We start from the raw sequence: 114209 nt of genomic DNA on the forward strand, positions 1-114209 counted from the left end.
TGCGGCGGATCAGGCCGAGGACGCGGGAGGCTGTGCGGTCGTAGAACTCCGAGAAGGCCCGCTGGTCGCCGGAGGCGGTCGCCGTCAGCAGGGCGTCGAGGTCGACGGTGGCGTCGTCCACGTCGTCTCCGCTCGTCGGATGGGCCGGCGCCGCGGTACGAGACCGCCGGGCCGGGCATGAAAGTGCCGGGCCGCAGAAACGCCTCTCGGCGCGAGGCCGCTCGGAGCGGCAAGTTTTGGAGCCCGGGGTTACTGCGGCCCGGCTCCATCAATAGTACAGGAGCGGTCGGCGGGGTCCACGGCGTGGCGTTCGCGAGGGGAGAACGCCGAGTCGCCATCCGGGGTTGACCTCCTCGTCGGACGGGCGGAGGGGCGCATCAGTCGAGCGAGTCCGAGCGCCACAGCCGGGCGCACGCGGTGAGCTCCTCCGCGAACCGGGTGAACCGCAGCGCACGAGTGGTGAGCTCGCTCGCGCGGTCGGAGTCGAGCGTGTCGCGGTCGTCGGCCACCGACGCCGCCCCGGCCGCAGCCACCCGGCAGAACGCGGCGGCCCGGTCGAGCGCGACGGCGAAGTCGCCCTCGAACAGCCCGCGCAGGATCGTGTCGGCGAGCGCGGTGATCTCCGCCGGCCCGGTCGGGTTCGGCGCCCCGGCGACCACGGTGTCGATGGAGGACAGCACCTCCGAGCCGCGCTGATACAGGTACGCGGTCCCCTCGGCGTCCTGCCGGATGAGCAGCCGGAGCAGGTAGATCCGCCACAGCGCGCCGGGGAGGCTCTTGGCGTTGGACCGCGACCACAGCTCGGCGATGGCGTCGATGCCGTGCTGATCGGTGTACGCGACGAGCCGGTCGACGATCTCCGAGTCGGGGTTCTCACGCACGCGCGCGAGCAGCGCCCGCGCGGTCTCGTGCGCGACCCGGCTGATCTGCGCCGGATCCTCCCCGCCCAGGAAGGCCTCGAACATCCCGCCGGGAAACAGCGTCGGCTTGTGGAAACGGTCAGGCATTCCCCCATTCTCCCCCGATCCGGCGCGGAGCGGAGCGACGACGATCCACGATAGATTGGAGACGAGGGCCTCTAGCTCAGTCGGTAGAGCATCGGACTTTTAATCCGCGGGTCGTGGGTTCGAGCCCCACGGGGCCCACCTCGCGAACGCACCGCCGGTAGCGTGAGCACATGGACCCCTACGTTCGACCGCCGATCGCAAGGCCTGCCTACGCGGACGAGAACGGCGAGCTCGTCGACTATGGAAACCGGTGGGCCGGCCGTGAGGTGCCAGAGGACGCTTATTCGCGCACGAGCCACCTCGAGCGGTTCCAGCCGCTCCACCCGACCGCGGATGCGCTCATCAGCTGGCTGCTCGAACGATACGACGCGTCCTCCTTCGAGTACCCCTCCTCGGCTCAGGATGACAGGACCGTACGAATCACTCCCGCGGACCCGTCGGCCGCACCACTGACGTTCGTCTTCACCGACTTTCCCGGCGTGATCATCCAGGCCGGGACTCTCTTCGAAGCGATCTTCCCTCGATGCGGGTGCGACGCATGCGACGAGGACATCGACGAGGTGGTGGACGACCTCGAATGGACCGTCCGTGCTCTCGTGGGCGGTTCGTTCTCCGAGCAGGTCGATGCGCCATCGCCGCAGTGGGTCTCGACGTCGCTCGCCTGGGACGACCGGTCCATGTCCGGAGGCACCATCCGAGACGACCTGACCGACGAGGCTCTCGCGGCCGCGAGACGGCGCCTGCCCTCCCCCTCGGGAGTCTGGAGCGCCTGGCCGCTTCGCACCCCCGCCTGAGCTGGGAGGACTACGTCTTCTGGCAGGGTCAGGACCGGCGGACGCTCAAGCGCATCAACACTCCGATCGACGACATCCTGCGTGGCGACCCCATCGAGGGCATCGGCCGCCTCACCTCAATCCCCCTTCACGTTCACGATCTGCCGGAGGACGTGCCGAACCTCCACCAGGTCGGCCGCATCCTCCATCACCCGGTCGATGTCCTTGTACGCCGCCGGGATCTCGTCGAGGAAGGCGGAGGTGCGGCGCCACTCGATGCCCTGCATGTCGCGCTCCAGCTCCTCCATCGTGAAGCGCTTGCGGGCGGTCGTTCATCGCTTTCCGCGGCTTGCAGAGCTTGCGAAGCATCACGACAATGCGCCCGCCGACCTGATCGGCCAACGGAGGCTGGCATACACCGACCCGCCACAACTCGAACGGTTTCTGACAGCTCAGAACGCAACCGCCGAACAAGCAGAACGGATGCGGCTGGCAGCAAGCGAGTCAGCGAGGACCAACGACAAGACCCGGACGACCCAGCAGGCATGGGACGTCATAACCGCAGCCACGGGGTCCAGCCCTCACGCCACCCCCGTCACCCGCCCCCGCTCGATCAGGTAACCGACCCCCACCGCTCCCGCCACGCACAGCATCAGCGGCACCAGCAGCGCCGGCCCCTGGTTCGTGAACTCCAGGATCAGTACCAGCGCCGTCAGCGGCGCCCGCATCGTGACGGCGAGGAAGGCCGCCGCACCGATCAGCGCGAAGCCCGCGAGCGGCGCCCCCGGCCAGAGCAGCAGCCAGGCGGCGCCCGCCGAGAGGCCGAGGCCGGCGCCGATGGCGAGGGAGGGGGTCAGCGTGCCGCCCGCCGCACCCGCTCCGATGGTGCCGACGGTCGCCGCCGTCTTGAGCACCGTGATCAGCAGCACGAGCAGCACCGGGAGGGAGGCGCCCAGCGCGACCTGGCCGAGGGCCCGGCCGTTGCCGAGGATCGCCGGGAACCACAGCGCGACCACCCCGATCGTGACGAACACCACCGGCATGACGATGAGGATGCCCCAGCGCCGCGGGCGATGCCGTTGCGCGAAGGAGGCGGCCCGCACGAACCCGACGGCCGCCAGCCCGATCAGCGGCCCGGCGAGCACCGACCACACCACGATCGTCGGCGAGAGCGGGACCTGCTCGACGACGTAGAGCGGATTGGCGGGGACGACCGCGCGGGCCACCAGCGCCGCCACGCCCGAGGTGGCCAGGGCGGGCACGACGGTGGCGAAGCTGACCTCCGCGAGCAGGATCTCCACCGCGAACACCGCCCCGCCCAGCGGCACGTCGTAGACGGCCGCGAGACCGGCGCCGGCCCCGCACGCGACGAGGATGCGCCGCTCGCGCGCCGAGACGCCCGCCCGCTCCGAGAGCCAGCCCGCCCACAGCGCCGCCACCTCGCGTGGCGCGACCTCCCGGCCGATGGAGGCGCCCAGGCCGACGATCACGATCTGCAGGCCCGCGTTGAGCAGCGTCACCGCGCCCGGCATCCGCCTCCCGCCGACCGAGGCCTCGACCGGGACGATCGCGTGGCGGGCGTCCCGCCTCCCCCAGCCGCGCAGCAACCACCAGCCCACACCGCCGACGACGCCGGCGACGGCGAGGGCGACGACCCGGTTGAGCGGAGGCGCCTCAAGCAGCCCCTCGAGGAAGGTGCCCTCCGAATACCCGAAGGCGAGGTGCTGGATCGCGTGCAGCAGCAGCGCGACGAGCGCCCCGCCGACACCGGCGCCCACGCCGACGAGCAGCGTGACGACGACCAGGCGCGCGAGCCACCGCGGCGTCATGACGGTGTGCGCCTCCCTCCGCGACTCAGCAGCTCACCGGCTCAGCAGCTCGGCTCTGCCGGACTACTCGCCCGGGACGAGCCCGCCGACGGTCAGCAGCTTCACCGACTCCGACTGGCAGGCCGTGTAGTCCGCGCTCTTCACGAACAGCGACTCCGTCGACCCGGGCGGGTAGACGCGGAAGCCGTCCGCCTGCTTCGGCTGGCACTGCGCCTCGTCGTAGTTCATCGCCTGCACGATCTGCAGCGGGGCCTGCGCGGTGCCGCCCGGCTGAAGGGTGACGGTCGGGTGCGGCTTGCTGCGGTCGAAGTCCGCCGGGGCCCCGAGCTGGGTGCCGTTGCCGTCGCCGACGAAGGAGACGCCCGGCCAGCCCTGCAGGTCGCACGCCTCGCTGCCGTTGTTGGTCAGCACGATCGTCACGCCGACGCTGCCGGCCGCGCCTCCGCTGCCCTCCGCGAGGCTGCCCGAGAGGTCGCTGGTCGCGCACTGGCCCTCGACAGGCTCCGCGGTGCTCGTCCCGGTGGGCCGGGGCGTCGAGGTGCCGGTGCTCGTGCTGGTTCCGGTCGGCGACGACACCGGCGAAGAGGTGGGGCCCGCGTTCGACTGGCAGGAGGCGAGCGCGAGGACGGCGGTGACGGCGACGGCGGCCGCCACGGCGACGGAGGAGATCCGGATGCGGGTCATGCACCCATCCCAGCAGGTCGCCGCGCGGATGCGCGCGCACCACACCGACCGGCTGGCAGGATGGGGGCCATGAGCACCGCGACACGTTGGATCTCTCGCAACTGGGCGGTCGTCGTCCCCATCATCGGCGTGGTCGTGCTGGTGATCTTCTGGACCGTCGAGCTCCAACCCGTCGCCGTGGCGATCATCGCGGTGGTCCTCGCGGGCACGGTGCTCGCGGCGGTGCAGCACGCGGAGGTCGTGGCCCACCGGGTCGGGGAGCCGTTCGGCTCGCTGGTGCTGGCCGTCGCCGTGACGGTCATCGAGGTGGCGCTCATCGTCACCCTGATGTCGACGGGCAAGGACTCCGAGACGCTCGCCAGGGACACGGTGTTCTCGGCCGTCATGATCACCATGAACGGCATCGTCGGTCTCTGCCTGCTGCTCAGCGCCTCCCGCCGCGAGATGACCGCCTTCAACGCGCGCGGCAGCAGCACGGCGCTCGCCACCGTGACGGCACTCGCCACGCTCACGCTCGTGCTGCCGAGCTTCACCGAGACGCCGGGGCCCCAGTTCTCGCCGAGCCAGCTGGTGTTCGCCGCCGTCGCCTCGCTGGCCCTCTACGGCATGTTCGTGTTCACGCAGACCTTCGCCCACCGCGACTTCTTCCTGCCGGTCACCCCCAAGGGCAAGCCGCTCGAGGAGGACGAGCACGCGGAGGCGCCCTCCACCCGCACCGCGCTGATCAGCCTCGGGCTGCTGCTGGTCGCCCTGGTCGCGGTGGTCGGGCTCGCGAAGCTGGAGTCGACGCCGATCGAGCGCGCGGTGGTCGGGATCGGCCTGCCGCAGTCGTTCGTCGGCGTGATCATCGCGCTGCTCGTGCTTCTGCCGGAGGGCATCGCGGCGGCCAAGGCGGCCAACCGCAACCGGATGCAGACGAGCCTCAACCTCGCGCTCGGCTCGGCGATGGCCTCCATCGGCCTCACCATCCCCGCCATCGCCGTCGCCTCGATCTGGCTGCCCGGTGCGCTGCACCTCGGCCTCGGGGCGAGCCAGATCGTGCTGTTCGCGCTGACGGTCGCCGTCAGCATCCTCACGATCATGCCCGGGCGGGCGGTGCGCATGCAGGGCGGCATCCACCTGGTGCTGTTCGCGGCGTTCCTGTTCCTGTCGATCGCGCCCTAGCGGCGCCGCTACCGCCTCACGCGACAGCGGCGTCGAACAGCTGCGCCGCGGCGAGCCGCGCCGCATCCGGCGTGCCTCCGCGCATCGCCGCCGCCGCCGAGGCGCCGTCGAACAGCAGGGTGAGCTGCACGGCCAGCACCTCCGGCGAGCGCGCCCCCGCCGCCTCCGCCTGTCGCTGGAAGTAGTCCGTCAGCCGGCCCTTGAACCGCCGCGCCACGACGGAGGCGGGATGCTCCCTGTCGCGCAGCTCGGTCGCCACGTTGACGAAGGGGCAACCGTAGAAGTCGGCGGCCTCGGCCGCGCGGTGCAGCGCGTCGAAGACGTGCAGCACCCGCTCGCGCGGCGTCGCCGTCTCGTCCGACGAGAAGTACGCGGCCACCACCTGCGGACCGCAGGTCGCGAGCATCTCGGCGACGATCGCGTCCTTGCCGTCGAAGTGCTGATAGATCGAACGCTTCGAGACGGAGGCCTCCTGGGCGAGCCGATCGACGCCGACGGCGTTGACGCCCTCGCGCACGAACAGGCGGGCCGCGGCGTCGAGCACGCGCTCGCGCGGCTTGGGCCGAGGGGCGGCTTCCGTGGTCATGCCGACGATCCTACCGATGCGCTTGCGCAAAGTAAACCGATCTGTGTACAGTCCGGGTACACAGATCGGTTTACTTTCTTGGAGGATCCACATGACCGAGCTCACCGGGCGCGTCGCCCTCGTCACCGGCGCCAACCGCGGCCTCGGCGCCGCCTTCGTCTCCGCGCTGCTGGAGCGCGGGGCGTCGAAGGTCTACGCCGCCGCCCGCCGCCCCGAGACCGTCGACACCAGCGACCCGCGCGTCGTCCCGCTGGCCCTCGACGTCACCGACCAGGCGAGCATCCGCCGCGCCGCCGAGACGGCCTCCGATGTCACCGTGCTCGTCAACAACGCGGGCATCTCGGCGAACCAGTCGCTCGTCTCCGGCGATCTGGACGAGGCCCGCCGCGAGTTCGACACCAACTTCTGGGGCCCGGTGCTGGTGACCCGCGCGTTCGCTCCCCTGATCGAGCGGAACGGCGGCGGCGCCGTCGTCAACATGCACTCGGCGCTCAGCTGGCTGGCCGTCGGCTCCTACAGCGTGAGCAAGGCCGCGCTGTGGTCGGCGAGCAACTCGGCCCGAGTGGAGCTCGCTCCCGCCGGCATCCAGGTCGTCGGCGTGCACGTGGGCTACGTCGACACCGACATGGCTGCGCACGTCGACGACGAGAAGGTGCCGCCGGCGGTCGTCGTCGCCGAGGCGCTCAACACGGTGGAGGCCGGAGGGGCGGAGGCGGTCGTCGGCGAGACCGCGCGCCGCGTCAAGTCCGTCCTGCACGAGGACGTGCGCGCGCTCTACCCCCAGCTGGCCAGGTAGGAGTCGCCGGCGAAGCCCTCGGCGCGGATGCCCCACTCGGCCGTCCACGTCTCGCCGGGGGCCAGCCAGCGCAGCCCCTCGCCCGAGTTGAGGGCGTTGGCGGGAGCGGTCATCGGCTCGATGGCGATGGCCGGCTCGCCCACGGGCCTGGTGGCGAACCTCCGGTGCGTGAACACCTGCACGTAGCCGAAGTCGTCGTCGGTCCACAGCACGACGCGGCGGCCGTCGTCGGCGGCGAGCACGTGCTGGATGGGCGAGGGGAGGTCGCCGTAGCCGTCGTTCGCCTCCAGCTCGCTCACCCGCCGGCCCGCGGAGAGGTCGATCGCCGATCCGGACTCCACCGGCGACGACCCGGTGATGTTGAGCCGGTCGTCCGCCTCGAAGTGGCGGCCGGCGACGACCGTCACCGTCAGCTCGTCCGCGGGCACGTCGCCGATGCGGAGGTAGGGATGCGCGCCGATCGCGACCGGCGCCGGCCGGTCGCCGACGTTCTCGATCGTGTGCGTGACGGTCAGGCCCTCGGTGTCGAGCTCGTGGGTGACGCGGGTCTCGAGCTGGAACGGGTAGCCGAGCTCGGGATAGATCGGCGCCCGCTGCGTGACCGACGAATCGGTGCGCTCGACCAGCTCGTACGGCCGGTAGCGCAGCAGGCCGTGGATGGCGTTGCCCGCCGCCGGTTCGGTGAGGGCGAGCCGGTGCTCCTGGCCGTCGAGCTCCCACACGCCGTCCTTGACGCGGTTCGGCCACGGCACCAGCACGATCTGGGCGCCGGAGGGCGGGGGCGCGTCGGCCGGGTACGGCTCGACCAGGTCGGCCCCTCCGACGCGGAGGGTGCGGAGCGACGCGGCGACCTGGGTGACCGTCGCCGTCAGGTCGCCGAACTCGAGCTCGTACTGTTCGCCGGTGGCTGCGCGCATGACCACAGCCTAAGCCGCGGCCACGGTCACGGACAGCCCGGCGGCGCGCAGGGCCGCCACCTCGCCCTCCGGCGCGGACTCCCCCGTGAGCAGCCCCGCGACCTCGTCGACGCCGGCGATGCGGCCGAGGTGCGTGCGCCCCAGCTTGGAGCCGTCCGCCACGACGACCGCGCGCGACGCGGACGACACCATGACGCGCTTGAGGTCGGCCTCGGGGAGGTTGACGTTCGTGATCCCGCCGGCCGCGTGCACGCCGGTGCAGCCGATGAAAGCGAGATCGGCGTGCACACGCTGCAGCAGCACGGCGGCGAGAGGTTCGACCAGCGAGTGCTGCAGCGGGCGCAGCGTCCCTCCCGTCACCACGACCTGGAACCGCGGGATGGCGCGCTCCAGCTCGAGCGCGATGGTGAGGCCGTTCGTGATCACGGTCACGTCCTCGACGTCGTCGCGGTCGGCCAGGGCCCGGGCGATCGCGGCGGTCGTCGTGCCGACGTCGAGCAGCACACTGCTGCCGGAGGTCACCATCGCCGCCGCCTCGACGCCGATGCGGCGCTTCTCGTCCGCGGACGCCTCCAGCGCCTCCTCGAAGCTCGGCTCGCGCATCCCCGACCCGCGCAGGACCGCGCCGCCGTGCACGCGCCGGATGCTCTCGGCGGCGTCGAGCGCGTCGAGGTCGCCGCGGATGGTCACGTCCGACACCTGGAACGCCTCGGCCAGTTCCCCCACCCGCACGAAGCCGGCCCGCCCGATCAGGGCGAGCATGCGCTCGCGGCGGAGGGCGACGGGCAGCGGTTCGGCCATGAGGCCATGGTGAGGGGGTTGCGTTTGCTTGTCAATACGAAAGCTCACGGCTACATTTGCTTTCGGAAACGAAAGGCTGCCATGGCTTCCATCATCAAGCGTCCGTACCGCCTCTCCGACGGCCGGGACCTGATCTACTACGACGACGCGGACACGACCCTCGACCCCGAGCGCTCGCCCGACCTCCGGGAGCCCTCCGCCCGGCCCGCGACGGCGACCATGCGGCAGGACCCGCTCACCGGCGAGTGGGTCTCGATCGCGGCCGCCCGGCAGAACCGCGTCATGCTGCCGCCCGCCGAGCTCGACCCGCTCGCGCCGGCCACCCCGTCCAACCCCTCCGAGATCCCCAGCCTGTACGACGTGGCGGTCTTCGAGAACAAGTCGCCCTCGTTCGGCCCCCTGCTCGCCGACGACAACCAGCCGGAGGGCCTCGACGACCTCGCGACCGTCGGGCTCGGCCGCACCCGCACCTCCGTCGGCCGCTGCGAGGTCGTCTGCTTCAGCCCCGAGACGACGGGCTCGTTCGGCTCGCTGACGCCGTCGCGGGCACGCACGGTCATCGAGGCCTGGGCCGACCGCACCGCCGCGCTCTCGGCGCTGCCCGCCGTGCGCCAGGTGTTCCCGTTCGAGAACCGCGGCCAGGCGATCGGCGTCACGCTGCACCACCCGCACGGGCAGATCTACGCCTACCCGTACATCACGCCGCGCACCAACGCGCTGATCCGGTCGCTCGACGCCTACGGCCCCACGCTGTTCGCCGACATCCTCGAGCGCGAGCGCGCGTCGGAGCGCGTCGTGCTCGCGGGGCAGCACTGGACCGCCTTCGTGCCGTTCGCCGCCCGCTGGCCCATCGAGATCCACCTGCTCCCGCACCGGCACGTCGCCGACTTCGCCGAGACCTCGGCGGAGGAGCGGGACGAGCTCGCGACCCTGTACCTACGCGTGCTGCGCGGCGTCGACGCCCTCTACGACACCCCGACGCCGTACATCGCGGCCTGGCACCAGGCTCCGGTCGGCGTGCGCCGCGACGAGATCCGGCTCATGCTGCAGCTGACCTCCCCGCGCCGCGGCGCGGATAAGCTGAAGTATCTCGCCGGCTCCGAGGCGGCGATGGGCGCCTGGATCGGCGACATCCCACCCGAGACGGCGGCCGCGGCGATCCGCGAGGCGATCGACCGCGCGGACCGCGAGTCGCCGGTCGGCGAGCTGCCCGTGCAGGTCACCGACCTCGTGACCGTGGTGCCGGACTCCGACTCCGTGAACCCCCGAAAGGCCGACCGATGACCGATCTGCGCTCCGGCGTCCGCGACGACTTCGCCGAGGTGTTCGGCCGTGAGCCCGACGGCGTCTGGTCGGCGCCCGGCCGGGTCAACCTCATCGGCGAGCACACCGACTACAACCTCGGCTTCGTGCTGCCGTTCGCGATCAACCGCCGCACGGTCGCCGCTCTCGGCCTGCGCGAGGACCGCCGCGTGCGCGTCGGCAGCACCTTCGCCGACGAGCTGGTGGAGCTCGACCTCGACGCCCTCGGTCCCGACGCACTCGGCGGCTGGTCGGCGTACCCGCTCGGCGTCGCGTGGGCGCTGGGGCAGTTCGGCGCCGACCTGGAGGCCGTGCCCGGCTTCGACCTGCTCATCGACTCCAACGTCCCGGTCGGGGCGGGCCTCTCGTCGTCCGCCGCGATCGAGAGCGCGGTCGCGCTGGCGCTGAACGACGTGTGGCGGCTCGGCTTCGACCGCCAGACGTTGGCGAAGGTCGGCCAGCGCGCCGAGAACGTCGCCGTGGGCGCGCCGACCGGCATCATGGACCAGTCCGCGTCCCTCCTCGGCGAGGCCGACTCCGCCGTGTTCCTCGACTGCCGCTCGCTCGACGCACAGGTGGTCCCGCTGGGCCTGGAGCAGGCCGGCCTCGAGATCGTCATCATCGACACGGGCGTGACCCACGCGCATGCGACCGGCGGCTACGCCGACCGCCGCGCCTCCTGCGAGGCCGGTGCGAAGGCCCTCGGCGTCGAGTCGCTGCGCGACGTCTCCGTCGCCGACCTCGACCGGGCCCGCGAGGTGCTCGACGACGTCACCTTCCGCCGCGTCCGCCATGTCGTCACCGAGGACCAGCGCGTGCTCGACACGGTCCGCACACTGCGCGAGCACGGACCGGCCGCGATCGGCGAGCTGCTCGACGCCTCGCACGTGTCGATGCGCGACGACTTCGAGATCTCGGTGCCCGAGCTCGACCTCGCCGTCGAGACCGCGCAGGCCAACGGCGCGATCGGCGCGCGCATGACCGGGGGCGGCTTCGGCGGCTCCGCGATCGCGCTCGTGCCGACCGACGCGGTGAGCCGGGTGCAGGTCGCGATCGACGGCGCGTTCGCGGAGCACTCGTTCGGCCAGCCGGACGTCTTCACCGTGCGCGCGTCGCAGGGCGCCCAGCGCGAGAGCTGAGCGCCGGGCGGGCGCGCTGCGCGCCTCCCGTTCACCTCCCGGACACCGGGCCGTTCCAGAATGGCCGTGATGACCGACCCCGAGATCACCTGGCTCGACGCGAACACCGTCCAGCTGCGGCAGCCGAAGGCGTCGCACTGGGAGGCGCCGTTCCTGTTCCTGCTGTTCGGTCGCGAGCGCTCGCTGCTGCTCGACACGGGAGCGACGACCGACGAGACGGTGTTCCCGCTCGCGGCGACAGTGACCAGGCTGACCGACCAGTGGCTGCGCCGCAACCCGGCGGTGTTCACGCGCCCGTATCCGCTGATCGTCGCGCACACGCACGCGCACGGCGACCACATCGCCGGAGACGCGCTGCTGCGCCCGCGGCCGGGCGCGACCGTGGTGGGCACCACGCCCGCGCAGGTCATCGCGTTCTTCGGCTTCCAGCGCTGGCCCGACGAGGTCGTGACCCTCGACCTCGGCCAGCGCCCCATCGACGTGATCGGCGGGCCGGGCCACGAGCCATCGGCGGTGGCCTTCTTCGATCGGGCGACCGGGATCCTGTTCACCGGCGACACCGTGCTGCCCGGCCACCTGTACGTCCGCGACATCGTCCCGTACCGCGCGACGATCGAGCGGCTGATCCGGTTCCGGGAGGCCGCTCCGGCACCCGTGCGCGAGCTCCGCGGCGCCCACATCGAGATGGCGGGCGTTCCCCGCGTCGCCTACCCGCCCGGGACGCTGGACCAGCCCGACGAGCCGGAGCTGGCGCTCTCGCCGCGCATCCTGGAGCGCATCCTGTCGGCGCTGGACGAGCTCCCCGCCTCCCCCGACGGCCGCGTGGCCCGCAAGCGCTTCATCGTCGTCCACGACCCCCGCTGACGCTCCCGAGGGGCGGTGGCTAGGCTGGCGGGCATGACGCTCGTGACCCTCCCCGACGGCTCCTCCCCCTCCCTCGCGGACGACGCCTTCGTCGCCCCCGGCGCCGTGCTCGCCGGCCGGGTGCGCCTCTCCGCGGGCGCGAGCGTCTGGTACAACGCCGTCCTGCGCGCCGAGGCCGACACCATCACGGTGGGAGCCCGCAGCAACCTCCAGGACAACGTCTCGTGCCACGTCGATGCGGGCTTCCCGCTGACCATCGGCGCGGACGTCTCGGTCGGCCACAACGCCGTGCTGCACGGCTGCACCATCGAAGACGGCGCCCTGGTCGGCATGCACGCCACCGTGCTCAACGGCGCGGTCGTCGGCGCCGGCTCGCTGCTCGCGGCCGGCACCGTCGTGCTCGAAGGGGCGGTGATCCCACCCGGGTCGCTCGTCGCCGGCGTGCCCGGCAAGGTGCGCCGCGAGCTCACCGACGAGGAGCGCGCCGGCCTCCTCCACAACGCCGAGGCCTATCTCGGCCACGTGGAGGCGCACCGCGCCGCGACCACGGAATAGCGCGCAGCGGGTCGCCGACGGGCTGTCTAGCCTTCGCCCGGCTCGACCGGCCCCGGCTCCCCGCGCGTGATCCGCACCAGCTCGTCGAAGGTCGTCGGGAACACCGTGTGCGCGTGCCCCGCCGCGGCCCAGACCTCCGGGTAGCCGGCGAGCGCCACATCCACCACCGTGCGCAGCGGGGCCGGGTGCCCGACCGGCGCGACGCCGCCGATCGTCTGCCCGGTCGCCGCCTTCACCGTCTCGGCGTCGGCGCGGCGGATTCGGCCGCCGAGCCGCTCCCCGAGGAACGCCGTGTCGACTCTGTGCGCACCGGAGGTCATCACGAGCAACGGCTCGCCATCGATCGTGAACACGAGCGAGTTGGCGATCGCGCCGACCTCCACGCCCAACTCCGCGGCGGCCGCGACGGCGGTCGGCGTCGCCGTCTCGAACCAGCGCACGCGCGGCTCGATGCCCGCCGCCAGCAGCGCGGTCTCGACGCGCTCGACCGCGGGGTGCGACCGGGTGGCGTCGTCGGCGGCGCTCATGCGAGCGACCGCTCCGCCGCCTCCACCACGTTCTGCAGCAGGAGCGCCCTGGTCATCGGGCCGACGCCGCCCGGGTTCGGCGACACCCACGCCGCGACCTCCGCGACCTCGGGCGCGACATCGCCGGCGACGCGGCTCTTTCCGGTCACCGGGTCCTCGACGCGGCTGACGCCCACGTCGAGCACGATCGCGCCCGGCTTCACGTTGCCGGCGGTGACCAGCCCGGCCACGCCCGCCGCCGCGACGATGACGTCGGCGCGCCTCAGGTGCTCGTCGAGGTCGACCGTGCCGGTGTGCGTCAGGGTCACCGTCGCGTTGATCTCGCGGCGGGTCAGCAGCGAGCCGATCGGACGGCCGACGGTGACACCGCGGCCGACGACCACGACGTGCTTGCCGTTCAGGTCGACGCCGTGGCGCTGCATCAGCTCGATCACACCGCGCGGCGTGCAGGGCAGCGGCGTGGTGATCGGGCGGCTGACGTTCAGCACCAGGCGGCCGAGGTTCGTCGGGTGGAGGCCGTCGGCGTCCTTCGCCGGGTCCACCAGCTCCAGGATCGCGTCGGTGTCGAGGTGCCCGGGCAGCGGGAGCTGCACGATGAAGCCGGTGCAGTCGGGGTCGGCGTTGAGCTCCTCGACCACCGCCTCCAGCTCGGCCTGCGAGATGTCGGCGGGCAGGTCACGGCGGATGGAGGCGATGCCCACCTCCGCGCAGTCCCGGTGCTTGCCGGCGACGTACCACTGCGACCCGGGGTCGTCGCCCACGAGGATGGTGCCGAGCCCCGGCACGACCCCCTGCTCGCGCAGCCGCGCCACGCGCTCCTTCAGCTCCGCCTTGATCGCCGCCGCGGTCGCCTTACCGTCCAAAACCTGTGCCGTCACGTGTCTCTCCTTCTGGATGCAACGGCCGAGTACGCAGATTCTCCGCGTACTCGGCTGTTTCTCCGCGATTTCGCGCGTACTCGACGGCTACTCTCTGCGGACTCGAGTGGTGTGGTCAGATCGAGGACGGGAGCTCGACCGGGAAGCCCTCCTGGCCCGACGGGTTCAGGCCCGGGTAGAGCGGGAAGGCCGCCGTCAGCGCGTCGACGCGGGCGCGCAGGGCCTTCGTGTCGGCACCCGGACGCAGCGCGAGCGCGATGATGTCGGCCACCTCGGTGAACTCGGTGTCGCCGAAGCCGCGGGTCGCGAGCGCGGGCGTGCCGATGCGGAGGCCGGAGGTCACCATCGGCGGGCGCGGGTCGAACGGCACCGCGTTGCGGTTGACCGTGATGCCGACCTCGTGCAGCACGTCCTCGGCCTGCTTGCCGTCGAGCTCCGAGGTGCGGAGGTCGGCGAGCACCAGGTGCACGTCCGTGCCGCCGGTGAGCACGTCGACGCCCGCCGCGCGCGAGTCCTCGGCGGTGAGCCGGTCGGCGAGAAGCTTCGCACCGCGGATCGTGCGCTCCTGGCGGTCCTTGAACTCGTCGGTCGCAGCGAGCTTGAACGCGGTCGCCTTCGCGGCGATCACGTGCATGAGCGGGCCGCCCTGCTGGCCGGGGAAGACGTTCGAGTTGAGCTTCTTGGCGAGCTCGGTGTCGCGGCTGACGATGAAGCCCGAGCGCGGGCCGCCGATCGTCTTGTGCACGGTCGAGCTGACGACGTCCGCGAAGGGGACGGGGTTCGGGTGGAGGCCCGCGGCCACGAGCCCGGCGAAGTGGGCCATGTCGACCCAGAGCTTGGCGCCGACCTCGTCCGCGATCTCGCGGAACGCGGCGAAGTCGAGCTGACGCGGGTACGCCGACCAGCCGGCGATGATGACCTGCGGCTTGTGCTCGCGCGCCTTGTCGCGGACGACGTCCATGTCGACGACGAACGTCTCGGGGTCGACGCCGTACGACACGGCGTTGTAGAGCTTGCCCGAGAAGTTGAGCTTCATGCCGTGGGTCAGGTGGCCGCCGTGGGCGAGCTCCAGGCCCAGGATGGTGTCGCCGGGCGTCGCGATCGCGGACAGTACGGCCGCGTTGGCGGAGGCGCCGGAGTGCGGCTGGACGTTGGCGTACTCGGCGCCGAACAGGCTCTTCGCCCGGTCGATCGCCAGCTGCTCGGCGATGTCGACGTACTCGCAGCCGCCGTAGTAGCGGCGGCCAGGGTAGCCCTCGGCGTACTTGTTGGTCAGCACCGAGCCGACCGCCTCGAGCACGGCGCGCGGCACGAAGTTCTCGGACGCGATCATCTCGAGGTAGTCGCGCTGGCGGCCCAGCTCCAGCTGCAGCACCTCGGCGATCTCGGGATCGACCTCCGCGAGCGGCGCGGTGAACGTCGGGGAGATGGCCGTCTGGTTGATGTCGGACATGATCGGCTCCTTCGGACAGGGATGGACTGTGTTCGTATCGACCCAGGCGCGCGGCCGAATCCACCCGTGTTTCGAGGTACCGTGTCGCTCCCCGATGGTGACCATCTGAGCGCCAGTCGCGACGCAGGCCAGCATAGCAAAGCGTCGTGGATGCGGAACCCTTGCCCGTTCGTAAGGACTCCTGCGATACTCGCTCTCGGCCGGAGCGGGCGGGGGCAGCGCGGGTCGCCTCCCCCTGTCGCGTTAGGAGCCGCCGTGGTCGTCCCCCGTCCCGCGCTGATCGAGCACACCGCCGGAGCACCCTTCCTCCTGTCCGACACGGCCCGCATCAGCGTCGCGGGAGCCGGTGCGGCCGACGTCGCCGGGCTCCTCGCCGCAGAGCTCGCGGCCGACTGCGGTCGCCGTCCGGACGTGGTGCAGGAGCCTCCCGCGTTCGGCGACATCGCCATCGTCATCGCCGACCACGAGGTGCCGGCCGAGCACCGGGCGGAGGGCTACACGCTCGAGGTCGACGCCGGAGGCGTGCGCATCGGCGCAGCGACCGCGGCCGGCGCGTTCCGCGGCGTGCAGACCCTGCGTCAGCTGGTGCCGGCGGACTGCAGGGAGGACCCGTTCACCGTCTCCCCCGTCCGCGTGGAGGATCACCCGCGGTACGCCTACCGCGGTGCGATGCTCGACGTGGCCCGCCACTTCTTCGGCGTGGAGGAGGTCAAGCGCTTCATCGACGCGATCGTCCTGCTGAAGGTGAACCACCTCCACCTGCACCTCACCGACGACCAGGGCTGGCGCATCGAGATCCTCTCCCGTCCCGAGCTGACCGCGGTGGGCGGCCGGACGGCGGTCGGAGGCGCACCCGGCGGTTTCTACACGCAGGAGCAGTACCGCGACCTGGTCGCCTACGCGGCCGAGCGTCACGTCACCGTGGTGCCGGAGCTCGACATGCCCGGGCACGTCAACGCGGCCCTGGTCGCCTGCCCCGAACTCACGCCCGACGGCGTCGCGCCCGAGCCGTACACCGGCACCGATGTCGGGTTCAGCAGCCTGCTCGTCGGCCACCCGGCGACCGAGCGGTTCGTGCGCGAGGTCGTGCGGGAGGTGGCGGCGCTGACCCCGGGCCCGTACCTGCACCTCGGCGCCGACGAATGCCTCGCCACCCCGCACGACGACTATCTGCGCTTCGTCGCCTTTGCGACGAAGGAGGTGGCCACGGCGGGCAAGACCGCCGTCGGCTGGCACGAGCTCGGCCGCAGCGACGACCTGGCGCCCGGAACAATCGGGCAGTACTGGGACTTCGTGACCCCGCGCGGCACCTCCGCCCAGGAGGCGCTCTCGTTCGTGCGCCAGGGCGGCGCCGTGATCGTCTCCCCGGCCGACGCCGCCTACCTCGACATCGTCACCGCCGAGGGCGAGCACCCCGGCCTCGCCTGGACCGGGCGGCGGACCACGCTCCGCAGCGCTCTGGTGTGGGACCCGGCCCGCGTCGTTCCCGGTCTCGCCGACGCGCACATCCTCGGTGTGGAGGCGCCGCTCTGGACCGAGACCGTGTCGACGATCGAGGAGGTCGAGCTGATGGTGTTCCCGCGCCTCGCCGCCATCGCCGAGATCGGCTGGTCGCCGGCTCCCGCCGACACGGTGGACGTGGAGACGGCCCGCGACCTCGACGAGTTCGCCGGCCGCCTCGCGGAGCTCGCCGCGCACTGGGACGCCGCCGGGACGGTCTACCGACGCCTGCCCGGCGTTCCGTGGCCGGACCCGGTGCCCGAGGCGAGCTGAACCGTCAGCGCCGGCCGACCCCTCAGCGCCGGCCGAGCCCCCGGTACTCCCAGCCCGCCGCGCGCCACGCCGCCGGGTCGAGCACGTTCCGCCCGTCGATGATGCGCGCGTGCCGGGCGAGCACTGCGGTCGCGGCCGGGTCCAGGTCGCGGTACTCGCGCCACTCGGTGGCGAGCACCACGAGGTCGGCGCCGCGCACCGCGTCCTCGGTCGACGACGCGGTCACCAGGGCCGGGAAGCGCCGGAGCGCGTTCGGCAGGCCGTACGGGTCCGTCGCGACGACCTCGGCCCCCAGCTCGTGCAGCCGCTCGGCCACGTCGAGGGCCGGGGAGTCGCGCACATCGTCCGAGTCGGGCTTGAAGGTCACGCCGAGCAGCGCGATCCTGGCGCCGGTGACGGAGCCGCCGAGGGCCTCCACCGCCGCCGCCACGAGCCGCTCGCGCTGGCGCAGGTTGACCGCGTCGACCTCGCGCAGGAAGGCGAAGGAGTCGGCGAGGCCCAGCTGCTCGCCACGCGCCGCGAACGCGCGGATGTCCTTCGGCAGGCAGCCGCCCCCGAAGCCGAGGCCGGCGTTGAGGAAGCGGCGGCCGATGCGCGCGTCGTGGCCGATCGCGTCGGCGAGCACGGTCACGTCGGCGCCCGTCGCGTCGGCGACCTGGGACATGACGTTGATGAAGCTGATCTTGGTTGCGAGGAAGGCGTTCGCCGCCGTCTTGACCAGCTCGGCGGTCGCGTAGTCCGTGACGATGCGCGGCGTCCCGGCGTCGATGGCCTGGCGGTAGACGTCGTCGAGGAGGTCGGCGGCGCGCTGCGAGCGCACCCCGTACACGAACCGGTCCGGGTGCAGCGTGTCCTTCACGGCGAAGCCCTCGCGCAGGAACTCGGGGTTCCACGCGAGCTCCGCCCCCTCGGCCGCGGCCTCGATGCGCTCGGCGAGGCGCTCCGCGGTCCCGACCGGCACCGTGCTCTTGCCCGCGACCAGCGCGCCGGGCTTGAGGTGCGGCAGGAGGGAGGCGACGGCCGCCTCCAGATAGGTCAGGTCGGCCGCATCGCTGCCCGCGGTCTGGGGGGTGCCGACCGCGATGAAGTGCACATCCGCGTCTGCGGCATCGGCCATGTCGGTGCTGAAACGGAGCCGGCCGGAGGCGAGCCCCGCCTCCAGCACCTCCGGCAGTCCCGGCTCGTGGAACGGCGCGCGCCCGGCCGAGAGCGACTGCACCTTGGCCTCGTCCACGTCGATCCCGACCACGTCGTGGCCGAGGTCCGCCATCGCGGCGGCGTGCACGGCGCCGAGGTAGCCGCAGCCGATCACAGAGAGTCTCATGCAGGTGTCCTTGGGGAGAGGGTGTGGGGCAGCAGCAGACAGACTACCGAGCACTATCCTGCGGAAACGGTGAGGCCCGCCTGGGCGAGCGCCGCGAGGAACGCCTCCACGTCGGCCAGCGCCTCGCCGGGCTCGACTCCGAAGTCCGCGGTCACGGCGGCGACCAGGTCGTCGACCGTCGCTCCGCCCTCCCGCGCGCCGATCGCCTCCCAGAGGTAGCGGGCGGTGCCGTCGAGGGCGATGAGGTCGGAGGTGTCCAGGTTGACCACGACGATGCGGTCGCCGTCGTGGGTGGCCACGACGCGGTCGGAGACGCGCACCCGCCCGTCGCCGCCTCCCGCCATGGTGTCCCTCCGATGCTTCGCGGCCGTCCTCCGGCCAGGCCGCCGGGATCTGATCGAGACCCCCCGAATGGGGCACACGCTGGCCCTGGCAGAGTTGCGTACTCGACCCGTGCCACCCGAAGGAGCCCCTCCCGATGCCGCACCGCGAGCCCGACCAGCCCCGGGCCCTGAGCCTACGCGAGTACCTGCGCATCACGCGCCGCTACGCAGCAGGCATGCTGAGCCTGGTCCTGGTCGCCGTCCTCGCCGCGGCGGCGTGGACCGTCGCCCAGCCGCGCGTCTACAGCTCGACGGCCGCCGGGCTGGTGCAGTCGCAGGCGGGCGACGACCTCAACTCGGCGTACGAGGGCGACTCGCTCGCCAAGTCCCGCGCCGCCTCCTACGTGCAGCAGGCCGCCTCCATCGAGGTGGCGAAGCTGGTCATCGAGCAGTTGAAGCTGCCGATGTCGCCCGGCGCGCTGGCCGCGTCGGTCTCGGCGCAGCAGCCGACCGACACCGCGATCATCCGCATCACGGCCGACGCCGACACCCCGGAGGACGCCCAGCGCATCGCGAACGCGTGGATCGCCGCGCTCGGCACCCGCATCGCCCAGCTGGAGAGCCCGGACGGCTCCGCCGACGCCGCCGCGGGCGGCGGAGCGGGCGTCACGCGGTTCTCCACCCTGGCGAGCGCGCCGCTGAACCCGGCGCCCTCCTCCCCCAACGTGCCGGTGACCCTCGCCCTCGCGTTCGTCGTCGGCCTGTTCCTCGCGGCCCTGTACGCCCTCACCCGGCACCAGCTCGACCGCGGCGTCCGGTCGGCCGACGTGATCGAGTCCGCGTTCGGGGTGCCCGTCGTGGGCACCATCCCGCTCACCGACGACCTGACCCGCCGCTCCCGCATCCTCGAGGACGGCAGCCGGCCGGTGACCGGCCCCACGATCGGGACGATGGAGGCGCTGCGCGAGCTGCGCACGAACCTCTCGTACGTCGACGTGGACGAGCCGCCGCGCGTGCTGCTCGTGACCTCCTCGCTCCCCGGCGAGGGCAAGTCGACGCTCGCGTCGAACCTGGCGACCACCATCGCGCGCTCGGGCCAGCCGGTCGTCGTCGTGGACGCCGACATGCGCCGCCCGAACCAGGTCGCGACCTTCGGCCTCCCCGACACCGCCGGCCTCTCGGATGTGCTCGCCGGGCGGGTGGCGCTCCGCGACGTGCTGCAGGACCCCGGCCTCTCCCCCAACCTGCGCGTCCTCGCGGCCGGCCGCACGCCGCCGAACCCGAGCGAGCTGCTCGGCTCGCGCACCATGCGCGAGCTGCTCGTCGCCCTCTCGGAGCTCGCACTCGTCATCGTGGACGCCCCTCCGCTGCTCCCGGTGACGGACGCCGCCGTGCTCTCCCGCTCGGTCGACGGCGTCCTCCTCGTCGTCGATGCCCGCCGCACCAAGGTGGACCAGCTCGGCAAGGCCCTCAAGAGCCTCCAGCACGCCGGCGGCCGCCTCACCGGCGTCGTGCTGAACCGCGTCCCCCGCCGCGGCTCCGACGCCATCTCGTACGGCTACTACGGCAGCGAGTACGGGTACGGCTACACGTCCCCGGCGCCCCTGACCGACGGAAGGGATGGGGATGCGCGCGGCGGGGCCGGTGGGGCCGCACCCGAAGCGGGCCAGCGGGCCGCTGACACCGCGACAGCACAGGTGCCGACCATGCAGGAGCCTCCTGCCGGGCCCATCGCGCAGGAAGCCGCCCACCAGGACCCCGGACCGCTCGCACCTGCCGCGCCCGAGCCCGCCGCGCAGGACGCGGCACCCCGGGAGTACGCCACCCACGAGCACACCGCGTACGGCGCAGCCGCGCAGGGGAACCCCACGGACGAGCACACCGCACACGGACCCGCCGCACACGAGCGGACCGCACACGTGCCCACCGTCGACGAGCACACCGCACCCGAGCCGCCCGCGTACGAGCCCGCCTCCGCCGCACCCGCCTCCGAAGAGCCCGCCTCCGTCGCACCCGCCTCCGAAGACCCCGCCTCCGAAGAGCCGGAGGTCGACCGCCTGACGTCCGACGTCCCCACCGGCCCGGCGCCCGTCGTGGATGGAGCGGCTGCCGCCGTCGAGTCCGACCCCGTCCTCGCCCGGGCCGACCCCGCGGCGGTACCCACCCCCGTCTACGCCGGCGTGCCAACGGCGCACGGCCGCCGCTCGGCCCGACGCTGACCACCCTGTCACCGCCTCGTGACCACCCATGACAGCCCTGTGACCGCCCCGCACGCACCTGCTGCCACGCGCCCCGCCGGCCGCGACGCCTCCTGGCGGCTCGCGCATGCCCTGGTGGCCGATGTCTGCGCCGGCATCGGTGTGGAGCCGATCGTGATCAAGGGTGCGGTCGCGTCCGCGCACGGTCTGCGCCCGCACCGGGAGGCGGGCGACCTCGACGTGCTCGTCCCCCCGCACGCTCTGGACGCGATCATCGCGCGCCTGCAGGCCCAGGGCTGGAGGCTCCGCGCGCGCGACCACGACGAGCTCCTTTTCCCTTCGCACGCCGTCACGCTGTTCCGCGAGGGATGGCCGATCGACCTCGACATCCACTACCGCTACCTGGGCCTCCCCCCTGCTCCGGGTTCCGCCTACGAGCTGGTCCGCCGCCTCAGCCGGCCGCAGCTGGTCGACGGCGTCGAGGTGCTGGCTCCGCTCCCCGCTGCCCATGCGGTCCTCGTCGGCCTGCACTGCCTGCGCAGCCCGGCCGTCGGCCGTCACGCCGCCGAACTGGAGCAGCTCGTGGCAGCGTTCGACCGCGTGGACGCGCACCGCGTCGACGTGCATGCCATCGATGTGCATGCCGTCATCGACGCCGCGCGCGACCTCGGCGCTGTCGGGCCCCTGCGCCCGCTGCTGGCCCGCCCGGACGTCCTGGAGCGCGTGCGCGACGCCGACCGCCGCGAGACCATCCTGACTGCCCCACCCTCCGCGGCCGAGGACGAGTGGAGCCTCATCGCCTCCTCCGAGCGCCCGCACGAGCGACGCGCCCTCCAGCTGCACCGGGCGACCTGGTCGCAGCGCGTCCGCTTGATCGGGCGCTGGCTGCGCCCCTCCCTCGACGACCTCTACAAGAACCGGGACTCAGTCCGACGCACCGGCGTGCGCACCGCCGGCCTGTACCTGCGCCGCATCTTCCGTGGGCTCACGCTGCTCCCGCTCGCCGTTCTCGGGCTCATGATCGATCGCCCGCGCGTCGGCGACACCGCTCTCGGCCCCACCGACCGCTGACGCCGCTGCGCTCGGAGCAGCCTCCTCCCCGGCCACGGGCTTCAACCGCGGCAGCGACAGCAGCACCGTGGAGGCGATCCCGGTGAACAGCCACACCATCGTGTCGAACGAGAACATCATCGACAGCACGACGACGATGACCGCGCGCCCGGCGCGGTCCGCCCTGACCAGCGCCACGAGGATGCCCAGGAGCAGGACCACCAGCCCGACGAGGCCGACGGTTCCGAGCGCCTCCACGTACATGTCATCGACGACGTGGAGGTGGAACCGGCTGGTCAGGTAGCCCTTCGCGAACAGGTCCCCGTCGCGCCCCCACCCCTGCCCGAACAGCAGCTCGAGCGGCGGGCGCGCGAGGAGGGCCGGAACGCCCTGCAGGTTGCCCAGCCGCTGCAGCCACGACCCGGAGTCGAGCAGGTCGTCCGCGAGCGACCGGATGGTCCCGCCCGCGCCCAGCAGGACGGCGAGCGCGCCCACTCCGCCCAGGAGCAGGAGATTGCGGATCCAGCGGGTGAGCCCTGGCCTGGTGATCAGGTGCACGAGCACGCCGGCGAGCGCCGCGAGCGCGGCGCTCCGCGTGCCAGAGAGCAGCAGCCCGGTCGCCGCCACCGCGAGCATGACGATCCGGAGCAGTCCGCCGCCCCGCATACCCTGCAGCCGCGCGGCGTCGCACCAGACCAGCACAGCGGCCACGGCGGCGAACCAGCCGAAGACGATGGGGTGCCCGAAGGTGCCCTGCGAGCGCTGCAGATCGCCGTCGAGGAAGGGGTTGTCGCGCGCGGAGCCGCGATAACCCCACACGGGCGTCAGGTCGAGCAGCGCCTCGGCGATGGCGAGTCCGACCTCCGCCACGAGCAGCAGCAGCACGATCCGGACGAAGAGCCTGATCGCGTCCGCGTCGAGCCGGAGCGCGACATGCCCGGCGAGCAGCGCGGTGGTGCCGTACGCGAGGAGCCCGAGCAGCGAGTACCCGCCCATGACGACCGAGCTGATCAGCAGCAGAGCCCACCAGGCGACCAGCAGCGTCTGGAGCAAGCGGAGGTCGGAGGGGCCCGTCCTGGTGCGGATGACGGACAGCGCGAGCAGCACGATGGCGAGCGCCATCGTCGGCAGGTACAGGGTCTTGCCCGCGGTGTCGTTGACCGAGAAGGCGCACAGCACGAAGGCGAGCCCGAGCGCCAGCCCGCGCACGAGCCGTGCGGGAGCAGCCAGCACGGCGAGCACCGCCGCGACGGCGCACGCGGCGGCCACGACGAGCGCCACGCCGGTCATCGCTCCGCCCTCGTGAGCGCGGCGGCGTCTCCGGGCTCCGCAGGCTCGGCGAGCGCCGATCGCAGCAGCGGACCGAGCATGCGCGCGTAGTCGGCCGTCAGATGCCCGTGGTCGATGCGGGCGATGAGCCTCCCGTCTCCGACCGGGCAGCCGCCGTCGACGCAGAACCACGGCAGCGTGTCCACCAGGGTCACGTCGGTACCGCGGGCAGCGGCCTCGGAGACGGCACGTCGTTCCGCATCCGACTTCAGCGTCCACGCCGCGCTCACCGGTCGGACGCACGCGGCCGGGGTGGAGGTGCGCGCGGCGCAGTCGACCGGCGATGTCGTCTCCGGCGGGTTCTCCAGCACGACGATGCGTGCGCGGGTGCCCGCCAGGCGCTCGAGGCTCTTCTCGAGGCCACGCTGCCATTCCGCCGCGGCTTCCCGTCCGGTGGCGCCGCTGGCGAGCCGGCGCATTCCGCTCTCGGCGCTGGCCAGCACGACGAGGTCTGGCTTCATGCGAGCGACGGCCTGCAGATCCTGTTCGCGGCTGCGTCGGCAGGCGTCGGCGTAGCCGGGACGCCCGCGCGCCTCCCCGACCCGCACGAGCGCGGACGGGCAGCTCTGCAGGCCGACCGCCGCGATGCCCCAGCCGTCGTCGAGCGCCTCCCGCACCGCCGGCACGTAGCTCATGGCGATCGAGTCCCCGATCACGACGGCCCGTCGGGGTGCGGCCGGATCGGGCAGGCACACGGGAAGGGTCGTCCAGCTGAACGGCGGTGCCGAGCCGCCGTCGGAGCCGTCGAGCGGATCACGCATGCAGGCCATCTCGGCCGCTCCGGTCAGCGCGCCGGCCGAGAGCTGGCGGTCATAGCCTCTCCAGTCGGTACCGCGCACCGCCTTCTGCAGGCGGTCCTGCAACTGAGCGGTGGAGGCCACGGCTTCGGGCCGCGCAAGAGGCTCCGCCCCGCGCGCCTCGGGAACAGGCCCCCGCCACTGCACCACGGACAGCGCCACAACGGCGACGGCGGTCACCCCGACGCCCGCGATTCGGGTCCACCTCGGCGACCCGGGGACACGGAGACGCCGGCGCAGCGTCTCCCACACGCGCGCTCGCCGCGCGGGCGCCTCGACGAAACGGTAGGTGGCGGCGGCGAGGAGGCCCGCGAGAAGGAGCGCGACCCCGGTCACCAGGAGATCGTCGCCGTGGTCCGGTCCGGCGACGCCGCGCAGGGCGACCGGTAGAAGCAGCAGAAGGGGCGCGTGCCAGAGGTACAGGGAGTAGGAGATCCGACCGACCCAGCGCACGGGTCGAAGCGTCAGCGCAGAGGCAGGGGCGCCTGGCACCTCCCCGGCCAGCACCACCAGCATCGCGCCCAGCACCGGCAGGCCCGCGGCCGCCCCGGGGAACGGCGTCGCCGGCGAGTACATCACAGCGGCGAGCGCGATCATGCCGATTCCGGTCCAGCGGAGGCCCGTGACGAGCAGCGGCCGCACCCCGAGACGCAGTCGCGCGACGCAGGCGGCTCCTGCAGCGGCAAGGAGCGCGCCGCCTCCGAGCTCCCACGCCCGGGTGACGGGCAGGAAGTACGCCGCTGCCGCGGTGCGCTCCGTCAGCGCCACCGACAGAGTGAACGAGACGACGACCGCCACCGCGGCGCACGTCGCGACGACGCGCCGGGCCGAACCGCCCCACCGTCCCGCACGCAGCGCAACGGCCCAGGCGAGCACCAGCAGCCAGGGCCAGGTGGCGTAGAACTGCTCCTCCACCGAGAGCGACCAGAAGTGCTGGAACGGCGACACGGCGCCCGCGGGGTCGAGGTAGTCGGCGCCCTGGCGGATCAGCGCCCAGTTCTCGACCGAGAGAAGAGCGGCCGCACCGTCGAACAGCAGTGGCACCGAGGTGATCGGGAAGAACAGCAGGAGGCATGCGGACGCCGTGACCGCGACGACCACCACGGCGGCGGGCAGCAGGCGGGCGACGCGGCGCACGAAGAAGCGCGCGAGGCCGACACGACCGTCCCGCTCCTGCTGGTGGAGCAGGCCCCGCGTGATCAGGTACCCCGAGAGGACGAAGAACACATCGACGCCGACGAAGCCGCCGCTCGGCCAGCCGACCGCGTGGTTCGCCACGACGAGCAGCACCGCCAGCGCCCGCAAGCCCTCGAGATCGGGCCGGAAGCGGGGTCGCTCGACGGGCCGGCTCGGGCCGGCGTCCGCCGACGTCCGGGCCGCCACGGCCTCCTGCACGCGAGCCACGTCAGCCTCCTGCCGCCGTGAGCTCGTGATATGTCTCGAGTACCGGCCGGAAGACGACGTCGGGGTCGGCGTGTCGCCGGGCGTAGGCACGTGCGGCTTCACGGAGCTCCGACGTGTCCGCCTGGAGCGCCTGCTCGACGGCCACGGCAGCTTCTGTCGCAGCGATGTCGGTCGGCAGCAGCACGCCGCGCCCGGCGACGAGCTCCGTCACGCCGGGCGCCTCGATGGCGACGACCAGAAGGCCACGAGCGAACGCCTCCAGCACCACGAGCGGCGTCCCCTCCCAGCGGGAGGTGAGCAGCAGCGCACCCGCACGGTCCATCTCTTCGATCACGGTGCTGATGCGACCGCGGAACTCCACGGGCGCCTTCGCGGTGCGCGCGTGCCACTCGGCCTGGCCGCGCAGCGGTCCGTCGCCGAGCCACCGACCGCGGAGGCCGCCGGTGGACGCGGCGACGATGTCGACGAAGCGCAGAGGGTCCTTCTGCTCCTCCAGCCGACCGACCCCCAGAACGACGCCGGTACGGGGCAGGCCGCGCGTACCCGCACCGTCGCCGGTGCTGGCCGCAGGCGGAACGAGGTTGCCGATCGTCCGAACGCGGTCGGACGCGACGCCGAAGGTCTCCGTGAGCATCCGCGTGACGGCGGGACCGACCGAGAACACGCGACGGGTGCGGAAGGACAGCGTGCGCAGCCGGGTGTCGGGCAGCACGGTGTGGGCGTGCTCGACCACCGGGATCCGCAGCAGCGCTCCGACGGCGAGGCACGCGAGCGCCTCACGGCGCTGATGCGCATGGAGGACGGTGGGCCGGAAGCGCAGGCACGCACGGAGCAGCGCAGGAAGGTATCGAACGATCGAGCCGTGCGGCGCGCGTTCGAAATGGATCGTCGCGGGCACCTCGGACGCTCGCGGGCCGTCGGCCGCGACCAGCGCGGTGGGCACGCCCGACGACGCCGACCAGGCCGCCAGGTCGAGCACGACCTGCTGCGCGCCTCCCTGCGCCATCGAGTCCAGCGCGTGGAGCACGCGCGGCTCGGTCGACGGCCGCCGTCTGCTGGATCGCCAGTGGTGGCGGAGCGACTCCGACGCCACGGCGAGGAAGCGGGGCCCGCGCACCAGGTACCGGTGGGCGAGGCGCCGCGGCTCCTGCGCGAGCCGCCAGCACCATTCCAGGCCGAGCCGCTGCACGGTCAGCGGCGCCCGCGACCGCGCGCCCGCGGCGAAGTCCACGGCGGCCCCGGCTCCGACGTACACGGCCGCCGGGAGCCGATCGCGCCAGTACGACCACCATGCCTCCTGCAGGGGGAAGCCCAGGCAGAGGAAGACGATGTCGGGATGGAGGCTGCGCAGCCGCTCGACGGTCGCCGCGCCGGCAGGATCGTCCGCCGATCGCAGCTCCGGCGTCTCGACGGCGTCCACCTTCGCGGACGGATGGCTCTCGCGCAGCCTGCCGGCAGCGGCGCGGGCGACCTCCGGACGGCCGCCGACGATCGCGACGCTCCAACCGCTCCGGGCGGCCTCCGCGGCCACCCGGTCGAGCAGGTCGGCGCCGGTGTGGCGGCGCAGCGCGTCATCACCGAGGAGGCGCGCGAGGGCGACCAGCGGCGCGCCGTCGGCGAGCAGCAGCGAGGCGTCGGAGAAGGCGTCCGCAGCGGCGGGATCGTCCGCGGCACGCAGCACCTGGTCGACGTTGGGCGTCACGACGAGCCGCGGTGACTCCTCCGCGTGCAGGTCATGCAGCGCGGTGAGAAGTGCGTCCTCGTCGCCCCGGAAAACAGGATGGCCGCCGAGGCGCGTGCCGTCAGGGTCGACCGTGAGCAGGAGCCGCGCCATCAGTAGGCCCCCGTCCGGGAGAGCACCGCGCGCACCGTCTTGGCGAGGATCCGCAGATCGCCCGAGACCGACCAGTTCTCCACGTACGAGAGGTCGAGCAGCAGCCCCTCCTCCCATGCCAGATCGGACCGGCCGCTGACCTGCCACGGCCCGGTCAGCCCGGGTTTCACCAGCAGTCGCCGGCGGGCGCTGTTCTCGTAGCGCGCGGTCTCTCGCGGCAGCGGCGGACGCGGGCCGACGATGCTCATGTCGCCGCGGAGCACATTCCACAGCTGAGGCAGCTCGTCGATGGAGTAGCGGCGCAGGAATCGGCCGACCCGTGTCACCCGGGGGTCGGCGCGCACTTTGAACAGCGGGCCGTCCGCCTCGTTGAGCGCGGCGAGACCGTGCAGTGCGCGGTCTGCGTCCTCCTGCATCGACCGCAGCTTCAGGATGGTGAAGGGGCGGCCGTCGACGCCAACGCGCTGCTGGCGGAAGAACACACGGCCGCCGTCCTCCCGCCGGATCGCGCACGCCGCCGCCGCCATCAGCGGTGCGGTGACGATGAGACCGATCACGGCGAGGACCACGTCCAGCACGCGCTTGCCGATGTACTTGCCGCCCGCGTAGGAGGGCTGCCTGACCAGGATGACGGGCGACTCGGCGAAGTGCAGCACGTCGATGCGCGACGGCGTGACGCTCTCGAGCCCCGGTGCGAGCAGGAGCTGGACGCCCTCCGGCTCCAGCTCCCACGCCAGGCGACGAAGCCCGACCGCCGACGAGGCGGTGGTCGCGTGGGTGGGCAGCGAGCCGACGACGACCGCCTCCACCCCGTGGAGGCGCGCGGTCTCTCTCACCTCCGAGAACCAGTCCTCGTCGCACGGGGCCATCGCCTCGCCGCTCCTGTCGCCGACGCTCGCCACCACGCGCAGACCGTGGAGCGGGTCCGCGAGCAGAGTGCGCTCGATCCGTTCCACCTCGCCCGCCGTGCCGATGACCAGCGTCGGGCGCGGCGACTCGGCCACCGAGAGACGCACCCAGCGGCGCCAGGCCCACCGCGAGGCGAGCACCATGACCGTTCCCGCGGGGAACGCGTAGAGCAGGAACGCGCGAGACGGTTCGAGCTGGAGCAGCATGGTCAGGAAGGCGCAGCCGGTGAACACGGCGCCGCTCGCCCGGAGGGCGGAACGCCAGTCCTCGGCGCCCCGGCCGAAGGCGAACGCGTCACGCGGCCGCAGAAGGTACAGAGCGCCCACCCAGACGACGGCGGTGAGCGCCGTGACGGCCGAGTAGTCGACGCGGAACCGGTCGATCAGGAAGTCGTGCCCGCTGCCGACGCCGAAGCGCGCCAGATGCGCGAACAGCAGGCACGAGACGACGGCGAGCGCATCGGTCACCGGCAGCAGCCGGATGGCCACGGCGCCTGCGGAGCGTCTGGTCGCCCCGGTGTCAGCGACGTACGCGGCGACGCGCGTCATCGGTTCTGCCCGATCCACGCGGTGGCGGCGTCGATCGCGGGCAGCAGCTGGAGCTCCAGCTCGCGCCACGCGCTCTCCGGTGCGCCGAACGGGTCGATCACGTCGCCGCCGCCGTCGAAGCCGCGGAGCGTGCGCACCCGCGCCGGAGCCGCAGGCTCGGTCGCGACGATACGCCGCCGCTGCGCCTCCGTCGCCGTGAGCACCAGGTCGATGCCGGCGAGGTCGACCTCCCGGATGCTGCGGCTCACGAACCCGGTCGGGTCGGCGCCGAGGCGTTCCAGCAGCTCGCGCGCCCCCTGCTCCATGTCCCGGCCGGAACGGGCCCGCAGGCCCGCGCTCTCGACCCGCACGCCGTCGATCCCGGCCGACCGGAGGCGGTGCGCCAGCAGACGCTCCGCCACCGGCGACCGGCAGATGTTGGCGGTGCAGACGACGAGCACGCGCGAGACCGTGCCCGCGGTGCCGACGGCTCCGAAGGGATCATCGAGCAGTGCGGCCCCGCCGACACCGGTGTGCCGTGTCGGACGAGCCGTCATGCGGACTTTTCCGGCGCACTCCGGCGCCGGCGGACGACCACGAGCAGCACGCCCGCGATCACGAGCCCGAGCGCGACGGCGCTGATCGCGTACACGGCGACGGTCGACCCCGTCGACGCGAGGCCGTCACCGCCCGAGCCGGACACCGCCGGAGCCTCGGACGCGCCGACCGGGACGACGGTGATGGTGAACGTGTCGGTGGGCGCCCCGCCCGTACCGGCCACCCGCAGCGAGTAGTCGCCACGACCGTCCGTCGGCATGCGCAGCGTGAACGTGAGCGAGCCGTCGTTCTTCGCGGTCATCGACCAGTCGCGGTCGCTCACCGTGGAGGCGAGGGTGATCGACGCGCCGCTGATCCCTCGAGCGGACGCGGTGACCTCCTGGTCGGCTGCGAAGCGCCCGGCCGGTGCGGTGAAGGTGACCGTCTCACCGGGAGCGACGACGGCGTGGTCGATCGTGCCGTGGATGCCGTCGCTCGGGACGTAGCCGCCCGGAGTCTCGGCACTCGCGGCCGCGGCGGGGGCGAGCAGCAGAGCGAGCGCCACGGCGCCGGTCAGAAGGAGGTTTCGCATCGGTGTTGCCTTTCATGTGCGATGAATGTGAGAGGTGAAGTCAGGGGACGGAGCACGTCAGCCGCAGCCGCCGACCGTGGTGGCGACCGGGCGCGCCATCGGTGTCGTGACGACACCGTCGAGCGTCACGTCCGCGCCGGGGAGCAGCGCGAACACGGCCTTCACGGTCGTGGACGCACCCGGTGCGAGCTCCGTGGCGGCCTGCCCGGCGTCGTGTCCGGCCAGGGAGGCCGGGACGACACCGAGGGGCGCGCCGTCGCGCTCGATCGACTGCAGGCGGAGCCCTTCGGCGCCGACGAACAGCAGCCGGGTGCGCACGGAGCCGACCGGTGTGTCGGTGACGCCCGCGCCGGTCACGTACCAGGGCGCGGAGGCGATGTCGGCCGGCGCCGTCGAGCGCAGGGTGGCGGTCACGGTGATCGTCCGGTGCGCGCGACGGTCCGTGGGCGTGCAGGACGCCGCAGCGACCCGCGCCTCCAGGTCGTAGCCGAGCTTGGCGCCCGTGGCATCGGCCAGGAACACACCGACCGGGGTTCCGTGGGCATCGATGCGCGCCAGGGGGCCCGCGACCGCCGTACCCGCGACGGTGCGCTGGAGGGCGGCGTCGGCGAACCAGATCGAGATGCGGCCCTGCGCGGCGGCGGAGTCGAACGCCGAGAGCAGAGCCCGCGCGTCCACACCGCCGTGGAGCAGCCGGTCGAACACGGCGCGCGTCACCTCGGCGAAGAACGCGTCCTGGTCGGCCGGCTCCGGGAGCCGGAGGTAGACCTCGCGCAGCAGCTCCTGCGTGGCGTTCCGCTCGGTCAGCTCGCGTCCCCCGACCGTGATCGGCCCGGTCACGCGCAGGAGTTCGGCGATCGTGGCCGCGTCGACCGAGACCACGCCGTCGATGGGCCGGCCCAGCGCGCGCTCCCACATCCGGGCGGCGAGCTCGCCCGAGCGGGTGAAGTCGGGGGTGAGGTTGACGTCCTGGAGGTAGCGCCCGGGAAGATCCCCGAACAGGGCGCGCTCCGCGTCGGTCACCGGCAGGGGCTCCGTCGGCCGGTTCACGTCCGGCGGCGTCAGCTGCCGCCCGAGTTCGACGTGACCCGCGTCGGCGGTGAGTTCGGACATCGCGCCGGCGATGCCTCCGCTCGCACGCAGCTCCGCGTTGTTGTTGAGGAGCAGTGCATAGTGGCGCTCCCCGTCGCCGCCCAGGGCGTGCGGGAGGATATCGGCGGCGACGGACGCTGCGGCGACGGTCTGCCGGAGTGGTGCGAGGAGGTCGCGCGCCTGCCGCGCCCGATCGGCGAGCATCGGGACGACGCCGGGACCGTCCGCCTGGCTCAGCGCGTCATCCGCCTTCTCCAGCGCCCGGGTGGCGGCGCGGAGATCCGTCGCGGCTGCGGACACCCGCGCGAGGTCGACGCTGCCCGACGAGAGGGAGACGGCGCCCGGCAGGTCGGACAGCGTGGGGACCAGCGGGACGAGGCCGTCGTGCACCGCGGTGGTCAGCCCGTCGACCGTGAGACGGTACGACCGGAGGTCGTCGCCCAGCAGCGGCACCCCCTCCGCCGCCCGCCAGACCGGGTCCCCGATGAACGACCCGGCAGAGCGCAGGCGGTCGTCGAGCCGGCGCACCGCAGAGGCTTCCTCATCGGCGGCACCCGCGGCCGACGGCGAACCCGCCTCCGTCTTCAGTGCGGAGATCGCGCGTGCCGCATCCGACGGCACGGCGGAGAGCTGGCCCGCGGAGAGCGCGAGCCGGACGCCGATCCAGCCGGCGGCGGCGACCACCAGCAGGAGGAAGGCCCCCACCCAGCCGAGCACCAGACGGCGGCTACGGCGCAGGTTGCGGGCGCGACGGTCGCCGGACACCGCTGCGCTGCGGCTCACCGCGAACCCAAACGGAGGATCTGCTCGGCGCGGCGGGAGAGCCCGCAGCGTCCGGCGATCGCGACAGCGCGTCCGAGAGCGGCCCTCCTGGCCGCTTCGTCTGGCGCGCTCAGCGCGCGCAGGGCCGCGGCCTCCACGATGGTGACCGGCAGCAGGCGGCGGGCGTCCAGCCGCTCGACGACCGCCGCGGCATCCTGTCGGCGCCCCTCAGCGAGGTCGATCAGCGCGCGGGCGCAGGCCGTGGTCTCGCGCCCGTCGTCGAAGCCGGTGAGAGCGGCGCAGGCGAGCGCCGGCCGGCCGACGGCGAGCTGGAGGAGCGCCACGCCCGCGGCGAGCAGCCCGCGGTCGTGATTGCTGGCGACGGTGCTCGTATGGAGCTGCTCGGCCAGGCCGAGGCCGTCGAGTGCGCGTCCGGGAGCCGACGCGTCGACGGCGCCGTCGGCCGCCGTCGCCCGCTGGAGGGCGACCCGGGTGCCGATCGCGCCGCGGACCGCCCAGAACGCGCCGGCGCCGGTCGCGTCGACCTCGGCCAGCACGTCGGTTGCCTGGTCGGCGAGTCCGGCCTCCACGAGAACCAGGCTGCGCGCCAGCTGGGCCGGCACGAGCCAGGCGTCGTCGGCGTTCGCCGGCAGCGCGGCGAGCGCCTGCGCCGCCACGGCGAGGTCGCCGCGCAGCGCGGCGCTGAGGGCGATCAGCCCGGTCGCCTGCGCCTCGACATGCGGTCGGTCGGCCGCGATCGCGAGTGCTGCGGCACCGCGCAGCCGGTGCGCCGCGCCGGCGTGATCGCCGGTGTGCACGAGCGGCAGTGCGCTCTGCAGCCAGAGCTCCGCCGCCTCGTCGTCGGGGGCGTCGACCTGGTCGAGGAGGCGGCTGAGCGCCTTCGCCTCTGCGACGGCCTTGGTGAAGGAGCCGTCCGCCATCTCGAGCCGGACCCGGCCGGCCTGCAGCCAGCACCGGTCGAGCGGCGCCATCGCGGCGACCGGGCGGCGGACGCGGCGCGGGACGGCAGGAGAACCGGTGGCCTCGGCGCAGAGCCGCTCGACGACGACGAGCCACGGGTCGCCGCAGACCTCGTCGGCGGGGAGCGCCGCGAGCACCCCGGCGAGGCGTGGGGCGTCACGGAGCAGCTCGGGATAGCGACGGCGCAGATGCGTCCGCAGCTCGTTGTGCGCGCCGGCGTCGGCGAGGTCGGCGGCCAGCTCGTGGTCGGCGCCGATGCGCGCGTACTCGGAGCGGACGGTAGCCGTCCAGCGGCCGGCCTCCTCCGCCCCTCTCTCGCATGACGACGTCACGAAGGGGAGCTCCGCGAGGAGGATCACGGGCTCGCCCGCCCGCTCCGCGCGCTCGGCCCAGCCGAGGGCGACGAGGTGATCGAGCACGGCGTCGGCCTGCGGCTCGCAGCGACGCAGCAGCGTGCGAAGCGGCTCGGTCAGCAGCGAGACGCCGGCGAGCTTGTCGGAGAGTGCCGGCCACGCGGCGGCATGTCGAGAGGCCGCCTCGTCGGCCACCGCCGCGGCGGCACGCGCGAACGCGAGGTCGACGGCCCGGTCGGTGACGGGCTCGTCGGCGGGGAGGGCCAGCAGAACCGCCTCCGTCGCTCCCTGCACGCCCCGGCTGCGTCGCAGCACGCTATCCGCCTGTCGGCGCGACAACCGCGGCCCCTCTGCAGGGCGCAGGAGGGTGAGGGAGGGCGTGTGTAGCGGAGTGGAGGTGATCATCGGGTCCTCGATCGGTGTGCGAACTCGGTGTTTTGAGTATTGCACTTCAATCTGACATTCTAGTGACAACAATCCCGACTCCTACCAACGACTGGCCATGCCCGAAATCAGACCCGCACACTCCGCCGCCCTCGCCGGCCGCGCCGCCGTCCTCTCCCTCGCCGAGGAGGTCCTCGCCTCCGGCACCGACCTCGATGTCGTCGGCACGCGTTCCAGCGGCCGATCGACTGTCCTCGACGCGATCGCCGCCACCCTCACCCGCTCCAACCACGCGGTCGTCCGCATCGACGGCCTCCCCTCGCTCTCCGGGATGCCGCTCGCGGCTGCGCAGCTCGCCGGTTACGGCGGCAGCGCCGCCGAGCGCCGGTCATCCCCGCCGCTGCAGGCGGCGATCGACGCGATCGCGTCCGCCTTCAACCGGGTCCGCGGCGTGATCGTCGTCGACGACGCCGACCTGCTCGACGACTTCTCCGCAGGAGCGGTCGAGGCGGCCGCGCACCTGGTGGGCGTGCCTGTCGTCCGCGCGCTGCGCGGGCCGCGCGCCCGCACCACCGGGCGCGGCTCGTACACGGTCGAGCTCTCTCCGCTGCGCCTCGACGAGCTGACCGCGGCCGTCTCCGACCGCCTCGAGGGGCCGGTCGACCCGCGCACGATGAGCCGGCTGTTCGCGGAGTCCGGCGGCGTGGTCGGCGTCGCTGCCGCCCTGGTGGACGCGGGTCGACGGGAGGGCCGGCTGATCAACCGGGACGGCTCCTGGTCGGCGTCCGGCGCGCTGGGCAGCCCGTCGCTGACCGGCTTCGCCGAGCGCCTTCTCGACGGGCTCGATGCGGAGGACCGCGCGACCGCCGAGGTGCTGGCTCTCCTCGGGACGGCGGATCTCGAGACGGTGATCGCCCTCCGCGGCGCCGCCTCCGTCGGCCGACTGGAGGCGCACGGCGTCGCCCGCATCGCCGTGGTCGGCGACCGCCGGATCGCGACCCTGATGCCGCCCCTCCTCGCCGCCCACTGCCGCACCACCGCATCGGAGGGCGTCCGCCGGCTGCTCGACGGCGGCCTCGGAGCCACCGGTGGGCGCTCAGCCCTCGGTGCCGAGCCTTCGACGGACGACCAGGCGCTGCTGGTGCACCTCGTCCACTCGCGCGCCGCAGAGGCGCGGGCCGCCGCCGAGGCGCGCTGGAGCCGCACGCCCGACGCGACGACCGCCGTCGCCCGCATCACGGCGCTGCTCGCCGACGGCGCAGGCGCCGACGTCGTCGGCAGCGCGTTCTCCGACGCCCTCGCCGTCGACGGCGACCCGGCAGACTGCGCACGGCTCGCCGCTCTGCACGCCCGCTGGCGCGTGGAGCAGGGGGCATCGCTCGATGTCGCACTGAGCGAGCTCCGCCGGGATGCGTCGGCACTGGGCGAGTTCGCGGGGATCGCACAGGCTGCCGCCGTCGCGCTCGAGGTCGAGCTCCGCGGCGTCCCCGACGATGCCGACGAGCGCCTCGCACGATCCGACGGGCTTCCGGACGAGGTGACCGCGGCCCTGCTCGAGGCCAGGGTCCACGTGCTCGTGGCCCGCGGTCGCCTGACCGACGCCCGCGAGTGCCAGCGCGCGCGGGACGCGCTGCCGCTTCCTCTGGACCAGCGGCTCGCCGCGCTGCACGGCTTCCTCCTGCTCGGCGAGGGCCGGCATGCCGAGGCCTCCGCGCATGCCGCCCGGGGGCTGCGCGCCGCCTGGTCCGCGCTCGACGCCGCCGCGATCCGCGCGCACGGGTTCGTCAGCGGTCTCTGCCAGGTGATCGGCGGCCAGTACGCCGCGGCCGACGAATCACTGTCGCGCATCCTCGCACTCGGCGACGCGGGGCCGCTCGACCGGTCGGACGAGCTCGGCATCCTCGCGCTGGCGACCCTCGCCGCTGCGCGTCGCGGCGATGCGGCCTCGGGCGAGCACCGGCAGGCCCGCATCACGGCCTCCGCCGGTTCGGGCTCCGTCATGGGCCGTGTCGCGTCCGCCTGGAGCACGGCCCAGCTGCTCGCCTACCGCGGCAGGATGGCGGAAGCCGCGCGCACCCTCACCGACCACGCGGAGGACATGCACCAGGACGGCGTCGAGCTCTGGGCCGTCTGGTCGCTGCTCAACGCCATCGAGGTCACGCCGGACGGCATGCTCTCCGACCTCGCCGACGAGTGGCTGGCCGGCATGCAGTCCGAGCATCTGGGCGCCCACTTCGCCTTCCTGCAGGCCAGGGACACCGGCTCCGCGGAGGAGTTGCGCGCGGTCATCCCGCGGCTCCAGGCGACCGGTCGCTCCGGTCTCGGAGTGCTCGCGTACCGGTTGGCGGCCGAGCGGCTGCGAGCCCTCGGGGAGACGGAGGAGGCCGCCGAGGTCGACGCCGAGCGCGAGGCGTTCATCGCCCGGTTGCCGCGGCGCGCCTTCGACGCGACACGCTTCAACGCCACGGCGGTGAACCTCACCGGGCGCGAGCGCGAGATCTCGCGCCTCGTCGCCGGCGGCCTGAGCAATCCGCAGATCGCCTCCCGCCTGGTGCTGAGCGTGCGCACGGTCGAGAGCCACCTCCACCGCATCATGCGGAAGACGGGAACGGCCAACCGCGGCGAGCTCGCCGCCTACGTGCGCTCCCTGGCCGCCTGAGCCACGCGTTTGCGATGGGCGGCGCCGCTGCGGCGCCGCCCATCCATCACGGATACCCGATGAACCAGAGCAGGATCAGCGCCACCGGCTGGAGCACGATCCCGACCACGAGGACGATGGTGCGGGCGCGCGGCGAGTGCGTCAACCCGCGTGCGCCAGCCAGCGGTGCCAGCGGGATGAGCAGCCGGAACAGGCTCTGCTGCGGCAGGAAGACCGCGAAGAGGTAGAGCGCGTAGCTGGCGGCGTAGGCGATGATCTCGGTGCCGAGCGCCTTCACGGTCGGTCGGCGCAGCAGCCAGATGTAACCGAGGATCGCCGCGATGACCAGCATCGCACCGGCGAAGCTGGCGTAGCGCCAGGTGAACAGGAACCACGGGGTGAGCGGCACGAACGCCACCCGCCCGATGAAACCGGTCCACCAGGACAGCTCGGTCTCCACGTAGGCGCCCGGCGAGCCGGTGACCGCCTGGGCGATGAAGGGCCACGCCAGGCCCGCCGCCGCCGTCACGACTCCTGCGATGATCATCGACAGCCGCTCGGAGCGGCGGAAGACCTCCCCGCCGCGGCGCGCGCGGACGATGCGCACCAGGAAGACGATGCCGAGTGCGAGCGGGATGGCCAGCTCCCCCGGCTTGGTGAACGCCGCAGCGACACCGAACGGGATGATCGCGGCATAGCGCCTGGTGATCATCGCGAGCAGCGCCGCGAACATCAGCAGGAAGAACAGGCTCTCGGCATACGCCAGCTGCAGCACGAACGACAGGGGCCCGAAGCAGAAGAACGCGGTCGCCCACAGCCCGCTCAGGCCCCCGGCCCTGACCGCGACCACGCGGTACAGCACCAGTGCGGCGCCCGCGCCCGCGAGCACGGCGAGCGTGACGGCGGCCACCGGGAACGGGAGGCCCGTCACCGTCATCAGCGCGCGCACGAGCAGCGGGTAGAGCGGGAGGAACGCCCAGGGGTTCTGCTCGACGTTGCCCGCGCCGTCGGTCGGCAGGTCGGCCGGATAGCCGACCTGCGCGATCCGGCTGTAGTACCAGCCGTCCCAGATACTCGAGAACCCGAAGAATCCGGGCGACGAGCGCTCGTCCGCCGACTCCCAGCCCCCGATCGTCGAGGCCACGTAGAGCGAGAGCATCAGCATCGTCGTGAGCACGCGCGACGCCACGTAGACGCCCAGGATCGCGACCCACCACGGGACGTCGCGACCCAGCAGGCGCAGGTGCGATATCCCCGTCGCCGGAGGGGTGGGCAGGGTCGGCGCGCCGGGGGCCGCTCTCGTGGAACCAGCAGTCATCTCGTCTGTGGATGGTACCCCGGCAGCCGCTACTTGACGCTCCCCGCCGTGAGACCTCCGACCAACCGCTTCTCGATCAGCATGAACAGCACGACCACCGGGATGACCGCGACGACCGACACGGCGAAGACGTACTGCCACGCCGCGTCGTACTGGCCCACGAACTTGGTCAGCGCCACCGAGAGCGGCTGGTTGGCATCCGTCGACAGGATCACCAGGCTGGCCGCGAACTCGTTCCAGGAGGCGACGAACGTGTAGATGATGGCCGTCACGATGCCGGGCCAGACCAGGGGTAGCTGCACGCGGAACAGCACCGCCCACTTGCCGGCGCCGTCGAGCTGGGCCGCCTCATCCACCTCCTTCGGAACGCCGGCGAAGAAGGTGTGCATGATCCAGACGGCGAACGCCAGGTTGAAGGCGGCGTTGATCAGGATCATGGCCAGCCAGGTGTCGTTGATGCCGAGGGCCACCATCTCCTTGAACAGGCCGGTGGCGAGCACGGTCGGCTGCAGCATCTGCGTGACCACGACGAGGAAGAGGAACACGCCGCGCCCCGGGAAGCGGAACCGGGCCGTGTAATACGCGGCCGGCACGCACACCACGAGGACCAGCGCGGTCGCGCACACCGCGATCACGATGGTGGAGATGAGGTTCAGCGGCAGCGGCGTCTCGGGCGTCGACCACATCGTGAGGTAGTTCTCGGGGTGCCACTCGGTCGGCAGGTACGTGGGCGGCACGGCGAGGATGTTGTCGCGGCTCTTGAACGAGCCGATCAGCATGATCAGGTACGGCGCGACGAACACCACGGCGATGACGAGGCCGGCGAGCATGCGGCCGGCGATGCGCCAGCTGAAGCCGGATTCGCGCGAACGGCGGCGCCTCGGTGCGGGCTGCACCGGGGCGACGAGGGAAGGGGCCGGCGCGGTCACGAGACCTCCTTCATCGGCTTGACGATCCAGAGGTAGAGCGCGACGACCACCAGCACGATCAGGAAGTTGATCACGCTGAGCGCGCTGGAGAGATCGATGCGCTGCTCGTTCTGCAGCAGCTTGAAGACGTACGTCGTCGTCGTGTCGGCCTTGTAGCCCGGGATCGAGCCCGTCATCAGCTTGAGGATCGGGAGCGAGTTGAAGACGTTGATGATGTTGATCAGGCTGGCCAGCGCGATGGCGGGTCGCAGGTTCGGCAGCGTCACGCTGAAGTACGCGCGGGCCGCACCGGCGCCGTCGACGCGGGCGGCCTCCATCATGTCGCTCGGGATGCCGGCGAGACCGGCCAGCAGGGTGTACGTCGTGAACGGCAGCGAGACGAAGACCGCGATCCCGATCGAGGACAGGAAGGCGGGCACCGGCTCCTTGGTGAAGCCGAAGGGCTCCGCGATCAGGTGGATGTCGACCAGGAACCGGTTGATGATGCCGTAGAACGGGTCGAGGCCGTACACGAACACCGTGGTCGTCATGACGACGCTCGCGGCCCACGGGATGAGGATCGCCATGCGCACCCAGCGCCGGCCGGGGAAGGTCTTGTCGAGGAACTGCGCGAGCGCCAGCGAGATGACCACGGTGATCACGACGACGGAGACCACCCAGATCAGCGAGTTGAGCAGGATGCCGGGGAGCTCCGGGCGGGACAGGACCGTGATGTAGTTCTGCAGCCCGACCGACCCGTGGTCGACGCCGGCGACGGAGATGCGCCGGGTCGAGTTGTAGATCATGTAGCCGGCCGGGAACAGCACGATGCCGAAGATCAGCAGGAGGGCGGGCAGCGTCCACGGGACGGCGTGCCAGAGGTCGGCGGCGCCGCCCGTGCGGCGGGTGGGAGCCCCGCGACGGGGACGGCCGGCGGCCGTCCCCGTCCGGGTCGGTTCGAGAGTGCGGCTCATGCGGCGGCTGCTACTGGCCGTCGGCCTTCGCCTGGATGGACTTCAGCAGCTCCTCCGGCTTGGCGCCCTGCCCGAGCTGACCGATCTGGCTCTGGATGGCGCCCTGCGCTGCCGACCAGTTCGGGTTCGTCGACGGGTAGAACTTGGCGTTCGGCAGCAGGTCGAGGAACGGCTTGATGGTCTCGTCCGAGCCCATCGCGTCGGCCCCGGACTTGGTGGTGGGGAGGAAGCCCTCTGCCGTGACCCACTTGGTGTAGACGTCCTTCGAGTAGAAGTAGTCGAGGAACTTCTTGATCGCGTCGGTCTTGTCGGTCTTGTTCTTGAAGGCCATCAGGTGGTCGGCGACACCCAGGGTGAACGCGGAGCCGTCCTTGGTGGGGATGGGCGCGATCCCGTACTGGAGGCTCGGGTTCTTGTCCTTGAGCTGTCCGACCGTCGGCGGCAGGCCGACCTGCATGCCCAGCTGGCCCTGGATGAAGACGTTCATGAGTGGCGTGCGGTTGGTCGAGCCCGGGTTCGCCTGCGTGAAGCCCTGGTCGATGATCTTCTGCATCTCGGTCGCGCCGGTGACGTTCTCGGGGCTGTCGATCGTCAGCTTCTTCTCGTCGCCGTAGCCGCCGCCCGCGCCGTAGAACCAGATCGCGGTCTCGGCCTGGGCCTCCTCGCTCCCGAGCGGCATGCCGTACGGCGTCACGCCGGCGGCCTTCAACTTGGCGGCGTCGGCCTCGAAGTCGGCCCACGTCTTCGGCGGCTCGGAGATGCCGGCCTTCGAGAACGAGTCCTTGTTGTAGAAGAGCGCCCGGGCGGAGGCGATGAAGGGGAGGCCGTACTGGGTGCCGTCGATGCTGGCGTTCTTCTTGAAGGCGTCCTGGAAGTCGTCGAGCGTCGCGCTCGAGACGATGTCCTTCGCCGGGTAGAGCAGGTCATCGGCGGCGAAGCCGGCGAACGCGTCGATGTTCAGGATGTCGGGCTGCTTGCCCGCCTGGATCCGCGTCTTGATCACGTTGTTGATGTCGGTCCAGGACTCGACGTCGAGGTTGACCTTCGTGCCGCTGTTCTTCGCCTCGAAGTCCTTGATGATCTGCTCCCACTCCGCCTTGGTGTTGTCGGAGTAGCTGGCGACCATGAGGTCGAGGGTCTGCGCACCGCCGGACGAGCCGCCGGAGCTCCCGCCGCCGAAGCCGCAGGAGGCGAGCGTCATGGTGGCGACGGCCGCGGTCGCGACCGCCGCTCCCCACCGCAGGGACTTCTTCATCGACTTTCCTCACTCTCGGATGGCGCAATCGTCGTCGGAAGAGGCCTGCGCGACGGTGCGTCAGTCTGTGATGTTTCGTGATTGTTTCGCGTTCCTACAATCACTTGCACTCATTGGATGGTCGAAATCATTGCGCGCTGCGGCTTCGCGCGTCAAGCATCGAAAAAAGAGCGCCCGGCGGCCCTGTCCTGCTGTGACGGGTCGCCGGGCGCCGATGATGCTACTTGGAGGGGGTGCGCTCCACGCGCAGGACGCAGCGGCCGTTCTCGGCGCCGGAGTCCGAGGTGCCGCTCCACGACTTCTTCGCCTTCGGCTCGACGTCGTCGACGTTCACCTGGGCGATCCCGAGCGTGGCGTCGCCCGCCAGGACCGAGACGTAGATGCGGTACGACTGCTTCGTCTTCTCGGGATTGGTGACGGTGCCGGAGAACGACGCCGGCGACTTGGACGCATCGCACTTCTCGATGGTGACGTCCTTGGCGGCGCCGACATAGCCCTTGGCGGTGCCGGGCGCGGTCGTGACCTTGGACGACGTCGATCCGCTCTTCGCGTCTGCGCTCGGCGCGGTGCACGCGGTGAGGGCGGTCAGCGCGATGCCGGCCGCGGCGACGGTGGTGAGCAGACGGCGCCGGAGAGTCGGGCGCGCGGATGCGAGAGTCATGATGCTCCTAGAGTGATGGGTCTGGTATTCCTGATACTAAACCTGACACCTGAGAATCGCACCATAAAGACTGAGCATCGGTGCATACGCTCGAAGCTGATCACTGGACAGCGCATTCGATCATCCGCAATCATTGAGTCCGTGGCGACTCCTCCCTCCCCCGCCCCCGAGCCGCTCGGCCCCGGCGAGCCGGTGCTCGCCGTCGACGTCGGCGGCACGGACATGAAGGCCGCGCTGGTCGACGCCTCCGGCCGGCTGGTCGAGGTGCTGCGCCGCCCGACCCCGCTCGACGGCGACCGGACGGGAGAGGCGGTCGTGGAGGCCGTCGCGCGTCTCGCGGACGGGTTCCGGGACCGCCATCCCGACGTCACGCCCGCCGCCGCCGGACTGCTCGTCCCCGGCCATGTCGACGACGACGCCGGCGTCGGCGTCTTCGCGGAGAACCTGGGCTGGCGCGACTTCCCCTTCCGGGACCGGGCAGAAGCGGCCCTCCACCTGCCGGTGTCCTTCAGCCACGACGTGCGGGGAGCAGGGGAGGCGGAGCACCGGCTGGGTGCAGCAGCCCCGTACCGCGACGTGGTCGTCATGGCCATCGGCACCGGGATCGCGGGTGCGGTGTTCATCGACGGCAGGCTCTACACCGGCGGCGGCATGGCGGGCGAGATGGGCCACTCCCGGGTGGCCGACGGCCCGCGTTGCGCCTGCGGCGGCATCGGCTGCCTGGAGGCGGTGGCCTCGGCGGCGGCGATCGCCCGCCGGTACAACGCCCGCACGGGCGCGTCGCTGCCCGGCGCCCGTGAGGTGCTGGAGCGCGCGGAGGCCGGCGACCCGGACGCCCGCGCGGTCTGGGACAGCGCCCTCGACGCGCTCGCGCTCGATCTCTCCCACACCGTGGCGCTCCTCGCACCGGAGGCCATCGTGATCGGCGGCGGACTGGCGCAGGCGGGCCCCGCGCTGTTCGAGCCGCTGCGCGAGCGGCTGGACGGCATCCTCACCTTCCACCGTCGTCCTGCGCTCCTGCCGGCGAGCATCGGCGAGAACGCCGGGCTGATCGGCGCCGCGCTGCGCGCCCGCGATCTGCTGGGCGCGCCCGCGGTGCAGGCGGCATCGTGAGGGGGACCGCCGCGTGATCCTCACCGTGACGCCGAATCCGGCGATCGACCTGACCTACCGCGTCTCCGCGCTGGAGACCGGGGAGACCCATCGCGTCGCACCCCCGGCCGTCCGCGCCGGCGGCAAGGGGCTGAACGTCGCGCGCGTGCTGCAGCAGACCGGCGCGGCCTCCTTCGTGCTCACCACCGCGGGAGGCGCCTCCGGTGTCCGGCTGGCCGATGACCTCGAAACGAGCGGGGTCCCGAACGAGCTCGTGACGGTGCAGGCGCCGACCCGCTCCAGCATCGCCATCGTGGACGAGCGGGGCGGGGAGACCACCGTCCTCAACGAGACCGGCGGCGCGCTCTCCGCCGCCGAGTGGACGGCCCTGAACGATGCGGCCGCACGCCTCGCACTCCCGGCGACCTGCGTGGTCGGTTCGGGCAGCCTCCCGCCCGACACCCCTGATGCGTTCTACGCCGGGCTGGTCGCCATCGCCTCCGAGCGCGGGCTGCCGAGCGTGATGGACGCCACGGGCCCGGCGCTGCTGCTGGCGGCGGAGGCCCGACCGACCGTGCTGAAGCCCAATCGGCGCGAGCTCGCCGAGACGACCGGCGAGGCGGACCCGGTGACGGGCGCCTCCGTGCTCCTCAACGCGGGCGCCGCCCTCGTGCTCGTCAGCCTGGGCGCGGACGGGATGCTCGCCGTGCGCCGCGGCGCCGATGTGCTGCATGCCCGGCTGGACCGACGCCTCACCGGCAACGCCACCGGCGCGGGCGACGCGGCTGTGGCGGCGGTGGCGTCCTGCCTCGCCGACGGCACGGACGATCCGGCGGTGCTGCTGTGCCGAGCCGTCGCCTGGTCGGCGGCGGCCGTCGTCGCTCCACTCGCCGGCGAACTCGACCCCGCCTACGCCGCCTACGAGGAGCGCGTCGTCCTCGACTGACCGCCCGCCCATTTGAGACCGCCACCCGAGACCGCCACCGACACCGCCACGGAGGACCGATGCCCCTCGTCCCGACCCTCGAGCTGCTGCACACGGCCGCCGCGCGGCGCACCGGCCTGGCGGCCTTCAACGTGATCCTGCTCGAGACGGCGGAAGCCCTGGTCGGCGCCGCCGAGCGCACGGGCCGGCCTGTGGTGCTGCAGATCTCGCAGAACTGCGTGCGGTACCACGGCGGACTCGACCCGATCGGTCGCGCGACGCTGGCGCTCGCGAACGACTCCCCCGCGCACGTCGCCGTCCACCTCGACCACGCAGAGGACCCCGAGCTGGCGCTGCACGCGGTCGACCTGGGGTTCGGTTCGGTGATGTACGACGGCTCCCGGCTCGGGTATGAGGAGAACGTGGAGGCCACGGTTCGCGTCGTCGAGTACGCCCACGCCCGCGAGGTGGCCGTCGAGGCCGAGCTCGGCGAGATCGGCGGGAAGGACGGCGCTCACGCGCCGGGCGTCCGCACCGACCCGGAGGAGGCGCGCCGGTTCGTCACCGAGACGGGCGTCGACGCCCTGGCGGTGGCGGTCGGCAGCTCGCACGCGATGACCGAGCGCACGGCTGAGCTGGATCTGTCGCTGGTGGAGCTGCTGCGCCGCGAGGTGCCCGTCCCCCTCGTGCTGCACGGGTCGAGCGGGGTCGCCGATGGGACGATCGAGGCGGCGGTGCGCTCCGGCATCACCAAGGTCAACGTCTCCACCCACCTCAACCGGTTCTTCACGGACGCCGTCCGCTCGCACCTGGCGGCCCATCCGGACACCGTGGACCCACGCGCGTACGTGCGGGAGGCGCGGGCCGCGGCCACCGGCGAGGCGGCGCGCCTGATGACGTTGTTCGATGTGGCCGCCCGCGCGGCGGGCGGAACGGAGACCGCACAGCGATGAACAGAGCGGAGCGCCTCAACGCCGTGCTCGACCTGCTGGCCGAGTCCGGTCAGATCGAGGTGGACGACATCGTGGCGAAGCTCGACGTCTCGGCCGCGACCGCGCGGCGCGACCTCGACGCCCTCGCCTCCCAGCAGCTGCTGACCCGCACCCGCGGTGGCGCGGTGGGCCAGTCCGTCGCCTACGACCTCCCCATCCGGTACAAGCGCGAGCAGCACGCGCCCGAGAAGCTGCGGATCGCGCAGGCGGCGAGCGCGCTCGTTCCGCGCGGCTCGGTCGTCGGGCTGGCCGGCGGCACGACGAGCACCGCCGTCGCCACGGTGCTGGGGGCGCGGCCGGATCTCATGGAGCCGTCGCCGCATCCCACCCTCACGGTCGTCACCAACGCCATCAACATCGCGGCGCAGCTGGTGATGCGGCCGCAGATCAAGACGGTGATGACGGGCGGCGTCGTGCACGCGCGGTCGTACGAGCTCGTCGGGCCGTACAGCGACGTCGTGCTCGAGAAGGTCACGCTCGACATCGCGTTCATCGGCGTGAACGGCATCGACCCTGTCGTCGGTGCGACGGTGCATGACGAGGGAGAGGCGAGCGTGAACGCGCTGATGGCACGCCGCGCGACCCGCGCCGTCGTGGTGGCGGACTCGAGCAAGATCGGCCGCAAGGCGTTCGCGACGCTCGGCGGCCCGAAGGTGCTGACGACCCTGATCACGGACGACGGCATCAGCCCCGAGCAGCGGGCCGCCTTCGTGGAGCAGGGCTTCGAGGTGATCGTCGCGTGATGGGAGGATCGATCCGATGACCGCGCACGTCCTGCACTCCGCCCGCCTCGTCAGCGAGGGCCGCACCACCGCCGACGCCTGGGTGCGTTTCGACGGCGACCGGGTGACCTCGGTCGGCACCGGCGATGGCTGGAGGGCGGCAGCCGCCGGCGACGGCGAGGTGACCGTGACGGATGCGGGCGGCGGCTGGCTGACTCCCGGCTTCGTCGACCTGCACTGCCACGGCGGCGCGACCGCCAGTTTCGACGACGGCGTGGAGGCGATCCGCGCGGCTGCGGATCTGCACCAGCGCCACGGTACGACCCGTACGGTGGTCTCACTCGTGACGGCGCCCGTCGCAGAGCTGGCCGAGCGCGTGCGCGGGATCGCCGCGCTGTCGGCGAGCGATCCGCGGATCCTCGGGTCGCACCTGGAGGGCCCCTTCCTCGACGTGGGCCACAAGGGCGCGCACGACCCTGCGCTGCTGCGGTCGGCGAGCTCCGACGACATCGAGCTGCTGCTGGAGGCGGGGGCGGGGACGATCCGCCAGATCACGCTCGCGCCCGAGCTGCCGGGCGGGATGGACGCGGTGCGAGCCTTCAGCACGGCGGGCGTCGCGGTCGCGGTCGGCCACACCGGCGCGACCTATGAGCAGACGCGCGCCGCGTTCGACGCCGGGGCCAGCCTCCTGACGCATGCCTTCAACGGCATGGACGGCGTCCACCACCGCGCACCGGGCCCGGTGGCCGCCGCGACGCACACGCCGGGGGTCACGCTGGAGATCATCAACGACGGCGTGCACGTGCACCCGGAGGTCGTGCGCATGGCCTTCGCCGCCGCACCGGGTCGCGTCGCGCTCATCACCGACGCGATGGCCGCCGCCGGCGCCGCAGACGGCGACTACCTGCTCGGCGCGCTGGAGGTGCAGGTCCGCGACGGCGTCGCCCGCCTCACCCACGGCGGCTCCATCGCGGGATCCACACTCACCCTGGACGAGGCGCTGCGCCGTGCGGTCACGGAAGTCGGGCTGCCGGTCGAGGACGCGGTCCGCGCCCTGACCGAGACACCCGCCGCCGCGCTCGGCCGTTCCGGCGACCTCGGCCGCCTCGCGGCCGGCTACGCCGCGGACGCGGTGCTGCTGGACGACGGGTTCGGGGTGCGGCAGGTGTGGTCGGCGGGCCTCCCCGTCCTCCCGTAGCAAACCGTCGAGTACGCGCATTCTCCGCGTACTCGACGGTTTCGGGGCGAATTCCCGCGTACTCGACCGCGTGCGTCGTACGGTCAGGCGTCGACGCGCGAGCGGGTCATCCGCCCCACGATCACCACCAGCACCACCGACACCACGAGCAGCGCGATGTAGCAGTACGGCAGCAGCATGAGGCCGCCCGCGTCGAAGATCACGGAGCCGACCAGGGCGCCGCCGCCGATGCCCACATTGAACGAAGTCGTGTACAGGGCACTCGCGGTGTCGCGGAAGCCCGCGGACGACGTGTGCAGCAGCCGCGTCTGCAGCAGCGGCGGCAGCGCGCCGAAGGCGAGGCCCCAGAGCACGAAGGCGATCAGGGCCAGCACGATCTGGCCGGCGAAGACGGCGAGCGCCGCCACCGCGACACCGGTGACCGCGAGAGCGAGCAGGAGGCCGAACTGGGGCCGGGGTCCGAGCACCGAGCCTGCGAGCACCAGACCGCCCGCACCCGCGATGCCGTAGATGAACAGCAGCGCCCCGACGTTTCCGGCGGGCACCCCCATCGGTCCGGTGAGGAACGGGACCACGAACGTGTAGAACGCGTAGTGCCCGATCATCGTCACGGCCGCGACGAGGCAGACCATGATCACAGCGGGGATGGTGCGGTCGCGCGTGCGCTCAGCACCGCGGTCGCGCAGGATGTGCTCCTCCTCGCGCTCCACGGCGGGCAGCAGCCACCACACGAGGGCGGCGCCGACGATCATCAGCGCTGCGAGGATGCCGAACGACAGCCTCCACCCGAAGACATGGCCGGCGAAGGTGCCGAGCGGGACGCCGAAGACGAAGGCGAGCGTGCCTCCGCCGAGCGTGATGGAGACCGCGCGCCCGATCTGCTCCTTGGGCACCAGATGCCCGGCATAGGCGCCGACGATCGACCAGAACATGCCGTGGGCGATGCCGCCGAGGACGCGCGAGCCGACGACGAAGGCGTAGTCGGGCGCGACGGCGGTCAGCAGGTTCGAGACGCCGAGCAGCACGAGGATGCCGACGATCATTCCGTGGCGCGGCCAGCGCTTGGTCAGGGCGGTCAGCGGTGTGCTCGTCACCACGACGGTGAAGGCGAACACGGTCACGAGCAGCCCGATCTGGGCCTCGCTCACGCCGAGGGAGGCGCTCATGTCCGGCAGCAGGCCGGTGGGGATCATCTCGCTCGTGACCGAGAGGAACACGGCCGCGGCGAGCGCGATGAGCCCGGTCCAGGGGAAGGCCGGCGAGGTCTTCACCGGGATGGGGGAGGTTGTCGTCATGCGGAATCGTCCGTGAACGGCGTTCCCCGCTCCCCGCCCGGCGTACGGCCGCGGCGGCAGAAGAATGGAGCGGGTCGACTACGCGCCCGTGTGCGCGCCCAGGGCCGTGCGAGAACCGCCGACCGCGGACGATTCTAGCAAAGGGCGTCTACGACAGGGAGGCGAGGATGCGCCCGCTGTCCTCGATCTCGATCAGCGGGGCGTAGAGGGCCATCGCGTCGAGGGCGCGCTGGTGGTCCGCATCCGAGAGTCCGGCACAGGCATCGGCGGCCACCCGGACGCGCACGCCCCCGTCGGCGGCGCCGAGGGCGGTCGAGAGCACGCAGCAGTCGGTGGAGACGCCGGCCAGGACGATCTCGTCGGCGCCGGCGAGCGCCTCCCGCAAACCCTCCCCCCACTTGCCGAAGGTCGGCTCGCTGACGACCCTGTGGCCCGTGCCACGGAACGCCGGCACGAGGTCGTAGAGCGGATCATCGGCGGCCACCAGGGCGAAGGGCCACTGCTCGTAGTAGGGCACCCAGGCGCCCTGCGGCTGCTCCGGTGCGATGAAGCGGGTGAACACGACGCGGTCGCCGAAGGCGGGAAGCATCGAGGAGACGGTCGCCTCGGCGTCGGCGAAGCGCGGTGTCGCCCAGTCGCTGGCGGGGTCGGCGAAGACGTTCTGCATGTCGACGACGACGAGCACGGGCGCGGTCATCGTGCCTCCTGCCGCCGGATCGCGGGCGCCGTGAACAGTGCGCCGACGAAGCCGATGACGAGAGCGACGAGCACGCCGAGGTTGGCGAACGCCCAGTCGCCCTCCTTGCCGCCGATCGGGCCCAGGAGGTAGCCCTGCCAGCTCAGCCAGTCGGCCGAGCCGTTGGTGACGAGGCCCCAGCCGATGGCCGTGCCGACGATGATGAGCGCGATCGGCAGCCAGCGCACGGAGCCGTACCGCCCCCTCCTGTCGTACAGCTCGGACTCCGCGTAGTCGCGGCGGCGCAGGGCGATGTCGGCGAGGAAGATGCCGCACCACGCCGCGATCGGGACGCCGAGCGTGATCAGGAAGCCCTGGAACGGGCCGATGAAGTCGGTCGCGACGAACACGACGTAGATGGCGCCGAGGGTCATGATGATGCCGTCGATGCCGGCGGCGACGTAGCGCGGGACGCGCACGCCGACGCTCAGCAGCGCCAGCCCGGAGGAGTAGATGTCGAGCACCGCGCCTCCGACCAGTCCGAGCACCGCCACGATGACGAACGGGACCAGGAACCAGGTCGGCAGCAGCGAGGCGAGGGCGCCGATCGGGTCGGCGCCGATGGCCTCCGACAGCTTCGACGACGAGCCGGCGAGCAGGATGCCGAAGACGAGGAGGATGATCGGCGCGAGCGACGAGCCGAACGTCGTCCACCCCACCACCCCCGCGCTGCGCGTCGACCGCGGCAGGTAGCGCGAGTAGTCCGCGGCCGCATTCACCCAGCCCAGACCGAAGCCGGTCAGCATGAACACGAAGCCGCCGATCACGTGCGGGAGGTCGCCCGCGGGGAGCGCCGCGACGGCGCCGAGGTCGATATTGCCCAGCACGAGGATGATGTACACCACGGTGAGCACGCCGGTGACGATGGTGATCACCATCTGCATCCGCATGATCAGGTGGAAGCCGATGATCCCGCCCGCGAGCACGAGGGCGACCACGACGATCAGCGCGACGATCTTCGTCGCGACGCCTCCCTCCCAGCCGAGCTGCTCGAACACCGTCGCCGTCGCGAGCACCGCGAGGGCCGTGAGCACTGTCTCCCACCCGACGGTGAGCAGCCAGGAGAGGAACGACGGGACGCGGTTGCCCTCCACCCCGAAGATCGCCCGGCCGAGCACCATCGTCGGCGCCGAGCCGCGCTTGCCGGCCAGTGCGATGAACCCGCAGAACAGGAAGGAGATGACGATGCCGACGACGCCGACGATCGTCGCCTGCCAGAACGAGATGCCGAAGCCGAGCAGGAACGAGCCGTAGCTCAGGCCGAACACCGACACGTTCGCGGCGAACCACGGCCAGAACAGGTCGCGGGCACGGCCCTTGCGCTCGCTCTCGTGGATGGTGTTGAGCCCGTTGAGCTCGACGCCGAAGGTCGTGGCGGGTGTGGTCGGGACGCCGGGGGCATCCTCACCGGTGCTGGTCATGCCCTGATCCAAGTGCACGGCGGCCTGGCACGTCAACCGCAGCCGATACCCTGAAGGGATGGGCCAGACGAACTCCCCCGCCACTCCCAATCACTGGGTGCTCACCTTCAGCTGCGCCGACCGTCCCGGGATCGTGCACGCGGTGAGCGGGGCGATCGTCGCCGCCCGCGGCAACATCACCGAGAGCCAGCAGTTCGCGAGCTCGGACACCGGCCGCTTCTTCATGCGGCTGCAGGTGGAGTCGGAGGCCGACCGCGCCGAGTTCGAGCGCGCCCTCGCCCCGGTGGTGGAGCGCTTCGGCATGGAGCACCGCGTCGACACCGTCGGCCGCCCCCTCCGCACGCTCGTGCTCGTCTCGAAGGCCGCGCACTGCCTCAACGACCTCCTCTTCCGCCAGCGCGCCGGCCAGCTCCCCGTGGAGATCCCGCTCGTGTTGTCGAACCACGAGGCGCTCGGCGACCTGGCCGGGTTCTACGGCGTGCCGTTCGAGGCGCACCCGGTCGGCGACCCGGAGTCGAAGGCGGCGTTCGAGCAGCGCATCCTGGAGGCGGTGGAGGAGCACGACATCGAGCTGGTCGTGCTCGCCCGGTACATGCAGATCCTCTCGCCCGAGCTGTGCGAGCGGCTGGCCGGGCGGGCGATCAACATCCACCACTCCTTCCTCCCCGGCTTCAAGGGCGCGAACCCGTACCGGCAGGCCCACGCCCGCGGCGTCAAGCTGATCGGCGCGACCGCGCACTTCGTCACCAGCGACCTCGACGAGGGCCCGATCATCGAGCAGAACGTCGTACGCGTCGACCACACCCGCAGCGTTCCCGAGCTCGTCGCCATCGGGCAGGACGAGGAGAGCCGCACGCTCACCCAGGCGGTGAAGTGGTTCGCGGAGGACCGGGTGCTGCTCGACGGGGCGCGCACGATCATCTTCCGCTGACGCTCCCTCCCGCTGCCGTCGGGCGGCGCCCGCTCGGTAGACTGAGCCGGTGACTCCCGCCCCAGATCAGCAGGCCCAGCTCCGGATCGGACCGAACGACATCCTCCGCTTCGTTTTGGAGCTCTTCGCGATCGTGTCGCTCGGCATCTGGGGCTTCCTGGCCTGGCCGCTGCCCTGGAACATCGTCGTCGGCATCGGCGCGCCGGTGCTCGCGATCCTGCTCTGGGCGCTCTTCCGCTCGCCGCGTGCCGTGCTGCACGTCGACGCGTACGTGAAGGCGCTGGTCGAGGTGCTGGTCTTCGGGGCCGCCGCCTTCGCGTGGTGGGACCTCGGCCAACCGGTCGTCGCGGTCGTGTTCGCGGTGGTCGCGACGGTCAGCGGCGTCATCAACGGACGGCGCGAGTTCTCGTGAGCCGCCTCGTCATCCACGACGCCCGCAAGGTCGATGCGGACGGGCTGGTCGACGACTTCTGGCTGGTCGCCGAGGAGGGCCGCATCACCGCGATCGGTTCGGGCACCGGCTGGCACGCGGCCGCCGAGCAGCGCGACGCCGAGGTGCTCGACGCCGGCGGTCACTGGCTGACTCCCGGGTTCATCGACCTGCACTGCCACGGCGGCGGCGGGCACGTCTACGACGACGGCGTGGACGAGCTCCTCGCCGGCCTGGCCGCCCACCGGGCGCACGGCACGACGCGCTCGGTCGTCTCCCACGTCGCCGCGCCGCTCGCGTCGCTCCGCGAGGGTCTCGGTGTCGTCGCCGACCTGGCCGCCGCCGATCCGCTGATCCTCGGGTCGCATCTCGAGGGGCCGTTCCTCGCGCCGGAGCGGCGCGGGGCGCACGATCCCGCCTTCCTGCGCGAGCCGGGGCCCGAGATGGTGGAGGAGCTGATCGGAGCCGCCCGCGGCACCCTCCGCATCCTCACGCTCGCTCCCGAGCTGCCGGACCCTCTCGAATCGATCCCGGTCCTCACGGAGGCCGGCGTCGTCGTCGGGGTCGGGCACACGTCCGCGGACTACGAGCAGGCGGCGCGCGCATTCGAGGTGGGGGCACGCCTCCTGACGCACGCCTTCAACGCGATGAACGGCATCCACCACCGCGAGCCCGGTCCGGTGATGGCGGCGGTGGACAACGCCTCGGTGACGCTGGAGCTGATCCTCGACGGGCTGCATGTGCACCCCTCGGTCGCCCGGCTGCTGCTCGGCGCTGCCACCGGCCGCGTGGCCCTGGTGACCGACGCGATGGCCGCGGCGGGCGCCTCCGACGGCGACTACCAGCTGGGCGGACTCAACGTCACCGTGAAGGACGGACTCGCCGTCCTCTCGGGCACGGCGACGATCGCCGGCTCGACGCTGACGCAGGACGTCGCCCTGCGCAACGCGATCACCCTCACCGGCCTCGACCCGGTGGCGGCGGTCGCCGCCGTGACGCACACGCCCGCGCACGTCCTCGGCGAGGACCACCGCCTCGGCCGGCTGCACCACGGGTACCTGGCCGACGCGGTGCTCCTCGACCACGACTGGCGGGTGCGCACGGTCGTGGCCGAGGGGCGGGTGCTGTAAGGGATCGGCTCCCCGCTACAGCGTCTGCCAGCTCGGCTTGTTCGCGTACGCGTAGCGGTAGTAGTCGATGTTCTTGAGTCGCGACGCGGCGGCCTCGTCCACGAGCACGGTGACGTGCGGGTGGAGCTGGATGGCCGAGCCGGGGTTGGAGGCCGAGACCGGGCCCTCGACGGCTCCGGCCAGCGCCTCCGCCTTGCCCTCTCCGAACGCCAGCAGCAGCAGGTGGCGCGCCTTGAGGATGGTGGAGAGGCCCTGGGTGATGCAGTGCATCGGCACGTCGTCCTCCGAGTCGAAGAAGCGCGCGTTGTCCTTGCGGGTCTGCTCGGTCAGCGTCTTGACGCGGGTGACCGAGGCGAACGACGAGCCGGGCTCGTTGAAGCCGATGTGGCCGTCGGTGCCGATGCCGAGGATCTGCACGTCCACTCCCCCGGACTCCGCGATCGCCTTCTCGTAGTCGGCGCCGGCGTGCTCGATGGTCTCGCGGGCGCCGTTGGGGGTGTGGATGAGCGACGGGGTGAGGCCGAGCGGCTCCACGACCTCGCGGGTGATGACCGCGCGGTACGACTCCGGGTGGCCCGCCGGCAGGCCGACGTACTCGTCGAGCGCGTACCCGCGGACGTGTGAGACGTCGACTCCCTCCTCGGCGATCTGCCGAGCCAGCGCCCGGTACACCGGGAGCGGGGTGGAGCCGGTGGCGAGGCCGAGCACGGCGTCCGGCTTGCTCGCGATGAGCCTCACGATGCTCGCGGCGGCCAGCTCGCCGGCCGCCTCCTTGTCTGCGACGACGACGACTTCGGCCATCAATAACCTCCGACGAGGGCCGCGCCCAGCGCGGCCACGGGTGAACCTTCCGGAACGAGGCGCACTCGCCGCGGCAGGGCGAGCGAGGCGAGGAACGGGGACGTGCGGCCCCACTCCTCGAGCACCTCGTGGACGTCGCTCAGCAGGCGCTCCCCGAGGTGGCTGAGGCCGCCGCCGATCACGACGTGCTCGACGTCGACGGTCAGGACGAGGACGCGCACCGCGGAGGCGATGCCCTCCGCCAGCCTACCGGCGATCACCCGTGCCTCCGTGTCCCCCGCCGCGGCCGCTGCGTAGAGCGCGCGTGCGGGGAAGGGGTCGTCGGTGGGCCATTGCCGTGCGATGGCTGAGCCGCTCGCAGTGGTCTCGATGCACCCCCGCTGCCCGCACGCGCACAGGGCGCCGGCCGGGTCGACAGGGAGGTGCCCGATCTCGCCCGCGATGCCACTGGCCCCGCGCCAGAGCCGGCCGTCGACGACGATGCCGGCGGCCATGCCGGTGCCGAGGTTCAGGTAGGCCATCGTGCCGCCGAGACCGAGGAGGTGGTAGGCGCCGAGCGCCGCCGCCTTCACGTCGTTCTCGACGCGGACGCCCACGCCGAGGCGGCCGGCCAGCTCGCCGCCGAGCTCCAGCCGCTCGACGCCGAGGTTGACGGCGTGCGCCACATCGCCGGACGCGCTGTCGACCATGCCGGGGATGCCGATGCCGATCGAGTCGAAGCCGCCCGCCGGCAGGCCGGTCAGCTCGCCGATCCGGGCGACGGCCGTCACCGCGGTCTCGACGACGGCCGCGTGACCGAAACCGGTCGCGAGCCGCACCCGCTGCCGGAGGTCGCCGCTCTCGTCGACGGCCACCGCGTCGGTCTTGGTGCCGCCGATATCGATCCCGAGCCTCACGAGTCGGAACTCGAGGGGCGGAGGCCGGAGGCGTCGCCGGCGAGCAGGTGCAGGAGCGCCTGGCCCACCAGCCGCGATGCGCCGAAGGTGGTGAGGTCGGCATACGCCCGGTCGTCGGACGGCCAGCCCATGTCCACCACGAGGACGCGGTTGCGCTCCGCTCGCAGGCGGTCGATAGCCGCGCGCGCGAAGGCGTGGCGGTGGTTGTCCTTGCCGATGACGAGGACCGGCGACTGAGCCGCGAGCACCAGCTCGGGGTCGTCGTCCTCGGTCATGACCACGAGCGGGTTCGCGGTGAAGGCGGCGGAGGCGGACTCCTCCGGTTCGGCCTGCGCAGCCGCGAACGGACCCCAGGGTGCCCGGCCCACCGCGATGTTCGCCACGGTGTCGAGGCGGACGATCGAGTACCGGTCGTGCTCCTCCGCCAACCATTCGCGGGCGTGGTCGGAGAGGTCGAAGGCTGCTGCGACGCGCGCGAGTTCGTCAGCGGCGACCGCGTCGGCATCGGCGATGGGCGAGTGCGTGACGCTCGTATCGCCCGCCACGACGTCGTCCGCCAGCGAGAGCACGCGCTCCTCCGCCTCGGCGACGCGCGCCTCCGGGAGCCGGCCCTCCGCGATCGCGCCGGCCACGGCCTCCACGATCTCCGTCAGCTGCGCGTCGGTGTTGTCGGTGCCGATGCAGAGGAGGTCGCAGCCGGCAGCGAGCGCGAGCACGGCGGCCTCGGGGATGCCCCGGCCGCCTCCACTCGCCCCGTGCATGTCGAGCGCGTCGGTGACCACCACTCCCTCGAAGCCGAGCTCGCCGCGCAGCAGCCCCTCGATGATCGGGGCGCTGAAGGTGGCGGGCATCCTGGCGTCGAGCTGCGGCAGCAGGATGTGGGAGGTCATGATCGTGCGCGTGCCCGCCGCGACGGCGGCGCGGAACGGCAGCAGCTCGCGCTCGCGCAGCGCTGCCGGGCCGAGGTCGACGACGGGCAGGGCGAGGTGCGAGTCCTGCGCGGTGTCGCCGTGCCCGGGGAAGTGCTTCGCGCACGCGGCGACGCCGGTCGACTGCAGTCCACGGGTCCAGGCGGCGCCGTGCTCGGCGACGAGCTGCGGCGCGGTACCGAAGCTCCGCACGCCGATCACCGGGTTGTCGGGGTTGGAGTTGATGTCCACGTCGGGCGCGAGGTCGAGTGTGACGCCGGCAGCCCGGAGCTCCTCGCCGACACGACGGCCGACGGCCTCGGTGTACGCGGTGTCGTCCAGCCTCCCGAGCACCGCGTTGCCCGGGAACGGCGCCCCGCGGTCGTAGTAGAGCCGGGTGACGTCGCCGCCCTCCTCGTCGATGGCGATGACGGCACGCGGGTTCGCCGCGCGGATCGCCGCGGTGAGGGCGCGCAGCTGCTGCGGCGAGACGATGTTGCCCCCGAAGAGGCAGACGCCGCCGAGGCCGTCGCGCAGTCGGCGCTCGAGCCAGGCCGGCAGCGTCGTGCCGTGGAAGCCGGGCATGAGCGTCGCCATGATCCGGCGACGGAGCGCTGCAGGGACGGTCGCGTCGAGCGGGCGGGCGTCGAGTCCGGTCGAGCGGCTCACCCCTTCACCGCCCCGCTGACGAGGCCGCTGGTCATGCGGCCTTGCACGATGAGGAAGAAGATGATGACGGGCACGGCGACGAGCGTCGACGCGGCCATCACCTCGCCCCAGTCGATCGCGCGCGACGACGACTGCTGGATGAATCCGCGCAGCCACAGCGGGAGGGTCTGGCTGCTGTTCTCCTGCAGGATGACGAGTGCGACGGTGAACTCGTTCCACGCCTGGAGGAACGCGTAGACGCCGGAGGCGACCAGCCCGGGCGCGAGCAGCGGGAACGTGATCCGCAGGAACGCCTGGGTGCGGCTGAGTCCGTCCACCATCGCCGCCTCCTCGAGGTCGGCGGGGATTCCGGCGACGAAGCCGCGCAGCATCCAGATGGTGAACGGCACGACGGCGGCGATGTAGATGATGCTGACGCCGAGCACGGTGTTGAGCAGGCCCAGGCTCCCCATCAGCTTGTACTGCGCGATGAAGAGGCCCTCCGCGGGGAGCATCTGGATGATCAGCACGGCGAGCACGAACGACGTCCGGCCGCGGAACTTGAACCGGCTGATCGCCAGGGCGGCGAGGAACGCGAAGCCGAGGCAGAACACGACGGTGATCAGCGCGACGACGACGCTCATGCCGAGCGCGGGGAAGAACGTGCCGCCGTCGATGACCGCGGCGAAGTTGTCGAAGGAGCCGCCGAACGGCAGCCAGGTGGGCGTCGAGCTCTGCAGGACCGCGTCGGGCAGCAGCGACGAGTTGACCATCCAGTAGACCGGGAAGATCCAGACCAGGCCGAACACGACGGCGAGCACGCCGAGCAGGATGCGGGAGGGGCGGACGCGCCGGCGGAAGCGGCGCGGAGCCTCGGGGGCGGCCGCCTCCCGAGGGGTGGTGGCGGTGGCGGTCACGAGGCGTCCTCCTTGAGCAGCGAGCGGACGTAGAACCAGCTGAGCGCGATGGTCAGCACGAGCACGAACACCGAGACGGCGCTCGCCATGGCGAAGTCGCTCGACCCGACGCCGAGCTGGTAGATGTAGGTGCCGAGCAGGTTGGTCTCGCTGGCGATCGAGCCCTTGTCCTGCAGCAGCTTGATCTGGGTGAACACGCGCAGGTCCCAGATCAGCTGCAGCAGCAGCACGATGCCGAGCACGGGGCGGATGATCGGCAGGATGATGTGGCGCAGCCGCTGGGCCGGCTTCGCGCCGTCCATGGCCGCGGCCTCCAGCACCTCCCCGGACACCTGCGTCAGGCCCGCGTAGGCGGAGAAGGCGACGAACGGGACGCTCATCCACACGATGATGACCATCGCGACGAAGAAGAACGACAGCGGGTTCTGCAGCCAGTTGTGGCCCTCAAACGGCAGCCCCCACGAGCTCAGCACCGTGTTGACGATGCCGCGCCGCCAGTCGAACAGCCAGTTCCAGACCGTCATCGCGGCGACGGCGGGCATCGCCCAGGCGAGCAGGAGGGCGATCTGCAGGAACAGCCGCGCGAACCTCCCGACACCGGTCATGAGGAGGGCGAGCCCGACGCCGATCACCATCGTGACGACGGCGGTGACCACGCAGAAGAGGATGGACCGGCCGACGACGACCCAGGTGTAGGAGTCGGAGAACAGGGTGATGTAGTTGTCGAACCAGACGAAGGGGGCCGGCTGGCCGAACTGCTGCGCGAGGCCGAAGTGCTGCATCGAGGTGACGAGCTGCCAGCCGATCGGGTAGCCGAGCGCGAGGAGGCAGATGACGACGGCGGGCAGCAGCAGGATGTAGGGCGCGATCGTGCGGCGGCGCCTGCGCGGGGCTGCCGGCTGCGGGCCGCCTGCGGCGCGCGCGGGGGGTGCGGCCTGCTCGGTGGTGGTCACGTCGGTCCTCCTTCCGGGTGGGGGGCGGTGCGGGTGGTCGGGACAGGAGCGAGGGCGCGGAAGGGGTGCCTCCGCGCCCTCGCCCTGCTGGTGGTGCTGGATCAGCCGTTCTTCTCGTTGAGCAGAGCGTCGATCTTGGCGTCGTACTCCTTGGCGAGGGCCTTGAGGTCGGACGCGTCGCGGATCTTGGAGAAGAACTCCTCCATCACGTTGCCCGCCTCGACCTTGGCCCAGCCCGGCGCGGCCGGGGTGAGCTTGGAGTTCGAGGCCGACTCGATGAGCGCCTTCGCGAACTGGTCGTCGCCCAGCGAGGAGGTGTACTTCTCGTTGGCCGGGCCCAGGCCGTTCTTGCCGAGCATCTCCTGGTACTCCTTCGAGAAGATGATCTTCAGGAGGGTCTTGGACAGGCCCGGGTTCTTGGACTTGGCCGAGATGCCGATGTTGGAGCCGCCGGCGAAGACCGGGGCCGGCTTGCCGTCGTTGCCCGGCAGCACGTAGGTGCCGAAGGTGGCGTCGTTCCAGGTGCGGACCGGCTTGCCGTCCTTCTCCGAGAGGTCGCCGATCGACCAGTGCGCCCATCCCGGAGCCATGATCGTCGCGGCGGCGAGCGAGGTGTCACCCGTCTTGTTGCCGTCGGCGTCGAGCGTCTGGTCGGTGTCGTTCAGGTAGATGTACTGGTTGGAGTCCTTGGCGTCGTTCGGCGCCTTGGACGCGTTCTTGTAGATGTCCTGCAGCTGCTGCAGACCCTTCAGCGACTCCTCCGACTCCAGGGTGGCGGACCACTTGTCGCCGTCCTTCTTGGCGATGTCACCGCCGTTGGCGAAGATCCAGGAGATGCCGTCGCGCCAGTCCTGGCCGCCGAGGAAGAAGCCCGAGAAGTTCGGGATGTTCTTCGGGTTCTTGGCCGTGATGTCGGCGACGGCGGTGTTGAACTGGTCCAGCGTGGTCGGGACGCTCACGCCCGCGGCCTGGTAGACGTCCTTGCGGTAGAACATGTAGCGCGAGCCGAAGTAGTACGGCAGCGTGTAGTTCTTGCCGTCGACCTTGCCGGCCTCCACGAAGGACTGCAGGAGGTCGTCGCCGCCCAGGTCCTTGTACATGTCGGAGATGTCGAGGAAGGCGCCCACGTTGGTGAACGTCGGCGACTGGGTGTTGCCCATCTCAGTGACGTCCGGCGTGTTGTTGGCGTCGGGGAGGGAGGTCGTGAGCTTGGTGACGATGTCGCTCCAGTCCTGCTGCTCGATCTTGAGCGTCGCTCCGGTCTCCTTGTTGAACTCCGTCTTGAGGTAGTTGCGCAGCTCATCCGGGGTGTCGGAGCCGACGAGCCACAGCGTGACCGTCTTGCCCTTCCCGTCGGTGCTCGCGTCGGAGGATCCGCCTCCGGAGGCGCAGCCGGCGAGCACGAGAGCGGAAGCTGTAGCCACAGCGGCGAGGCCGACGAGCTTTCTCTTCATTGCTGTTCCTTCTTTCTCAGGTGGTCGATGTGTGCGATCTGCCACACCGTGGTGCAGGGGTCGGGATGGTTCGGGAGGTGCTGTGTCAGGAGACCCCGAGTCGTCCGGAAAGGACGAGGACGGCCGCGCCGCGCAGGACGATGTCCTGCCCCTGCGCGGTCATCCGGAGCGAGAGGTCGGCGTGGTTCTCCGCCATGGTCCGGCTCCGGAGCGTGTGGACGGTCGCCTCGGCGAGGGGGCCGTCGAGCAGGTCGGTCGGGCCGCTCAGGACGAGCTCCGACAGGTTGAGGGCGCCCACGACGGGCGCGAGCGCGATGCCGAGGCGCTGGCCGGCCTCGCGGAGGACCGGCGTCGGGTCGGCGCCCGCCGCCTCCGCCTCCGCGATGCCCCTGCGCAGCTGCGGGACGCTCAGCCAGCGCTCGAGCACCTGGTCGCGGTTGTACGTGGTGTCGAGGCCGAGGTCGGTGCCGACCATGACCTGGCCGATCTCGCCGGCGGCGAAGTGGCTGCCGTAGACGAGGGCGCCGGCGATCAGCAGGCCGGCGCCGATGCCGTGGCCGACGCGGATGAGCATCATGTCGCCGGAGGCGCCTCCCCAGCTGTGCTCGGCCAGCACGGCCGCGTTCGCGTCGTTGGCGACGATGACCGGCAGGCCGGTGGCGGCCCGCAGCGACTCCTGCAGCGGCTCGCCCCTCCAGCCGAGGTTGGGCGCCACGAGGATCGTTCCGGCGAGGTCGACGACACCCGGCGAGCCGACGCCGATGCCGAGGATCGGTGCGGTGGCGAGACCGACGAGACGCTGCACCAGGTCGAGCACCTTGGCGGAGGCCGCGGCGCCGGTCGCGCCATCGAGCGGCACCTCGGCCTCCGTCAGGAGCTCCCCGTCGAGGTCCATGACGGCCCCGCGGAAGCGGTCGTGGTCGCTGAGGTCGACACCGATGATCTGGTGCGCCGTGCGGTCGATGTCGAGCAGGACGGCCGGCTTGCCCGGACGCGCGGCCTCCCGCTGCCCCAGCTCGACGACGAGCCCCTCGGCCAGCAGCTCCCCGACGAGGTCGGAGACGGTGACGCGCGTTAGACCCGTCTCACGGGCGATGTCCGCGCGGCTCTGCCGGCCCGACCGGTACAGGGTCTGCAGCACGAGCGAGCGGTTGTGGCTGCGCGCGTGCTCGGGCAGGACCTTGGCACGAGGGCGGAGGGCGCGACCCGGGGTCGGGCCGGCACCACCAGGCAGCTCCGTCGTCGTCATGTTTGTTAGTAAAGCTTACGAACAAAAGAATGGCAAGGATTTCTTGCCACGGGATTCACCCCCCGTTCATCCGGGCCGCCGCAGATCGGCGTACCCAGTGGGGCATGGACGTTCTCATCACGGTCGTGGTCGTCGTGATCGTCGCTCTGATCTTCGACTTCACCAACGGATTCCACGACACCGCCAACGCGATGGCGACCTCGGTCGCCACCGGTGCGCTGAAGCCGCGCACCGCCGTCGCCATCTCCGCCGTGCTCAACCTGGTCGGCGCCTTCCTGTCGACCGAGGTGGCGCAGACCATCTCGGGCGGGGTGATCAAGGAGGGAGGGTCGGGCGTCGAGATCACGCCCGTCCTGATCTTCGCCGGGCTCGTCGGCGCCGTGCTCTGGAATCTGGCGACCTGGTACCTCGGACTGCCCTCCAGCTCGACGCACGCGCTGTTCGGCGGGCTCATCGGGGCCGCCGTCATCGGTGCGGGGCTCGGCGCCGTGGACTGGGGCGTGCTGCTGTCGAAGGTCATCATCCCGGCTCTGCTCTCCCCCGTCGTCGCCGGCGTGGTCGCCATGATCGCGACATACGCCGCCTACCGCATCACGAAGAACGCGACGACCCGCGGAGCCGAGGGCGGTTTCCGCCACGGGCAGACGGTCTCCGCCTCGCTCGTGTCGCTCGCACACGGCACGAACGACGCGCAGAAGACGATGGGCGTCATCACGCTGACCCTCATCGCGGGCGGCTATCTGTCGGCCGGGAGCGCCCCTCCGCTCTGGGTCATCGCCTCGTGCGGACTCGCCATCGCGCTCGGCACCTACCTCGGCGGCTGGCGCATCATGCGCACGGTCGGCAAGCGGATCACCGAGGTGACGCCGCCCCAGGGCTTCGCGGCCGAGACGGGATCGGCGGCGACCATCCTCGTGTCGTCGCACCTGGGCTTCGCCCTCTCGACCACGCAGGTCACCTCGGGTGCGGTGGTCGGCAGCGGACTGGGCAAGAAGCTCGCCTCGGTGCGCTGGGGCGTGGTCGGTCGCATCGCCGCCGCCTGGGTCATCACCTTGCCGGCCGCGGCGATCGTCGGCGGGCTGGCGGCCTGGGTCGCCTCCACGAGCCTGCTCGGCCTGATCATCGTCGCGGTCGTCGCGCTCGCGTGCGGCCTCGGGCTCTACGCGCTCTCGCGCCGCAACCCGGTCACCCGGCACAACGTCAACGAAGGCGACGAGGGCGACGAGGGTCGCGCGGCCGAGCCGGTCGGCGCGGGACAGGAGGGATGAGCATGGGCAGCGTGAGCAGCATCCTCGGGACCACCGTGGTCCGGCTGGCGGACACCCCGGGCGCCGGACAGTTCCTCGGGGTCGACTGGGGCTCGTTCGTCGTCGTGTTCCTCGTCGCGCTCGTCGCGACGGTCGTGATCGTCATCTCGTACGCGACCGGGCTGCGCCTGCTGTCGGTGGGAGGCGACCACCGGCCCGCCGCCGCCAGCGCCGGCGCCTACGTCTGCTTCGCCATCGGCGTCGCAGCCGTGCTCTACGGGATCTGGCTGATCGTGCCGCAATTCCACTGACTACTCGTCACCAACGACGAAGGGCCCGGCGGATCGCTCCGCCGGGCCCGTTCGCGATGCGCGGGACTTACGCGCCCATGCGCGTCTTGAGGTTCTCGCTGATCGCGTCGAGGAACTGCTCGGTGGTCAGGAACTCCTGCTCCGGGCCGACCAGGAGGGCGAGGTCCTTGGTCATCTTGCCCTCCTCGACCGTCTTCACCACGACGTCCTCGAGGGTGTGGGTGAAGTCGATCAGCTCCTGGTTGCCGTCGAGCTTGCCGCGGTGCGCGAGTCCGCGCGTCCAGGCGAAGATCGAGGCGATCGGGTTCGTGGAGGTCGCCTTGCCCTGCTGGTGCTGGCGGAAGTGGCGGGTGACGGTGCCGTGCGCGGCCTCCGCCTCCACGACGCTGCCGTCGGGGGTGGTCAGCACGGAGGTCATCAGGCCGAGCGAGCCGAAGCCCTGCGCGACGGTGTCGGACTGCACGTCGCCGTCGTAGTTCTTGCAGGCCCAGACGTAGCCGCCCTCCCATTTGAGGCTGGAGGCGACCATGTCGTCGATCAGGCGGTGCTCGTAGGTGAGGCCGGCGGCGTCGAACTTCTCCTTGTACTCGGCGTCGAAGACCTCCTGGAAGAGGTCCTTGAAGCGGCCGTCGTACGCCTTCAGGATCGTGTTCTTGGTCGACAGGTAGACCGGGTAGTTGCGGTCGAGGCCGTAGTTGAAGGAGGCGCGGGCGAAGTCGCGGATGGACTCGTCCTGGTTGTACATCGCCATCGCGACGCCGCCGCCCGGGGCCTGGTAGACCTCGAACGACTGGGCCTCGCCGCCGTCGTTCGGCTGGAAGCTGATGCTCAGGGTGCCGGGGCCGTCGAACACGAAGTCGGTCGCGCGGTACTGGTCGCCGAAGGCGTGACGGCCGATGACGATCGGCTTGTTCCAGCCGGGGACCAGCCGCGGGATGTTCGAGATGATGATCGGCTCGCGGAAGACCACGCCGCCGAGGATGTTGCGGATGGTGCCGTTGGGGCTCTTCCACATCTTCTTGAGGCCGAACTCCTCGACGCGCGCCTCGTCGGGGGTGATGGTCGCGCACTTGACGCCGACGCCGTGCTTCTGGATGGCGTGCGCCGCGTCGATGGTGATCTGGTCGTCGGTCTCGTCGCGCTTCTCGATGCCGAGGTCGTAGTACTCGAGGTTCACGTCGAGGTACGGGTGGATGAGGGAGTCCTTGATCAGCTTCCAGATGATGCGCGTCATCTCGTCGCCGTCGAGTTCGACGACCGTGCCTTCAACCTTGATCTTGTCCACTGGTTCTCCTGAGGTGTTTGCCGTGGTTCAGCCTCCGACAGCTTACCGGAGGGAGCGAGATATCTCGACGTCGAGATATTCCGCCCACGGCTGACGCCGGGCCGCTGCTCCTATGCGGCCGTCCCCGGCGCACGTTACCCTTTCGTCATGGCTGAGTTGAGACTGGAAGAGTTGAGCGCGAAGAACGTCGTTGCGGCGAACGCGCTCTCATTGAAGCCGGGCCAGGAGCAGTTCATCGCTCCGGTCTCGTACTCGGCAGCCGCCGCTCTCCCGAACCCGACGACCTCCTGGCAGCGCGTGGTCCTCGACGAGGACGAGGTCGTCGGTTTCATCATGGGCGACTTCAACCCGGACGCCGAGCACGAGGAGTTCAAGGCCATCCTCTGGCGCATCAATGTCGACGCCGACGACCAGGGCCGCGGCATCGGCACGTTCGCCGTGCGCGCGTTGGCCGACGAGGCGCGCAACCGCGGCCACCAGCGGCTCTACGTCATCTGGGAGTCGGGCGAGCTCGGCCCCGAGCAGTTCTTCCTGCGCAGCGGCTTCCAGCCGGTCGGCGAGACGCAGTACGGCGAGACGATCGGTGCCCTCGAGCTCTGAGGGCGGCGACTCGTTCGTCGAGCGCGTGCTCGCGGTGGTCGACTCCATCCCGCCCGGTCGCGTGATGACCTATGGCGACGTCGCCGCCACGCTGGGCTCCCGGGCGGCGCGGATGGTCGGTCAGGTGATGGCCTACTACGGCTCGACCGTGCCCTGGTGGCGCGTCGTGCGGGCGAGCGGACACCCGGCGAGCGGTCACGAGCACCTCGCCCTGGAGCACTATCGGGCCGAGGGGACACCGTTGGTGGGCGGCCTCCACACCGACGGCGTGCGCACCGCGTACCGGGTCGACCTGCGCGTGGCCCGGCACGATCCGGCCTGACCCCGGCACTCCGGATCAGGCGCAGATCGCGAGAGGATAACGTTTCGCAGGATCATCCGCTGGTCCGATGGCGTGCACAGCCGGATGGTGTTGACTTGCATGGTCCACCCCGTCCGTCCACAGGAGTCTCCGTGCCCCGAATCCGCACCGCCGGCGCTGTCGCGACCGCGCTCACCCTCGCTCTCGGCCTCTCCGGCTGCTCGGTGGTGGCCGCCTTCACGCCGCATGTGGAGGCGGAGATCTACGACTCGGCCAAGGAGTTCACGCCCACCGCGACGTCGGCGTTCGGCTCCCCCTCCTTCGTGCCCGACGACGCGACCGTGATCCGCGCCGACTGGGACACCGAGTCCGGCGCGGCCATCCTGACCTTCACCTCGGCGAAGCACTTCAAGGAGGGCACCTGCACGGCAGAGGCCCCCGTGCCGAAGCCGGCCATCCAGGACAGCTGGTGGCCGATCGAGGGGCTGCCCCCGAAGGGCGTGAGCTGCCCCGGCGGTTGGTCGGCGTTCGTGATGGGCAACCAGACGTACGCGGCACTGCCGGGCAAGGGCTAGCGGGGCTCCGCCTCCGCAGCCTCGGCGTCTGCGCCCGCGGCGTCCGCCTCCGCCTGACCGCTTTCGTCCTGCTGCGGGGCGACCAGGGGGATGACGAGCTCGATGCGCGTGCCCGCGCCATCGGGGGAGGCGAACCGGGCACGGCCTCCCACCGCCTCCACGCGGTCCCGCACGCCCTCGAGGCCGCCGCCGGGTTCGACGCGCGCGCCGCCGCGGCCGTCGTCGGTCACGACGACCGACACGGTGTCGCCCGACCGCTCCACGGTGACGGAGCAGCTCGCGGCCTCCGCGTGTTTGGCCGCGTTGGTCAGGCACTCGGAGACGCAGAAGTAGATCGTCTCCTCCACGACGCTCGGGAGCCGGCCGTCGGTGTCGACCCGGACCTCCACCGGCGTGTGCGCCCGCTGGGCCAGCTCCTCCAGGGCGCTCTGGAGATCACCGTCGGTGAGCACCGTGGGGTGGATGCCACGAGCCAGTTCGCGGAGCTCGCGCAGCGCGTCGGCCAGCTGCGCCGACGCCCGCTCGAGGTCGCGGGTCACCTCGGTGTTGCCGGCGGCCTCCGCCTTCGCGGTGGCGATGCGGAGGCTGATCGCCAGCGACACGAGCTGCTGCTGCGAGCCGTCGTGCAGGTCGCGCTCCAGCCGGCGGCGGGCCAGGTAGCCCTCCTCGACGATGCGGAGGCGCGACTCGCGCAGCTCCTGGATGGTCTGCTCCAGCCTCCCCCGCAACCGGTCGTTGTCCACCGACAGCAGCAGTGCGGAGGAGACGGCGTCGAGGAGCCGGTCGTCCTGGCCGAGCGCGACATCGTGCTCGATCAACGCGATCGGGCCGTCTGCGGAGTCGATCGGGAGGGTGGAGCGTCCCGGCCTGGTCCTTCCCGGGCGTGCGGCGCCGCGAAGGTCTTCGATGGGCGTGCCGTCGCTGGTCTCGTAGCGACCCGCGCGCTCGTCCCACCAGAACACGCGCAGGGAGCTGTCATGCAGCGTCCGCGCGAGGCTCGACTCCCACAGAGCGCGGTCGACCTTGTCGCGCGCGACGATGACGAGGTCGGCGACACGCGAGCGCAGCCCCCTGGCGTAGAGCACTCCCCCGACGAACGCCGGCGGGATGAGCGCGATGGCCACCGGCGGCACGAACTGCAGCCAGCCGCTCTCCCAGCCGAGGGTGAAGCTCACCGAGTCCTGTACCGTCCCGTAGCACCAGAGCACGAGCGCGAGCGGCATCACGAACGACACGCGCCGGGCGGGCAGCGAGCTGGTGAACCAGCGCACGGCGAGGCGGGCGGCGACCGTGAGCATCAGGCCGAGGCCGGCGAGCCTCCATCCCACACCGAACCAGTAGTCGGCGTCGGCGCTCGGCATCACCGCGTACGCGTTGGGCACGCACCCGCAGTCCGCCGCCGTGGGCGAGGAGGCGAGCAGCACGCCCAAAAACCGGAGCAGGAAGGCGATGCCGAGCGTGATCACCACCACGCGGTCGAAACGCGAGCTCAGCCTCCCCGTGGGGTAGCAGAGCACGAGCACGCCGACGAGCACCGCCCAGAAGTCCGTCACCGCTGCGAGCAGCGGCCACGCACCGCCCGCCCCGCGGGCCAGCGGGTACCAGGCTCCCGCCGACCAGAAGAGCGCTGCGCCGACCATCAGCCAGCCGGGGACAGGGTTGCGCACGATCCGCCAGGCCACCACGCCGCACACGACGTACACGATCGCCACGGCCACGAACACGATGGCCCAGCCGATTCCCTGCGGCCGCGGACCGTAGTCGCCGGTCATCGCGCTCGCCAGCTGGGCGAGCACGTTCGAGGCCACCGCGGCGGTGACGGCGAGCGCACGGAGCCAGACGCGCGCGGCGTTCACGGCTCAGCCGTCCCGGCCGAGGAAGCGCAGAACGGCGAGCACGCGCCGGTGCCCCTCCGCGGAGTCCTCCACGCCGAGCTTGGCCATGATGTGGCCGATGTGCGATTCGACGGTGCGGAGGCTGAGGTGCAGGCCCGCAGCGATGCCGACGTTCGAGAGGCCCTCCGCCATCAGGCGCAGCACGTCGAGCTCTCGCGCGGACAACGCCTCCACGCTCTCGGAGGAGGACCGGGAGGAGACGAGCAGCTGCACGACCTCGGGGTCGACCACGCTGCCGCCCTGCGCGACCGTGCGCACGGCGTTGACGAGGGTGTCGCCGTCGGCGACGCGGTCCTTCAGCAGGTAGCCGGTGCCGCTTCCGGCACTGAGCGCCCTGATCGCGTACGCGGCTGTCGTGTACATCGAGAGCAGCAGGACGCCGACGCCGGAGTCGCGAGCCCGGAGCTGCTCGAGCGCCCGGAGGCCCTCGTCGGTGTGGGTGGGCGGCATCCGGATGTCGAGCACGACGGCGTCGATCGACGCGTCGTCCGCGACCACGGCGAGCACCTGCTCGGCCGAGTCGACGGAGGCGACGACATCGACGCCGCCCGCGCGCAGGAGCTGACCGATCCCCTCGCGCAGCAGAACAGCGTCGTCGGCGACCACGACCCGGAGCGGGCGGGAAGGCTTCTCTCCCGCGACCACGCGCTCACCTTAGCAGGGAGCTGTGCGCGTCAATAGCGAACGCAGCGCGTCTCCTGTGAGGTCGGCCTTGCCGATGAACCCCTCCGCGCCGCTGTCGGCGACGCGATGGCCGTAGTCGCGGGACGATCGGCTGGAGGTGAGCACGACGGCGGCGCCGGTCGCGTGCATCGCGGGAACGAGGTCGAAGCCGTCCGCGTCGGGCAGCCCGACGTCGAGGAGCACCAGATCGGGCGCGAGCCGGCGGCTGAGTTCGACACCGCCCGCTCCGGTGTCGGCGTCGCCCACGACGGCGAAGCGCTCGAGCTCGAGGAGCTCGGCCGCCTGGGCGCGGAACCGCGCGTGGTCGTCGACGATGACAACGCGGAGACACATGCCAGTCATCTTCGCCCGGCACCGCAGGGCGGGCATCCGTGCCAGCACGCATTCAGATCGGGTGGCCCCCCGGATGCGGGGCATCTCGCGTCGGCAGCATGCTATGAGCAAAGCTCAACACCGTGCTTCCGGTGGTGAGTCCACAACGTTCCAGGACCGAGGAGAGGAGCAGGTCCACCGCGACCCGAACCGCCCACCCGAACGGACCGCCACGGCGATCCGGGGGCGGGCGCGGCGGACCCGGCCACCCCCTTCACGGCACCGGACGACCCGACCCGACGGACGACTCGACCCCGCCGCCGGAGCACCCGCGGCGGCCGCCTCCCCTCTCGGCGGGGGGAGGCGGTCGCCGCGGGCCGCGGATGGCGCCCTTGCTCGGCCCAGACCGCCCTCGCTCGGCCCAGACCGCCCTCGCTCGGCTCAGACCAGCGAGTCCCGCCAGGCCGCGTGCAGCTGGGCGAACCGGCCGGTGCCGGCGATCAGATCGGCGGGCGTGCCGTCTTCGACGACGCGGCCGTGCTCCATCACGAGGACGCGATCCGCGATCGCGACCGTGGAGAGACGGTGCGCGATGATCACGGCCGTGCGGTCGGCGAGCAGCGTCTGCAGCGCCTCCTGCACCAGTCGCTCGCTCGGGATGTCGAGAGAGCTCGTGGCCTCGTCGAGGATGAGGACGGCCGGGTCGGCGAGGAAGGCGCGCGCGAACGAGATCAGCTGGCGCTGGCCCGCGGAGACGCGCCCGCCCCGCTTGTTCACGTCGGTGTCGTAGCCGTTCGGCAGGCCCGCGATGAACTCGTGGGCGCCGACCGCCTTCGCCGCCTCGACGACCTCCTCGCGGGTCGCGTCCGGCTTGCCGAGCGCGATGTTGTCGGCCACCGACCCGCTGAACAGGTACGCCTCCTGGGTCACCATGACGATGGCCCGGCGCAGGTCCTTCGGATGCAGGTCGCGGAGGTCGACGTCGTCGAGCGTCACGCTGCCCTCTGTGGGGTCGTAGAACCGCGAGATCAGCTTGGCGAGCGTCGACTTGCCCGCACCTGTGGAGCCGACCAGCGCGATCGTCTGCCCGGCGGGGATGTCGAGCGCGAACTCCGGCAGCACCACCCGGTCGGAGCGGTACGCGAAGGTCACGTCGTCGAAGCGCACATGGCCCTTCGCCGTCCACAGGTCGACCGGCTTCACCGGGTCGGGGACGCTCGGCGCCTCCTCCAAGACGCCCGAAATCTTCTCGAGCGCCGCGGCGGCCGACTGGTAGGAGTTGTAGAACATCGCCATCTCCTCCATCGGGTCGAAGAAGCGGCGCGTGTACAGCAGCGCGGCGAGCAGCACGCCGATCGCGAGCTGGCCGTCGGCCACGCGGAAGCCGCCGACGAGCAGCACGACGCCGACCGTGACGTTGCCGATCATCACGAGGCCGGGGTCGAAGATCCCGAACAGCTGGATGACCCGGGCGTTGACGTCGCGGTACTCCTCGACGAGTCCGCCGAACTCCTTCTCGTTGCGCTTCTCCTTGCGGAACGCCTTGACCGCGCGGATGCCGGTCATGGTCTCCACGAAGTGCACGATGAGCTTCGCGGACGCCACCCGCGAGATGCGGAACAGCTTCTGCGACCGCTTCTGGAACCAGCGCGTCAGCAGGTACAGCGGCACGAGCGACGCCACCAGCACCACACCGCTGATCCAGTCGATCGAGAACAGCGCGATGGCGATGAACAGCATGTACAGGAAGCCCTGCACGAGCTGGTTGATGCCCGAGTCGAGCAGCTCGCGGATGGAGTCGAGGTCGCTGGTCTGCCGCGAGATGATGCGGCCCGACGTGTACGACTCGTGGAACTCCAGCGACAGCTTCTGCGTGTGCAGGAACACCCGCTTGCGCAGGTCGAGCAGGATGGCCTGGCTGATCCGCGCGCTCAGCACCGTGTACCAGGCGATCAGCACGGCGCCGATCACGCCGGTGAACAGGTACGCGACGCCGGCGGCGGCCAGCGGGAACCAGTCCTGCTTCAGCAGAGCCGGGAGGCCGTTGTCGATGCCGAACGCGATGATCGCCGGCCCGGCGACCTGGCCGGCGGTGCTGACGACGACGACGACCGCGGTCAGCAGCAGCCGGAGCCGCAGCGGGCGCAGCAGCGAGCCGAGCAGGCGCAGCGAACGCCGCCGCACCTGGCGGCTCTCCTCCTTCGTGAGGTCGTTGCGCTCTTCGCCTTCGACGCCCTGGACGGTGGCGGTGGTCACAGGTTCACCTCCTGCAGCAGTTCTTCGTTCTGTTCGTCCTCGAGGCTCGAGATGACGAAGCGGTAGTGCTCGTTCGTGGCGAGCAGATCGTGGTGGGTGCCGACCGCGGTGACGCGGCCCTCCTCGAGCAGCGCGACCCGGTCGGCGAGCATCACCGTGGAGGGGCGGTGCGCGACGATCAGCGCGGTGGTCGATGCGAGCACCCGGCGGAGCGCGGCCTCGACCAGCGCCTCCGTGTCGACGTCGAGCGCCGACAGCGGGTCGTCGAGGACGAGGATGCTCGGGTTGGCGGCGACCGCGCGGGCCAGCGCGAGGCGCTGCCGCTGGCCGCCGGAGAGGCTGAGCCCCTCCTCGCCCACCTTCGTCTCGACGCCCTCGGGCAGCTCGTAGACGAAGCCGGCCTGGGCGACCTCGAGCGCCTCGGTGAGCACGCGCTGCGCCTCGTCGGACGCCGGATCGAGGTCGTCACGGCCGAGCAGCACGTTGTCGCGGACGGAGGCCGAGAACAGCGTCGCATCCTCGAACGCCATCGCGATGGCCTTGCGGAGGTCGTACCGGGTGAGGTCGCGCACGTCGACGCCGTCGACCTTCACGGCTCCCCCCGTCACGTCGTACAGCCGGGTGGTGAGCGCCGTGAGCGTGGACTTGCCGCTGCCGGTGAGGCCGACGAGGGCCATGGTCTCCCCCGGCCGGACGGTCAGCGTGACGCCGTCGATCAGGTCGGGGAACCGCTCCGGCGAGTCCTGGTACCGGAAGCGCACGTCGTCGAAGACCAGCTCGCCCTGGGGGTCGGCGATCGTCTTCGGCTCGGCGGGGTCGGTGATCGCGTTGACCTCGTCCATGACCTCGAAGTAGCGGTCGGCCGCCGTGCGGGTGTCGAAGGTCATCGAGAGCAGGAACCCGATCGATTCGATCGGGAACCGCAGCACGGTCGCCGTGGCGAAGAACGCCACCAGCTCGCCCACCGACAGCTGCCCCTGGGAGGCCAGCCACACGCCGAGCACCAGGCAGACGCCGAAGGCGATGTCCGGCACCATCAGCAGCCACAGCCAGATGCCCGCGATGGCCTTCGCCTTCTCGATCTCGGTGCCGCGGAGCTCCTCGGCCTGCGACTCGAACTTGCGCAGGGCATGCTTGCCACGGCCGAACGCCTTGAGCACGCGGATGCCGTGCACGGACTCCTCGACCGAGGTGGCGAGGTCGCCGGCCTGGTCCTGGCTGCGGCGCGCGATGATCGAGTACTTCTTCTCGAAGACGAACCCGTAGATCCACAGCGGCACCGACAGCGCGAGGAAGATCAGTCCGAGCAGCCAGTTCCAGCTGATCAGGATGCCGAAGCCGACGACGATCGTGACGACGTTGACGACGAGCAGCACGATGCCGAACGACAGCCAGCGGCGGATCATGCCGAGGTCGCTGACGGCGCGCGAGAGCAGCTGTCCGCTCGGCCAGCGGTCGTGGAAGGCCACAGGGAGGTCCTGGAGCTGGGCGTACAGCGCGTTGCGCATGGTCGCCTCCACCCGGGTGCCCGGGGTGAGGACGAACCAGCGGCGCAGCGAGATGAACACGGCCTCGGCGGCGCCCAGGCCGACGACGAGGAGGGCGGCCGGCCAGACGGAGGACGGGTCGCCGGTCGACAGCGGGCCGTCGACCAGCCACCGCAGCACCTGCGGGATGCTGAGCGCGACGAGGCTCGCCAGGAGGGCCGCCACCATCCCGAGCAGGATGCGCGGCGCGGCCGACCTGGCGAAGGGCAGGATGCGCAGCAGTGTGCGGACCGTGCCTGGTCGCTTGGGCTGCGTCGTGTTCTGCTTCGCGGCGGTGGGAGGCTGCTGAGGCTGTTCAGCGATGGACATGGATGCGTCTTCTCTTCTTCTGCGTGAGTGCGTGCGTTGCGTGTCGTGTGCGGTGAGGACGTCCTGGCCGGCGTGGGGAGGGCACGAGGGCGTGAAGGGTCGCCGGAGCGACGGGCGAGGGTGTGGTGGTCCCGGTGCGCCGTGGAGCGGTGCTGCTGCAGCGGTGCGCTGCGGTGGCGGTGGAAGCCGGCTCTACCGGCTCCGGCGACGGCCTACCGGGCGGCGGGCTCCCCGAGCGGGCGCACGGGAGCGGAAGCGGCGGCGCGCGCGAAGACACCCACGGTTCGTGTGTTCTCGATCGTGACCATGGCGTCCTCCAGCCCTCGATGTGCGTGTGGTCGCTGCGACGAGGCAGCCCTACAGACTATTGCCAGGTTGGCGTGATCCGCAAGAGATTTCTGAAGAGATCTCAGCCGCGCGTACCCTGACGCCCATGCGCCGCGGAACCGTGACCGTCCTGTGCCTGGTGCAGTTCGTGGACGTCCTCGTCGTCACCAGCGCCACCACTGCCATCCCGGCGATCCTGGCAGGCGTCGGCGCGGACGCCTCGGCGGCGGGCCCGCTCGCGACCGTCTACGCGATGTTCTTCGGCGGCCTCCTGATCCTGGGGGCACGGCTGGGCGACCGGTACGGGCACCGCCGCATCCTGCTCGTCGGGATCGCCGGCTTCGGTGCGGTGTCGCTTCTCGGCGCCGCCGCCGGGCTGCTCGGTCCCGCCGCGCTCGCGGTGGTGCTGGTCTCGCGGGCGCTCCAGGGGGCGGCGGCGGCGATCTCCGTCCCGTCCGCGTTGAAGCTGCTGCTGGACGCCGCGCCGGAGGGGCCGGCGCGGCGTCGCGCCCTCGCCGCGTGGAGCGCGACGGGCGCGGCCGCCGGGGCGTCCGGATTCCTGGTGGGCGGCCTCCTCGTGCAGGCGGCCGGATGGCCGGCGGTGTTCTGGTTCAACGTGCCCCTCGCGGCGGCCCTGTTCGCCGGTGTGGCGAGCCGCGTGTCGCGCGACCAGACGTCACGCGACACGCGTCCCCTCGACATCCCGGGGGCGACGCTGCTGATCCTCTCGGTCATGGCCGTCATCGTCGGAGCCGCACTGCTGGAGTCGCCGGGCACGCGGACCGCGGGCGTCGCCGGGGTCGCGGCCGGCGCCGGGATCGCCGCTCTGCTGGCCTGGCGGTTGCGGACGGCCTCGCACCCGCTGATCCCGCGCGAGGCCTTCGCATCGAGGCCGCTGCGACAGGGCACCGGGCTGTCGTTCGCGAACACCGCCACGACCAGCTCGTCGGCGGTGCTCGCGGCGCTCTACCTGCAGGACGAGCTGCGGATCGGCCCGGTCGGCAGCGGGCTCACCCTCATGGCGCTCAGCGTGGCGGTCGTGTTGACCTCGGCGACGACCGGGACCGTCTTCGCGCGGCTGGCGCCGCACCTCCTGGCCGCCCTCGGTCTCGGCACCATCGCGGCGGGGCAGTTCGTGCTCGCCGCCACGGTCGGGAGCTGGTGGGGCGTCCTCGTCGGTGTCGCGTTCATGGGCGCGGGACTCGGGCTCGCGTCGGTCGCGGCGACGACCATCGGGGCGACGGTTCCCGAGCGGCTCATGGGGAGCGCCAGCGGCATCCTGAACACCGGAGCCCAGGTCGGGACCGCGCTCGGGACCGCCGCGATCATCCTCGTGGCGTCGCTCGCGGGTTACCTCGTGGCGTGGCTCGCCGCGGGAGTCGCAGCAGCGCTCACCGCGGGCTGGTGCCTGCTCCCGCGGACCCGCGGAACGGCCACGCCGGTCAGCGGACCCGGATCGACAGGCAGGTGACGCAGCCTTCGAGCTTCTCGAACTCGGAGATCTCGACCGGGACGACGGTGTAGCCGAGGTCCTCGATGAGGGCGATCGACTGCGGCGCGGAGGCCGACATCAGCACGGTCTCGTCGTCGAGGACGACGACGGCCGTGCCGTGGGCCTCCGGCACCGGCAGGAAGCGCTCGAACAGGCGCGGCTCGTCGACGAGCGGCTCGTAACCGATGACCGTGCCGTCGGGCAGCGCGGTGACCGCGGTCTTGAGGTGAAGCGCCTTCGTGACGGGGACGCCGACCACGGTGTAGCCGAGCGGCGCGACCAGCGCACGCAGCTGGCGGATGCCCTCCGCATTGGTGCGCCCGCCGCGGCCGACGTAGACGGTCGAGCCGATCTTGAGGACGTCGCCGCCCTCGAGGGTTCCCGGCTCCTCGATGCGCTCCAGGCGGAGACCCTGGGCGCGCAGCGCGGCCTCCGTCCCGGCGGTCTCGGGCTTGCGGGAGTCGGCGCCCGGGCGGGTGATCACGGCGGTGTCGCCGAAGACGACGGCGGTGTCCTCCACGAAGACCGAGTCGGCCAGGCGGTCGGCGCTCGCGACCTCGACGGTGCGCCAGCCGTGCTCGGCGAGAGCGGCCACGTAGCCGTCCCACTGCTTGTCGGCGAGCTCGGCGTCGATGGCCTCGCGCTCGATGTGGGTCACCAGGCCGTCGGCCAGGTTCGCGGCGGGGATGCGGACGAGCGCGACCTTGCGGCCGGTCGCGGTGCCGCCTCCACCCGCCAGCACGTGGTAGACCGCGTAACCGGCCGTCGGGACGATCACGGCGACCGCCAGCCAGAACGGGAGGTTGAGGCTGATCAGCGACTGCCACACCAGCGACCAGGTCTGGCCGTTCAGCTGCGCGCCGAGGCTCAGGTACAGCAGGGGCGCACCGAGCACGACGCTGATCAGGCCGACGAGGATGCCGCTGACGACGGCGATCCACCGCCGGTCGAGGCCGCCGAGCAACGCCGCCGCGAACGCGAGGATCAGCGCGACGAGCGCGTTGAAGCTCATGTACTGGGTGGCCGTCAGCAGGGCGCCGGCCGCCAGCTGGTTCGCGACGAGCAGCACCACCACCGACACGACGAGCGAGCTGGCGGCGACCGCGACGGCGGACACCAGGGATGCGACGAGCCGGCGGCCCCACGAAGACGTCATGAGAACCAACCCTAGCGGAGCGTTTCTATGCGTTCGCTGGCTCGCGCAGGCGGGCCATGGCCAGCTCCTCCGCCGCCTCCAGGGTCGTGATGCCGCGCGTCTCGGCCGCCGCGAAGATCTCGGTGACGGTGTCGCCAATGCGCTCGACGCGCTCCTGCGTGGCCTCCGCCGACGGGCGGTCGCCGCTCATCAGGTCGAGGAAGATGACGCCTCCGGCGTTCACGACGAAGTCGGGTGCCCACAGGATGCCGCGGGCCGCCAGCCGCTCGGCGCCGGCGCGCTCGGCGAGCTGGTTGTTCGCGGGGCCGACCACGGCCTTCACGCGCAGCTCGTCGATGACGCGGGAGGTGAGCACGCCGCCGACGCCGGCCGGGACGAACAGGTCGCCCTCGACGCGGTGAGCCTCCTCCGGCTCCACCCAGCGGGCGCCGACCGCGTCGGCCAGCGCGTGCTTCGCGGGGTTGACGTCGGTGACCGTGAGACGCGCGCCCTCGCTCGCCAGGCGCATGGCGAGTAGCGAGCCGACATGGCCGAGGCCCAGCACGGTCACGCGGCTGCCGGCGACCGTGCGGGTGCCGGTCGCGCGCTCGAGCGTGGAGAGCAGGCCGGCGTAGACGCCGGCCGCGGTCGCGGCGCTGGGCTCGCCGACGCCGCCTGCGGCAGACGGGAGGCCGCACACGTGCGCGGTGCGCGTCGCCACGACGGCCATGTCTTCTGCGGAGGTGCCGACATCCTCCGCGGTCATGTAGCTGCCGCCGAGGGACTCGATCGCGTCACCGAGATCGAGCATCGCCTCGTAACGCTCGGTCGCACTGAGGACGTGCCCGCGCGGGACGTAGATGACGGTCTTGCCGCCGCCGCGATTGAGGCCGGCGGCCGCGTTCTTGAGGGTCATGCCCTCGGCGAGGCGCAGGGAGTCGGCGACCGCCTCCCCCCAGGAGTCGTACGACCACACCCGGCAGCCGCCGAGCGCCTGGCCGAGCACGGTGGAATGGACCGCGATGCTGATCGTGAGGCCGCTCCGCCTCCCCCTCACCACCTGGAGCGTCTCGTGCGGCAGGTCTGCTGCGGTGAACGGGGCCAGGTCGGCGGGCAGGACGGACATCGGTGTCTCTCCTCGTGGGATCGCGGTTGAAAGGGCGGTCTTGTGGACCGCCGTCCATTCTCCCGCGCCCGCGAGGCGGCCGCAATCATCCGCGGCCGTGCGGCGCCGATCTCAGTGGAAGAAGTGCCGCTCTCCGGTGAAGTACATCGTCACGCCGGCGGCCTTCGCCGCCGCGATGACGTCCTCGTCGCGGATGGACCCTCCCGGCTGCACGATCGCCTTCACACCCGCCGCGATCAGGATCTCGGGACCGTCGGCGAACGGGAAGAACGCGTCGGAGGCCGCCACCGACCCTGCAGCGCGGTCGCCCGCGCGGCTCACCGCGAGGTTGCATGAGTCGACGCGGTTGACCTGGCCCATGCCAACGCCGACGGACGCGCCGCCCGACGCCAGCAGGATCGCGTTCGACTTGACCGCGCGGCACGCCTTCCAGGCGAACTCGAGGTCGGCGCGGGTGGCCGCGTCGGCCTCCTCGCCCGAGACCAGGGTCCACGTCGACGAGTCGAACTCGTCGAACCGGTCGGCGTCCTGCACGAGCACGCCGCCCGAGATCTGGCGGAACTCGGTACGCGAGCGCGTGTAGCCCTCGGGGAGCTGGAGGATGCGGAGGTTCTTCTTCGTCTGCAGCAGCTCCAGCGCCTCCGGCTCGAAGCCCGGCGCGATCAGCACCTCCGTGAAGATGCCCTTGACCGTCTCGGCCATCGCGAGCGTCACCGTGCGGTTGGCCGCGATGACGCCGCCGTAGGCCGAGACCGGGTCGCACTCGTGCGCCTTGCGGTGCGCCTCGGCGATGTCGTCGGCGACGGCGATGCCGCACGGGTTGGCGTGCTTGATGATGGCGACCGCCGGCTCGGTGAAGTCGTACGCGCTGCGGAGGGCCGCGTCGGCGTCGACGTAGTTGTTGTACGACATCTCCTTGCCGCCGAGCTGGGTCGCCTGGGCGATGCCACGACCGGCCGGGTCGGCGTACAGGGCGGCCTGCTGGTGGGAGTTCTCGCCGTAGCGGAGGGTGTGGAGGAGCTCCGCACGCACTTCGAAGCGCTCTGCGAAGTCGTCGGTGCTGGGCGCCTCCCCCGCGAACCACGCGGCCACCGCGCCGTCGTACGCGGCGGTGTGGGCGAAGGCGCGGGAGGCCAGCTCGCGGCGCTGGTCGAACGTCGTGCCCCCGGCCTCCACCGCGCTCACGATCGCCGGGTAGTCCGACGGCGAGACGACGATCGCCACGTTGGCGTGGTTCTTCGCGGAGGCGCGGACCATCGCGGGGCCGCCGATGTCGATCTGCTCGACGACGTCGTTGCCGACCGCGCCCGAGGCGACGGTCTCGACGAACGGGTACAGGTTGACGACGACGAGCTCGAACGGCTCGATGCCGAGGTCCTTCAGCTGCTCCTCGTGCGACGCCAGGCGGAGGTCGGCGAGGAGGCCGGAGTGGATGGCCGGGTGCAGCGTCTTCACGCGTCCGTCGAGCGACTCGGGGAAGCCGGTGACGGTGGCGACGTCGGTGACGGCGTAGCCGGCGTCGCGGATGGTCTGCGCGGTGGAACCGGTCGACACGAGCTCGACGCCCGCCTCGGCCAGCGCCTTCGCGAGATCGAGCAGGCCGGACTTGTCGCTGACCGAGATCAGCGCGCGGCGGATGGGGACGAGGTCGCGCTCGCGGTACAGGCTGGCGTCGTGACGGGGTCCGCTCATGCTCGGGACAGCTCCTTGAGGTCGATGTGGCCGTTGGCGATGTCGAGGACGGCCTGCACCAGCAGGCGCCGCTCGACGGGCTTGATGCGCTCGTGAAGGCTGGCCTCCGAGTCGCCGGGGTGGATCGGGATGCGCTCCTGGCTGATGATCGGCCCCGCGTCGACGCCGTCGTCGACCACGATGAGGCTGGCGCCGGTCTGCGTCACGCCGGCCGCGAGGGCGTCGCGCACGCCGTGCGCGCCGGGGAACTCGGGCAGGTACGCCGGGTGCGTGTTGATCAGGTAGGGCGAGTACTCGGCGACGACGCGCGGCGGGACGAGGCGCATGAAGCCGGAGAGGATCACGAGGTCGGGCTGCCACTGGCGCAGCTGCTCCAGCAGGGCGTCGCCCCACTCCTCACGGCGCGCGAACGAGTTGAAGGGGACGGTGAACGACGGGATGCCGAACTCCTCCGCGTGCGCCAGCCCCTCCGCGTCGCGGTCGGCGCCGACCGCGATCACCCTGGCGGGGAATTCGGCGTCTTCTGCGGCCTCCAGCAGCGCACGCAGATTGGAGCCTCCGCCGGAGATCAGCACGACAATCGAGAGCACCCGACAAGCCTAGCGGGGCGGCGGACGGCCGGGGCTCCTCGCTCAGACCAGGCGCAGCCTCCACCGGGCCGGGGCGATCGTGTAGAGCTGGCGGTACAGCGCCGTGCCGACGAGCACGCCGAGGGCGATCGACAGGATGGAGCCGAGGAGGTTCGTCACGCTGCTGGCGTCGAAGTCCGCCCCCGTCGCGCCCTGCGCCAGGCGGATCAAGCCGGTCGCGCCCGGCACCAGCAGCCAGAACGCGGGGAGGAAGCAGACGACGGCGGGAGGCGCTCCCGGCAGCGACTGCACCAGGTACGCGACGACGGTGAGGGCGAGGGCGCCCACGAAGCCGCTGAACACGCTCCCGGTCAGGAAGGCGCCGAGCACCTGCCCGCCGTACGCCACCAGCAGCACCGCGGTGAGGTAGAAGACCGAGCGGCGGGGCCCGCAGTAGTACAGGAAGACCCCGACCGAGAAGAGCACGACGCCGACCCACGGCTGGAAGGCCCCGAGGGCCGGCTGGCTGGCGACCAGCGCGGTCGCCGCCGGCGTCCCGGTCACGGCGAGCGCCGCCAGGATGCCGAAGGCGAGGAAGAGCAGCTGCATGATGCCGGACACGAGCCGGCTGGCGCCCGCGACCATGTCTCCGGCGGCGAGCTCCTGCACCCCGGTCGTCAGGACGGCGCCGGGCAGCAGTGTGACCAGGGGCGGGATCAGCACCTGGAGGGGCTCGGTCACCACGACCGTCCTCGCCAGCGTGAACACGATGACGGCCAGTGCGAAGGCCGTGGCGACGGGCAGCAGGATGGCCGCGTAGGTGCCGGGCCGGATCACGAGCTTGGCGACGCCGACCAGCAGCCCGAGGATCAGCGCGTAGAGCAGGCTGAGCGCATCCGCGCCGAGGAGCACGAGCGCGACCCCGCCCGAGGCGATCCCGTGGCCGAGGACGCGGACCAGGAACGGGAAGCGCGGCGGCTTCACCATGAGCTGCCGGATGTCCTGCTTGCCCTGCGCGGCGGTGATCCGACCGGCCAGCGCCTGGTCCACCACCCGGTAGATGCGGGCCGCGCGGTCGAAGCGCACCTCGCCGCCCAGCGGTTCCGCGACCTCGAACCGGGTCTCCTTCTCATCCGGCAGGCCGACGAAGATCAGCGTCGGGAAGACGATGAGGGTCGCGTTCGGCGAGCCCAGCGCGACGGCGACGCGTTTGAGGGTGCTCTGGATATCGGTGACCGCCGTGCCGACCGACAGGAGAGCGCTACCGAGAGCGACGAGAAAATCCTGCAGCTCACCCGACGGGCTCTCCAGGACCTGCTGCGCCTCGACCGAGCGCTTGCGCAGATTCAGGCGCTGGAGCTGCAGCGGGAGGCGGCGGCGGGCGTTCATCGCTTGAGGCGGCCTCCCGTCGCGGATCCGATCGCTGCGGCCACCGCGACCTCCGCGGCGGCGAGCAGCCCGACGAGCCAGGGGTTCGGGCCGACGTCGTGCAGCCTCCCGGGACCGAGGGAACCGGAGGACCACCAGGCGAGCAGGCCCAGCTCGATGCCCGCCACGATACCGATGCCGGCGGCGGTCAGGAAGAGCGTGCGCAGTCCGGGGTGCGGAGCGGCGGCACGCGAGCGCAGGAGCACGGCTGCGGCGAAGCCCGCGAGCAGCGGCACCACGATGCCCACGAGCCCGAAGCTGAACCCGCCCGGCGGGATGACGCCGAACAGCGGCAGACCGGGCAGCGGCCCCAGCTCGGTGCCGATCGGACTCACCGACGAACCGGTGCCGATGGCGAAGCCGGGGCCGACGAGCCACGACGCCAGCCAGATCACGAGGTTCGGGAGGAACGCGAGCTGTCCCAGGGTGAGCGCGATGCCGCCCAGGACGCCGGTCTGCAGCTGCTCGTACAGGCTGATCATGGTGCCGTAGTTGCCGAAGATGAGGAGCGCGAGGATCAGCGCGGCGACGCCGACGATCATGGCGGTGGCCGCGGTCCCGGCGCGGAGCGCGTCGAGGGCGCCGGCGCGGACGGCGTCGGGGACCGCGTCCACCCGGTCGCGCAGGGCGACGACGACGGGAGCGTCGGCGAGGGCCGTTCCGGGGCGCTCCGGGCGGGAGCCGTTCCCGTCCGGCGCGCCGGCGCTCGTGGGCGCGTCGTCCGATGCCGCTGAGGCGGTGGAAGCGGACGATGCGGGCGAGCGCAGGGCAGCGAGGACGAAGCCGCAGCCGACGCCCACGGCGTAGACGAACGGCGGGAGCAGGAAGCCCTGCCACACCGACGGCTGCACCACCGCACTGCCCGAGGTCAGCGCCACCAGCGCCGAGATCGCGAGGAACACCGCGATCGCGGTGACAGCGCCGGTGATCCGGTGCGGCGTCTGGGCAGCACGCGCACCGGTGCGCACCCCCAGCCCGGCCGTCAGCACGGCGAAGCCGAGCAGCGCGATCGTGATCTGGAAAGGCGCCGCCGCGCCGGGCAGCCCGAGCGTCGCCACCGTCTGCGGATCGAGCGCGACGGTGAGGTTCACGCCGTGGCCGACCAGCCAGATGTCCGCCGCCGCCCGCCAGACCACGAGCCAGTCCGCCCCGAGCTGGTACTGGAACGCCCACAGCAGCGTCAGCGGCACCAGGCAGACGCCCAAGCCGATGGCGGCGACGATGACCGCCTCCAGCGCGGCGAGCAGGGCGACGGATGTGCGATTCATGACCGGATGGAGCCTACCGGGCCGCCCCTCCCCCGCCCGGCCGACACTTCGCGGGTCAGGAGACGGTCATGATCGGGGTCTCGTCGTCCGCTCCCTCCGGCACCTGCACGACCGGCCGCTGCAGCAGCTCCAGCAGCGCGATCACCACCGCCGAGATCACCAGCGTCCAGACGATCAGCGAGGTGGTGAGCGGGCGCACGAGCAGGATGACCGCCGCAGCGATCACAGCGACCGCGGCGCGCAGCAGGGTGCGCTGGGCGTAGAGCCACTGCCCGACGCGGCCGGTCGTGATGCCGTGGCGCTCCGCGGAGCCCCGCACCCACGCGACGCCGTCGCCGAAGAAGCCGCGCAGCCTCCGCGGCACGCCGAAGGGCCCGGCGTACCAGCCGACCAGGGCCACGACGATCGCCAGCACGAGCACGGCGACGGCGGTGTCCTGCATGGCCGTCGTGACCGTGCGATAGAACGTCTCGGCGACGCTCGACGGCATGTACGTCGGAGAGACGGAGGCGGTGAAGAGGAGGCGGCCGATCCCCAGCCCCGCGAGCGTGACCACCATGGCCAGCGCGAGCGCCACCGCGGCCCAGACGAGGGCCAGCGCGCGCCGCCGCGCGACGAGCACGCCCAGCGCGAGGAACGCGATCGCGACCCACGGCAGCCAGGTGCCCGCGGCGACGGCCAGGCCGTAGAACAGCTGCACGGTCGGGACGTTGCTCGACTGCGCGACGGTGATCGTACGGTCGACGGCCGGGATCTGCGCGGCGATGGTGAGCCCACGGTCCACCAGCACCTGCTTCACGCGCTCGACGATGGGGCCGAGCTGGATGCCGATCGAGCCTCCCGAGCCGATCTCGACCGCCGCCTTCGGGTCGTTCTGCATGACCGCGACGAACTGCGTGTGCGTCGCCCGCAGCGCCTCCTGCCATACCTGATCGAAGGCGTCGGAGGCGACGAAGGACGACACCGTGGAGCGGATCAGCGACTGGATGCCCTGCGCGAGCGGAGCCTTCAGCGCTTCCAACGCCTTCGTTGCCACCGGGCCTGTGCCGAGCTGGGTGATGCCGTCGACGACCTGGTCGGTGAGCTGCGGGATGTCGACGGCGTCCTGGATCGCGCCGACCGCCTGATCGGTGACGTACGACTGCACCCCGGGGTCGTCCGCGAGCGGGGCGTACGCGGCCACGAACGTGTTCGTGTCGCTCAGCTGGACGCGTGCCCACGACGCGACGACGGCGACCGGGGCGAGCACGGCGCCGATCACGAGCAGGACGACCGAGAGAAGGGTCCAGCCCCACCCGCGGGACTTCTTCCTGACGGGCTCGGCCACCGTCTCCACGCGCGTGATCTGCTCGGTCGGGCGGTTCTCGAGCTCCTCGCGGAGGCGTGCGTTCTCCGCTTCGAGCTCCGTCAGCCGCTGGAGCAGGTCGGTCTCGGTCTCGGACGCGCGGGCCATGGGCGCCCCCTTCCGGTCGCGGCCAGGGTAGCGCCGGGAGGCGGCGGTAGGGCATCCCCTTCTGCGCGACCGGGGGCCTCGCCGGTCGGTCGGGAGATGCGAAGAGGCCGGGACCATCCGGTCCCGGCCTCGCGCTACCGCGTCTGGCGCGCTTACAGCGCCGCGTACACCTCGCGCAGCAGCGCGGCGGTCTCGGACGGGGTCTTGCCGACCTTCACGCCCGCGGCCTCCAGCGCCTCCTTCTTGGCCTGCGCGGTGCCCGCGGAGCCCGAGACGATGGCGCCGGCGTGGCCCATCGTCTTGCCCTCCGGAGCGGTGAAGCCCGCCACGTAGCCGACGACCGGCTTCGTCACGTTGGCCTTGATGAAGTCGGCCGCGCGCTCCTCGGCGTCGCCGCCGATCTCGCCGATCATCACGATCGCCTTGGTCTCGGGGTCGGCCTCGAACGCGGCGAGCGCGTCGATGTGCGTGGTGCCGATGACCGGGTCGCCGCCGATGCCGATGGCGGTCGAGAAGCCCAGGTCGCGGAGCTCGTACATCATCTGGTAGGTCAGCGTGCCCGACTTCGAGACGAGGCCGATCGGGCCCTTGCCCGTGATCGTCGCCGGGGTGATGCCGACGAGCGACTCGCCCGGGGTGATGATGCCGGGGCAGTTCGGGCCGATGATCCGGGTCTTGTTGCCCTTCTCCTTGGCGTAAGCCCACGCCTCGGCGGAGTCCTGCACGGGGATGCCCTCGGTGATGACGACGAGGAGCGGAATCTGGGCGTCGATCGCCTCCACCATCGCGTCCTTCGCGAACGCCGGCGGCACGAAGATGATCGACACGTCGGCGCCGGTCTTCTCGATGGCCTCGACCACGGTGCCGAACACCGGGAGCTCGACGTCGCCGTGGGTCACGGTCGTGCCGGCCTTGCGGGCGTTGACGCCGCCGACGACCTGGGTGCCGGCCTTCAGCATCAGCGCGGTGTGCTTGGTGCCCTCGCCGCCGGTGATGCCCTGGACGATGACCTTGGAGTCTTTGTTGAGGAAGATAGACATTCTGTTGTTCGTCCTTTACTCGGCGCTTACTTCGCGGCCAGCTCGGCGGCCTTGTCGGCGCCCTCGTCCATGGTGAGGGCGAGCGTCACCAGCGGGTGGTTCGCCTCGGTGAGGATGCGGCGCCCCTCGTCGACCTTGTTGCCGTCGAGACGGACCACCAGCGGCTTGTTCGCCTCGTCGCCCAGGATCTCGAGCGCCTTCACGATGCCGTTCGCGACCGCGTCGCAGGCGGTGATGCCGCCGAAGACGTTCACGAACACGCTCTTCACCTGCGGGTCGTTGAGGATGACGTCCAGGCCCGCCGCCATGACCTCGGCGGACGCGCCGCCGCCGATGTCGAGGAAGTTCGCCGGCTTGACGCCGCTGTGCTTCTCACCCGCGTAAGAGACCACGTCGAGCGTCGACATGACGAGGCCGGCGCCGTTGCCGATGATGCCGACCTGGCCGTCGAGCTTGACGTAGTTGAGGTCGGCGGCCTTGGCCTTCGCCTCCAGCGGGTCGGCGGCGGCCTTGTCCTCGAGGGCCTCGTGCTCCGGGTGGCGGAACTCGGCGTTGTCGTCGAAGGTGACCTTGCCGTCGAGGGCGATGATGTCGCCCTCCTCGGTCAGGACCAGCGGGTTGACCTCGACCAGGGTCGCGTCCTCGCCCTTGTAGACGTCGTAGAGCTTGACGAAGACGTCGGACACCTTCTCGACGAGCTCGTCGGGGAAGCCGGCCGCCTTCGCGATCTCGACGGCCTTGGCGCTGTCGATGCCGGTCGTGGGGTCGACCTCGACGCGGGCGAGCGCCTCCGGCTTCTCGACGGCGAGCTGCTCGATCTCCATGCCGCCCTCGACGCTGGTCAGCGAGAGGTAGGAGCGGTTGGCGCGGTCGAGGAGCACCGAGAAGTAGAACTCGCGCGCGATGCGGGCGCCGCCGGCGACCATGACGCGGCGGACCACGTGGCCCTTGATGTCGAGTCCCAGGATGGCCTTGGCGGCCTCCTCCGCCTCGTCGGGCGACTTCGCGACCTTGACGCCGCCGGCCTTGCCGCGGCCGCCCGTCTTGACCTGCGCCTTGACGACAGTCACGCCGCCGAGCTTCTCGGCGGCCGCGCGCACCTCCTCGGGGGTGTCCGCGACGATGCCCGGAAGGACCGGGACCCCGTACTTCTCGAACAGGTCTCTGGCCTGGTACTCGTATAGATCCACGGTCATCCAATCCGCTGCTTGGTTCCGTCGCGCTCGTGGCGCTTCCGGCTGATTCTCCTGGCGGGCGGCGCGAGAATAGCTCGACGCCGAGATAATTTCGCCACTGAGAACTTTAGCGCGTCCCGCTGGAGGGCCCGAACCGGTGGAGGCGGGCACTCGTCCATCGATCGAGCGGCCGCAACGGGTTCTCCACAGATCCGGCTCCGGCCGCCCGCGCCGCGCTGCGCCCGCCGAGGGTGGGTGCATGATCACTCGCATCTCACATCTCAGAACCATCGTCTCGCTCGCCGGAGCCGCCGTGCTGCTCGGCGTGCTGAGCGGCCTGCTCCCGGCATCCGGGGCCCGCGCGCTCGAGGGAGTCGGCCACGGGCCCGGCTACATGTCGACGGACGGCTGGTGGCTCGGCACCTACCGTCTGGACGACGGCGCACAGGGCTTCTGCCTCAACGCCGGCAAACCGAGCCCGACCGGCCACACCCTCGACTACGCCGACGGGGCCGGACTCGGCTGGTACACGCCGGAACAGGGGGCGCAGCTCGCGTACATCTCCCGCAACTGGGCGGGCACCGACGACCGGCTGACGGCGGCGGCAGGCCAGCTCGCCACCTGGCTCGTGGCAGGCCTGGGCGGCCACTCCCTCGAGAGCGTCGCTGCGCGCGCAGGAGCCGACGCCGACGCCGCGATCGCCCGAGCGCGCCAGATGAAGGCCGAGGCCGAGTCGCGCGGTTCGACCGGGGTCCACGCGGAGGCGCTGGTGGAGCTGGCCGAGACCGGGCCCGGCCGGGTGCGGGTCGAGGTGACCGTCGCTCGTCTCTCCGGGGCCGAGCTGCTGGCGCCGGGCGCCCACGCCGCCCGCGTGACGCTGACAGGCGCGACCTTCGAGGACGGCTCCACCACCTCCGCCATCCCCACGGGGACCGACGTGCCGATCGTGCCGACGGGCTCCGAGGCGAGCGTCTCGGTGACCGCGACCGCGGCGCTGCAGATGCTGCCGTACGGCGGCGGGCTGCGCGTGGCGGTGCCGCACGATGACGCCCAGGCGCTGCTCGTCGCGGTGCCCGCCACCGCCACGGCCGAGGCGGGCGCGAGCGTGACCGGGCCGTCGCCCCTCCCGTTCCAGCCCACCGTCACGACCGTCACGAGTGCGGCGGAGGCGGCGCCCGGTACCGCCATCGTCGACCACCTGACGGTCGGGGTCGCGACCGGTGACGGCCTCCTGCCGACCTGGCCGGTGCGCGGCGGCGACGACGGCTTCGAGGCGGTGGAGGTCGTGGTCGAGAGCCGGCTGCTGGGACCGTTCCCTGCGCCCATCGAGCAGGCGCCTGCGGTTCCCGCAGACGCACCGGAGGTGTGCGCGGTATCCACGACGGTGACCGGGACCGGCGACTACACGACCCCGGAGTGCACCGTGCCGGAGCCGGGGTACTACGTGTGGGTCGAGCGCATCGATCCGGGCGCCGTTCCGCCGGAGCTGGGCGGCGAGCGGGTGCGCGAGTGGCAGTCGGGGTTCGGCGTGGCCGAGGAGGTCACCCGGGTCCTGGCACCGGTGGTGACGCACGTTGTGCCGCCGGCTCCGACTCCGACGCCGGTGGCGCCGGCTCCGCCCGCCGCTCCCGTTGCGCCTGCCGTGGTGGACGCTCCCACGATGGCACTCGCCGAGACGGGGACTGACATGTCGCCGGCACCGGTGTGGATCGCGGCCGGTGCGGTCGCGGCCGGTGGCCTGATGGTCTCGGGAGGCGCGCTCGTGCCTCGTGGGTCGCGGGTGCGCCGTGGCTTGCTCGGGGTCGTAGGGCGGGGGCGCCGGTCGGGCGGCGCAGCGCACGTCTTGCGCGGATCACGTGCGGGGCGTGCTGCGGGCGCAGCCGACGAGGTGGCCTGATGGGGCCGTTGCTGTGCACGGGCCATTCGCAGGCGCTCCCGGCACGATGGGACGGTGGGGACGGCGGGGACGGCGCAGGCGATGGAGGCGACCGGGCTCGAGCAGCTTGCAGCGGAGGCGCTGCCGCTGGTTGGAGCCGGGAGGGCGCTGCTGCTGCAGATCGCGCACCCGGCGGTGGGCCGGGCTGTCGCGGAGCACAGCGACTTCGCGAACCGGGCCATGGACCGGCTGCACTCCACGATGACCTTCGTCTACGCGTCGGTGTTCGCGTCGCCCGAGGAGTTCGCTGTCGTGCGGCGCGCGGTGAACCGTGCGCATGCGCCGGTCCGTGCGCAGGCGGCGGAGAACGAGCCGGCCTACAGCGCCTTCGACCCGGGACTCCAGCTGTGGGTGGCGGCCACGCTCTACCGCACGATGGTGGAGCTGTACGAGCGGGTCTTCGGGCCGCTCTCGGCAGCGTACGCGGAGGAGGTGTACCGCGCCTTCACCCGTACCGGCCTCAGCCTGCAGGTGCCGCCGGAGCAGTGGCCGCCCACCCGGAAGGCGTTCGACGAGTACTGGGACCGCATGGTGGCGCAGCTGCGCGTCACGGACGCGACCCGCGCGGTCTCCCGGCAGATCCTGTATCCGCGTGCCGTGCCGCTCTGGCTCCGGGCTTTCCTGCCGGACGTGCGCCTCGTGACAGCGGGACTCCTCCCCGCGTCCATCCGGCAGCAGTTCGGATTGCCCTGGGACGAGCGGCGCCGCAGGAGGTTCGAGCGGTGGATGCGGCGGCTGGCCGCCGTCTATCCGCACGTGCCGCTGCGCCTGCGGCACGCGCCGCGGGACGTGTACCTGCGGCGTCTGCGGCGATCGATGCCGCGGGAGGCCGCGCGCCCGGCGGCGACCGCCGAGCAACCGGTCGAGACCCGGGACTAGGGCGCGAGACCGCGGGAGCGCTCGATCCAGCGTGCGAGCAGCACGAGCAGGATGCCGATGCCCGCGCCGAGCACCGTCTCCAGCACGCGGTCGACGACCAGCTGGCCCAGCGGGGCTCCGGCCGAGAGGTACGACACCGCGAGCGCGAGCGGGGTGATGAAGACGAGCGCTGCTCCGTAGTGCCGCCCGACCAGCACCTCCGCGAAGAACTGCGATACGACGATCACGCCGATCACGAACAGGGCGGGCGGCGCCCAGAACAGCAGGAGTGCGGTGACCACCACGCCCACGACCGTGCCGACGATCCGGTGCAGCGAGCGCGAGATCGAATGCGCGGCGCGGGCCGGCGGGATGACCGCCACCAGGCTGACCACGGCCCAGTACGCGTGACCCAGGCCGAGCGCCAGGGCGATGCCGCCTGCGACCAGCACGCCGACGACGTTCTGCCCGGCGGTCAGCCAGACCCGGGGGTCGTGCACGGCGGAGCGGTCGACCGCCGGGCGGCGACGCAGCTCCTTCAACAGGGGCGATCGCGTCGCCGGCCCGGCGAGGCGGCGCAGCAGCCAGCCGGACATCGTCAGCAGCCACGCGAACACGGCCACGACGAGAGCGAGACCGATTCTGGGCAGCGCGTCCGCGGCCTGCGTCGGCACCGCCCCGCAGACCAGCAGGGCGAACACGAAGAACAGGGTCTGCGGCGGCAACAGCTGGAACGCGGTCGCGAGCACGGTCCCCGCTGCGACGATGAACACCAGCAGCAGCGCGGCGAGCCACAGCGGCTCGTGGAGGACGGCCAGCCACACGCCCAGCGAGATGCTGATCAGCAGGGCGATCCCCGCGACCGTCACGCTGCGCACGCGCAGGCGGTATGGCTCGTTCCTGCCGTAGAGGGCCGTCATCGCTCCGAAGCTCGCATACGCCGCCAGGTCGAGGCGATCGATCGCCAGCAGGATCAGCAGTGGAACGGCCACGGCCAGGGCGGCGCGCAGGCCGACCTCGACGCTCATCGACGAGAGGGCGGACGCTCCGGACGCTCCGGGGGCTCCCCCGGCTCCTCGCGCCCTCACAGCTTGTCGATGGGGGCGATCTTGATGAGGAGCTTCTTCGCGCCCACCGTCTCGAACTGCACGTGCGCGACCCGCTTGGCGCCCTCACCGGTGACCGCGGTCACGCGGCCCTCGCCGAAGTCGGTGTGCCGGATGCGGTCGCCGGGGACGAGCTCCAGGTCGCTGTTGTCGCGGACCTGTCCCGTGACGCGGTTGGGCCACTCGGCCTTCGGCCGCTCGGGCTTGCTGAACCCGCCCGCCCGGAAGCTGTCGTTCCAGCGACCGGAATCGCCGGCTCCGAGACCCGGCCGTCTGGCGTTCAACGCGCGCGACTGGGTACCGCCACGGCCGTTGGCCGCGCCCGGCGACTGGCGCCAGTCGATGAGGTCTGCGGGGATCTCTTGCAGGTAGCGGCTCGGCATGGCGACCGCCGTCTCGCCGAACTGCGCCCTGGTCATCGCGAGCGAGAGGAACAGCCGCTTCTTCGCCCGCGTGATGCCGACGTAGAACAGGCGGCGTTCCTCCGCCGGTCCACCCGGCTCGTTCGCCGACATGCGGTGCGGCAGGAGGTCCTCCTCGACTCCCGTGAGGAACACGGCGTCGTACTCCAGACCCTTCGCGGTGTGCAGCGTCATGAGGGACACGGCACCGCTGGAGTCGTCGATCTCGTCGGCTGCGGCGACCAGCGAGACCTCGGTCAGGAAGTCGACCAGCGTGCCGTCCGGGTTGTTGCGCACGAACTCGCGCGTCACGGCCACGAGCTCGTCGACGTTCTCGGCGCGGGCCTCGTCCTGCGGGTCCCTGCTGTTGCGCAGCACCTCCAGCAGGCCGCTGCCGTCGAGCAGGAAGGTCAGCACATCCGGCACGGAGGAGACGCCCGCCGGATTGGCCGGATCGATCTTGGCCGCCGCCTCGTCGAGCAGGTTCGACAGCTGCAGGATCGCGCCCGTCACCTTCGGGCCCAGGCCGAGGGAGCCGGCGTCGCGCATGGCGTCGCGGAAGCTGATCCCGTTGTCCTCCGCGTAGCTTGCGAGCTGCGTCTCCGTCGCCGGGCCGATACCGCGCTTGGGGGTGTTGAGGATGCGTCGGAGCGCCAGGATGTCGTCCGGGTTCGCGACGCTGATCAGGTACGCCATCGCGTCCTTGATCTCGGCGCGCTCGTAGAACTTGGTGCCGCCCATCACCTTGTACGGCAGGGCCGAGCGGATGAAGATCTCCTCCAGTGCGCGGGTCTGCGCGTTGGTCCGGTAGAAGACCGCGATGTCCTTGTAGTCCATGCCGGCGGCGTGCAGCTTCTCGATCTCGTCGGCGACGAACTGTGCCTCGTCGTGACCGGAGTAGCCCGTATAGCCGACGATCTTGTCGCCGTCCCCGACCGCCGTCCAGAGCCGCTTGTCCTTGCGGTCGAAATTGTTGGCGATGACCGCGTTGGCGGCGCTCAGGATGTTCTGCGTGGAGCGGTAATTCTGCTCCAGGAGCACTACTTTCGCCCCGGGGAAGTCGCGTTCGAACTCGACGATGTTGCGGATGTCGGCGCCGCGGAAGGCGTAGATCGACTGGTCGGAGTCGCCGACCACCGTCAGCGACGCACCCGGGATGGCGCCCACCGCGTCGCGCATGCGCTCGACGTGCTGACCCTGCGCCTCCAGCTCGTCGGCGATGGCCGGGGCGATCGGCATGGTCAGCTCGCGGATCAGCGCGTACTGCGCGTGGTTCGTGTCCTGGTACTCGTCCACCAGGATGTGCCGGAAGCGCCGCTGATAGAGGGCGGCGACCTTCGGGAACGCGCGGAACAGGTACACCGTCTCGGCGATCAGGTCGTCGAAGTCGAACGCGTTGGCCCGGCGGAGCGCCCGGGTGTACTGGCGGAAGATCTCGAGGAACATCACCTCGTTCGGGTCGCTGAGGTTCGCGTTGCGTGCGTGCGTCTCGAGGTCGGTCAGCTCGTTCTTGAGCTTGGAGATGCGGTTCGCGGTGCCGGCCACCGTGAACCCGAGGGTGTCGGCGTCGAGCTCCTTGATGATCCGCTTCAGAAGGGCCCGCGTGTCGCCCGAGTCGTAGATCGTGAAGCTCGCCGTCTTGCCGATCGTCTCCGCCTCGCGACGCAGGATGCGGACGCAGGACGAGTGGAAGGTGGAGATCCACATCCCCTGCGCGCGGCCGCCGAGAAGCGCCTCCACCCGCTCGCGCATCTCGTTCGCCGCCTTGTTCGTGAACGTGATGGCGAGGATCTGGCTGGGCCAGGCCTCCCTGCTCTCGATGAGCCCGGCGATACGGCGGGTGAGCACGCTGGTCTTGCCCGAGCCGGCGCCCGCGACGATCAGGAGGGCGGGCCCGCGGTACTCGGCCGCCTCGCGCTGCTGCGGGTTGAGGCCGGCGAACAGGCGCTCGTCCGGACCGGGCCTGTCGCCGCGACCCGCACCGGCGCCACCGCCGGGACCGCGGTCGCCGCGGTCGCCCTCCCACCCGTCGAGGATGATCGGAACGGAGGAGGAGGGAGAGGAGGAGGGGGCGTCGGGGAGGCTCGTCATGTCTCCAGCGATTTTAGCCGCCCCCACTGTCATTCCGCCGGGTTCGGGCATTCCGCCGCAGCCGGGCCGCCCGGCCCGGAGGCGACGGCCTCAGCGCCCGTCGCGCGCGGCGACGGCGAGGTCGGGATGATCGGCGAACACACCGTCGACACCCGAGTGCAGCAGGATCGAGTAGTACCGGCGCCAATGGCCCCAGTCCGCGTCCGCTCCGGGGCCGCGGAAGCGGTCGGGCAAGAGGGCGTTCTCGGGGCGGAGGGTCCACGTGTAGACCGAGAGCCCGGCGGAGTGGGCGAGGTCGACCAGGTCGGAGGTCACCGAGCCGATGTCGCCGCCCCCACCGCCGTCACCGCCGTCACCGAACAGCGCGACCGACACCGAGCCGGAGGCGAGGATGCGGCCGGTCTCCACGCTGATCCCGTCCACCCGGTCGGCGGGGGACGCCGCGGAGCCGAGCGCGTACAGCCCGCGGAGGGTCAGGTCGGACTCGTAGGGCGTCGCGGCGGATCCGTGCGCGGCGACCCGGTCGTACGGCGCGCCCTCGTCCTCCAGCAGGTAGACCCGCCGACCGCGGAACCCCCGCCCGTGCAGGTCGCGGAGCACCGTGGGCTCGAAGCTCTCGACCACGAGCCCGGGGTGCTCGGCCCAACCGGCCTCCGCGAGCTCGGAGGCGAACAACTCGTCGAGCGGGAGGCCGGCGGCCGCCAGATGGGTGGCGTGCTTCAGCTCGGCGACCAGCCCGAGGGCGCGGCCGGCCGACTCGGAGGCGCTGTCCACCAGCTGCAGGAGGTCGCGCAGCCGGAGGATCGGGTACTGGTCGTCGAAGGTGGCACTCGCCTGGCGGAGCTGCGGCAGCCGCTCGCGCGCCCGCAGGGTGGAGAGCTCGGCCCAGGTGAAGTCCTCCGTGAACCAGCCCGTGAGCGGGGTGCCGTCCACCTCGCGCGTGGTCCGCCTGTCTGCGAACTCGGGATGGTCGGCGACGTCCGTGGTGCCCGAGATCTCGTTCTCGTGCCGCAGCACCAGCACGCCGTCCTTCGTGGCGACGATGTCCGGCTCGACGGCGTCCGCCCCGAGGGCGAAGGCCAGTTCGTAGGAGGCCCTGGTGTGCTCGGGCCGGTAGCCGGGCGCCCCGCGATGACCGATCACCAGCGGAGTCGGACGGGCGCGCATGGTGCGATCCTAGCCCGCGCTCGGGGGCTGTCCCGGGTGGTGGGGCCGGTGCCAGAATCGTGGCGTGTCCGCCTGGATCGAGCCCAGCTCCCGCCTTCCGCTGCGCTGGGGTCGTTATCGGGCACGGCTGGTCGGGGGGCTCGTCCTGATCCTCCTGGGGAGCGGATTCATCCTCGTCACGACCGCGTACAGCCTCCCCTTCCTCCTGATCGGGTCGATCCTGCAGCCGGCGGGATGGGCGGTCATGCCGTCGACGATCGGCCGGCGGGTGGCGGTGGTGCTGCCGGTGCTGGGCTTCACCTGGCTGATGCTCGGCGGCTCCGGCTTCGCCTGGTGCTACGCCGTGCCCCTGGCGGCGTGGCTGCTGGTGCGGTTGCGGCCGCTGCCCAGCTATGCGGTCCTCGCCCTGCCGATCGCCGCCAGCCTCCTGCTCGTCCGGGTCGTGACGACGTACCAGCAGGGATGGATCACCGTCGTCGTCGGCGTGACGGTCGACGTCGCCGCCGCCTGGACGGCCCGTTTCATCGCTCTCCGGCTGGATTCATGGCAAGCTGTCAGAACTCTCAGAAAGAGCAGCGGATAGATTGGACTGACCGAGACCCCCGTCAGGCGGTCCCCGACAGAGCGAGGAACCCATGGCACTCACCAACCCGGCGTTCTCCACGAACCCGGCGTTCCAGGACGGCAAGGGCGCGGCTACCGCGACCGTCACCGCCGAGAATCTCGAGCAGATGTACGAGGCGCCGTCCGCGACCGCCGCGCAGACCGACCGCATGACGGTCGAGGACACGATCAACAAGACCGCGATCAGCTTCGCCGTGCTCGTCGCGGGCGCGCTCGTCGGCTGGCTCGTGCCGGCCCTCGCCCTGCCCGCCGCGCTGATCGGCTTCGTGCTCGCGCTCGTGAACATCTTCAAGAAGAAGCCGTCCCCGGCGCTCATCCTGAGCTACGCGGGAGCGCAGGGCATCTTCATCGGCGCCATCTCGATGGTGTTCGAGAGCCTCTACTCCGGCATCGTCCTGCAGGCCGTCATCGGCACGCTGGCCGTCGTCGGCGTCACGCTGGCGCTCTTCGCGTCCGGCAAGATCCGCGCCTCGGCGAAGGCGACCAAGATCTTCCTGATCGCGATGTTCGGCTACCTGGCCTACTCCATCGTCAACGTCATCCTGGTGTGGACCGGCGTCACCAACAGCGCCTTCGGCCTGAGCGGCGACGTGAAGCTGTTCGGCATCCCGCTCGGCGTGATCATCGGCGTGCTCGTCGTCATCATGGGCGCATACTCGCTCGTGCTCGACTTCGACTTCATCCAGCGCGGCGTCCGCAACCGCGCCCCGCGCATCTACGGCTGGTCGGGCGCCTTCGGCGTCATGGTCACGGTCATCTGGCTGTACCTCGAGATCCTCCGCCTCCTCGCCATCAGCCGCGACTAGGAGCTCGCCCCGCCGCACGGCGAACAGGGCACGATCAGAACGGGCCGGGAGCATCAGCTCCCGGCCCGTTCGCATGTCTCGCGCACCTCGCGCCGGATCCCCGCGCGCTGGTCACTTCCCGATCGCGGCGCAGTCCAGCAGCGGGCCGCCAGAGATCTCCGTCGGGTTGACCGTCGGGGTGGCGGTCGCCTTCAGCGTCTTGATGGGAGTCTTGCCGGCGTCGAAGAGCGCGTCGAACTCCACCGTCTGGCCGGGCGCCATCTGCTGCACGGCCTGCGCGACCGGGTACTCGCCGTCGCTGCCGATCATCGGGGCGGCCTGCGGCACCGCGTCGATCGCCGTCCCGAGCACCGTGTAGCCGGGAGGCGCGTACACGGACGTGCCGATCTGCACGTTGCCCTGGGCCACGAGGAGGCCGTTGCCGAGCACGTACTCGGGCAGGATCTCGGCGGAGTCGGCCGGCGCGGTGCTGCGCAACGAGACACGCGTCATCACATAGCGATGCCCGTCGGAGCACACGTTCTGCCGCACGTTGAACTTCACCCGGAGGAAGTAGTCCATCTTCGACGGCGTCTGATCCATGAAGTAGGCGCCGAACCAGTCGGTCGTCTTCGTGCTGACCGGCGGCTCGGCGTAGAACGGGGTCAGCTTGATGAGCTTCTGCTCGGCCTTGTCGCCGGTCCAGGCCTTCACGCGGCCCTCCTCGCCGGCCTTCATGAGGATCTCGAGCATCTTCTTCGGGTCGGCGCCGCCGCCGAGGATCTTGGTGAAGGTGTTGATCGCGACCGCCTGCTGCACCTTGTCGACCGTGGCAGGGTCCGGATACATGGCATAGATGTCGATCAGCAGCAGTCGCGCTGCGTTCTCGGCATTGAGCTGGAGCCCGGGGAGGACGTCGACCGGTCCGGTCGCCTCGAGCAGCTTGCCGAGGGTGACGGTGTCCATCGCGACGATGCCGTCGATGGTGTCGCCCTTCGCCGTCTTCCACATCGCCTTGGCGACGTCGTACGTGAGCGAGAAGCGGGGCGTGATCGTCAGGTCCTGCACCTGCTTGCCCAGGCCCTGCGGATAGAGCCGCTTGACGTCCTCGGGCAGCGGGATGATGTAGTCCTTGAACCGCGGGAACTCTCGTCCCGACGCCGACGACTGCTTCACCAGGCTGATCTTGCCGTGGTCGAACTTGAGCAGCGCCATCGACCCGGTCGTGCCGCCGTTGGCGAGCAGCTCGCCGCTGTTCTCGAACACGACGAGGTAGTTGCGCGGCTTGTCGGCGCCCAGTGCCGCGGGCAGCGCATGGACCGCCGCCTTCGCCTGCTGCATCTGCTCGTCCACCTTGCCGAGCATGTCGGCGAGCTGGGTGGTCGCGGCGCGGACCGGGCCGATCGTCCCGCCCGGGTCGATCGACGCGACCTCCTTGTGCGCCTTCGACAGCGCGGCGGCGGCACGGTCCACCGTCGGGATCGCCTTCTCGATGGGCTTCAGGTCGAGCGCGCCGTCGACGGGCTTGAGGCTGGCGGGCGACACCGTCGACAGCACCCCGACGAGCGGCTTGATCGACTTCGACACCACATCGTCCGTCGATCCGGCGAGCACGCGGACGGCGGAGAGGTTGGGGCCGAGCACCGGCACCAGCTCCGCGATGCGCCAGATCGGGTCGCTCGTGTTCGCCCTGGCGGCGGCCGTCTTGGGCTCGAGCTTCGCCAGCGTCTTCTTCGCGCCGGTCACGTCCTGCGCGACGACCTGGGACTTCAGTGTGTTGACCAGCGGGAGGGCCGACTGCAGCTCGTTCTTGGCCGCGACGCCGCGCGCACCGATCCAGATCACGGCGAAGACGCACACCGCGAGGGCGATGACGACGCCGAGCGTCCAGCGGAAACGCCGGCTGCGGGTCCGCCGGGCATGCGAGATGGTGACTCGCGTCGCGGGGGCGGAATCGGGCATTCCACTATTACAGCAGAGCGATGTTGTGCGACCGGTGAGGATGCGGGCGGCGTACCGGCTCGTGTCCCGCGGACGAGGGGCGGTCTGAAAGCCCTCTCACCAGAGCGAACGGGCGCTCGGCGGCAGCTCTGGGAGTGTTCTGATAATTTGGCACGGTGGGGCGGAGCACAGCACGCCCCATCGTCGCGTCAGCGCCGCTCGCGCGCTCCGTAACGAAGTCCGAGCGAGCGAACCGGGGATCATGACTTCACAGACCAAACGCGCCGTCATCGTCGGACAGGGATATGTCGGGCTTCCCGTCGCCATGCGCGCGGTCGACGCCGGCTACCAGGTGGTCGGCCTCGACGTCGACGACCGCCGCATCGACGGCCTGCGCAACGGCGAGTCCTACGTGGACGACATCACGTCGGAGACGCTGAACGCCGCGCTCCAGTCGGGCCGCTACCTGCCGACCAAGGACTACGCGGAAGCGGCCGGCTTCGACGTCGCCGTCATCACCGTGCCCACCCCGCTCAGCGAGGGCATCCCGGATCTGACGTTCATCGAGGATTCGGCCCGGTCCCTCTCTGCGCACCTGTCGAAGGGCGCCACGGTCATCCTGGAGTCGACGACGTACCCGGGCACCACGGAGGAGCTGCTCATCCCGCTGCTGGAGCAGGGCTCCGGCCTCACCGCGGGCGAGGACTTCTTCGTCGGCTACAGCCCCGAGCGCATCGACCCGGGCAACAAGACCTGGAACTTCCAGAACACGCCCAAGGTCGTCTCCGGCATCGACGCCGCCTCGCTCGAGCGCGTGCAGGCCTTCTACGACGACCTGGTCGAGCGCACCGTCCCGGTGAGCGGCACCAAGGAGGCGGAGCTCACCAAGCTGCTCGAGAACACCTTCCGCCACGTCAACATCGCCCTCGTCAACGAGCTCGCGATCTTCGGCCACCAGCTGGGCGTCGACGTGTGGGAGTCGATCGAGGCGGCGTCGTCCAAGCCGTTCGGCTACATGAAGTTCACCCCCGGTCCCGGCGTCGGCGGCCACTGCCTCCCCGTCGACCCGAGCTACCTCTCCTGGCAGGTGCGCCGCAAGCTCGGCCAGTCCTTCCGCTTCGTGGAGCTCGCCAACGACATCAACGACCACATGCCGGACTACGTCGCCCAGCGCCTCATGGTCCTGCTGAACCGCGCAGGCAAGGCGTTGAACGGGTCGCGCATCGTCCTCGTCGGCCTCTCTTACAAGCGCAACACCGGAGACATCCGCGAGTCGCCGTCGCTGCGCCTCATCGACGTCCTGCGCGAGCTGGGCGCCGTGATCGTGGGCGTCGATGACCGGGTGGAGCCGCACCGCTGGCCCGCCGGCGTCGAGCAGGCCCCGTACACCGCCGAGACCATCGCGTCGGCCGACGCCGTCGTGCTCGTGACGGACCACGAGGAGTTCGACCTGAACCTCCTCGCGGAGTCGCCCGTCCCCGTGCTCGACACCAAGAACCGCGTGACCGGGCCCTCGATCGAGCGGCTGTGAGCAGCACCGACGCGGGGATCGGGACGCGCGCGGGGGGTGCACGCGGCTCGGTGTGGGCCGCCTTCACCGGCGCCTGGAGGCGAGACCGCTGGCTGACCGCGACTCTCGTGTGGATCGCCGTGGCACTGGTCTACGTGACGCTGATCCCGGTGGGGAACAACGTCATCCTGTACCCGATCCTGCTGTCGTTCGCGGTCATCGCCGGGGTGAACGTGGTCAAGCGCCGCATCCGGCCGGACCGCTCACTGCTCCTCCCCGCCGCGCTGTGGGTCGCGTTCCTCGCGCTCGGCATCATCACGGGCGTCGTGCGGGATGCCGACTCATGGGGCCGCACCCTCGTGTTCTTCCTGCTCTGGCCGGCCGTCTTCAGCGTGGTGGTGCTCGGCTTCGACCGCCGGGTGATCCGCACGGTGTTCATCACCGGAGCCTGGGTGTCGGTGTTCATCGGCGCGCTGCTGTTCGTGCAGGCTCTCGCGGCAGGCGACATCCTCCCCTTCCACCGCCTCCCGCGATGGATCGAGGGTCCGCTCCACATGGCCGGCTCGAGCAGCGGCGGCGTCGTCGCGCTCACCGCGACGACCATCCCGCCGCTGCTGTGGTGGGGCGGCATGTGGATCGCGTCGTTGTTCGCCTCCGCGAAGGACGCCTACCTGCCGCCCGTGTGGCTGCGCACCCTCGCAGCGGCGCTGATCATCATCGGCGCGGTCGCCTCGTGGCGGCGCGGCGTGGTGATCGTGCTGATCGCGACCCCCGTGATCGCGATCATCGCCCTCCTGGCGCTCACCGTCCGCAACCGGCCGAAGACCGATGACGTCCGGTTCAGCTGGCAGGCGCTGCTGCGCATCGTCATCGCCCTCGTCATCGCGGCCGCCGGCGCCTTCGCCTGCCAGCCGCACATCGTCTCCATGCTCGGGGCGGTGGCGCACTCCACCAGCACGGTGGTCTCGAAGGACCCCACCCACCTCACCACCGACGAGCTGGAGAATCCCGGCTCCATGACCGTCGACGAGACGGACACGCTCGCGGACCGCATCCGCACCAATGAGAGCCAGGTGCTGCTCAGTCCGCACTCCCCCGCCGACTGGGTGGTCGGGCGCGGCTTCGGCGCGACCATCGACCGCGGCGACGTGCAGCGCGAGATCAGGCCGTGGCAGACGGAGCTGCAGTATCACGCGATCTTCTACTGGACCGGGATCCTCGGCCTGCTCCTCGTTGCCGCGACCTTCGTGACGGCGTTCCTCGCCGTCCGCAAGGCGTTCGGCGTCGCTGGGCCGCTGCGTGGTGCGCTGTACGTCAGCACGGTGGGCGCTGTGTGCGTGCTCGCGGCGAATGCGAGCAACCCGTACCTCCAGGCGCCCGGGCACATGTGGCCCGTGTTCCTGCCGCTGATGATCGCCAGCGCGGTGTTCACGGCGCGCCGGCAGGACGCAGCGGCCACGACCTCGGCGCCCGCCGCGCCGACCCCGGCACCCGCGGGGAACGCGTGACCACTGGAGCCGGTGTCGCGGAGTCCGGCGCGCCCCGCGGGCGCGGCCTCCTGCTTCTGAGCACCGCCTCCAGCGCGCTGTTCTCGCTGGCGGCGCAGCTGCTCGGCCTGCTGTCGCTGCCGCCGGCGTCGTTCGGCCTGTTCTCACTGCAGTATCTCGTCTTCGCGCTCGGAACCTCGGTGTGCCTCTCGGTCGTCAGCGAGCCGTGGCTGCGCACGGAGCTCGGCCGCGGCCTCCGCTCGCCATGGAGCGACTACGCGGGGGCGCTGTTCTACCTGAGCGCCGCCACGGTCCTGGCGACGCTCGTGCTGTCGCTCATCGTCCCGGGCCTGGGGCCCGTGGCCATCACCGGCGCCCTCGCGGCAGGTGCGAACGTCTACCGGTCCGGCACGCGGTACCACCAGGTCCGCACCGGCCAGTGGAGGCTCGCGCTGGTCGCCGACGTCGTCGGCGTCGCGGTGACGGTACTGGTGTGGGCGATCCTGTCGTTCACGCCGCTGGACGCGCTCGAGACGCTGTCGTGGGCCTGGCTGGCCGGCGGGCTGGGCGCCGCCGCGGTCGCCGCCCGTCCGCACGTGCGCGGTCCGCGCGCCGCGGTCGGCTGGCTGCGCGTGCACGGCGAGCACATCTCGCCGCTGCTGCGCGACTCCATCCTCATGGACATCGGCTCCATCGCGACGCCGTTCGCCGTCGCCCCCGTGCTCGGCATCGCGGACTTCGGCGTCTACCGCGCCGTCTCGAACGTCGCCGCGCCCGTGCGGCTCGTGTTGAACCCGCTGCGTCCTGTGCTCGCCGGGGCCCGGCTCGCGGCGTTCCGCTCGCTCGCGCGCATCGCGCTCGTCGTCGGCCTGTCGGTCGGGTTCGGCGCGGCGGCGGCCGTCGCCCTGCTCATCATCGGCTCGCTTCACATCGAGCTGGGCTCGCTCACCGCCCTCGCGGACTACGCCGTCCCGACCGGGCTGTTCGTGGCCTCGAACTTCCTCACGCTGTTCTACTACATGCTGGCGCGCGCCCACCTGTCGGGAAGCGCGCTCCTGATCGGCCGCATCTTCCAGACCGTGCTCGCCATCGCCTGCCCGATCGTGGGTGCGCTGCTCGGCGGACTGAACGGCGCCATCTGGTTCTACGCGGTCGGCACCGCGCTCAGCGGCGTCGTCTGGCTCTGGGTGGTGCTGCGCGCCCGTTCAGAGGTCGCCGAGCCGGTCGACGTCGACATCGAGGACGAACCGCTGCCATGAGGGGCTCCACGCGCTGAAGCTGTAGTGCTGCTCGACAGCGGCTCGGGCCGCCGCGCCCCGACGGGCGCGCTCGGCGACGCTCTCGCGTGCCAGCGCCACGAGTCCGTCCCGCCACTCGGCCGGTGTGCGAGCGGCGACGCCGTCCGCACGCTCCAGCACACGCTCGTTCTCGCCGACGGGGCTGGCGATCGAGGGCAGGCCGGCCGCCGAGTACTGGAGCAGCTTGTAGGCGCACTTGCCGCGCGACCAGAGGTCGTCGGTGAGCGGCATGATGCCGAAGTCGGCGCGCAGCAGGTCGGCGGCATACGTCGTGGGGCCCCACGACACGCGGTCGACCATAGCGTCGAGGGCGCCGAGCGGCGCCTCCCCCGCGCTGATGACCACGAGCCGCAGCCCGGTGGCCGCGTGCGCCGCGAGCAGAGGCTCCGCCACGTCGGCCAGGTACTTCTCGGTGCTCGGCGACCCCAGCCAGACGGCGGAGGGAGCGTCGGACTCTACATGCTGCTTGACCGGGTACCGGTCAGGCTCGACGCAGCTGGGAACGATCACGACGTCGCGCGCATACCGCCCCGCCTCCTCCGCCAGGAACTCGTTGCCAGCCACGACGACGTCCGCCGCCTCGACGCTGCGCCGCCAGATGCGCCGTTTCGACCAGATGCGCTCCGTCGACGACATCGGGCTGTGCATCAGGGCGTCGTCGAAGTCATAGACGCCGCGCGAAGCGTTGCGCAGCAACCTGGCCTCCACGCCGCCGTTGCTGAACGGGCCCGCCTGCCGCGACAGGAGGAGCGGACCGTCCGTGCGACGCGCCTCCGAGCGCAGCCGCAACTCTGCGGCGGGGATGCGCGGCGCGTTGCGCGCCAGCACGCCGAGACCGTTCGACGACAGGCCCAGGTAGCTGGAGCCCTCCGCCTCCAGCCCCAGGTGGTCGATCCAGTCGAAGACGCGGACCCGGGCGCTGCCGGCCCCGCGGCCGTAGCTCGTCGCGTAGCGGAGGGAGGTCATGGCACGGGCTCCTCGAGCGGCTCGGGGGCCGCAGCGGTCCGGCGGGCGGTGAGCCAGCGGCTCACGAGCGTGATGGCTGCCGCGAAGACGATGAGCGACAGGATGAGCGTGCTTCCGATGCGCGTCGCGAACGGCGCGAGGAAGACCGTCGTCATGCAGACCGCTGATATCCAGAAGACCGTCTGCGAGCGGAAGCGGGCGACGAACAGCCAGCCGAACAGCGCGCCGAGGAGCAGCGTCCCGACGATCACACCGGGCAGGCGGAAATCGCGGTAGAACGGCTCCATCCAGGTGTACACGTTGGTCGGCACGCCGGTGTTGATGAAGGGGCTGATCGCATCGACATGGGGCGCACCCGGGACGACCTTCAGGACGCTTCCGAAGGTGCTGGCGCCCCAGGTCTGCGGGTTCCAGTCGCCGACGACGAAGACGCCCCGCACGCGTTCGGGCGGCCAGTCGTGGTTCTCCGACCCCGCGAGCTGGAGGAATGCCATCGGAGCGGCCGTGTAGTACTGGAAGGGGGACGTCAGGCCGGAACGCGCGAGCGCCGGGGCGACGACCCCGCTGCGCAGCGACTCCTGCCCCACCTTGTTGAGCGCGCCTCCCACGCCCTGGAAGACGATCAGTGCACCCAGCCCGAGAACGGCGACGCCCGCGATCACCTGAACCGCCCGGGGCAGCCGCTGCCAGTAGCGCGCCAGGCCGCGACGAGGCGCCGCGGCCGCATCGCTCCGTGACGACCAGCGCTGCGACACGAGCACGGCGACCCACAGCAGCACCGCGATGACGATGTTCGACCGCTGCAGCAGCGCCAGCATGGAGGCGGCGAGGGCCAGTGCGCCGACGATCCGCACCGCGATGGGGAACGGCCGGTCGAGCCCAGCCCGGTAGACCAGCAGGACGAAGAGCAGGGGACCGAGATAGAGCAGTATGCGCGCGGGCAGCGGCACCGTCTCGAGATACGACGTTCCATGGGCGCTCCGGATCGCCGCCGGGTGCAGCAGCAGCGTCCCGATCCCGAACCGGAGGTGCACCGACACGAGGTACACCGCGAAACCCAGCGCGTAGAGCGCCGAGGCGACATAGAAGACCGGCCGCGTCGCCGCGAACGTCGTCTGCTGTGCCCGCCAAGCGCCCCACCGGGGTTGCGACGGGCGCTCGCGCCTCCGCGCCAGCAGCAGCGCGACGGCAGCAGCGCCGATGTCGAAGGCGACGATCCCCGCGCCAAGGGTCAGCCACGCCCCCGCCGTGGCCGGCCGGTAACGGATCAGGTTGGTCGCGATCAGCGCGAGCGCACCCGCCCACACGACGTTGTGGCACAGCACGAGCACGAACACCGTGCGGGCGTAGCGGTGTACCAGGAACGTCAGGATTGCCAGCACCGCCAGCAGTATCAGGCACCAGGTGAGGTTGGACATCATGCGCGCGGCCCCTCCCGCTCGAGCATCCTCCGGTAGAACTCCTCCTGCGCCGCCCACACGACCGGCCGGTCGAACGTCGACCGCGCGCGCTCGTGAGCGGCCGCGCCGTACCGCCGGCGCCGCTCCGGGTCAGCGATGAGCGCCACGAGCGCGTCCGCCAAAGCCGGAGCGTCGCGCACGGGCACGATCAGCCCCGTCTCCCCGTCGACGACCGAGTCGACGGCGCCGGTGGCGTCGGTCGTGACCGTCGGCACGGAAGCGGCCGCGGCCTCCAGGACCACGTTCGGGAAGCCCTCGCGGAACGTGGGCAGGCAGAGCAGGTCCATCAGCGCGTAGTAGCGCTCGGGGTCGGTCACGAACCCGGTGCGGGTGAGCGGCAGGCCAGGAACGTCGAGGGAGGTGCCGCCCGACTCGTTCTCTGCCGACCCGACGAGCAGCAGCTGCGCCTCCACGCCCCGACTCCGGAGGAGGCGGAGTGCCGCCTCGAGCACCGCGACACCCTTGTCCTCGGTCAGGCGGCCGACGAAGCCGATGACGGGGAGGTCGGGGTCCAGCCCGAGCGACGAGCGCAGCGCCTCCCTCCCCGCGGCATCCGGCAGGGCCCGCTCGACCGCGTCCACATCGACGCCGTTGGAGGAGCCGTCACCGAGCACGACGAACCGGTCCGGCCGGCCGAGGCGCAGCTCCACGGCCCGCGCTGCCAGGCTGCGGCTCACCGCGACGGTCGTGACCGCGCTCGCCACGCTGAGACGCTCGAGCACCGTCAGGAGGCGCCGGCCGAGCCCCTGCGCCGTCTCCAGGCGCAGCCCGCGCAACAGGTACACCCGGCCCTTCACCCGCGTCAGACGGGCGGCCAGCGTCCCCAGGAGGCCCGCCTTCGGCGTTCCGGCGCTGACGACGTCCGGGCGGAGGCGGCGCAGCAGGCGCAGCCACGCGAACAGCGACCGCAGATCGGCCACGGGCGACGGGTCGCGCCGCATCGGCAACGGGTGCACCGTGACGCCGGGAGTGCCGGCGAGCGCCGTCAGGGCGGCGCCGGGCGAGCAGACGACGTGCACGTCCCAGCCTCGCTTGGCCAGGAACGCCGGGAAGCCGGCCATCAGCCGCAGCGAGAGGTCGACGGTCACCCCGAGGACGATCGTCGGCCGCTTCCCGGGCGTACCGGCGGGGGTCATCCGTCGCGCCGCTCGCGATACCAGTCGATCGTGCGCGTGAGCGCCGTCGCGAAGTCGGTCGGCTGCACCTCGGGGAACAGCTCGCGGATGCGGACACCGTCCGACTGGGAGGCGCGCACGTCGCCGACCCGCGGCTCCACGTGCTCGACCGCCAGCTCGAAGCCCAGGTGCTCCTGCATCAGCTCGACGACCTTCAGCAGCGGGGTGCTCGTTCCGAAGGCGAGGTTGACCGGGTGGGTGTCGGACACCTGCCGCTCGACGGCGGCCATCAGCGCCGTGCACACGGTCTCCACGTAGGTGAAGTCGCGCGACTGCAGGCCGTCGCCGTGGACGATCAGCGGCTTGCCGTCGAGCGCGGCCTCCACGAACTTGGGGATGACCGCGGCGTACACGTGGTCGGCCGCCTGGCGCGGGCCGAAGACGTTGAAGAAGCGGAAGGCGAGCGTCTTCATGCCGTACGAGTGGTTGTAGGCGATCGTGTAGCCCTCGGTGGCGTGCTTGCTCACCGCATACGGGCTCATCGGCCGGGTCCAGTCGAACTCCGACTTCGGCAGCTTGGTGTTGCTGCCGTACACCGAGCTGGACGAGGCGACGACGACGTGGGGCACGCCGGCGAGGCGGGAGGCCTCCAGCACGTGCAGGGTCCCGGTCGCGTTGGCGTGGTGCGACGGGATGGGCGCCGCGACCGAGCGCGGCACGCTGCCCAGCGCCGCCAGGTGGACCACCGAGTCGACGCCATCCACGACCGACGACAGCAGCTCGAAGTCGAGGATGCTGCCCTCCGTGAACGCGACGTCGGTGCCCTCGAGGTTCGCCAGGTTGCCCGTGCTGAGGTCGTCGAGCACGCGCACCTCGGCCTCCGGGTGGACGGCGTTGACGTGGCGGACGAGGTTGGAGCCGATGAAGCCGGCTCCTCCGGTGATCAGGATTCTCATGGGTCTCTCGGGTCGGGCGGTGGTTCTGACGATTCGTTCCGGGTGGTTCAACGGGCGGGCACGCCCTTGACGACGACGCCGGCGGCGACGTCCCTGGTGACGCAGGCCGCGGCTCCGACCGTGGTGCCGGCGCCGACGGTCAGCCCCTGGAGGACGACGCTACCCGCTCCGAGGAGCACGCCCTCCTCGACGCGCACCTCGCCGGAGACGATGGCGCCGGGATTGACCGACGTGTAGTCGGCGAGCACGGCGTCGTGACCGATGACGGCTCCCGGGTTGAGGTGCACGGAGCGGCCGAGCGTCACGTTCGTGGAGACCTGCACGCCGCCGCAGACGACGGAGCCGGCGCCGATGCGCACCCGCGAGCCAAGCTCGGCGCGAGGGTGGACGAGCGTCTCCGGCTGGAGTCCGGCCTCCTGCAGCCGCACCTCGATGCTCCGGCGCACAGCCGGCGAGCCGATCCCCACGACGTAGCGGGCGGAGGGACGCGAGCCGAGCCAGGCGTCGATCGTGCCGAGGTACGCTACTCCGCGGTCGGCGAGCCTGCTCAGCGCGAGCTCGCTCGGGGCGTCATCGACCACGCCGAGGATGTCGTGACGGCCCGGTTCGGCGCGCTCGACGGCCTCGGCGACGTCCAGCGCCTCCCGGCCGAAACCTCCTGCCCCGACGACGACGAGCGCCGTCACGCGACCTCCTCCGGCTGGAACTCGGGCATGGTGGCGTGCCCCTCGGCCGAGATGCCGTCGCGGCGGACGACCGCCAGAGCCGTCTGCAGCAGGATCCAGGCGTCGAGACGGAGGCTGCGGCGCTCCACGTACTCGACGTCGAGCTCGAACCGGCGCGACCACTCGACCGTGTTGCGGCCGCTGACCTGCGCGAGGCCGGTGATCCCGGGCCGCACCTCGTGGCGGCGGGCCTGCTCGGGCGTGTACCGGCGGAGGTACGACACGAGCAGCGGACGCGGCCCGACGATGCTCATGTCGCCGCGCAGCACGTTCACGAGCGAGGGCAGCTCGTCCAGGCTCGTCGAGCGCAGGACGCGGCCGAACCGGGTCAGCCTGGCCTCGTCGCTGACGTCCTCTCCGGGGCGCGGTTCGCGCATGGTGCGGAACTTCAGAAGGGTGAACACGCGTCCGTCGCGACCGGGCCGCGGCTGCCGGAACAGCACAGGACGGCCGAGGTTGCGGGCCACGAGCAGCGCGACGAGCGCGAACAGCGGCGAGCCGACGACGAGCACGATGGCCGCGCTGACGATGTCGAGCGCGCGCTTCACGGTGTCGTAGGGTCGCCTGCGGGTCACGGCCGCGCCTCCAGGAAGGCGGCGATGCGGTCGGTCACCCGGCCCAGCTCGTCCTCGCCGAGGACCGAGCCGCTGGGCAGCGTCACACCGGTGTCGAAGAGCCGCTCTGCGCTGCCGTCGACCACCGCGGTGGCGCCGGCGAACACGGGCTGGAGGTGCATCGGCTTCCACAGCGGGCGGCTCTCGATGTCGTCCTCCGCCAGCCAGGCGCTCAGCTCGGTGGCGCGCCAGCCGGTCACCCGGGGGTCGACCAGGATGGAGGTGAGCCAGCAGTTGTCCTGCGCGTCGCCCTCGCCCTGGAAGATCTCGACGCCGGCGACCGGCGCGAACAGCTCGCGGTACCGCTCGCGGATGGCGCGGCGCCGGGCGATCATCCCGTCGAGGCGTGCCAGCTGCGCCCGGCCGAGGGCGGCCAGGAGGTTGCTCATGCGGTAGTTGTACCCGATGTCGACGTGCTCGTAGTGCGCGACGGGCTGGCGGGCCTGCGTCGCCAGATAGCGGGCGCGCTTGGCGACCTCGCCGTCGGCGGTGAGCAGCATCCCGCCGCCCGAGGTCGTCATGATCTTGTTGCCGTTGAACGACAGCGCGGCGGCCATGCCGAAGGACCCGGCGGCGCGGCCGTCGCGGAAGGCGCCCAGCGCCTCCGCGGCGTCGGACACGACAGGCACGCCGTAGCGGGCGGCGATCGGCTCGATGCGCTCGTACGCGGCGACGCGGCCGAGCAGGTCGACGGGGAGCACCGCGGCCACCGTCACGCCCTGGGCGGCGGCGTCGCTCAACGCCCGCTCGAGGAGCTCGGGCGACATGTTGCCGGACTCCGGGTCGCAGTCCACGAAGATCGGCGTGGCGCCCGTGTAGACGATGGAGTTCGCGGTCGCAGCGAACGTCATGGTCGAGGTGATCACCGACGTGCGGGGACCGGCGCCCGCGGCGAGCAGCGCCAGGTGGAGGGCGGCCGTGCCGGAGCTCAGGGCCACGGCGTGCGCGACGCCGGTGCGGTCGGCGATCTCGCGCTCGAAGGCGTCGACGTCGGGACCGAGCGGCGCGATCCAGCCGGAGCGCAGCGCGCCGAGCAGGAACTCCTCCTCCAGGGCGCCCACGTCGGGCGAGGACATGTAGATCCGGGGGCTCACGAGGCGCTACCGCCCCGGCGGCCCTCGGTGACGTGGCGCGACTCGGCGAGCTGCCGCGCCTCCGCGACCTCTCGCACCTGGCTCACGCTCACCATGTTGGTGTCGGTGTGCCCCTCGGACCAGCGGCGCTCCCACTCCTGGCGGTCGAGCCGCTCGGGGCGCAGCGGGCGGATCCGCGCGTGCGAGATCAGCGGGTGGCGCGGCCGCACGTCGACCTCGTCCTCGCCGATCAGCTCCTCGTGCAGCTTCTCGCCGGGGCGCAGGCCCGTGAAGACGACCTCGATGTCCTTGCCGGACTGCGCGATCATGCGGTGGGCGATGTCGAGGATGCTCACGGGCTCCCCCATGTCGAGGATCAGCACCTCGCCCGCGGTGCCGATGGCACCCGCCTGCATGACGAGCTGGCACGCCTCGGGGATGGTCATGAAGTACCGCGTCGCCTGCGGGTGGGTGACCGTCAGCGGCTTGCCCTCGTCGATCAGGCGCTTGAAGGTGGGGATCAGCGAGCCCCGGCTGCCGAGCACGTTGCCGAACCGGACCGACAGGTATGCCAGGCCAGAGGTGTCCCCCGCCCACGCCGTGAGGCGCTCGGCGACGCGCTTGGAGTGGCCGAGGATGCTGCTCGGGCGGGCGGCCTTGTCGGTCGAGATGTTGATGAACTGCTGCACGCCGGAGGCCAGGGCCGCGTTCAGCACGTTCAGCGTGCCGAGCACGTTGGTCTTCCACGCCTCGCCGGGGTAGCGCTCGAGCATCGGCAGGTGCTTCAGCGCTGCGGCGTGGAACACCACGTCGGGCTTGCGCTCCAGGAACAGGTCGTGCAGCGCCTGCGCGTCGCGGATGTCGGCGAGCACGATGTCGCGCGAGTCCAGCAGGCCGTTGCCCGCGATGTTGAGCTGGGCGTGCTGGAGGCCGGTCTCGTCGCGGTCGAGCATGATCAGCTCCGCGGGCCGGTACTTCGCGATCTGGCGGCACAGCTCCGAGCCGATGGAGCCTCCGGCACCGGTGACGAGCACCTTGCGGCCGGTGAGGTAGCCGCCGATGCTCTCGACGTCGGTGTCGACCGGGCGGCGACCGATCAGGTCCTCGATGGACAGCGTGCGCATGTCGCTCAGCCGCGTCTTGCCGCCCAGCACCTCGTCGAGCTCCGGCAGCACCTTGACGGTCAGCCCGAGCGGCTCGGCCAGGTCGGAGATGCGCTTGAGCAGGGTGGCGTCCGCGCGGGCCACGCACACGATCGCCACGGTCGCCGACGTCGCCTGCGCCGCGGCCGCCATGTCCTGGATGGTGCCGAGCACGGGGACGCCGAGCAGCCGCAGGTTGCGCTTGCCCTTGTCGTCGTCGAGGAAGCCGACCGGGAGGTAGGCCGACTCGGGGTCGGTCAGCATGCGGCGCACCATGATGCTGCCCATGAAGCCGGCGCCGACGATGATCGCGCGTCCCGCATCCGCGTTCACCTTGAGCTTGCGGATGACGTACTGCCGCTTGAGGTAGCGGGCGAGCCCCATCAGGCCGAACGCGATCGGCCCGGCGATGAGCGCCAGGCTGCGCGGCAGGTGCAGCGCAGGGCTGAACGCGGCGAGCGGGAGGGTGATGATGACGGAGACGCAGGCCACGGTCACGGCGACGGCGGTGGCCTCCTCGAAGCTGCCGTAGGTGTACCGCCCCCGGTACACCCAGAACAGCCAGCCGAGCACGAGCTGCAGCAGCAGGACGACGACGCACGCCACCAGCACCGGGAGGATCTGGATCTGCGTCACGTTGAAGTCGTAGCGGAAGATCACGGCGACGAAGATCGCGACCACCCAGGCGAGCGAGTCCGCGAGGTACTGGCTGCCGAAGCGTGCGACGAGGGACTCGCCCCGGGCGCGGGTCTCGTCCTGGACGCCCTTAGCCCACAGCCGATCCTTGAAAGTCATAGCGAAGCCATGCTACCTAATCCCACGGCCAGACCTGGAACGCGCCGTCTGCCGGAAACGGGAAAACGGCCGGAACGCACGCGTTCCGACCGTCTCCCGACCCTCTTCGTCGCAGAGGATCTCACTCCCACTCGATGGTCCCCGGCGGCTTCGACGTGACGTCGAGCACGACGCGGTTGACCCCGTCCACCTCGTTGGTGATGCGGTTGGAGATCGTGGCCAGCAGGTCGTACGGCAGGCGCGTCCAGTCGGCCGTCATGGCGTCCTCGCTGGAGACCGGGCGCAGCACGATCGGGTGGCCGTAGGTGCGGCCGTCGCCCTGCACGCCCACCGAGCGCACGTCGGCCAGCAGCACCACCGGGCACTGCCAGATCTCGGTGTCGAGACCCGCCTTGGTGAGCTCGGCGCGCACGATGGCGTCCGCGTCGCGGAGCAGGTCGAGCCGCTCCTGGGTGACCTCGCCGACGATGCGGATGCCGAGGCCAGGGCCGGGGAACGGCTGCCGGGCGACGATCTCCTCCGGGAGGCCGAGCTCACGGCCGATGGAGCGCACCTCGTCCTTGAACAGCGTGCGCAGCGGCTCCACGAGCTCGAACTGCAGGTCCTCCGGGAGGCCGCCGACGTTGTGGTGGCTCTTGATGTTCGCGGTGCCCGTGCCGCCGCCGGACTCCACGACGTCCGGGTAGAGCGTTCCCTGCACCAGAAAGCGGATGGGGTCGCCCTCGCTCGCGGCCTCGGCGATCAGGTCGGCCTGCGCCTGCTCGAACACGCGGATGAACTCGCGGCCGATGATCTTGCGCTTGGTCTCGGGGTCGCTGACGCCCGCGAGCGCGGTCAGGAACTGCTCCTGCGCGTTCACGGTCACCAGCCGGATGCCCGTGGCCTTGACGTAATCCTCCTCGACCTGACGGGCCTCGTCCTTGCGCAGGAGGCCGTGGTCGACGAACACGCACACGAGCTGGTCGCCGACGGCCTTGTGCACGAGCGCCGCGGCGACCGCGGAGTCGACGCCGCCGGACAGCCCGCAGATGACCCGGCCGGAGCCGATCTGCGCCTGGATGGCGGCGACCTGGTCGGCGATCACGTTGCCCGCGTTCCAGTCGGCCGGGATGCCGGCCGCGCGATGCAGGAAGTTCTCGAGCACGGCCTGGCCGTACGCCGAGTGCTTCACCTCGGGGTGCCACTGCACGCCGTACAGCTTGCGCTCGTCGTTGGCGAAGGCCGCGACGGGGGTGCCGGGGGTGGAGGCGAGGACCTCGAAGCCCTCCGGCGCCCGCGAGACCGAGTCGCCGTGGCTCATCCACGCCGTCTGCTCGGTGGGCTGGCCGTCGAGAAGGACGCCGGTGTCGGAGATGCGGACCGCCGTGGAGCCGTACTCCCGCTGCCCGGTCTTGGCGACCTCCCCGCCCAGCGCGGTGGCCATCACCTGGAAGCCGTAGCAGATGCCGAGCACGGGCACGCCGAGGTCGAGGATCGCCTCGTCGAGCTTCGGCGCCCCCTCCTCGTACACGCTGGAGGGCCCGCCCGACAGCACGATGCCGGCCGGGCGCTTCGCCGCGATCTCGGACGCCGTGACGGTGTGCGGCACGATCTCGGAGTACACGTTCGCCTCGCGCACACGCCGGGCGATCAGCTGCGCGTACTGCGCGCCGAAGTCCACCACGAGGACGGGACCCTGCGGCGCCGCCGCGTCGAGTTCTGGGTTCGTGCTAATTTGTCGCCTCCACGAGCTTGGCTGCCTCGGCCTCACGGCCGGCCAGGTAGGTCTTGACCTGCTTGCTGACCCGCGCCTCCACGAAGAACGAGAGGAACGGGACGACGCCTCCGAGCGCGATGGTCACGAACCGGATGAACGGCCAGCGCATCAGGCTCCAGAGGCGGAAGTCGGAGATCAGGTACACGACGTAGAGCCAGCCGTGCGCGATCAGGATGCCGGTGCTGAGGTCGAGCCCGGTCGGCGCGACCGCGGTCTCGACCGGGACGAAGGTCAGCGCACCGTAATTGCTGAAGGCGAAGAGCTGGAGGCCGAAGCCGTACTTCAGGATCATCTCGACGCACAGCAGCAGCAGCATGATGCCCGTGACGTAGGCGAACACCTGGTAGAACCGGAGCGCCCCGCGGATCTTCGGGAAGTCTTCGAGCTTGGGAGCGAGGGGCATGGGGCTATTCTACTTTGCCCGCCGCAGCCTGCTCCGCGGCCTGATCCGCGGCGGCCTCCTGCGCCTCCAGCTCACGCAGCTCGTCCTCCTTCTGCTTCGCGTCCTTCACGAGGCGGTACCACATGAAGACGGCGAAGCCGGCGAAGATGATCCACTCGGCGGCGTAGAAGATGTTGAGCCAGTTGAGCTCCTGCTGCGCGATCGGCGGCGGGGAGTCGATGTCGGTCAGGCCGGTGGGCGCGCTGCGGTCGACGACGTAGGCGGCGTAGACGTCCATCCCGTCGACGCCGGTCCACAGGTTGTACAGCGCGCCGACGCCCACGGTCCGCATCGCGAAGGGCGCGTTCTCCCTGTCCTTCGGCAGCTCGGGCTGCTCGTCCGGCAGGATGCGGCCCGTCACGCGCTCCTTCGTCGCCGGCTGGTCGGCCAGACGTGCGGCGGCCGCCTTCGCCGCCTGCTCGGTCGGCGCCCAGCCGCGCGCCACGGCGAGCGCGACCGGCTTGCCGTCGGCTCCGGTGACCGTGGCGTGGCTGACCACCCACCAGCCCGTGCGGCCGTCGTTGATGCGGTCGTAGAGGAGGTGCTCGTCGCCGGGCACGAAGGTCGCGTCGAACTCCACCAGCTGCCCGACCGCCTCGTCGCGCAGCGGGCCGCCCGGCTTCGCGACGTCGGCCAGCGGGAGCACGGTCTCGGTCGGCGCCTCCACCGCCTTCCCCGACTCGACGGCGCGCTCCAGCTGCCACTGGCCCAGAGCCGCGAAGCCGGCCGCGAGCGCGAGCGCGAGGACGAGCGCCCCGATCCAGCGGGGGCGCAGCATCATCTGGAACAGCGTGGTCTCGCCCGTCGTGGACGGGCGGCCGGGGGTGGTGTCGATGGGTCAGTCCCGCTTTCGGTCGCCGGAGTCTTCCTGCTTCGCGGCCGGGCCGGAGGCGCTCTGCTCCAGCATGGCCTGCTCGACGATCCGGTCGACGGCGGCGGTGGTGTCGTCCGCTTTCCGGTCGTCGCGACCGGACTCGGGAGCGAGGTCGGCGGTGGCCGCCTCGACCAGCGCGATCTCCTCGTCGAGCATGGGATCGCGCTTCGGCTTCTTCCTGCGCCTGGTGGGCGCGCCGGTCCTGAGGATCATCCCACCGATCTTCTCGGAGTTCGCTGCGAGGACCGGCCCGATCACCGCCATGATCAGCACGTAAAGGCCCGCGAAGGGCTGGATGCGCTCGTCGAGCCCCGCGCTGATCGACAGTGTCGCGAGGATCAGCGCGAACTCGCCGCGGTTCTGCAGGATGACCGTGGTGTTGATGCCGGCCTGCGCGCCCATCCCGTTGATCCACGCGACGAACTGGCCGGCGAGGATGTTGAGCACGATGGTCATCGCCACCGCGATGAGCACCGGCCCGAGCACCGACGGGAACTGGGCGGGGTCGAGCTCCAGCCCGAAGTTGAGGAAGAAGAACGCGGCGAAGACGTCGCGCAGCGGTATCGCGATGTGCTCGATCTTGTTGCGGTACTTGGTCGCCCCCAGTACGAGCCCGATCAGGAACGCGCCGATCGCGTCGGTGACGCCGAGGATCTCGCCGATCCCCGCGAACAGCACCGCGAAGCCGAAGAACAGGATCGTGAAGAGCTCGTCGTCCTTCGTGCGGAACAGCCGCGACACGAAGCGTCCGCCCCAGCGCGCGATCGTGAACATCACCACGAGGAAGGTGAAGGCGATCGCCAGCTTGCCGACGACCGGCCAGAAGTCCGTCTCCCCGCTCAGCACGACCGACACGATCGCGAGGTAGATGGCGATGAAGATGTCTTCGACGACGGTGACGCCGAGGATCATCGGCGTCTCGGTGTTCGGCAGCCGTCGCAGGTCGATCAGCAGCTTCGTGACGATGGCCGACGAGGAGGTCGCGGTCATGCCCGCGATGATCAGCGCCTCCCTGGTCCCCCAGCCCACCATGAAGCCGAACGCGAGGCCGACCCCCATGTTGATGACGATGTAGGAGCCGCCCGAGATGATCAGCTTGCCGAAGTTGCCGAAGAACTCGTCCTGGTCGAACTCCAGGCCCAGGTTGAATAACAGCAGGATCAGCCCGAAGATCGCGATGAGCTCGATGTAGTGGCTCTCGAAATCGAGCGGGAACCAGCCGGTGTGCGGGCTGGCGAGCAGTCCGACGACCATGTAGACGGGGATCGCGGGGAGACCCACCAGCCTGCCGAGCCGCCCCAGCACGTAGGCGACGAGCAGGAGGATGCCGAGGATGATGAGGTCTTCACCGAGATGCATCGATCAACCCCCCGGCGGAGCGTCGACGGTGGAGCGGGCGGCGACTTCGCCGGTCCGGAAGAACGAGAAGGCCTTGGCGACCTTCTCCGGCGTGCCTGCGACGACGAGCGTGTCGCCGGGGAACACCTTGAAGTCGGGAGCGGGCGCCGGGTTGGCGGAGTCCCCCCGCACGACCGCGACGACGGTGAGACCGACGAAGCCCCTGTCGCCCGGCTGGCCCAGCTGCTGCCCGGCGATGTAGTCCTCGTAGTCGACGGTGAACCAGTCGATGCTGAGCCCGGGGATCTGGTCGAGCGCCGTCAGCGACTCGGTGATCTGGGTGCCGCCCAGCAGCTCGGCGAGGGTGTGCGCCTCGTCCTCGCTGAGGCGCAGCGAGACCTTGGTCACGTCCGCGCCGTCCTCGTGGTCCGAGAACGTGATCAGGTCGCTGTGACCCGAGCGGTGCGCGATGACGCCGACCTTGCCGCCGTCATCGGTGACGAAGGTGTGCAGCACCCCCACTCCGGGGAGCTTCACCCGTCGTACGTCGACCATCTGCCGTCTCCATCCGCCGTTCCAGTGGTTCCTGTGGGTTCTCTCACCCTATCGAAGCGGTCTGAACGGAGCCGGGGCGCCGCTCAGCCGTCCGTGGTAGGAGCGTCCTCCGCGCCGGCGCCCGTCACGCCGGACGCGTCGGCGTCGGCCTTCGAGGGTGCTCCCGTGCGTGCCGTGCGCGTCTCCTTGAGGGCCTGGGCGTCGACATCCACGATGTCCGGCGCCTCCAGCCGCACGCGGTCCGCGGACTCGTCGTCGGGCTGCAGCTGGCTGGCCCGTTCGGCGGCGACGCGCTTGAGGTAGGTCTGCACCTCACGCTCCTCGCGCTCGGCGTCCCAGCCGAGGACGCCGGCCATCAGCCGCGCGGCGACGGGCGCCGCCGAGACGCCGCGGTCCCACGCCTCGATGGAGATGCGGGTGCGGCGAGCGAGCACGTCCTCCAGGTGCAGGGCGCCCTCGTGCGACGCCGCGTATACGACCTCCGCGCCGACGTAGTCGTCCGCGCCGGGCAGCGGATCGGCGAGCGAGGGGTCCTCCGTGATGAGCGCGAGGATGTCCTCGGTCATCGTGCCGTAGCGGTTGAGGAAGTGCTCGATGCGGGCGACGTGGAGGCCGGTGTCGGCCGCGATCCGCTTGCGGCGGTTCCACGCGGCCTGGTAACCCTCGGCGCCGACCAGCGCGATCTCCATCGTCGTGCTCTCGGGGATCTTGCCGTCGAGCGCGTCGACGGCCGCGTCGACCGCGTCCTTCGCCATGACCCGGTAGGTCGTCCACTTGCCGCCGGCGATCACCACGAGCCCCGGCACCGAGTGCGCGACGAGGTGCTCCCGCGACAGCTTGGAGGTCTCCTCAGACTCGCCCGCCAGCAGCGGGCGCAGGCCGGCGTAGACGCCCTCCACGTCCTCCCTGGTCAGCGGCACGTTGAGCACTTCGTTGACGTGCGCGAGCAGGTAGTCGATGTCGGCCGCCGTCGCGGCCGGGTGCGCCTTGTCGAGGTGCCAGTCGGTGTCCGTGGTGCCGATCAGCCAGTGCCGGCCCCACGGGATGACGAACAGGACGCTCTTCTCCGTGCGCAGCAGCAGGCCCATCTTCGACTGGAACCGGTCGCGCGGCACGACGAGGTGGATGCCTTTCGATGCGCGGACCTTGAACTGGCCGCGCTCTCCCACCATGGCCTGCGTGTCGTCGGTCCAGACGCCGGTCGCGTTGACGACCTGCTTGGCGCGGATCTCGAAGCGTTCGTCGGTCTCGAGGTCGTGCGCCTGCACGCC

The 114209-nt window shown here is 71.7% G+C and carries 99 protein-coding genes, 1 tRNA gene, 2 pseudogenes and 1 riboswitch (2 of these 103 cut by a window edge); of the genes and pseudogenes, 34 read left to right on the forward strand and 68 right to left on the reverse strand.

Going from position 1 to position 114209, the window contains the following annotated elements:
* Together sigK and P5G50_RS16575 are read right to left on the reverse strand one after the other, a co-directional pair.
* Window positions 1-121, reverse strand: the 5' end (the start) of a protein-coding gene (gene sigK, locus P5G50_RS16570; RefSeq protein WP_301212173.1) for an ECF RNA polymerase sigma factor SigK. 437 nt of this gene lie to the left of the window's left edge; 121 of the gene's 558 nt are visible here — the first part of the coding sequence; its start codon is at window positions 119-121; the stop codon falls past the left edge of the window.
* A 256-nt stretch (window positions 122-377) separates the two neighbouring features.
* Window positions 378-1007 carry a DNA-directed RNA polymerase subunit beta gene (locus P5G50_RS16575; protein ID WP_301212174.1) on the reverse strand — a complete coding sequence of 210 codons (630 nt, stop codon included), beginning with the start codon at window positions 1005-1007 and terminating at the stop codon, window positions 378-380.
* Between the two features lie 65 nt (window positions 1008-1072).
* Between P5G50_RS16575 and P5G50_RS16580 the strand changes: the two genes are divergently transcribed.
* The 3 genes and pseudogenes from P5G50_RS16580 to P5G50_RS16590 form a co-directional block, all read left to right on the forward strand.
* Window positions 1073-1145: transfer RNA gene (locus tag P5G50_RS16580), tRNA-Lys, on the forward strand.
* 32 nt (window positions 1146-1177) lie between these two features.
* On the forward strand, window positions 1178-1801 hold the full coding sequence (locus tag P5G50_RS16585) for a DUF6226 family protein (protein WP_301212175.1): 624 nt from the start codon (window positions 1178-1180) through the stop codon (window positions 1799-1801).
* A pseudogene (locus P5G50_RS16590) lies at window positions 1798-1899 on the forward strand (type II toxin-antitoxin system YoeB family toxin); the annotation flags it as partial. The gene P5G50_RS16585 and the pseudogene P5G50_RS16590, both read left to right, overlap by 4 nt.
* Window positions 1900-1917: 18 nt before the next feature.
* Here the strand turns inward: P5G50_RS16590 and P5G50_RS16595 are convergent.
* The 3 genes and pseudogenes from P5G50_RS16595 to P5G50_RS16605 all read right to left on the reverse strand — a co-directional run.
* Window positions 1918-2112, reverse strand: a pseudogene (locus tag P5G50_RS16595) (RtcB family protein); the annotation flags it as partial.
* Window positions 2113-2361: 249 nt separating this feature from the next.
* Window positions 2362-3609, reverse strand: coding sequence for a chloride channel protein (locus P5G50_RS16600; RefSeq protein WP_301212176.1), 1248 nt, complete (start codon window positions 3607-3609; stop codon window positions 2362-2364).
* 63 nt (window positions 3610-3672) lie between these two features.
* Entirely contained in the window at window positions 3673-4293 is a 621-nt protein-coding gene (locus P5G50_RS16605; RefSeq protein WP_301212177.1) for a DUF4232 domain-containing protein, read from the reverse strand.
* A 69-nt stretch (window positions 4294-4362) separates the two neighbouring features.
* Between P5G50_RS16605 and P5G50_RS16610 the strand changes: the two genes are divergently transcribed.
* Window positions 4363-5457: a calcium:cation antiporter gene (locus P5G50_RS16610; protein WP_301212354.1), complete on the forward strand. Its 1095-nt coding sequence runs from the start codon at window positions 4363-4365 to the stop codon at window positions 5455-5457.
* Between the two features lie 16 nt (window positions 5458-5473).
* On the opposite strand, the gene P5G50_RS16615 is transcribed toward P5G50_RS16610, so the two are convergent.
* Entirely contained in the window at window positions 5474-6043 is a 570-nt protein-coding gene (locus P5G50_RS16615; RefSeq protein ID WP_301212178.1) for a TetR/AcrR family transcriptional regulator, read from the reverse strand.
* Window positions 6044-6134: 91 nt separating this feature from the next.
* On the opposite strand from P5G50_RS16615, the gene P5G50_RS16620 reads away from it, so the two are divergent.
* Window positions 6135-6839, forward strand: coding sequence for an SDR family oxidoreductase (locus tag P5G50_RS16620; RefSeq protein WP_301212179.1), 705 nt, complete (start codon window positions 6135-6137; stop codon window positions 6837-6839).
* On the opposite strand, the gene P5G50_RS16625 is transcribed toward P5G50_RS16620, so the two are convergent.
* The gene (locus tag P5G50_RS16625; protein ID WP_301212180.1) at window positions 6818-7756 is read right to left on the reverse strand and encodes an aldose 1-epimerase family protein; all 939 of its coding nucleotides are present in this window, start codon (window positions 7754-7756) and stop codon (window positions 6818-6820) included. The genes P5G50_RS16620 and P5G50_RS16625 overlap by 22 nt on opposite strands.
* A 9-nt stretch (window positions 7757-7765) precedes the next feature.
* Window positions 7766-8557, reverse strand: coding sequence for a DeoR/GlpR family DNA-binding transcription regulator (locus P5G50_RS16630; RefSeq protein WP_301212181.1), 792 nt, complete (start codon window positions 8555-8557; stop codon window positions 7766-7768).
* Between the two features lie 81 nt (window positions 8558-8638).
* On the opposite strand from P5G50_RS16630, the gene galT reads away from it, so the two are divergent.
* The 4 genes from galT to P5G50_RS16650 all read left to right on the forward strand — a co-directional run bounded on the left by galT (window position 8639) and on the right by P5G50_RS16650 (window position 12417).
* Window positions 8639-9841, forward strand: a complete 1203-nt coding sequence (gene galT, locus P5G50_RS16635; RefSeq protein ID WP_301212182.1) for a galactose-1-phosphate uridylyltransferase — start codon at window positions 8639-8641, stop codon at window positions 9839-9841.
* Entirely contained in the window at window positions 9838-10998 is a 1161-nt protein-coding gene (gene galK, locus P5G50_RS16640; RefSeq protein ID WP_301212184.1) for a galactokinase, read from the forward strand. The genes galT and galK overlap by 4 nt, the downstream gene beginning before the upstream one ends.
* Before the next feature lie 69 nt (window positions 10999-11067).
* The gene (locus P5G50_RS16645; protein WP_301212185.1) at window positions 11068-11862 is read left to right on the forward strand and encodes an MBL fold metallo-hydrolase; all 795 of its coding nucleotides are present in this window, start codon (window positions 11068-11070) and stop codon (window positions 11860-11862) included.
* Between the two features lie 33 nt (window positions 11863-11895).
* Entirely contained in the window at window positions 11896-12417 is a 522-nt protein-coding gene (locus tag P5G50_RS16650) for a gamma carbonic anhydrase family protein (RefSeq protein WP_301212186.1), read from the forward strand.
* A gap of 26 nt (window positions 12418-12443) precedes the next feature.
* On the opposite strand, the gene P5G50_RS16655 is transcribed toward P5G50_RS16650, so the two are convergent.
* The 3 genes from P5G50_RS16655 to glyA form a co-directional block, all read right to left on the reverse strand.
* On the reverse strand, window positions 12444-12944 hold the full coding sequence (locus P5G50_RS16655) for a YbaK/EbsC family protein (RefSeq protein WP_301212187.1): 501 nt from the start codon (window positions 12942-12944) through the stop codon (window positions 12444-12446).
* Window positions 12941-13822 carry a bifunctional methylenetetrahydrofolate dehydrogenase/methenyltetrahydrofolate cyclohydrolase gene (locus P5G50_RS16660; protein ID WP_301212188.1) on the reverse strand — a complete coding sequence of 294 codons (882 nt, stop codon included), beginning with the start codon at window positions 13820-13822 and terminating at the stop codon, window positions 12941-12943. Before P5G50_RS16660 ends, P5G50_RS16655 begins: the two co-directional genes overlap by 4 nt.
* Before the next feature lie 115 nt (window positions 13823-13937).
* Window positions 13938-15275, reverse strand: coding sequence for a serine hydroxymethyltransferase (gene glyA / locus P5G50_RS16665; protein WP_301212189.1), 1338 nt, complete (start codon window positions 15273-15275; stop codon window positions 13938-13940).
* 33 nt (window positions 15276-15308) lie between these two features.
* Window positions 15309-15405: riboswitch (ZMP/ZTP riboswitch) on the reverse strand.
* Window positions 15406-15530: 125 nt separating this feature from the next.
* Between glyA and P5G50_RS16670 the strand changes: the two genes are divergently transcribed.
* Window positions 15531-17048, forward strand: a complete 1518-nt coding sequence (locus tag P5G50_RS16670) for a beta-N-acetylhexosaminidase (protein WP_301212191.1) — start codon at window positions 15531-15533, stop codon at window positions 17046-17048.
* Window positions 17049-17070: 22 nt separating this feature from the next.
* Here the strand turns inward: P5G50_RS16670 and P5G50_RS16675 are convergent, their stop codons facing one another.
* The gene (locus P5G50_RS16675) at window positions 17071-18372 is read right to left on the reverse strand and encodes a UDP-glucose dehydrogenase family protein (protein WP_301212192.1); all 1302 of its coding nucleotides are present in this window, start codon (window positions 18370-18372) and stop codon (window positions 17071-17073) included.
* A 53-nt stretch (window positions 18373-18425) separates the two neighbouring features.
* Window positions 18426-18716, reverse strand: a complete 291-nt coding sequence (locus P5G50_RS16680) for a PqqD family protein (protein WP_301212193.1) — start codon at window positions 18714-18716, stop codon at window positions 18426-18428.
* Between the two features lie 134 nt (window positions 18717-18850).
* Here P5G50_RS16680 and P5G50_RS16685 point away from each other — a divergent pair, with 134 nt between their 5' ends.
* Complete coding sequence (locus P5G50_RS16685) at window positions 18851-20914, forward strand: tyrosine-protein kinase domain-containing protein (protein ID WP_301212194.1); 2064 nt, start codon at window positions 18851-18853, stop codon at window positions 20912-20914.
* Between the two features lie 39 nt (window positions 20915-20953).
* Window positions 20954-21964 carry a nucleotidyltransferase family protein gene (locus P5G50_RS16690; protein WP_301212195.1) on the forward strand — a complete coding sequence of 337 codons (1011 nt, stop codon included), beginning with the start codon at window positions 20954-20956 and terminating at the stop codon, window positions 21962-21964.
* Window positions 21965-23229: 1265 nt separating this feature from the next.
* Here the strand turns inward: P5G50_RS16690 and P5G50_RS16695 are convergent.
* The 7 genes from P5G50_RS16695 to P5G50_RS16725 are packed head-to-tail and all read right to left on the reverse strand — an operon-like array spanning window position 23230 to window position 33375.
* Window positions 23230-25473, reverse strand: coding sequence for an acyltransferase family protein (locus P5G50_RS16695; protein ID WP_301212196.1), 2244 nt, complete (start codon window positions 25471-25473; stop codon window positions 23230-23232).
* A 1-nt stretch (window position 25474) separates the two neighbouring features.
* On the reverse strand, window positions 25475-27307 hold the full coding sequence (locus P5G50_RS16700; RefSeq protein ID WP_301212197.1) for a WecB/TagA/CpsF family glycosyltransferase: 1833 nt from the start codon (window positions 27305-27307) through the stop codon (window positions 25475-25477).
* Window positions 27307-28764: a sugar transferase gene (locus P5G50_RS16705; protein WP_301212198.1), complete on the reverse strand. Its 1458-nt coding sequence runs from the start codon at window positions 28762-28764 to the stop codon at window positions 27307-27309. The genes P5G50_RS16700 and P5G50_RS16705 overlap by 1 nt, the downstream gene beginning before the upstream one ends.
* A complete protein-coding gene (locus P5G50_RS16710) occupies window positions 28761-29300 on the reverse strand; it encodes an arsenate reductase/protein-tyrosine-phosphatase family protein (RefSeq protein WP_301212199.1) in 540 nt (179 codons plus the stop codon). The genes P5G50_RS16705 and P5G50_RS16710 overlap by 4 nt, the downstream gene beginning before the upstream one ends.
* A complete protein-coding gene (locus tag P5G50_RS16715; protein ID WP_301212200.1) occupies window positions 29297-29872 on the reverse strand; it encodes an LAVTG motif-containing sortase-dependent surface protein in 576 nt (191 codons plus the stop codon). The genes P5G50_RS16710 and P5G50_RS16715 overlap by 4 nt, the downstream gene beginning before the upstream one ends.
* Before the next feature lie 57 nt (window positions 29873-29929).
* Window positions 29930-31747 carry a DUF4012 domain-containing protein gene (locus P5G50_RS16720; RefSeq protein ID WP_301212202.1) on the reverse strand — a complete coding sequence of 606 codons (1818 nt, stop codon included), beginning with the start codon at window positions 31745-31747 and terminating at the stop codon, window positions 29930-29932.
* Window positions 31744-33375 (reverse strand): hypothetical protein, encoded by a 1632-nt coding sequence (locus tag P5G50_RS16725; RefSeq protein ID WP_301212203.1) that lies wholly within the window; start codon window positions 33373-33375, stop codon window positions 31744-31746. Before P5G50_RS16725 ends, P5G50_RS16720 begins: the two co-directional genes overlap by 4 nt.
* Window positions 33376-33562: 187 nt before the next feature.
* Here P5G50_RS16725 and P5G50_RS16730 point away from each other — a divergent pair, with 187 nt between their 5' ends.
* Window positions 33563-36103: a LuxR family transcriptional regulator gene (locus P5G50_RS16730; RefSeq protein ID WP_301212205.1), complete on the forward strand. Its 2541-nt coding sequence runs from the start codon at window positions 33563-33565 to the stop codon at window positions 36101-36103.
* A gap of 46 nt (window positions 36104-36149) precedes the next feature.
* On the opposite strand, the gene P5G50_RS16735 is transcribed toward P5G50_RS16730, so the two are convergent.
* The 5 genes from P5G50_RS16735 to P5G50_RS16755 all read right to left on the reverse strand — a co-directional run bounded on the left by P5G50_RS16735 (window position 36150) and on the right by P5G50_RS16755 (window position 41198).
* A complete protein-coding gene (locus P5G50_RS16735) occupies window positions 36150-37400 on the reverse strand; it encodes a hypothetical protein (RefSeq protein WP_301212206.1) in 1251 nt (416 codons plus the stop codon).
* A gap of 29 nt (window positions 37401-37429) precedes the next feature.
* Entirely contained in the window at window positions 37430-38329 is a 900-nt protein-coding gene (locus P5G50_RS16740) for a carbohydrate ABC transporter permease (RefSeq protein ID WP_301212207.1), read from the reverse strand.
* Window positions 38326-39282, reverse strand: a complete 957-nt coding sequence (locus tag P5G50_RS16745; RefSeq protein ID WP_301212208.1) for a carbohydrate ABC transporter permease — start codon at window positions 39280-39282, stop codon at window positions 38326-38328. Before P5G50_RS16745 ends, P5G50_RS16740 begins: the two co-directional genes overlap by 4 nt.
* A gap of 10 nt (window positions 39283-39292) precedes the next feature.
* Window positions 39293-40537: an extracellular solute-binding protein gene (locus P5G50_RS16750; protein ID WP_301212209.1), complete on the reverse strand. Its 1245-nt coding sequence runs from the start codon at window positions 40535-40537 to the stop codon at window positions 39293-39295.
* 220 nt (window positions 40538-40757) lie between these two features.
* Complete coding sequence (locus P5G50_RS16755; RefSeq protein ID WP_301212210.1) at window positions 40758-41198, reverse strand: hypothetical protein; 441 nt, start codon at window positions 41196-41198, stop codon at window positions 40758-40760.
* A gap of 141 nt (window positions 41199-41339) precedes the next feature.
* On the opposite strand from P5G50_RS16755, the gene P5G50_RS16760 reads away from it, so the two are divergent.
* Genes P5G50_RS16760 through nagA (P5G50_RS16780) form a run of 5 tightly spaced genes read left to right on the forward strand, consistent with a single transcriptional unit; the run spans window position 41340 to window position 46127 of the window.
* Complete coding sequence (locus P5G50_RS16760) at window positions 41340-42311, forward strand: ROK family protein (protein WP_301212211.1); 972 nt, start codon at window positions 41340-41342, stop codon at window positions 42309-42311.
* A gap of 13 nt (window positions 42312-42324) precedes the next feature.
* A complete protein-coding gene (locus tag P5G50_RS16765; RefSeq protein ID WP_301212212.1) occupies window positions 42325-43236 on the forward strand; it encodes a 1-phosphofructokinase family hexose kinase in 912 nt (303 codons plus the stop codon).
* Window positions 43237-43295: 59 nt separating this feature from the next.
* Window positions 43296-44168 carry a class II fructose-bisphosphate aldolase gene (locus P5G50_RS16770; RefSeq protein WP_301212213.1) on the forward strand — a complete coding sequence of 291 codons (873 nt, stop codon included), beginning with the start codon at window positions 43296-43298 and terminating at the stop codon, window positions 44166-44168.
* Entirely contained in the window at window positions 44165-44950 is a 786-nt protein-coding gene (locus tag P5G50_RS16775) for a DeoR/GlpR family DNA-binding transcription regulator (RefSeq protein ID WP_301212214.1), read from the forward strand. The genes P5G50_RS16770 and P5G50_RS16775 overlap by 4 nt, the downstream gene beginning before the upstream one ends.
* A gap of 16 nt (window positions 44951-44966) precedes the next feature.
* The gene (gene nagA / locus P5G50_RS16780) at window positions 44967-46127 is read left to right on the forward strand and encodes an N-acetylglucosamine-6-phosphate deacetylase (RefSeq protein ID WP_301212215.1); all 1161 of its coding nucleotides are present in this window, start codon (window positions 44967-44969) and stop codon (window positions 46125-46127) included.
* Between the two features lie 83 nt (window positions 46128-46210).
* Here the strand turns inward: nagA (P5G50_RS16780) and P5G50_RS16785 are convergent, their stop codons facing one another.
* The 3 genes from P5G50_RS16785 to P5G50_RS16795 all read right to left on the reverse strand — a co-directional run bounded on the left by P5G50_RS16785 (window position 46211) and on the right by P5G50_RS16795 (window position 49579).
* Entirely contained in the window at window positions 46211-47422 is a 1212-nt protein-coding gene (locus P5G50_RS16785; RefSeq protein ID WP_301212216.1) for an MFS transporter, read from the reverse strand.
* Window positions 47423-47570: 148 nt separating this feature from the next.
* Window positions 47571-48119 (reverse strand): cysteine hydrolase family protein, encoded by a 549-nt coding sequence (locus tag P5G50_RS16790; protein WP_301212217.1) that lies wholly within the window; start codon window positions 48117-48119, stop codon window positions 47571-47573.
* On the reverse strand, window positions 48116-49579 hold the full coding sequence (locus tag P5G50_RS16795) for a purine-cytosine permease family protein (protein WP_301212218.1): 1464 nt from the start codon (window positions 49577-49579) through the stop codon (window positions 48116-48118). The genes P5G50_RS16790 and P5G50_RS16795 overlap by 4 nt, the downstream gene beginning before the upstream one ends.
* A 58-nt stretch (window positions 49580-49637) precedes the next feature.
* On the opposite strand from P5G50_RS16795, the gene purU reads away from it, so the two are divergent.
* Genes purU through nagA (P5G50_RS16810) form a run of 3 tightly spaced genes read left to right on the forward strand, consistent with a single transcriptional unit; the run spans window position 49638 to window position 52070 of the window.
* The gene (gene purU / locus P5G50_RS16800; RefSeq protein WP_301212219.1) at window positions 49638-50510 is read left to right on the forward strand and encodes a formyltetrahydrofolate deformylase; all 873 of its coding nucleotides are present in this window, start codon (window positions 49638-49640) and stop codon (window positions 50508-50510) included.
* Between the two features lie 49 nt (window positions 50511-50559).
* A complete protein-coding gene (locus P5G50_RS16805; RefSeq protein WP_301212220.1) occupies window positions 50560-50922 on the forward strand; it encodes a YrdB family protein in 363 nt (120 codons plus the stop codon).
* Window positions 50919-52070, forward strand: a complete 1152-nt coding sequence (gene nagA, locus P5G50_RS16810) for an N-acetylglucosamine-6-phosphate deacetylase (RefSeq protein WP_301212221.1) — start codon at window positions 50919-50921, stop codon at window positions 52068-52070. The genes P5G50_RS16805 and nagA (P5G50_RS16810) overlap by 4 nt, the downstream gene beginning before the upstream one ends.
* 15 nt (window positions 52071-52085) lie before the next feature.
* On the opposite strand, the gene nagB is transcribed toward nagA (P5G50_RS16810), so the two are convergent.
* The 7 genes from nagB to P5G50_RS16845 form a co-directional block, all read right to left on the reverse strand.
* The gene (nagB, locus tag P5G50_RS16815) at window positions 52086-52871 is read right to left on the reverse strand and encodes a glucosamine-6-phosphate deaminase (protein WP_301212222.1); all 786 of its coding nucleotides are present in this window, start codon (window positions 52869-52871) and stop codon (window positions 52086-52088) included.
* The gene (locus tag P5G50_RS16820; RefSeq protein ID WP_301212223.1) at window positions 52871-53767 is read right to left on the reverse strand and encodes an ROK family protein; all 897 of its coding nucleotides are present in this window, start codon (window positions 53765-53767) and stop codon (window positions 52871-52873) included. Before P5G50_RS16820 ends, nagB begins: the two co-directional genes overlap by 1 nt.
* A complete protein-coding gene (locus P5G50_RS16825; RefSeq protein ID WP_301212224.1) occupies window positions 53764-55344 on the reverse strand; it encodes a glycoside hydrolase family 3 protein in 1581 nt (526 codons plus the stop codon). Before P5G50_RS16825 ends, P5G50_RS16820 begins: the two co-directional genes overlap by 4 nt.
* On the reverse strand, window positions 55341-56240 hold the full coding sequence (locus P5G50_RS16830) for a carbohydrate ABC transporter permease (RefSeq protein WP_301212225.1): 900 nt from the start codon (window positions 56238-56240) through the stop codon (window positions 55341-55343). The genes P5G50_RS16825 and P5G50_RS16830 overlap by 4 nt, the downstream gene beginning before the upstream one ends.
* Window positions 56237-57193 (reverse strand): carbohydrate ABC transporter permease, encoded by a 957-nt coding sequence (locus P5G50_RS16835; protein WP_301212226.1) that lies wholly within the window; start codon window positions 57191-57193, stop codon window positions 56237-56239. Before P5G50_RS16835 ends, P5G50_RS16830 begins: the two co-directional genes overlap by 4 nt.
* A 101-nt stretch (window positions 57194-57294) precedes the next feature.
* Window positions 57295-58647, reverse strand: coding sequence for an extracellular solute-binding protein (locus P5G50_RS16840; RefSeq protein ID WP_301212227.1), 1353 nt, complete (start codon window positions 58645-58647; stop codon window positions 57295-57297).
* An 85-nt stretch (window positions 58648-58732) separates the two neighbouring features.
* A complete protein-coding gene (locus tag P5G50_RS16845) occupies window positions 58733-59896 on the reverse strand; it encodes an ROK family transcriptional regulator (protein ID WP_301212228.1) in 1164 nt (387 codons plus the stop codon).
* Window positions 59897-60000: 104 nt separating this feature from the next.
* Here P5G50_RS16845 and P5G50_RS16850 point away from each other — a divergent pair, with 104 nt between their 5' ends.
* Window positions 60001-61164: an inorganic phosphate transporter gene (locus P5G50_RS16850; protein WP_301212229.1), complete on the forward strand. Its 1164-nt coding sequence runs from the start codon at window positions 60001-60003 to the stop codon at window positions 61162-61164.
* Between the two features lie 11 nt (window positions 61165-61175).
* Entirely contained in the window at window positions 61176-61454 is a 279-nt protein-coding gene (locus tag P5G50_RS16855) for a hypothetical protein (RefSeq protein ID WP_301212230.1), read from the forward strand.
* A gap of 67 nt (window positions 61455-61521) precedes the next feature.
* On the opposite strand, the gene P5G50_RS16860 is transcribed toward P5G50_RS16855, so the two are convergent.
* Window positions 61522-62739 (reverse strand): NADP-dependent isocitrate dehydrogenase, encoded by a 1218-nt coding sequence (locus P5G50_RS16860; RefSeq protein ID WP_301212231.1) that lies wholly within the window; start codon window positions 62737-62739, stop codon window positions 61522-61524.
* Window positions 62740-62886: 147 nt separating this feature from the next.
* Here P5G50_RS16860 and P5G50_RS16865 point away from each other — a divergent pair, with 147 nt between their 5' ends.
* From P5G50_RS16865 to P5G50_RS16875, 3 genes are all read left to right on the forward strand, one after another.
* Entirely contained in the window at window positions 62887-63339 is a 453-nt protein-coding gene (locus P5G50_RS16865) for a GNAT family N-acetyltransferase (protein ID WP_301212232.1), read from the forward strand.
* Entirely contained in the window at window positions 63323-63661 is a 339-nt protein-coding gene (locus P5G50_RS16870; RefSeq protein ID WP_301212233.1) for an MGMT family protein, read from the forward strand. Before P5G50_RS16865 ends, P5G50_RS16870 begins: the two co-directional genes overlap by 17 nt.
* 131 nt (window positions 63662-63792) lie before the next feature.
* Window positions 63793-64215: a hypothetical protein gene (locus tag P5G50_RS16875; protein ID WP_301212234.1), complete on the forward strand. Its 423-nt coding sequence runs from the start codon at window positions 63793-63795 to the stop codon at window positions 64213-64215.
* Here P5G50_RS16875 and P5G50_RS16880 read toward each other — a convergent pair.
* The 5 genes from P5G50_RS16880 to P5G50_RS16900 all read right to left on the reverse strand — a co-directional run bounded on the left by P5G50_RS16880 (window position 64212) and on the right by P5G50_RS16900 (window position 71218).
* Window positions 64212-66071 (reverse strand): sensor histidine kinase, encoded by a 1860-nt coding sequence (locus P5G50_RS16880; RefSeq protein WP_301212235.1) that lies wholly within the window; start codon window positions 66069-66071, stop codon window positions 64212-64214. The genes P5G50_RS16875 and P5G50_RS16880 overlap by 4 nt on opposite strands.
* Window positions 66072-66074: 3 nt before the next feature.
* Window positions 66075-66755 (reverse strand): response regulator transcription factor, encoded by a 681-nt coding sequence (locus P5G50_RS16885; RefSeq protein WP_301212237.1) that lies wholly within the window; start codon window positions 66753-66755, stop codon window positions 66075-66077.
* A 9-nt stretch (window positions 66756-66764) separates the two neighbouring features.
* A complete protein-coding gene (locus tag P5G50_RS16890) occupies window positions 66765-67127 on the reverse strand; it encodes a response regulator transcription factor (protein ID WP_301212238.1) in 363 nt (120 codons plus the stop codon).
* Between the two features lie 420 nt (window positions 67128-67547).
* The gene (locus tag P5G50_RS16895) at window positions 67548-69362 is read right to left on the reverse strand and encodes an ABC transporter ATP-binding protein (RefSeq protein WP_301212239.1); all 1815 of its coding nucleotides are present in this window, start codon (window positions 69360-69362) and stop codon (window positions 67548-67550) included.
* Window positions 69359-71218 carry an ABC transporter ATP-binding protein gene (locus tag P5G50_RS16900; protein ID WP_301212240.1) on the reverse strand — a complete coding sequence of 620 codons (1860 nt, stop codon included), beginning with the start codon at window positions 71216-71218 and terminating at the stop codon, window positions 69359-69361. Before P5G50_RS16900 ends, P5G50_RS16895 begins: the two co-directional genes overlap by 4 nt.
* A 433-nt stretch (window positions 71219-71651) precedes the next feature.
* Here P5G50_RS16900 and P5G50_RS16905 point away from each other — a divergent pair, with 433 nt between their 5' ends.
* Window positions 71652-73016: an MFS transporter gene (locus P5G50_RS16905; protein ID WP_301212241.1), complete on the forward strand. Its 1365-nt coding sequence runs from the start codon at window positions 71652-71654 to the stop codon at window positions 73014-73016.
* On the opposite strand, the gene ddaH is transcribed toward P5G50_RS16905, so the two are convergent.
* From ddaH to sucC, 9 genes are all read right to left on the reverse strand, one after another.
* Entirely contained in the window at window positions 72988-74193 is a 1206-nt protein-coding gene (gene ddaH / locus P5G50_RS16910; RefSeq protein ID WP_301212242.1) for a dimethylargininase, read from the reverse strand. The two genes, P5G50_RS16905 and ddaH, sit on opposite strands and share 29 nt — an antisense overlap.
* A 25-nt stretch (window positions 74194-74218) precedes the next feature.
* On the reverse strand, window positions 74219-75298 hold the full coding sequence (locus P5G50_RS16915) for a Glu/Leu/Phe/Val dehydrogenase family protein (RefSeq protein ID WP_301212243.1): 1080 nt from the start codon (window positions 75296-75298) through the stop codon (window positions 74219-74221).
* A 111-nt stretch (window positions 75299-75409) separates the two neighbouring features.
* Window positions 75410-76990, reverse strand: a complete 1581-nt coding sequence (purH, locus tag P5G50_RS16920; protein WP_301212245.1) for a bifunctional phosphoribosylaminoimidazolecarboxamide formyltransferase/IMP cyclohydrolase — start codon at window positions 76988-76990, stop codon at window positions 75410-75412.
* Complete coding sequence (gene purN / locus P5G50_RS16925) at window positions 76987-77580, reverse strand: phosphoribosylglycinamide formyltransferase (protein ID WP_301212246.1); 594 nt, start codon at window positions 77578-77580, stop codon at window positions 76987-76989. The genes purH and purN overlap by 4 nt, the downstream gene beginning before the upstream one ends.
* A gap of 42 nt (window positions 77581-77622) precedes the next feature.
* Window positions 77623-78948 carry a threonine/serine exporter family protein gene (locus tag P5G50_RS16930; RefSeq protein ID WP_301212247.1) on the reverse strand — a complete coding sequence of 442 codons (1326 nt, stop codon included), beginning with the start codon at window positions 78946-78948 and terminating at the stop codon, window positions 77623-77625.
* Window positions 78945-80255: a cell division protein PerM gene (locus tag P5G50_RS16935; RefSeq protein WP_301212248.1), complete on the reverse strand. Its 1311-nt coding sequence runs from the start codon at window positions 80253-80255 to the stop codon at window positions 78945-78947. The genes P5G50_RS16930 and P5G50_RS16935 overlap by 4 nt, the downstream gene beginning before the upstream one ends.
* 55 nt (window positions 80256-80310) lie before the next feature.
* Window positions 80311-81708, reverse strand: coding sequence for a hypothetical protein (locus tag P5G50_RS16940; RefSeq protein ID WP_301212249.1), 1398 nt, complete (start codon window positions 81706-81708; stop codon window positions 80311-80313).
* A gap of 152 nt (window positions 81709-81860) precedes the next feature.
* The gene (gene sucD / locus P5G50_RS16945; RefSeq protein WP_301212250.1) at window positions 81861-82748 is read right to left on the reverse strand and encodes a succinate--CoA ligase subunit alpha; all 888 of its coding nucleotides are present in this window, start codon (window positions 82746-82748) and stop codon (window positions 81861-81863) included.
* 26 nt (window positions 82749-82774) lie between these two features.
* Window positions 82775-83938: an ADP-forming succinate--CoA ligase subunit beta gene (sucC, locus tag P5G50_RS16950; protein ID WP_301212355.1), complete on the reverse strand. Its 1164-nt coding sequence runs from the start codon at window positions 83936-83938 to the stop codon at window positions 82775-82777.
* Window positions 83939-84182: 244 nt separating this feature from the next.
* Between sucC and P5G50_RS16955 the strand changes: the two genes are divergently transcribed.
* A complete protein-coding gene (locus P5G50_RS16955) occupies window positions 84183-85820 on the forward strand; it encodes a hypothetical protein (RefSeq protein WP_301212251.1) in 1638 nt (545 codons plus the stop codon).
* A 54-nt stretch (window positions 85821-85874) separates the two neighbouring features.
* Window positions 85875-86738 (forward strand): oxygenase MpaB family protein, encoded by an 864-nt coding sequence (locus tag P5G50_RS16960; protein WP_301212252.1) that lies wholly within the window; start codon window positions 85875-85877, stop codon window positions 86736-86738.
* Here the strand turns inward: P5G50_RS16960 and P5G50_RS16965 are convergent.
* From P5G50_RS16965 to P5G50_RS16975, 3 genes are all read right to left on the reverse strand, one after another.
* A complete protein-coding gene (locus tag P5G50_RS16965; RefSeq protein WP_301212254.1) occupies window positions 86735-87745 on the reverse strand; it encodes an FUSC family protein in 1011 nt (336 codons plus the stop codon). The genes P5G50_RS16960 and P5G50_RS16965 overlap by 4 nt on opposite strands.
* A 56-nt stretch (window positions 87746-87801) precedes the next feature.
* Complete coding sequence (locus tag P5G50_RS16970) at window positions 87802-90315, reverse strand: ATP-dependent helicase (protein ID WP_301212255.1); 2514 nt, start codon at window positions 90313-90315, stop codon at window positions 87802-87804.
* Window positions 90316-90405: 90 nt separating this feature from the next.
* Complete coding sequence (locus tag P5G50_RS16975; protein ID WP_301212256.1) at window positions 90406-91482, reverse strand: glycerophosphodiester phosphodiesterase family protein; 1077 nt, start codon at window positions 91480-91482, stop codon at window positions 90406-90408.
* Window positions 91483-91546: 64 nt separating this feature from the next.
* Here P5G50_RS16975 and P5G50_RS16980 point away from each other — a divergent pair, with 64 nt between their 5' ends.
* Both P5G50_RS16980 and P5G50_RS16985 read left to right on the forward strand, forming a co-directional pair.
* Entirely contained in the window at window positions 91547-92065 is a 519-nt protein-coding gene (locus P5G50_RS16980) for a hypothetical protein (RefSeq protein ID WP_301212257.1), read from the forward strand.
* Between the two features lie 52 nt (window positions 92066-92117).
* The gene (locus P5G50_RS16985; RefSeq protein ID WP_301212258.1) at window positions 92118-92912 is read left to right on the forward strand and encodes a Bax inhibitor-1/YccA family protein; all 795 of its coding nucleotides are present in this window, start codon (window positions 92118-92120) and stop codon (window positions 92910-92912) included.
* A 111-nt stretch (window positions 92913-93023) separates the two neighbouring features.
* Here P5G50_RS16985 and P5G50_RS16990 read toward each other — a convergent pair whose 3' ends face one another.
* Window positions 93024-94853, reverse strand: coding sequence for a DUF4012 domain-containing protein (locus P5G50_RS16990; RefSeq protein WP_301212260.1), 1830 nt, complete (start codon window positions 94851-94853; stop codon window positions 93024-93026).
* 241 nt (window positions 94854-95094) lie between these two features.
* Between P5G50_RS16990 and P5G50_RS16995 the strand changes: the two genes are divergently transcribed.
* The 3 genes from P5G50_RS16995 to P5G50_RS17005 are packed head-to-tail and all read left to right on the forward strand — an operon-like array spanning window position 95095 to window position 99088.
* Window positions 95095-96363 carry a nucleotide sugar dehydrogenase gene (locus tag P5G50_RS16995; protein WP_301212261.1) on the forward strand — a complete coding sequence of 423 codons (1269 nt, stop codon included), beginning with the start codon at window positions 95095-95097 and terminating at the stop codon, window positions 96361-96363.
* Window positions 96360-97850, forward strand: coding sequence for a hypothetical protein (locus P5G50_RS17000; RefSeq protein ID WP_301212262.1), 1491 nt, complete (start codon window positions 96360-96362; stop codon window positions 97848-97850). The genes P5G50_RS16995 and P5G50_RS17000 overlap by 4 nt, the downstream gene beginning before the upstream one ends.
* Complete coding sequence (locus P5G50_RS17005; protein ID WP_301212263.1) at window positions 97847-99088, forward strand: hypothetical protein; 1242 nt, start codon at window positions 97847-97849, stop codon at window positions 99086-99088. The genes P5G50_RS17000 and P5G50_RS17005 overlap by 4 nt, the downstream gene beginning before the upstream one ends.
* Here P5G50_RS17005 and P5G50_RS17010 read toward each other — a convergent pair.
* From P5G50_RS17010 to P5G50_RS17075, 14 genes are all read right to left on the reverse strand, one after another.
* A complete protein-coding gene (locus P5G50_RS17010; protein WP_301212264.1) occupies window positions 99035-100093 on the reverse strand; it encodes a glycosyltransferase family protein in 1059 nt (352 codons plus the stop codon). The genes P5G50_RS17005 and P5G50_RS17010 overlap by 54 nt on opposite strands.
* Window positions 100090-101514 carry an O-antigen polymerase gene (locus P5G50_RS17015; RefSeq protein WP_301212266.1) on the reverse strand — a complete coding sequence of 475 codons (1425 nt, stop codon included), beginning with the start codon at window positions 101512-101514 and terminating at the stop codon, window positions 100090-100092. Before P5G50_RS17015 ends, P5G50_RS17010 begins: the two co-directional genes overlap by 4 nt.
* Entirely contained in the window at window positions 101511-102689 is a 1179-nt protein-coding gene (locus P5G50_RS17020) for a glycosyltransferase family 4 protein (RefSeq protein ID WP_301212267.1), read from the reverse strand. Before P5G50_RS17020 ends, P5G50_RS17015 begins: the two co-directional genes overlap by 4 nt.
* A complete protein-coding gene (locus P5G50_RS17025) occupies window positions 102686-103624 on the reverse strand; it encodes an NAD-dependent epimerase/dehydratase family protein (protein WP_301212268.1) in 939 nt (312 codons plus the stop codon). Before P5G50_RS17025 ends, P5G50_RS17020 begins: the two co-directional genes overlap by 4 nt.
* A 47-nt stretch (window positions 103625-103671) precedes the next feature.
* Entirely contained in the window at window positions 103672-104310 is a 639-nt protein-coding gene (locus P5G50_RS17030) for a NeuD/PglB/VioB family sugar acetyltransferase (RefSeq protein WP_301212269.1), read from the reverse strand.
* Complete coding sequence (locus P5G50_RS17035) at window positions 104307-104924, reverse strand: sugar transferase (protein ID WP_301212270.1); 618 nt, start codon at window positions 104922-104924, stop codon at window positions 104307-104309. Before P5G50_RS17035 ends, P5G50_RS17030 begins: the two co-directional genes overlap by 4 nt.
* Window positions 104921-106039, reverse strand: a complete 1119-nt coding sequence (locus P5G50_RS17040; RefSeq protein WP_363319484.1) for a DegT/DnrJ/EryC1/StrS family aminotransferase — start codon at window positions 106037-106039, stop codon at window positions 104921-104923. The genes P5G50_RS17035 and P5G50_RS17040 overlap by 4 nt, the downstream gene beginning before the upstream one ends.
* A 14-nt stretch (window positions 106040-106053) precedes the next feature.
* A complete protein-coding gene (locus tag P5G50_RS17045; protein WP_301212272.1) occupies window positions 106054-107973 on the reverse strand; it encodes a polysaccharide biosynthesis protein in 1920 nt (639 codons plus the stop codon).
* 121 nt (window positions 107974-108094) lie between these two features.
* Window positions 108095-109687 (reverse strand): glutamine-hydrolyzing GMP synthase, encoded by a 1593-nt coding sequence (gene guaA / locus P5G50_RS17050; protein WP_488192649.1) that lies wholly within the window; start codon window positions 109685-109687, stop codon window positions 108095-108097.
* Window positions 109683-110132, reverse strand: a complete 450-nt coding sequence (locus P5G50_RS17055; RefSeq protein WP_301212274.1) for a DUF3817 domain-containing protein — start codon at window positions 110130-110132, stop codon at window positions 109683-109685. Before P5G50_RS17055 ends, guaA begins: the two co-directional genes overlap by 5 nt.
* A gap of 4 nt (window positions 110133-110136) precedes the next feature.
* Window positions 110137-110952 (reverse strand): SURF1 family cytochrome oxidase biogenesis protein, encoded by an 816-nt coding sequence (locus tag P5G50_RS17060; RefSeq protein ID WP_301212275.1) that lies wholly within the window; start codon window positions 110950-110952, stop codon window positions 110137-110139.
* 57 nt (window positions 110953-111009) lie between these two features.
* Entirely contained in the window at window positions 111010-112404 is a 1395-nt protein-coding gene (locus P5G50_RS17065; protein ID WP_301212276.1) for a cation:proton antiporter, read from the reverse strand.
* A 3-nt stretch (window positions 112405-112407) separates the two neighbouring features.
* Window positions 112408-112938: a cation:proton antiporter regulatory subunit gene (locus P5G50_RS17070; RefSeq protein ID WP_301212277.1), complete on the reverse strand. Its 531-nt coding sequence runs from the start codon at window positions 112936-112938 to the stop codon at window positions 112408-112410.
* An 83-nt stretch (window positions 112939-113021) separates the two neighbouring features.
* A protein-coding gene (locus P5G50_RS17075) for a glycerol-3-phosphate dehydrogenase/oxidase (protein WP_301212279.1) crosses the window boundary here: on the reverse strand, window positions 113022-114209 show its 3' portion. The gene runs 687 nt beyond the window's last position; only the last 1188 of its 1875 coding nucleotides appear in the window; its start codon lies off the right edge, out of view; it ends in the stop codon at window positions 113022-113024.

Source organism: Leifsonia williamsii (genome assembly GCF_030433685.1).
Taxonomy (GTDB): domain Bacteria; phylum Actinomycetota; class Actinomycetes; order Actinomycetales; family Microbacteriaceae; genus Leifsonia; species Leifsonia williamsii.

What these genes read in the sequence shown, in the direction of transcription:
- P5G50_RS17070 (WP_301212277.1), bottom strand. Translation starts at nt 112,938, where the DNA reads ATGGTCGACGTACGACGGGTGAAGCTCCCCGGAGTGGGGGTGCTGCAC.
- P5G50_RS17045 (WP_301212272.1), bottom strand. Translation starts at nt 107,973, where the DNA reads ATGACTTTCAAGGATCGGCTGTGGGCTAAGGGCGTCCAGGACGAGACC.
- P5G50_RS16675 (WP_301212192.1), bottom strand. Translation starts at nt 18,372, where the DNA reads ATGAGACTCTCTGTGATCGGCTGCGGCTACCTCGGCGCCGTGCACGCC.
- P5G50_RS16715 (WP_301212200.1), bottom strand. Translation starts at nt 29,872, where the DNA reads ATGCGAAACCTCCTTCTGACCGGCGCCGTGGCGCTCGCTCTGCTGCTC.
- P5G50_RS16890 (WP_301212238.1), bottom strand. Translation starts at nt 67,127, where the DNA reads ATGTGTCTCCGCGTTGTCATCGTCGACGACCACGCGCGGTTCCGCGCC.
- P5G50_RS16710 (WP_301212199.1), bottom strand. Translation starts at nt 29,300, where the DNA reads ATGACGGCTCGTCCGACACGGCACACCGGTGTCGGCGGGGCCGCACTG.
- P5G50_RS16680 (WP_301212193.1), bottom strand. Translation starts at nt 18,716, where the DNA reads ATGGCGGGAGGCGGCGACGGGCGGGTGCGCGTCTCCGACCGCGTCGTG.
- P5G50_RS17020 (WP_301212267.1), bottom strand. Translation starts at nt 102,689, where the DNA reads ATGACCCCCGCCGGTACGCCCGGGAAGCGGCCGACGATCGTCCTCGGG.
- P5G50_RS16645 (WP_301212185.1), top strand. Translation starts at nt 11,068, where the DNA reads ATGACCGACCCCGAGATCACCTGGCTCGACGCGAACACCGTCCAGCTG.
- P5G50_RS16905 (WP_301212241.1), top strand. Translation starts at nt 71,652, where the DNA reads ATGCGCCGCGGAACCGTGACCGTCCTGTGCCTGGTGCAGTTCGTGGAC.
- P5G50_RS16735 (WP_301212206.1), bottom strand. Translation starts at nt 37,400, where the DNA reads ATGACTGCTGGTTCCACGAGAGCGGCCCCCGGCGCGCCGACCCTGCCC.
- P5G50_RS16575 (WP_301212174.1), bottom strand. Translation starts at nt 1,007, where the DNA reads ATGCCTGACCGTTTCCACAAGCCGACGCTGTTTCCCGGCGGGATGTTC.
- P5G50_RS17065 (WP_301212276.1), bottom strand. Translation starts at nt 112,404, where the DNA reads ATGCATCTCGGTGAAGACCTCATCATCCTCGGCATCCTCCTGCTCGTC.
- P5G50_RS16745 (WP_301212208.1), bottom strand. Translation starts at nt 39,282, where the DNA reads ATGAGCCGCACTCTCGAACCGACCCGGACGGGGACGGCCGCCGGCCGT.
- P5G50_RS16610 (WP_301212354.1), top strand. Translation starts at nt 4,363, where the DNA reads ATGAGCACCGCGACACGTTGGATCTCTCGCAACTGGGCGGTCGTCGTC.
- P5G50_RS17015 (WP_301212266.1), bottom strand. Translation starts at nt 101,514, where the DNA reads ATGATGTCCAACCTCACCTGGTGCCTGATACTGCTGGCGGTGCTGGCA.
- P5G50_RS16975 (WP_301212256.1), bottom strand. Translation starts at nt 91,482, where the DNA reads ATGCGCGCCCGTCCGACTCCGCTGGTGATCGGTCATCGCGGGGCGCCC.
- P5G50_RS17060 (WP_301212275.1), bottom strand. Translation starts at nt 110,952, where the DNA reads ATGATGCTGCGCCCCCGCTGGATCGGGGCGCTCGTCCTCGCGCTCGCG.
- P5G50_RS16865 (WP_301212232.1), top strand. Translation starts at nt 62,887, where the DNA reads ATGGCTGAGTTGAGACTGGAAGAGTTGAGCGCGAAGAACGTCGTTGCG.
- P5G50_RS16705 (WP_301212198.1), bottom strand. Translation starts at nt 28,764, where the DNA reads ATGACGCGCGTCGCCGCGTACGTCGCTGACACCGGGGCGACCAGACGC.
- P5G50_RS16650 (WP_301212186.1), top strand. Translation starts at nt 11,896, where the DNA reads ATGACGCTCGTGACCCTCCCCGACGGCTCCTCCCCCTCCCTCGCGGAC.
- glyA (WP_301212189.1), bottom strand. Translation starts at nt 15,275, where the DNA reads ATGTCCGACATCAACCAGACGGCCATCTCCCCGACGTTCACCGCGCCG.
- P5G50_RS16775 (WP_301212214.1), top strand. Translation starts at nt 44,165, where the DNA reads ATGAACAGAGCGGAGCGCCTCAACGCCGTGCTCGACCTGCTGGCCGAG.
- P5G50_RS16940 (WP_301212249.1), bottom strand. Translation starts at nt 81,708, where the DNA reads ATGGCCCGCGCGTCCGAGACCGAGACCGACCTGCTCCAGCGGCTGACG.
- P5G50_RS16625 (WP_301212180.1), bottom strand. Translation starts at nt 7,756, where the DNA reads ATGCGCGCAGCCACCGGCGAACAGTACGAGCTCGAGTTCGGCGACCTG.
- P5G50_RS16730 (WP_301212205.1), top strand. Translation starts at nt 33,563, where the DNA reads ATGCCCGAAATCAGACCCGCACACTCCGCCGCCCTCGCCGGCCGCGCC.
- P5G50_RS16615 (WP_301212178.1), bottom strand. Translation starts at nt 6,043, where the DNA reads ATGACCACGGAAGCCGCCCCTCGGCCCAAGCCGCGCGAGCGCGTGCTC.
- P5G50_RS16605 (WP_301212177.1), bottom strand. Translation starts at nt 4,293, where the DNA reads ATGACCCGCATCCGGATCTCCTCCGTCGCCGTGGCGGCCGCCGTCGCC.
- P5G50_RS16750 (WP_301212209.1), bottom strand. Translation starts at nt 40,537, where the DNA reads ATGAAGAAGTCCCTGCGGTGGGGAGCGGCGGTCGCGACCGCGGCCGTC.
- P5G50_RS16770 (WP_301212213.1), top strand. Translation starts at nt 43,296, where the DNA reads ATGCCCCTCGTCCCGACCCTCGAGCTGCTGCACACGGCCGCCGCGCGG.
- P5G50_RS17040 (WP_363319484.1), bottom strand. Translation starts at nt 106,039, where the DNA reads ATGTCCTCGCCCGACGTGGGCGCCCTGGAGGAGGAGTTCCTGCTCGGC.
- P5G50_RS17010 (WP_301212264.1), bottom strand. Translation starts at nt 100,093, where the DNA reads ATGACCTCCCTCCGCTACGCGACGAGCTACGGCCGCGGGGCCGGCAGC.
- P5G50_RS16630 (WP_301212181.1), bottom strand. Translation starts at nt 8,557, where the DNA reads ATGGCCGAACCGCTGCCCGTCGCCCTCCGCCGCGAGCGCATGCTCGCC.
- P5G50_RS16685 (WP_301212194.1), top strand. Translation starts at nt 18,851, where the DNA reads ATGCCGCACCGCGAGCCCGACCAGCCCCGGGCCCTGAGCCTACGCGAG.
- P5G50_RS16620 (WP_301212179.1), top strand. Translation starts at nt 6,135, where the DNA reads ATGACCGAGCTCACCGGGCGCGTCGCCCTCGTCACCGGCGCCAACCGC.
- P5G50_RS16785 (WP_301212216.1), bottom strand. Translation starts at nt 47,422, where the DNA reads ATGACGACAACCTCCCCCATCCCGGTGAAGACCTCGCCGGCCTTCCCC.
- P5G50_RS16850 (WP_301212229.1), top strand. Translation starts at nt 60,001, where the DNA reads ATGGACGTTCTCATCACGGTCGTGGTCGTCGTGATCGTCGCTCTGATC.
- P5G50_RS16965 (WP_301212254.1), bottom strand. Translation starts at nt 87,745, where the DNA reads ATGAGCGTCGAGGTCGGCCTGCGCGCCGCCCTGGCCGTGGCCGTTCCA.
- galK (WP_301212184.1), top strand. Translation starts at nt 9,838, where the DNA reads ATGACCGATCTGCGCTCCGGCGTCCGCGACGACTTCGCCGAGGTGTTC.
- P5G50_RS16915 (WP_301212243.1), bottom strand. Translation starts at nt 75,298, where the DNA reads ATGTCCGTCCTGCCCGCCGACCTGGCCCCGTTCACCGCAGCAGACCTG.
- nagB (WP_301212222.1), bottom strand. Translation starts at nt 52,871, where the DNA reads ATGGCCGAAGTCGTCGTCGTCGCAGACAAGGAGGCGGCCGGCGAGCTG.
- P5G50_RS16755 (WP_301212210.1), bottom strand. Translation starts at nt 41,198, where the DNA reads ATGACTCTCGCATCCGCGCGCCCGACTCTCCGGCGCCGTCTGCTCACC.
- P5G50_RS16930 (WP_301212247.1), bottom strand. Translation starts at nt 78,948, where the DNA reads ATGAACGCCCGCCGCCGCCTCCCGCTGCAGCTCCAGCGCCTGAATCTG.
- P5G50_RS16600 (WP_301212176.1), bottom strand. Translation starts at nt 3,609, where the DNA reads ATGACGCCGCGGTGGCTCGCGCGCCTGGTCGTCGTCACGCTGCTCGTC.
- P5G50_RS16655 (WP_301212187.1), bottom strand. Translation starts at nt 12,944, where the DNA reads ATGAGCGCCGCCGACGACGCCACCCGGTCGCACCCCGCGGTCGAGCGC.
- galT (WP_301212182.1), top strand. Translation starts at nt 8,639, where the DNA reads ATGGCTTCCATCATCAAGCGTCCGTACCGCCTCTCCGACGGCCGGGAC.
- P5G50_RS16900 (WP_301212240.1), bottom strand. Translation starts at nt 71,218, where the DNA reads ATGTCCATCGCTGAACAGCCTCAGCAGCCTCCCACCGCCGCGAAGCAG.
- P5G50_RS16955 (WP_301212251.1), top strand. Translation starts at nt 84,183, where the DNA reads ATGATCACTCGCATCTCACATCTCAGAACCATCGTCTCGCTCGCCGGA.
- P5G50_RS16795 (WP_301212218.1), bottom strand. Translation starts at nt 49,579, where the DNA reads ATGACCAGCACCGGTGAGGATGCCCCCGGCGTCCCGACCACACCCGCC.
- P5G50_RS16970 (WP_301212255.1), bottom strand. Translation starts at nt 90,315, where the DNA reads ATGACGAGCCTCCCCGACGCCCCCTCCTCCTCTCCCTCCTCCTCCGTT.
- purU (WP_301212219.1), top strand. Translation starts at nt 49,638, where the DNA reads ATGGGCCAGACGAACTCCCCCGCCACTCCCAATCACTGGGTGCTCACC.
- P5G50_RS16585 (WP_301212175.1), top strand. Translation starts at nt 1,178, where the DNA reads ATGGACCCCTACGTTCGACCGCCGATCGCAAGGCCTGCCTACGCGGAC.
- purH (WP_301212245.1), bottom strand. Translation starts at nt 76,990, where the DNA reads ATGAGCGGACCCCGTCACGACGCCAGCCTGTACCGCGAGCGCGACCTC.
- nagA (WP_301212215.1), top strand. Translation starts at nt 44,967, where the DNA reads ATGACCGCGCACGTCCTGCACTCCGCCCGCCTCGTCAGCGAGGGCCGC.
- P5G50_RS16990 (WP_301212260.1), bottom strand. Translation starts at nt 94,853, where the DNA reads ATGCCCGATTCCGCCCCCGCGACGCGAGTCACCATCTCGCATGCCCGG.
- P5G50_RS16935 (WP_301212248.1), bottom strand. Translation starts at nt 80,255, where the DNA reads ATGAATCGCACATCCGTCGCCCTGCTCGCCGCGCTGGAGGCGGTCATC.
- sucD (WP_301212250.1), bottom strand. Translation starts at nt 82,748, where the DNA reads ATGTCTATCTTCCTCAACAAAGACTCCAAGGTCATCGTCCAGGGCATC.
- P5G50_RS16985 (WP_301212258.1), top strand. Translation starts at nt 92,118, where the DNA reads ATGGCACTCACCAACCCGGCGTTCTCCACGAACCCGGCGTTCCAGGAC.
- P5G50_RS16845 (WP_301212228.1), bottom strand. Translation starts at nt 59,896, where the DNA reads ATGACGACGACGGAGCTGCCTGGTGGTGCCGGCCCGACCCCGGGTCGC.
- P5G50_RS17055 (WP_301212274.1), bottom strand. Translation starts at nt 110,132, where the DNA reads ATGCCCCTCGCTCCCAAGCTCGAAGACTTCCCGAAGATCCGCGGGGCG.
- P5G50_RS17025 (WP_301212268.1), bottom strand. Translation starts at nt 103,624, where the DNA reads ATGAGAATCCTGATCACCGGAGGAGCCGGCTTCATCGGCTCCAACCTC.
- P5G50_RS16790 (WP_301212217.1), bottom strand. Translation starts at nt 48,119, where the DNA reads ATGACCGCGCCCGTGCTCGTCGTCGTCGACATGCAGAACGTCTTCGCC.
- P5G50_RS16995 (WP_301212261.1), top strand. Translation starts at nt 95,095, where the DNA reads ATGACTTCACAGACCAAACGCGCCGTCATCGTCGGACAGGGATATGTC.
- P5G50_RS16840 (WP_301212227.1), bottom strand. Translation starts at nt 58,647, where the DNA reads ATGAAGAGAAAGCTCGTCGGCCTCGCCGCTGTGGCTACAGCTTCCGCT.
- ddaH (WP_301212242.1), bottom strand. Translation starts at nt 74,193, where the DNA reads ATGACGTCTTCGTGGGGCCGCCGGCTCGTCGCATCCCTGGTGTCCGCC.
- P5G50_RS16700 (WP_301212197.1), bottom strand. Translation starts at nt 27,307, where the DNA reads ATGGCGCGGCTCCTGCTCACGGTCGACCCTGACGGCACGCGCCTCGGC.